The sequence below is a fragment of the Streptomyces sp. JNUCC 64 genome, from assembly GCF_054484115.1.
The window spans coordinates 2,764,192-2,878,236 of the sequence record NZ_CM137015.1 but is presented as its reverse complement, the minus strand read 5'-3'; the positions used below and the strand labels follow the sequence as shown (position 1 = coordinate 2,878,236).

Below are 114,045 nucleotides of genomic sequence, written 5' to 3'. Positions count from 1 at the left end.
CGCTCAGCGCCGCAGGCTGGTGAAGTTTCAGGACGGCGACGGCAACGTGTTCGTCTGGTTCAGCAGCGCCGCGACCGTCCCGGACAAGGGCGACGAGGTCGAGCTGACCGGCACGGTCAAGGAGCACAGCGTCTACGGCGAGACCGCCCAGACCGTACTCACCCGGTGCCGCGTCACCGAACGCGAACCGGTCGCCGCCTAGGAGGGCCCGGCCGGGCGGAGACCACCGCCCGGCCCGCCCCGGGCCGCCGGTCGTGGGGTTGGGCGGCATCGAGCCGCCCAACCCCACGCGCCCACAGCCCGACCGCTCCGCCCCCCGTCGGCGGCTGGCCCATGGCCCCCGAGCGAAAGGGCGTCCCTGCGGGACGGCTCAGCCCGGCCCGGCTCGCAGCCGGCCGGGACGTCCGGGCCGCAGGCGGCCCTCCCGCCCCGCCCGGACGCCGGGCCAACGGACGTGCCCTGCGGGCACGACTGCACTCCGTCGCGCTCCGCGCGACCACGACGGCACCCCGACGACGGGGCGCCGCCCCGACCCCGACCGCACCACCGAGAGCCGAGGACCACCCATGCCCGCGTCCGCCGTCCGTCCGGCCGCTCCGTTCGGAGACCCGTCACCGCAGACCTGTCTTCAAGTCGCGGGAGAAGCGGCCCTCTTCGCCATCATCGCCGCCGACGACGCCATGGCCGCCGTCTGCCGTAGCCGCTCCGGCAGCACCGCGCACCTGGAGGCCGCGATGCACGAGGCCCACCGGGAAGCCACCGAGGCCGCCCGGCACGCCGACCGCGCCGAGCAGTACGCCGACGACCCCGAGATGCCCGCCAGCGCGCTCGCCTACTGCGCCCGCAAAGCCGTCGACCACGCCGTGCGCGCCCAGGCCGCCGCCGGAGCCGAGACCACCGCCGCCGACCTGCGCACCGAGCTGGACCGAGTGCTCACCCCCGCGGAACAGGCCGAACGCGAGAGCGCCCGCCGCAAGGCAGAAGCCGAGCACGAGGCCGAGCAGCGGGCCGCCACGGGCATGGACCACGACAACCGGCAGCGTGCCGCTTCCAACCGGTACCTCGCCGAACGGCATGTCGCCGCACTCGGCTGGACCACCGGCCACCTGCGGGTCATGGAGGCCGCCGCGACCGGCCGCCTCTACTGGCGCGACCGCCGAGCCCGGCTCGCCCCTCAGCACGGCCAGTGGAGCGGCGGGCGCCGGATCAGCCAGGAACGCACCCGGGCCCTGTACGCCGCCCGCTTCCTGGTCACCACCGCCCGCACCGTCGACGGCGCCCGCGTGCTCGCCCCCAGCCCCATGGGCCGGGTAGCCCTCGAACTGGCCCGGCTTCACCAAGCCGCACTCCACGACACCGACCAGGCCGCCTACGACGCTCGCTTCGCCCGGGTCCGCCGCCGCCACAAGCGCCGCGACGACCAGAAGGCCGCCGCCCGCAGGTTGCCCGAACTCGACCCCAGCGCCCGCAGGTCATACCGGCACCCGGTCACTCTCGCCGAGCAGCAGGCCCGCGCCGACCGCGAGGCGGCCGACCGGTGGGAGGACGAAGGCGGGTACTGCCCCGCAGTCCAGACTCCCCGGCCGGCGACCACCCCCGCCCCGACCCCACCCGCGCCCCCGGCCGCTCACACCGGTCAGCAGCAGGCCGTCCAACCCGCCCTCTGGTGACCGCCATTCGTTCCGGATTACAGACTTTGTGCCTCCGGCGGGTCCTCTCTCGGAGGGGGTGGGGGCGGGGTGGTTGGGTGGGGGTTGGTGGTGGTTGGGGTGGTGGGGGCGGGGCTCCCTCCTCGGCCGGACACCCGGAGGGCGTACCAGGAACCCGGGTGGGGTGTCCAGGCCGGGCCGCTTCGCGGTCGCTGCGCGAGCCTGGACACCCCACCCGGAACCCTGAAACGGCGGAGCTGTCCGACCGAGGAGGGAGCCCCGCCCGGGGTGCGTTGTGGCCGGGCCCGGCCGGGCGGGTGCGGGTCGACGTGGTCGGGAAATGTGCAGGTCAGGGGGTTGTCTGGCTTGACCCGACCCCTAGAACATGGTTTAATTAAACATGTCGGAGGGGGAGGGCAACGCCCCAGCCGGCCACCGGAAGGCCGACCGGCCCCCGACACCACCTCTCACCAGGAGAACCCACATGAACCAGCGGCCCACCGTCGCCGACCTCGCCCACCCGATCGCCCTCGCGCTCGGCGGGAACTGGCGGCCGACACCGGTGTTCCACGGCGTCCGGGAACTGGACCACGCGGCCGTCCTCACCCACCGCAGCAACCGGCAGCTCCACCTCTCCGAGCGCTTCGACGACCCCGGCCACCTCCACATCCGTGGCCTGTACCCCGCCACCGACTACGAGTTCCGCCGGGGCGAACTCGACAGCGTCCGCGTCGCCACGGCCGAGGCTGCCGAGGCCATCGCCGCCCTGATCTCCGGCGAGTTCATCGACGTGCACCGCGACGTGCACCGGCGCGTGAAGGAGCACAACAGCCAGCAGGCGAGGACGCGGCAGCACGTCGAGGAGCGCGCCCGCGACATCGCCGCCCGGCTTCCCGGGGCCCGTACCCGAATCGACGGGATCAGTGCCTATCTCTGCATCGACCTTGAACCCGGAACGGTCCGCATCGGAATCGAAGGCGATGCCGTGAACATCGTGCTCAACGACGCACCCGAGGTCATCGCCGACGCCGTCGTGTTCGCAGTGAGCCGATTCCTGCCCCATGTCCAGACGCCCGAGGGTGAGCGCGGCCGGATTGCCGACGAATTCCCCTCCTGACCCTTCCTCAATTCGTCCGGCGGCGCACTCCCGGGTGCGCCGCCCGCCCCTCCCGTCGAAAGGCTGCCATGAGTGCCGACCTGTTCGTCATCCGCCCGAAATGGACCGTCCAGGCCCCGCACCTGCGGTGTACCCTGAAAAGGGCCCTTGCCGTCCAGCCCGAACAGGACGTGTGGTCCGGAGCGGAGCACATCAATAACGCCAGGGCGATGGCCTATGGAATGGACCTCCCCGATTCCGGTCCGTGGTACCTCAGTCGCTCCCAGCTCCGCACGCTGAAAATCGCCATCGAATGGCGCAGGGTCAAGCGTGCGGCCAGCCAGCAGAAGACGGCCCCGGACATCCTCGAACGCTGGGCAGAAATTGAGGACGAAGTCATGGCGGCGTACCGGGATTCCTGCCACGCGGAAGGGCTTCATTGGATCTGAGGACTTGCCGAACACCCCAGAACGTGGTTTAATTAAATATGTCGGAAGGGGAGGGCAACGCCCCGAGCCGACACCGGGGCCAGCCGGCCCCGGACGCCCGAACTCTCACCAGGAGGAGCCCGATCATGCCCGGCAAGCCGAAGATGACCGACGAAGAGCGCCGCGCCTACAGTGCCCGGATGCGTGGCGAACTCGAATCCGTGATGGACCGCGCGTACGGTGCGATGGTCACCGACGAAGGATTCTGGGCCGCCGTCCTGCGTACGGCCGCGACCCTGGCCGACCGCAGCCCCGTGAACTCCATCGCCATCGCCGCCCAGTGCCCCCACGCCACCCGCGTACTCAGCTCCGGAGACTGGCGCAAGGCCGGGCGCTTCCCCGCCAAGGGCTCCACCTCCATTCGCATCTGGACCCCTATCCGGCGGCGGGCCGACGACGCCCAGGGGGCCGCCGAGGCCGGGCGCGGAGAAGCCGTCAGCGACACCGCAGCCGAGGGGGAGGGGCGCGCGGTGTCCGGATACAAGGCCGGTCCCGTGTTCGACATCAGTCAGACCGACGGCGACGCCTACGAGCTGCCCGCAACCGCCCCGCTCGCCGCCGAGGCGGTCCGGGACACCCTGCTGGCCCAGTACCGCGACTGGTACCGCGAGGACCCCGAGCAGGCCGGAGGGTTCGACCTCGCCCGCGAGGCCCCCGACGCCGCCGCCCGCATCCTGCTATACGGCCACGCCTGGCGGCGCATCACCGAGGAGGCCGCCCCGCTCCCCGGTCAGCACCTGGCCGAGGTCGCCTCAGCTGCCCATGTCGCCGCCCTGATCCTCGGAATCGCCCCCGGACCGGCCGCCATGCCCCCGCTTGCGGGCATCATCACGCAGGACAGGAAGCCCCCCGTTCACGCGTCCGCCGTCCGGGCCATCGAGGCCGGTCGCGCCATCGCCCAGGCCGTCACCGCCGCCGCCGAGCGTCGCGGCGAACTTGCCGCAGCCGGTTGACCCAAGACCAGGAACATGGTTTAATTAATGGTGTCGGAGGGGGAGGGCAACGCCCCCGACCGACACCCCCCGCCGGGGCCGACCGGCCCCGGCGGGACCTCTCACCAGACAGGACGCGACATGCTCACCACCGACCAGGCCCCCACCGTCCAGGACTTCCCGGCCGCCATGCTCGTGCACGCCGGACCCTGGTTCAGCGGCCACCAGCTCGACGCCCGCCCGGCCATCGTCGTCGGCCCCTACGGCGGAACCCGGTTCGCCGACGAGGCCACCATGGTCGTCGTCTGGTACTTCACCATCGGCGCCCCGACGCCCGGTGACAACCTCCAGGCGATGTTCCCCCACGAGCTGACGCCGCTTGACGACACTCTGACCACGATGGACCAGCGCGCGTTCTGCGACATCGCCGCCAGCCTGCCGCTGGGCCGGTTCGCCTTTGACGACGAAGCAGACGCCCTCATTGCCGCCGTGAACCACGCCGTCCGCGAGCGGACCGAAGCCGCCCCGGCCAGCCGCCGCAGCTGACGAAGGCCCCGCCGGTCCGGGGGAGGGCAACGCCTCCGGACCGGCGGGCCTCCACGCCCGAGCGGACACCCCTTCGGGGCGGCAGCAGCAGGTCCGGTGCGTTCACCGCCGCCGGCCGACTCCGCCTAGCGGCTCCGCCGACCGACGGCGGGCACCGGACCGCGAAGGACGCGCCCCGCGGGGGCGCGGCAGCCCCTGCCGTCGCGCAGGGCGCGACGGCGGCGGACCGCTCGTCCCTCACGGCCCGCCCCTGGTGGTGCTCACCGCTTTCAGCACCCCGTCCGCCCTCCGGGCGGCCACAGACTCTCACCAGAAAAGACCAGCTCAATGACCATCGAGATCACCCACACCCGCCGAGAAGGAACCCTGGTCGACGGCACCAGCCGGGGCGACGGATCGGCCGAGATCCTGAAACTCCGCGAGTACGGCCGCACCCTGCGCCAGCCCTTCCGCTGGAGCCGTACCCTCGGCTGCTGGTACCTCCCGCACAGCCGCGACCACGCCGCCTACACCCCCAACCTCGAACTCCTCGCCCAGCGGCTGCGGGACGCCGGCCTCGACACCACCTTGACCGTCGACAACGCCGACCGCCGCACCTTCGCCGAAGCCGAGCAGGACCGGGAAGAGCGAGCCGCCGACCGCGCCGACCGCTTCGCCGGGTACGCCGACAACGCCGCCCGCAACTCCGAGGCCGCGTGGAAGTCCGCCCACGCGATATCCGAGCGCTTCGAATTCGGTCAGCCCATCCTCGTCGGCCACCACAGCGAGCGCCGCGCCCGCCGCGACCGGGAGCGCATGGACACCTCGATGCGCAAGAGCATCGGCGAAAGCGACCGCGCCCAGCACTGGGCCGACCGCCAGAAGGCCGCCGCCAACTACGAGCAGTTCCGCACCGACCCCGGCCGAACCCTCCGCCGTCTCGACAAGCTGCGGGCCGACCTGCGCGCCGTCGAGAAGTGGCAGCGCGGCGAGTCCGCCAAGGGCTACTCCCGCAACCCCGACGACCCGGAGCTGACCATCCTGCACGAGGAGTACACCGAGGAGATCGCGCACTGGGAGCAGGTCATCAAGGACGCCGAGGCCAAGGGCTTCAAGGTGTGGACGCGCGCCGACTTCCAGCGCGGTGACTTCGCGCTCTACCGAGGCACCTGGTACGAGGTCCTGCGCGTCAACCCCAAGAGCGTCACCATCCGGCACATCTTCAACGGCGTCGGCAAGTCGATCGTCCGAGCCGACGACGACCGATATCACGGCTGGACCTCCACCGCCCCCTACGACGACGTGTCCGGTCGCAGGAGCGCCGACGAGATGCAGCCCGCCGCGCCGGCCCAGGCCGCGTAAGACCGCCGTTCCCGCCCCGGCGGCCGAGCGCCCCGGGGCGGGCCCCTCTCCCACCAGACAAGGGCACGACCATGACCACCCAGCTTCTCGAACGACCCGTCGTCCGTACCGCCCCCGACGCCGCGACCGACGACCACCACCTCGCCGCCCTCAAGACCGCCATGCCCTACCGCATCGGCACCCCCGACATAGCGTCCCGCTACCCCGTGATCATCGGGCAGGACCTGGTGATCGGCCGCGCCCACCGGTGGCACCGGGACTGGTGGGTCGAGACCAGCGCGGGGGAGAGCAACATCGGCCGCCCCGAGGACGGCGTCCCCGGCGTGGAGAAGGCCGCAGCCCACCTCGCCCAGGAGTACGCCGCCGGACTGATCACCGCCGTCCCCCTGGAGCAGATCCGCGCCGAAGAACCCCGGCCGCTGACGGGCCCCGTGCCGTTGCTTCACCTGCGGATGCCCGTCAACGACCGCAACGTCAAGAGCGCTCTCACCGCGTTCGCCGGACTCACGAACCTCCGGTGGCGGGCCGTCCTCACCGGATTCCCCGGCAGTGACAACCACTGGACCTTGCTCTGCGAACTGTGCGAGTGGACCGGCCCGAAGTTCTGGTCGCACCTGCGTGGGAGGAACGGTGCCCTTCCGAGCCTCCACCGCCACGAGGGCGGCTGCGTCGGCCCGGACCGCGTCCGCGAACTGATCCCCGCCTATCAGCAGTAGATCCGACCACCGGGGGGCGGCAGCCCGCCGCCCCCCCCCCGGCACCACCGAGACGGACACCACCGTGCAGATCCGCTACAGCCCCGAGAGCATCGTCATCGCCGACACCCCAGCCACCATCCTGGAGTGGGCCGCCTGCCACATCGAAAACGTCGGCATCCACCGGGGCCCGCGTCTGTTCGCCGGCCCCGGCCGCACCGCCCTCCTGCCGTGCTGGCCGCGCGGCGCCCTCGAAGTAGCAGCCGGCCACGCACGCGGAGCCGCCGGCCGCACCTACGACTGGCCCCGCATCAACCACGCCCGCGACGAGGCGTACCGCATCCTCGCCGAGACCCTCACCGGTCACCCTGCGGACACCGCCGACCCGGCCGCCGCGAAGGACTTCCACCGTGCCGCCATCGACCGGTGGAGCGCCGAGCCGGGCTGCACCGCCGCCGAAGCCGCCCGCGCCTTCCGCGCTGCCGCCGCCCGCGCCGAACTCGCCCTCTTCTGACCGGGCCTCCCCAACCAGACCTCCCGAAGGCCAGCACGATGGACCAGACCACCAACCCCCGCAGCACCACCCGGGCACCCAGCCGCCGGGGAGCCGCCACCCCGAGCCGGGACGGCGTCCACCGGATCGGCGTGCCGCTCCAGCCCCGGCTCAGCGCAACCGAGCTGATCCGCGTACTCCTCGCGGCCCCCGCGGAGACCGACCTGCGCACCCTCGATGCCGTCCAGGTCCGCGCGATCATCGCTGACCAGCTCACGCAGCACGGCTATGCGGTGCTCGACCGCTCCCCGTACGACCCCGACCACGACCGCGACCAGGACGCCCGCCGCGCGATCCGCCTCGCCTACGGCCCGCGCTTCCAGGATTCCCCGTCAGAACAGGCCGTGCTCGCCGACCCGCTGCGCGAAGTGCTCGCCCCCAGGGGCCGGCCGTGACCACCGCCGCCACCGGGACGGCCGGTGCCCGGGCCCGGCAGACCCACTACTGGCGGGTGCGCAACGGGCGGACCCCCGAGCCCCCCGAGAACGCCCCGCGGACGTGGCACATCCGGCACGGCCACCCCGGCGGCGCGTACAGCGACCTCGGCCACGAACTCGACCCTCCCGCACACCACGCCCCCACCCTGCTCACCCGCAGCCAGCGAACCGGCCGCCGGGAAACGGAGGAGTTCCGGGGCGGCTGCCTGGCCTGCGACTGGGAAGGCCCCGTCCACCGTGGCGACGGGTACGGCGACGGAGACAACGAGGCCGTGGAGGACGCCCACGACCACGCCTTCCCCGGCTGGCGCGAGCTGCCGCCGCTCACCACCGTCGAGGACCGGTGGGCACTCCCGCGCGACAGGGGGCGGTGGGCACGGCTGGCCTCCCGCTACCCGACGGGGTGGCTGGACCAGGGCGCCCCGCTGGTGGCGTGGCGCCGGCACCGCCGCGAGGCCCACGCACCCCCGCACTCCGGGCGCCCCCGCTACGAACTCAGAGTCCCCCGACCCCGGGCCAGACCGCGTCCGCGCACCGTCGATCAGAAGCCCCTGTTCTGATGACCGCCACACCCCGGGCCAGAGCCCCGCCGCCCCGAACCAAAGATGGTTCAATTAATCCGCCGACGGCGGAGCGGGCAACCTTCGCCCCGGCGGGTGCCGAACCGGCACCCGCACCACCAGAACGACAAAGGACGGCCAGCGCGAGTTTGGCAACGTGGCGCTGGCCGTCCGGCGTTCTCTCACCAGAAAGAACATCACCATGATATGCGACCGGCACGCCGACTGCCCTTGGCCCGGCGATACCGTGCAGCTCAAGCGGGGTAACAGCATCTGCGCCGACGACACCGCAAGGTTCGTCATCGTGGAGGACTTCCCCCGCACCGGCCGGCACATCGTGCTCAACCTCCCTCCGGGGCACCCCGCCCACGAGGACTGGGCTGCCGCGGTTCCCCTGGCGGAGATAGCCACCCTCACCCGGATCGAACCCACCGGCAGCCGCACCTGGACGCCCGTCCCCGACCCGGACGAGCTCCAGTGACACCGGCGAACAGCCACGACCCCGAACAGGAGGCGACCGTGTCCAGCGAGACCGGCCGCAAGCTCTACTCACGCGCGGGCCTGCGCAAGGCCCACGGCCTCAGCGAATCCACCCTCCAGAACCTCTGGACCGACCGCGAGAACAACGGACACCCTCCCGCGGAGATCATCGACGGCGTCATGCACTGGGACGGCGAGGTCTGGGCAACGTGGCACTACGAGATCCAGCGCGCCCGTGCCGCCGCGACCACCACGAACGCCCCGAAGCTCGACGGTGACCCGGAAGAGATGGTGGGCCCGGCCGAAGCGGCGAAGATCTGCGGGTTCGCCGACTCGGCCACCGTCTCCCACTACGTCAAGAACCCGCCCGAGGGATGGCCGGCCCCGGATGGCTGGGACGAGCTGCCGACCCGCCGACGCCCGAAGTGGAAGCGCTGGCGGCTGTGGCAGTACCTTGCCGACCGCAAGGGCCGCGGTCACGCCGGTGGACGCCCCGCCGGCCCCCGCTCCCGGGTCGCCTACCCCTACCAGGGGGACGAACGGCTCACCCTTGCCCGGCAGGCCATCGCCGCCAACCCCAAGGCCACGAACGCCGAGCTGATCCCCCAGCTCTTGGAGCTGACGGAGAGGCCCTACTCCCGGCCGACCTGGAACAACATCCTCAAGTCCGCCCGCGAGCACCCCGAGGAGGAGTGAACTTGCCCGACCCGCGCTGTCCGCGCTGCTGCGGTCCGCTCGGCGACCGGCCCGCCCGCTCCCGGCTGACCACCGCCCGGGACGTTCGGATCTGCACCACGTGCGGCACCGACGAAGCCGTACGCCAAGCCCAACGTCAAGCGCCCGTACCGCCCGGCGAGTGGCCGCTGACCTAGGTCAGCCGGCCCCGAGCCACCCGGAGGCACCGGAAGGTCCCCCGCTCCACTTCTCGGAGCGGGGGACCTTCCCGTATCCCCGGGTGCTAGCAGACCCGCCAGCCGGTACGGGATGCCCGGACCCGCCGCGATCCTCGGCGGCCCGCGCGAGCCGACACCCCCCGACGGCTCAGGGTCCCCGAGACCGCCAGCGCCGTTCATCCAGAGCCACCCCCCGAGCCCGGACGTGCGAGTTCCGTCCACCCGCAGAACTTCCACAGCGTTCCTCGCGCCCACCACCTCACCGAGCACGAAGCCGGAGCGCAAGGACCCGCTCCCGAGGTAACAGTCCAACAGCACACCCGGCTCGACCGAGCCCGATCCACAGCAGCGACCAGGCCCCCGCAGGTACCTGACCTTCCCCAAGCTGATCATGATCTTGAATCTTAAGGACCAAGGTATCGTCGCTCCGCGACGATACAATCAGCCAAGACGACCGGATCTGACCGGAAGAGAGCGGGGGTGAGTGGGCCGATGGCATGGGTGACCATGATCGGCCCCTCGGACGAGCAGATCGAATACCGCCTCACCGGCGGCCACGGCTGCGGGAAGTCGGCCCTGGTCGACGCCGCCCCCCTCATCGCCGCCATCGAGGCCAAGGCCGAAGAAGCCGGGACCACCGCCGCCGCTCTGCTCGGTACCGCCGAGACGAAGAAGGTGTTCTTCCGGGCCCGCACCCAGCTGCGGAACGGCAAGCCCGCGCGACTCACCGGGTTCGACGCCGTCGAAGTCGCCGCCGCGGCCGGCCTCCAGGCCCGCGACCTGTACGGTGCCCAGGCTCTTCCACGCCCGGCCGCCCATGGGCAGGTGGACTACCACCTCGATGCCAACGAACGCCCCCTCGTCTGGATCGGCGGCGGCCTCAACGAGTTCGGTATCACCCCCGGCAGCGTCCTTGACCCCACCCAGTTCCAGGCGGCCCGTCGGCTCATGCACGGTGAGGACCCGAACACCGGCAAGACCCTCGTGGAACCCAAGGTCGCCATTGCCCCGGCCGCGAAGCTGCCCGCCGCCCCGCTGGTCCGCGCCATCCGCCGTACCGCCGCCGAGCGGGGCGTCACCCCCACCAGCCTGCTCGACTCCCAGGCCAAGCGCGACGCCTTCCGCAGGATGGAGAACCAGCTGGCCCGGTTCGGCGAGTCGCACCGCGTCCCCGCGTCCACCCTGCTCAAGCTCGCCGGAGCTGTCGGCGTCGACGCCGCCGCCCTGTACGGCGAAGACACCTTGCAGAAGGCCATGGCCGCCGAAGCGGGCGGTCACCTCGACGCCCGCGCACTCCTGCGTGCGGTCCAGGCCCGCGCCGCCGAGACTGGCCAGAACCCCGCTGACCTGTTCACCACCGCGTCCATGAAGCGCCGGTACACCCAGACCGAGGGTGAAGGCCGACGCCGGCTTCGGGACTTGCCGATGGACGTCCGCGAGGCCGTCGCCATGGCCAAGGCCGCCGGGCTTGCACCCGAAGAGGTGTGGGACGCCGAAGAGATCCGGGCCGCTCTCCTCGAAGGGCGGGTGCAGGTGGGCCGGTTCGGCGCGGACGTCACTCTCGACCTCGCCAAGTCGAAGTCCGCCTTCCTCGCCTACGCGCCCGAGGAGATCGCAGCCCAGGTCGAGGGCATCTACACCGCCGCCGGCCGCGAGTCCATCAACGCCCTTGAACGGTGGACCGCGTACGCCATGCGCGGTCGGCACGGCGACGGCGCCGAAGCCGAAACCGTGCCCACCAGCGGCTTCTCCGGCTGGATGATGGTGCACCGCGCCGCCCGACCCGTGGGCGGCGCCCCGTTCGGCGACCCCCACTTCCACCTGCACTTCACTCTGGCCAACATGGTCAAGAGCACCACGGACGGCCAGTGGTCCACCGTGGCCGGCGGCGGCCGTGACCTGCACCGGCACGCCCGCGCGACCCAAGCCCTCATGAACGCCCGCATCCGCCGGGAGCTGACCGACACCTTCGGTATCGGCTTCCGCCGGGAGGAGCGAACCGGCGCGTGGGAGATCGCGGCGATCCCCGAAGCCACGATCAAGCTGTTCAGCAAGCGCGACAGCCAGGTGCGGGACCTGCTCAGCAAGCTGGGCATCGACTACGACAGCGCCACCACCCGCGAGCGCACCGCCGCCTCCTCCGCGTCCAAGGCCGCGAAGAACGGCGAAGCCGCCGGGGTCGAGGACGACGTCCTGCGTGCCTACTGGCAGGCCGAAGGCCGCGCTGCCGGTGACGACCCCGACGCCATCGCGGCCAGCGCGATCGAGCACGATCGGACGGAGCGGAACCCCGACCTGAACCAGCTGTGCGCCCAAGTTTTCGACCCCAAGAACGGCCTGACCAGCCACTCCAAGGCGTTCACCCACGCCGCCGTCCTGGACGCCCTTCCGTACGGCGTCGCGGACGCCGACGAAGCCGAACAGCTCACCACCGCCGTCCTTCAGCACGCCGGGTACGCGGTCAAGCTGACCCCGAAGGGCGCCCAGCACTTCGCGCACGCCGACCGCTACACCACCGCTGACGTGGTCGCCGCCGAAGCGCTCATCGCCACCGAGGCCGCCAACCGACTCAACGAGCACGCCGCCGTCGTCAGCCACGACACCGTCGCCATGACCCTGTCCGCCGTCGAGGCCCAGCACGGCGGCGACTTCCAGTTCTCTGCCGAACAGCGAGCCGTTCTTGAACGACTGCTGACCGCCGGCCACGGCATCGACGCGGTCGAAGGCGTCGCCGGAGCGGGCAAGACCACGATCATGAACACTGCCCGGCAGGCGTGGGAGGCCAACGGACTCGTCATCGCCGGGGCCAGCACCGCCGCAGTCGCCGCCGCGAACCTCAAGGCCGAAGCGGGCATCACCAGCCGCACCCTCGCCTCCTGGCTCACCGGCATCCGCACCGGCGGCCCCGGCCTCACCGGCGTAGACGTACTGGTCGTCGACGAAGCCGCGATGTGCGATGACCGCGACATCGCCGAACTGCTGGCCCACGCCGCCACGACCGGCACGAAGATCATCGGCGTTGGCGACCCCAAGCAGCTGCACTCGCCGGGCATCGGCGGGTCCTTCGCCGCCATCCACAAGATCGTGGGCGGACTCAGTCTGACGGAGAACTTCCGGCAAAGGGACGCGATCGAGCGCCGGGCGCTGGCACTGTGGCGCGACGACAACCGCACGGAGGCACTGCGCACGTTCGCCGGGACCGGCCGCGTTCACGCCCTCGCCGACAAAGACGAGGCGCTCGCCGCGATGCTCACGGTCTGGGCAGACAAGCGCGCCGCACACACCGACGACCACACCGCCGTGCAGCAGCTGCTCATGCTCGCCGCCACCAACGAGATCGTGGAGGAACTCAACGTCGGGGCCCGGGCCCTGCGGAAAGCCAGCGGCGCCGTCACCGGCCCGGAACACCTCTTCGCTCTGGCCGGCGGCGGCGAACTGGCGCTGTCCGTCGGTGACCAAGTCCTCCTCCGCGCTAACGACTACCGCAGCAGGCGGACCCGGGGCGCGAGCGAAGACGTGCTGAACGGGTTCCGCGGAATCGTGCGCGCGGTGGACGACGACCGCCGGGTGCTGGTCGAGTGGAGGGCGAAGACCGAGGACGGCCACCGCGACGTCGCCGAATGGGTGGACGCCGACTACATCGCCCACGGCGGCCTCAGCCTCGGATACGCCATCACCGGGCACAAGTCGCAGGGCCTCAGCGTTCAGGAAGCCCTGGTCTACGGCCCCGGCGCGCAGGCCAACGCCCTCTACACGATGATGAGCCGCGACAAGAGGGAGACGCACCTCTTCCTGCCGCTGTCCGTCTACGAGACCGACGTCGACCGCGCCCGCGCAGGCGAAGCGCTCACCGACCAGGAACAGCTTGACCGCGCCGTCGCGGGCCTCATCCGCGAGATCGAGACCGGCACCGAGGAACGCATGATCCTCACCGAACTCCCGACGGCCGCCGTCCCCGCCCACGTCCGACACATTGTCCCCAGCCTGCCGACCCCCCGCGCGCCCGGCACCGGCGACACCGCCGCGCCGCACGACAACGAGGAGCCCATGCGGACACCCGAACCCCGTCGCACCACCCGTGCCGCAGACCGAGCCGCGACCCCGCCCGCAGACCCCGAGCCCAGGCAGCCGGCCGCGACCTCTCCCTACGCCCACCTCACCAACAAGGCCCTGCGCGACGCCGCGCGCAAGGCAATCGCAGCCGCACGCGCCATCACGACGGCGGCCGAGAGCGCAGAGTCCGCCGCCGACCGCGCCGAACAGACCGCGACCGCCGGAACGGGCCCCAACGTGCTCATGCTCAGCCACCGGCACCAAGACATCGCCGAACGCGCGGAGGCGGTTCGCGATGTGCGCGCACTGGAAGGGGCCATCTCCGAGCACAACGACCGGCTGCACAGCACCCTGGCCCGCATCAGCAGGGTCGAGGAGCAGTTGGCAGCCACCGGACGGTTCGGACGCCCCGTACTGCGAGGTGACCAGCGGATCGCCGCCGAGGCCGAGCGCGAGGACCTCGGCCGGACGCGCGAGGAAACAGAACAGGAACTGGAGAGTACGAAGGAGCGACTCCGCGAAGTCGCCCGCCGGGCCGGGCCCGCCGGTGAGCACGAAGCCGTGCTCACCGAAGCGGACCTGCCGCAGGACGCGAAGACTGCCCTGCTCCGCCGAGCCCAGGACAAGGACATTCAGGCGGCCGAGGCCCTCCGCACCGAGGCGACGAAGGCCCGCCGCATCGCGCGCAACGCTGACGACCGGGCCGCCGGCCTGCGGGAGGAGCTGACCCGGCGGGCCGATCGCAGCAGGCTGAGTGCCGACACTGCGGAGGAAGCCGTGCCGGTTCCGCAACAGCCCGAAGCCCCGTACAGCCGTCGGACGACGGGCCACCCGCGCAACAGCGTCCCGCCGGACAACGCGCAGGACGCAATGCCCGTGTAGAGCGGGTGGAGGGGGCTCACTCCGACGGAACGAAGACTGCGTTGTCGGGCATCAGATCACGGAAGGTCTCCGGGATGGTGCCCATGAGCCAGAGCCAGGGCGCTACGTGCACAGTGCCTGTCGGGTCGTCCAGAAGCGTGTACCGACGCTCGGTTCTTCCCGCGTAGCCGATCTCAGCCGGAAAGCCCTGCTCATCGGTCCAGGCCAGGTAATGACGTCCAGCGACACGCAGCACGAGGCGGCCGTCAGGGTCTTGGTCCCCGAGCATCGCGTACCCCAGGCACGTCAGCCACCAATCGCACGACCCGCACACCCGGTACGCCGCCATACGGGCGCCGACCCCCCGGATCTGCTGGTTCGTGCCCGTGTCCGGACACAGCTTGCATGTGAAGGCGTGCCGGATCTGCGCGGTGCGGTTCGCCATCTCAGCTCCCGAGCGCGGCTTCCCGTGCGGCACGACTCCAGATGGACTGTTGCCGGGTGGTGAAGCCCATGCGGTTCCAGTGGAAGATGACGTGCCGGGCGAGGATGCCGCGCACCCCGAGGCCGAGTCTCCCGTCGCCGCCGGCCTCTGCCAGGGCCCGCCCTCCGCTCTCCAGTTCCTTGGCCCAGGTCCGTACCGGCGACAGCGGGCCGGAGTCGAGAAGCGGCACGGCATCGGCCAGGAGCAACCGCCGTACGGGTGTCACCATGCCGGTGACCTGTTCGGGGGTGACGTCCTCGGCGAGCGGGCGGCGTTCTTCGACCCGCCCCCAGACGTCGCCCTGCTCGCCGAACTCCAGGCGCGCGGCGCGCATCATCAGCGTCATGAGCAGCAGCGAAGTGGCCTTCGCGTCCATCACCTCTCGTCCTCCGTCGGCCGTGAGCCGCAGGTGGTCGAGGACGCCGACGCTGTCGAAGTGGAACAGCTCGTGCGCGAGCGCCATCCCGTGCGGGCCGCCGAACGCGATGGTCTCCGGCTCGTACGCGGCCGGCCGCCAGCCGCCGACCACTCCCCGGGAGACGGAGCTGTCCAGTGCTCCGGCCAGGTGGCTGATCGCGTCTTCGATCGTCGCTCCGACGGCCGGGCGGTACCGGATTCGCCAGTGGGGGTGCTTCCGTACGAACCACCACGGGCCGACCGGCCCGGTGCGAAGGGCCGGTGAGACGCAGGTACGGAAGACGCGCTCTGCGGCCGGGTAGTCGGTGAAGCGGATGTCTACCTGGTGCCAGCCGGAGGGGCGGGCGTCGAGGGCAGCGCGTCCCGCAGCCCGGTATCGATCGATCGCGTCCGCTAGGTGGGCGGGCACGGTGCCCGCGGACCGGGCGACCTCTTCGATCGGGGCACCACCGAGGACGGCCAGGACGGCGTCCTCGGTCGGGTTCGCGTCGTGCACGGCGGCTTCCCTTCTCATGTCAGCAGGAGACAGGCATCCCACTGCCCCTGGGGACCGGCGTCGGGCCCGGTGCCGGGTTCGGCGTCCCGGAAGGCGAGGGACGCCCCGGCCCTCCCGACCAGGAACCCCGTCTCCGCCGGGGCCGCAGCCGTCAGGAACCGTTCCGAGACGAGGTCGAGCAGGTCGGTGAACCCGAGCGGGTCGTCCGCGTCGGCGGCGACGCGCTGCGCCGTTCGCAGGATGCCGCCGAAGCCGTGGCACAGTCCCCGGTCGGCCACCAGGTCGAGCTGGTGCGGGTCGGCCAGACAGCGCAGCAGCGCCCGTTCGGCCATCCGCTTGCGGTCGCCGTCGTCCAGGACGATGGCGGCGAGCTGTTGCGCGCGGGCCAGGCCGGGTGTGCCGTAACACCAGGAAGGGGTGGCCGGTACCGAGGGTGCGGGTCCGAGGCGGCTGATCCAGCGGGGCCACCGGACGCCGTGGTGGTCGCTCTGCCGGATCTGGTCGAGCCAGCGGCAGATGCGCACGATGGCTGCTTCGTGGCCGTCCACGCCGATTCCGGCGCGCAGGGCCAGGGAGAGCAGGGCGAGGGGCCCGGCGATGCCGTGCGCCATCCCGGCGTTCGCGTGGCCCCCGGGAGTGGCCTTCCCGTCGCTGGCCGGGGCATGCCCGACCCACCAGCCCGGCAGCGTCGGGCCCGGCCGGTCGGCGAACGGCTCGGTCAGGCGCACCAGGTACTCCAGAACGCCCTTCAACTCCGCGCTGTGGGGCTGACGACGCAGCAGCAGGGCGCCGATTCCGGTGAGGCCGCGGAACAGGTCGTACTCGGCGAAGGTCGCGCGGTGCCCGGCGTCGATCCGGGCGTGGGCGGCGGCGAGGCGCTGCCGGACGTGAGCGGCGACGACCCCGTCCAGCGTCCGCAGGGCGCCCGCGTAGCGGTCGGTGCCGTCGGCGGCCAGGTGCAGGACGAAGGCCATGGCGGGGGCACCGAGGTAGAGGCCGGCGTCGTTTCCGTCGATGAGCGGGCCGACTCCGGCGAGGGAGCGGTGCACGCCCTGCCATTCGCCGGTGCCGCGACGGGCCCGCTCGATGTCGAGCAGGGCCGTGCCGAGAAGACCGTGCGCGAGGGACTGCCGGGAGGACGACGGGGCGTCGGTGATCGGTTGGGCGGTCACTGCTCGTCTCCCTCGGTGCGTACTTCCCAGGACAGCGCGGCGGTACGGGCGAGCCGGCGGCAGGTCGCCTCCGACGTGCGGTCGATACCGGCAACACGGTTGTGGTGCATGTGCAGCAGGGACGACAGGACAGTGGCCGGGTCGGCCCCGGTGGACTCGATCGTCCGGCGGTAGAGATCGAGGGCAGCGCGCCGCCGCTCCCACGCCGGGGAGACGGCGGCACCTCCGCCGATGTCGGTCATGGTCGAACGGGCTTCCGTACCCGTCAGCCGAAGGGCGAGGCGCTGGACGTCCCGCGGGACGGGCTCCCCGTAGCCGCGTGGCAGGCGTTGGAGAAGCCACTTGATCCCGGCCTGTCGGGAGCCGAGGAATCCTGTGGCGATGTCCACGAACGACGCTGCGGTGACGGCCTGCCGGAGGTCGCCGGGCATGTCCAGCCCCAGCTGCGCGAGCGCGGCCTGCGAGTCGGCGGCGAAGTACGCTTCGGCGGCCTCCAGGGCGGCGCCGGTTCCGTAGCGGCCGGTCTCCGGGTGGTCTGTGTCCCACTGGACCCGTTGGATCAGCCCTTCGTCCCGCAGGCCGGCGGCCCACTCGGCAACCTGCCGGGCGGCGGTGCCGAACACTCCGGGGCCGGGCAGTCGCAGGCGGAGCCGCAGGTGCGGTTCCGGGTCCGCGTAGCGGACGAACCACCAGTCGGCCGGGGCGACGTCGAGTTCGTCCAGCAGCCGCGGGATGTGTGCGGTGAGCACGTCGGGCATCCGGGCCGTGCTGCCGTACAGCTTCACGTAGGCCCGCTCCGAGGAGCCGGGGAGGCGACCGGCAGCGACGGTGGAACGGCCGGTGGGGGCGGGCAGTGGTTCCTGGTCGGAGGCGAACAGCATGGTCACCTCGTGCGCGCGGCCGATCCACCCCCAGGCGCTCTCGTCCGGAGCGGCCCGGAGTTCGGTCGTCCCGAAGCGGTTCAGGTCGGCGTGCAGGATCTCCTGATGCGCGGGGTCGTCCAGGTCGAGCCGCAGACGCCGGTCGCTCCGCCCGGCGTAGACCGCGCCCGGCACGCCGTACCGGCGCCGCCAGTGGGCGAGGCGTTCCCGCCAGCCGTCACCGTCGCCGAGGTCGCGGGCGCGCAGGTACCAGCGGGCGGGCGAGAGGACCGTGCGGCCGGTGCGGACCTCCGGCAGGAAGGGCAGGCGCCCCGCCAGGCCCCAGGAGAACGGCAGGAGGGCCGCCGTGTGGGACCGGTGCACCTCGGACAGGAAGCGGATCAGGGGATGGGTGCCGCTGCCCAGTTCGACGGCGTTCATCACCGACGGCTCGACAATCCGGCCGGTGGACAGGGCGACCAGGTACAGCCGCCGGGAGTCGGCGAGGACGCCGAGGTCGTCCGGGTGGAGGGTGGCGGCGGGGTTGTGCTCGCCCACGGATATCAGCTCGGAGGCCATGAGCGGCGCCCGGCCGACGTTGGCGACGGACAGTTTCAGCGGCGGGCCGGAGACCTGCCCGCGCACGGCGCCTGCGGTGAGGGTGGGCAGAGCGGCGTGGACGGCGGACACCCGGTCGAAGTCCGCTTCGTCCAGGGTGGTCAGGAAGCGCCCGGTGGTGACGCCAGCCGCGAGGGACAGCCCCTTGACGGCCAGGGTGAAACGGCCGTCGTCCACGGCGCGCGTGGAGGGCGCGAGGAGGTTGAAGTGGAACTCGATGTGCGCCGGAACCTGCGCGGGAGTCCCGGAGGACAGCGCCTCGATGTCCTCTCCCCGCAGGACGATCTCCCGTCGGCCGGTCAGGGCCGCGTCCTGCGCGAGCGCGAGCAGGTACTCGTCACGGGGCGTCATGGGCAGGACGGGCCGCTTCAACACGGTGCCCCGGTAGCCGACCGGGAAGCCGAGGCCGGTGTCCGGGTCGGTGAGTTCCCGGACCGGGACCACCGTGCCCGTGCTGTACCGCTCCAGGAACCGCGCGCGGTAGTCGATCCATGCCGCGGTGCCGTGCGGGTACGGCGTGATGCGGGTGATGGTCTCCAGGGCCCGCTGCGCTTCCTGCGCGACCGGCACGGGCAGGGTGACGTCGCAGTCCGGGCGCAGGTTCAGGGCGAAGCTGCGGTCGGTGGCCCCGCCGAGATCGTTCATGACGGCGGCGGCCTCCGCACGGAGCCGGTGTTGCTCACCGGGTTCGGCCCGGTCGTGGTGGAGCAGGAGTCGCTGCACGCCGCGCAACTTCTCGACGGCCGGCGCTGCCACCGTGGCGGCGAGGGCCGGGCCGTCGAGCTGCGTGACGAGGTGCCCGAGGGCATCGTCACAGGTCATCGGGGCGTGCAGGCCGGTCAGCAGGACGCGGTGGGCGACGAGGGCGCGCACCATGGCCTCGATCCGGTCCGGCGGGGTGTCGGGGTAGTCGGTCCGCAAGGCGGCGACCAGGTCGCCCACGCGTGCGGGGGAGTGGGCCAGGCCGAGTGCGGTTTCTGCGGCACGGGTCCGCCGCAGCGTCGTGGCGGTGGGCCCCTGGGGGCCGGGTTGGTGGGGAACGGCGATCCGGGGCCCCCGTACGGTGCGGGTCGGATCGGCGGTCACCGACAGGTGCCGCAGCACGTCCGGGTCCTGCTCCAGGGCGGTGATGACGTCGTGCAGCCAGGAGGCGTCCGCCCTGGCGAACGTCCGGTGCCGCGCTCCCAGCCTGACGTTCGTACCGGCGCCGAGGCGTACCGGTGCGGGGCCGGCGAAGAGGCCGAAGGGTGTGGCGCGGTACCGCATCCGCAGCAGGTACCGGGTCAGGGAGAGGGCGGCCCGGCGGACGCGGGAAGGGCGCTCCGTGCCGTCGAGCACCTTGCGAACGGTGGCGGCGAGGACGGGCGCCGCGAGTTCGATCGCGCTCGCGCGTGCCTCGTCGTCCCAGACCCTGGAGATCCACTTGCGGCAGTTCTCGGCATCGGCGACCGCGTCGGCGACCGCTGCGGGGCAGGAGGGCAGCCCGGCCGTCGAGGGGAATGCGGAGAGTCTGATCATGCCTGCGTCGACTGCGTGGTACACGGCGGAGCCTCCTTGGTGAGGTGCCCGGGGGCGGCTGGCCGCCGCCCCCGGGACCGGAGCGGCGTACTACTCGCAGGTGCTGTTGGAGCAGGCGGACTCGCAGGTCGAGCCGCAGCCGTCGCCGGTGTCGTTCAGCAGCGCCCCCGGCACGGCCGCGGCCGACACGGTCTCGATACGGAGGTCGAAGTCCGACGCCCCGTCGGCGAAGGCCGTGCCCGCCTTCGGCGTGGTGCTGTTGTTCCTTGCCATCTCGTGCTCCTCAGTCGGTGAGGCGGGTGGATGTGCATGGCTGTGCTGTGGTGCCACCCGGCCGTGACGCGGTCGGCGTCACGGCCAGGAGATCGTGACCCGGCTGTGCGGGCGGTCGATGACGCGCCCTTCGGGAAGCCGGTCGTCAGGCGTTCCGGCCGGATGGACCTCGATGCGGGCCTGATGGCCGCGGTGGTCGCTGTTCCACACCTGGAACTCCTCCGCCAGCCGCTCGGCGGTCTTTCGGCCTGCGGGACCGTGGCCGACGGCCCCCAGCTCCCAGCGGTCGGGGTCGTCGGTGGGGCGAGAGGTCCGGTACGCAAAGCTGCCGCCGTCCACCAGGGTGGGAATGCCCATGGGGGAGATCCCGGCGACGAGCCCGCGCTTGCGGGCGCCCGGCTTCGCGGCCATCAGCGGCAGGTTGTCGAGCGCGGTCGTCAGCCACAGGTCGAGGTGGTCCTTCGACTCCATGCCGCCGACCGTCACCCCGGACCACACCTTGACGGCCGGCTCGTGGAGCGCGGCCCGCAGCGCTGCGACATCGGGCTCCGGGTGGGCGTCGAGCCGCAGGGCGATCTCCTCGCCCTCGATGTCGTGCAGGACGGCCAGGTCCATGCGGTTCTCCCCGGCGCCCCGCATCGGCACGAAGCCGCAGAGCTGGAGGTCGTCGCTGACCAGCCGGTCACCGTCGCGGACGAAGGCGACGGTGCGGGTCATGCCGCGCATCCGCAGCGGGACGACGAGCCGGCCGCCGTCGCGGAGCTGCCCGATCCAGGCCGGCGGGATGTCCGCCGCCTGCACTGTCGCGACGATGCGGTCGTACGGCGCGTGCTGCGGGACGCCATTCTCCGCGTCCGCCGTGACCACGGTGACCGTTCGGTCGTACCCGGTCCGCGTCAGGAAGCGTTCGGCCCGGGCGGTGACATCGGCGTCGATGTCCACCGTGACCACGCGCCCCTGCCTGCCCGTCATCTCCGCCAGGTACGCGGCGTTCGGGCCGCCGGAGCCGATCTCCAGCACCGACATGCCCGGTTCGATACGGGCCTGCTCGATCTGCACCGCCTGGATCTGCGGCGCGGACACGGAGCTGACGTCCACACCGCTGCTGTCGGTCTTGGTGATGGTGGCGGCCTCGGCCCGGTACGTCGTGGCCGCGTCCACCTCCGGGGTGGCCAGGTGCCGGGGGACGGCGCGGAACGCCGCCACGACGCGGGGGTCCTCGGTGACACCCATCTCGATGAGCTGCTGCACCATGGCGTCGCGCATCTGCTGTTCAGTGGTGGCCGGTTGGCCGATATCGGTGGTCATGTCGGGGACGTTATCCACGAGCGGTCTCCTTCTCGGCGCTTTCACGCCGAGCTTGGTCGAGCGGATTTGCGAACCGGCGCAGGCCGTGAGGGCCCGCCAGTCGGAGCGAGGCGACAGCCCGCGCCGGGGTGGTTCACCGCCCGACGATCCGGCCCTTTGCACATCCGGATCGCCAAGCGGTGGTCTAGGCAGCCGGTGCCGGGACCGGAGCGATGCGGTGCGGGGCGATGACCGTCCCGTCGGGCAGCAACTCCCCGGTGTCCTCGAAGAGCACCACCCCGTTGCACAAGAGGCTCCAGCCCTGCCCAGGGCGGTGCACGGCGACGTGTGCGGCATCCCGGTCGGAAGCCTCGGCTGCGGGACACGGCGGGTTGTGCTCGCACATGGTGCTTGTCGTCCTCTCGATGACGGTCTGGGAGGCCGGGCGACATCGGCTGAGAATGCCGATGAGGGGCTATCGGCGCTTGCGTATGAAGGAAGCGATGGCTGTTTCGCTGTAGCCGAAGAAGCGTCCGAAGACCACGTCGTCCTCCCACCACCAGGGGGCGGCGTCGCCCCACTCGACCGTGTGGCAGGTGTCGCGGTACGGCGACCAGCGGACGCGAAGGTTCGGGAACCCGGGCCGGCCTGCGAGGAGGCCACGCGCGGCCATCGCGAGCGTCAGCAGCTCGAAGGACATGTATCCGCCTCGGCGCGGGCCGCCGACCGGCACTGCGATCAGCGGCGCCCGGAAGACGCGGACGGCGACAGCACCGGCCATGACAGAGGGATCAGCCAGCCGGTCACGGAAGTGTTCGAAGTCGTAGGCTTCCTCGGCCGGGCGCAGGGAGACGGTGAGGGCGGGTGCCGTCGTGGCGGTGGTCAGCATTCGACCAGCCCCTTGACGATGCCGACTTCGTCCAGGCGCTCGACCAGTTCGAGGGTGACCTGCCCCAGCCGCCGGAGGAACGCCAGAGCCTGCCAGGAGTCGTCCGGCAGCGTCTCGGAACGCAGCGAGCGCGCCCGTTCGATCAGCCGCGCGATGTCCGGGTACTGATCGGCGCTGTCCCGCAGCCCGCGGTTCACGAGCTGCATCAGGGCCCCGCGAAAGCGCTGCGCGAGTTCGCCGGCCTCGCCATAGTCGGGAACCGTCGCACCCGCTCTGTGGCGGTTGGCCGCTCCGGCTGCGTGGTGGCTCATCTCCTGCCCGCCGCACAGGACAGCGTCCAAGCCGTCGAACACCAGCTCCCAGTCCACCGGCTCCCACTCACGAGCCCTGGCCAGCAGTTCCCTTAAGCGCTCTTGATCCAGCGGCGGCGTCCAAGGAGTCACCGGAACCGTAGGGTCCTTGACCCGGACGGCCATCTCAGTCTCGTCTCGTACGACGAGGTCCGCCGTCATTGATGCCTCACCACCTTGAAGACGGCCCAGGTGGTCAGCCCGTCCTCGCTGACGCCCCAGTCCCATGCCACGGCGCCGACAAGGAACAGACCGCGCCCGGAGACGCCTTCCTCGCTGGCGACGCTGAGGTGTGCGGGTTCCGGGTTGCCGTCCGTGACCTCCACCCGCACTTCCCCGTCCGCGTAGCGAACGTTCAGGCCGACGTCGCCCCAGCCGTGCAGGATGCTGTTGGTGACGAGTTCGGAAACGGCGAGCACGATGTCCTCGGCCGCGGAGTCGTCCACCTTCCACAGGGCCAGGTGAGCCGAGGTGATCCGCCGCATCTGGCCTACGCGGGACTGCTCCGGGGCGATGGCCACGGCGAAGCCGCCGGGGGGCCGGTGCGGCGGCTCCGAGGTGGTCGGCGTGGCGGCGGTTGCAGCAGGGCTCATTGGTGGCCTCCCGTGTATGGGGCGCCGGTGAATGCGCGGCACCTGTCGGCAGGCGAGAAGGGCATCTCCCACGGTTCGGCGCCAGGCAGGGCATTCGGCACTCGTGGTGCCGCGTCTGCCGGTGCAGGCGTTCATGTCGGGTGCTCCCGCTCGTCGAGTAGCTGGCCTAGAAGAGCGAACCGCTTGTGTGCGGCGATCGGCATCGGGTCAAGAGACTGAGGGTGGTCAAGGTGGTCAAAGATCACCTTGGGGAAGCCCGCCGGACTCGATGCGGCGGCTGCTTAGTCAACGACGTCCGGTAGCCCGCGAACAGGAAGGATCGAACTCCCTTGAACCGGAAGACTTTACGCTCCCTTTGCGAAAGGTCTGGGCAGTCCGGTAGCGGTGGTACTACGTTCAGTGCATGGGAGTGAACGCCGTCCTCCGGGAGCGGATGATCGAACTGGGCGTCACCCAGGACGAGTTAGCGGAACGTTGCAACCAGGCGCTGCTGGAGATCACCGGCAGGCTGGGAGACATGTCGGCCCGTACGATCCGAAACCTGCTCAGCGGGGCGACCCAGCGCCCAATCGGACGTACTTGCGTTGCACTTGAGCGTGTGTTCGGCTGTTCAGTGGCCGATCTCGGGTTCAGGGCCCCCAGTTCCATGCAGCACCCTCCGGAGGACCCCGTGCGCCGTCGTGACTTCATGGTTGCCAGCACAGGTGCGGCGGGGGCCGTTGCCGTGCCCGTAGGGAAACAGCGTCGCTCGGTGGGCATGACCGACGTGGCCCGGGCCTCGGCCGGCATGAACAAGCTGGTGGAGGCCGACGACCGCCAGGGCGGAAACCGCTCCCTCGCCACCGCGGCCCTCGCGGGCCGGGCCAAAATCCTGGAACTCCAGCAGCAGAACGCCAGCGAGAGCGTCCGCCGTGCCCTGTACGCGCTCGCCGCCGAGTACACGACCATGGCGGCTTGGGCGTGCATCGACCAGCGGGATTTGGAAGCGGCTCAGACGCTTCTTCACGAGTCCACGACCTACGCGGGCCTCTCTCAGGACCCTGCGACGGGGATGTACGTATGGGTCAACCTCGCGATCCTCGCGTACCAGCGCCAGAACTGGCCCGAGCAGTTGGCAGCCGCCCAGGCCGCCGCCGCTTCGAAGGCGGCCCGCAGAGATCCCTTCTTCACTTCCCTGGGTCGCGCACGCCTCGCTCTCGCACACTCGTCGCTGGGCGATCCGGAGGCTGCGAAGAGGGCCGTCGGCTCTGCGCAGGAGGCGCTTCGGAAGTCGGGCGAGGAGGACCGCCCGCGCTGGACGGCCTTCTACGGCCCGGCGGAACTCAGCCACCTGGCGGCCATCAGCCACAACCGCAACGGCGAGTCCGCCGACGCCGAGGCGATGGCCCACCGCGCCCTCGCCAAGATCCCGGCGGAGTTCCGGCGGAACCGGGCGCTGGCCACCTGCCAGCTCGCGATCGCGCAGCTTCGGCAGGACGAGCCTGAGCAGGCCACGGCGACTGCCGCCACTGTCTTCCGGATCATGGACGGTGCTCCGCTCCCCGGACGCATGCGTACCTTGATCGGGGATTTCCACCGGGACCTGCTGCGGCTGACACCGTTCACGGCGTACGCCCGCGACTGGGCCGACCTGATGCGAGACGAATGGAGCCGAGCGTGACCGGGCTGATCGACCTGCGCCACTACATCCGCGGAAGCCTCCCCGACGGCTTCAAGCAGATGCTGATCGACGTGCACGCGGATGCCTACGCCGATGCCATGGACGACGAGTTCAACCAGAGATTCCCCTGGTTCGTCGACCACTGGTCCGAGATGGAGGGCTTCACCTGCATCGTCGCGTACGACGGAGACGAGCCGACCGGGTTCGCCTATGGCGCCCCGCTTCCGGCCGGCCGCGAGTGGTGGCGGTCGACGGCCTTCGTGCCGAACAACGGCTACACCGTCACCTACGCGGTCTCCGAGGTGATGGTGCGGCCGAGGTGGCGCAAGCAGGGCATCGCGGAGCGACTCCACGAGACGCTGCTGAGCGGTCGCAGCGAGCACCTGTCCGTGCTGCTGGTCGACGTGGCCCACCCGGATGTGCAGGGCTTGTACGAATCGTGGGGCTACCGGAAGACCGGCGAGCAGCGGCCCTTCGCCGACTCCCCGGTCTATGCGGTCATGGTCAGGGAGCTGGCTGTCGAGAAGTGAGCGTCCGGCAGCTTCGTCCGGCCCTCAGCCGGCCCTGAGAGGTGTTCGAGCAGTGCGTTGGATCTGAGCCCGGCCCCCAGAGCCCCCGGTGGGCCGGTCAACGTGGTCAAAGATCGTTTGCAGTCGTGGGAGCACAACATGGGTCGTGAGAGGAATGAGCGACTGGCCGCTCTCCTCCTGGAAGCCGACTGGTCACGGGCGCAGGCGGCTGCCGCGTACAACCGTGTGGCCGTTGAGACGCTGAACGGCCAGGTGCGGGAGAACTCCAAGATCGGCCGTTCCCACGTGAGCATGTGGGTCGCCGGCGTCGAACCCTCGGGGATCGCGCCAGCTATCTTGTGCCAGGCGCTGTCCCGTCGTGTGAAGCGTGAGGTCACACCACGCGAGTTGGGGTGGGCAACTTCCCTCTCGCCGGCGCAGGAGGCGCTGGACTGGAGCGTCGATCCCCTCATCGCGCTGAGTGACCTGGAGAGTGGCGTGGACACGGACAGACGTCGCCTGCTGGCGGACGGGGTGTACTCAGCGGCAGCCCTCGTGCTGCCCGACACGGCATGGTGGGACGCCATGGTGCAGTCGCCGGGCGAGGGGACTCCGGCAGGGGCGAGGGTCGGCCGGGCCGATGTCGAAGCAGTTCGGGACCTGACCCTGGCCTTCTCCCGGATGGACCAGAAGCGTGGCGGGGGGCACGGTCGGCGAGCCGTCGACGCGTACCTGCACCACGAGGCCAGGGGCTTCCTCCGGGGCCGTTACGTCAGCGATGCCGACCGCCGGTCCATGTTCGCCGCCACCGCCGAACTCGCCTACGTTTCCGGCTGGATGGCCTTCGACAGCAGCGAGCACGCTGTCGCGCTCAGCCGATTCAACACTGCGGTCAAACTGGCGGCGAGATCCGGCGACGCCCCGCTCGTCGGGCACGTTCTGCGCGCGGTCGCACACCAGGCGCTCGATCTGGGGTTCCGCCGCGAAGCACTCCAGTGGGCGGAGGCGTCGGTGCGCGGGGACCGGTACACGACCGCCACTCCCCGGGAACGGTCCCTCCTCCAGGTCGTCTACGCGCGCACCCTCGCGGCGAACAGCCGGAAGGCGGACGCGACCCGTGCCCTGCGGTGCGCCGAGGACGACCTGTCGAATGCGAATGAAGGGACGCGGGAACCGGACCGGACCTTCTTCTTCGGAGAGGCGTCCTTGGCGCACGAGACGGCCTGCACCCTACGAGACCTCGGAGACCACCAGGGGGCTGTCAAGCAGTTCCGGCGCTCCGTCCGCACGCGCGGGGCAGCCTTCACGCGCACGCACGCCGTCACCCTCGGGTACATGGGGGCTGCCCAGATCTCCCAGGGCGGTGTGGAAGAGGCGTGCGCGACGTGGACCAGCGCTCTGGAAGCGCTGGAGGACGGGATCTCCTCCGGCCGTGCCCGACAGAGGGTGGTCGACATGCGGACTTTGCTGTCGCCGTACCGCAGGCGCGGCATCCCCGCAGTGGGCGCGCTCGACGCCCGCGCCGCCTCGTACCTTGCCCAGGTAGATTGACCGGAGGAACCGTCAGGATAGAGCCGGAGGGTGGGGCCGTGGCCTTGGAGATCAAGCCGATCGGAGAGGTCGTAGCCGGGCGCACCGAGGTTGCCGACGACTACTGGGGCGGCGTCGAATCGGTGATCCAGCTGGACGAGTCGGAGTTCCCTCTCGACTCCGTCCAGGGCCTGGAGGAGTTCTCCCACCTCGTGGTCGTGTGGCACTTCGACCGGGCGTCCCCCGGCGATGTCGAGTACCACGCCCGCAGCCCCCGGGGGAACGCGCAGTGGCCAGCCACGGGAACCTTCGCCCACCGCAACCACCGCCGCCCCAACCAGCTCGCCCAGAGCTTCCCGAGGCTGATCGGAATCGACGGGCTCACCCTGCGCGTGGCCGATCTGGACGCCGTAGTCGGCACCAAGATCTACGACCTCTCGCCGTACTTCGCGGAGATGGGCCCCCGCGGCCCGGTCCACGAACCCGCCTGGCCCGGCGAAATGCTGGCGGAATACTGGAGGATTCCGCCGGGCTGACCCGACCGGGAGTGGCTGGCGGCCGTGTGCGGGTCATTGGCCGTCGCGGGCATCTGCTCAGGCGGCCTCCTCAGCCCAGGCGGCGAGTTGGAAGCGTGCGGGCCGGTCGTCGTGCCGTCCAAGGCGGCACTCGTCGCCGGCCTTGCCCAGCGCCTTGTTCATCCGGCTGAGGAACCGGTCGTACTGCTCGTGCCAGACGATGGTGGAACCCGCGTCGGTATAGGCGTCGTCCCGGGCGAAGGCCAGGGCGGCGATCTCGTACCCCAGCCCTTCATGCCTCATCCAGCAGGGCGGGATCACGTCCTGCGGCTGCCAGGCGTACGCGTCGTTCAGCCAGCGGCACACCGCGTTCAGCCACGCGGGTAGCGGCTCGATCAGCTCGGCCGAGAGGGCGCCGAGGTCCCACGGCGGGGGGCCGTCGACCACCGACTCCTCTGCGCTTCGCTCCGCGATGTACTCCAGGATCAGCGCGGGCGCTTCGGGGAAGGGCTTGAACTGCGCGAGCGGATTTGTCACGCGGCGGCTCCCCGCGCTGCCCAGGTGGCGGCGTGCTCGGTGGCCTGCTTCTTCTTCGCCGCAGTCCGCCGACGGCGCTCCGCCTCGTTCGCCTCGCGCAGTTGGCGGATATGGGCTTCGATCTCCGGCCAGGACTCCCAGGTCCACATGCCGTCGAGGCGGGTGATTACTGGGGGCAGGTTGTCGGCGAGCACGAGTGCGTGGCCTTCCGGCAGCGACCTGATCTCGTCTCCCCGCAGCACCGGCTCCAGCGCCATGTGGGTCGCGGTCGAGCGGCCCCCGCGGTCGCCACCGCTGGTTGTCTTCGTGGTGCGCTCGCGTTCGACCTGCCCGCACAGGTCGGACAGGTCTTTGAGGAAGCCGGGGTCCTTCGCCCCGCCGAACACGACGACGTTGTTGGTGAACGACGCCAGCTCGTTCGCGGTGTCCTCGCCGAACCGGGCAAGGGCCGATGCCCAGCCCTGGAGGCCGATCATCATGGCGAGTCCGCGGCCACGGCCGTCAGCGAAGCGCTGCCGCAGGGAAGGGATGGGCGCGATGTTCGGTGCTTCGTCCAGCGACCCGAGGAGAGCCGGGTCGAGCCGGCCGGCGGGCGAGGCGAGGGCGTGAGCTTCGGCGATGTCGAGCAGGTCTTCCGTGATCGCGGTGGTCAGCGGGGCAACGCTGTTCACCTCGGAGTCCTTGCCGAGCAGGTAGACGGTGCCGCCCGCGTCGAGGAGTTCGGCGAAGTCCGTGGGTTCCTCGCCGTCGCCCAGCAGGGACTGGAGGACCGACTCGTGCATGAGGGGTTCGAGGGCCGCGTCCAGGGTCGAGGCGGTGTTGCCGACGGTCCGACTGTCGCCGGTGGTGGCCGTTCGGAGCATGTCCGCCCAGCCGGGCCCGGCGCCGGGGTGGGCGTTGAGGATGCCGACCGGCGCGGGATCGGTCAGCTTGCGCGCCCACTTCAACACCCACTCCAGGCTCGCCCCGTCGAGGGCGGCGGCGTGGAAGTAGGCCGCGAGCACCTTGGCTGCCTGGCCCTTGTAGAAGGAGGCGCCTTCGCTCGACTGCGAGGCGGACCCGGGGGTGCGCGAGCCGGCGACGAACGCCTTGGCCCGCATCATCGCGGTCTCCGTCTCGGCGGCGCCCGTGATCGGCGTCCACCGGAACCTCGGCAGGGAGGGAGCGATGTCCTGCGGGTCGAACGCGAAGACCGGACGGCCGCCGGTGCGCCGGGCGTCGAGGGTCAGTTCGACCAGGTCCGGCTTCGTGGAGGTGGCGAGGACCGGTCCGGGCCACCGGCGGATGGTCGGGGCGAAGAAGCGCAGGGTCTTGCCCGAGCCCATCGGGCCGATGACCCGGCACGCCTTGTCAGCGCGGGACCAGAGGTCCACGCCCTTCGGGCGCTGAGAGGTCCCCAGCGAATAGCCGAAGTCGTGAGGGGAGAGGGGGTGTTGCATGACGTGCTCCTGGACGGGAGAAAGGGGGTGGTTAGCGTGCGGCGGATCGCTTCTTCACCAGGTCCACCGCCGTGTGGGGCGGGTGGTTGCTGCCGCTGGTGAGGGAGGGCCGGATCTCCGTGGCCTTGAGGACGGCGGCGGCCGACAAGTGCCGCTTGAGCACGGCCTTGCTCGCGAACCCGGCGTTGCGGGCCGCCCGCTTCATCAGCAGCCAGACGGTGGCCATCGCCACCGCGCACACGGCTGCGACGGCGTACAGGGCCACGGAGATCCCGTTGGGCAGGAATTCCACTACGCGGCCCTCTGTCCGACCCGGGCCGCGAGGTAGCGCATGCGCCGGCCGCAGAGCTTGGGGATCGCCGCACCGGGCCCGGCGGAACGGGGCGGCGACTGGTGGAACGCGCCGTGGAGGTCCTCGGCCGCGCGCCAGAGGTGGGCGACGGCGGTACGGACGCGGCCCCCGGCGGCGGAGTAGTCGCCGTGGTCGAGGCTGATGGCCAGCTCGTTCGTGCGCCGGGCGAGGTCGAGGGCGGCGGCGTGCAGCCGGTCGATTTCCCCGCGCTCCGTGTGCTGGCCGGCCGGAAGGTCGGTGCCGGTGGTGGTCATGGAGTGCGTCCGTTCCGGATCTGCCTGGACGGGGCCGACGGCGAAGAGATGACGGGAGCCGTTCACGCGGCGTCCGGGTAGCTGGTGGAGACATCGGTCATCGACCCGGACGAGAAGCACAGGTGCTGCTCGGCAACCACCAGCAGATGCTGTACGGCGGGGTAGATCACCTCTCCGACCACCCACAGCGCGATTCCCCGACGCAGCCGCACGATGTGGTCCGCCGTCCACGCAGGCAGCCCCAGTCTGGCCACGGCGGCTTCCGCTTCGGCCTTCTTCATTGAGTAGATGACGACAGTGTCGGCCATTTTCAGCGCCGCTTGCGTCTCTGGGGAGTCGTCGATGTCAGACAGGTGGTGGACGATGAAGATGCACGACAATCCGAGGCCGCGCGCGAATTTCAGGAACTTTTCGAGCAGCGCGGCCAGCTGGGGGGTGCCGAGAATGTGCCAGGCTTCTTCGGCGATGAGGATGCGCTTGCGCTGGCTGTAGCGTCGGCAGCTCGTCGCCGGGTTCGGCCCTACCTCCCAGGCGCCGGACTCCGAGTCGACCACCACTCGCTCGTGCTGGCTCGGTTCCGTCCCGCACTCGCACAGCGGTCGCAGCCAGACCTCTTCGAGGAAGACGCTGATCACGGCGACGAGGATGGTCATGGCGACGCCGCCGGACGGAACCTTGGTGAGGTCGAAGACGACCATGTCGGTGTCGAGGCCCACGCCGAGGCTGGTCGGCCCGTCGAGCATGCCGACCAGGTCGCCCGTCGAGTCCTGCTCGCTGCCGCACAGCCGGTCGAGAACGTAACTTGCTTCGAGCCCGTCGGCTAGGAGTTCGTCCCGCGTCCGTTGCTTCGCGGCGGCGTCGGACTCCTCGGGGGCCCGGAGCGCGGCGGCGACGTCCGCCAGCACGGGCGTCTGGCCGAGGGTGTCCGCCCGCTGATGGGCCCGGCGGATCGCGATTCTCAGGGCGGAGCCGGCGAACTCGTCCAGGGTCTTGCCCAGGCCGAGTTCAACGATCGTCCTGACCAGCTCGGTCTGCCGCTTGCCTGAAATGGCGGGGTCCATGGGATTGATGCAGGAGGCTCCGGACCCGCCGCCCGGGGCGAACTTCACCGGCGCCTTGCCGGTGAGGGAACGTCCGAGGGCCGCCCATTCGCCCTCCTCTCGCTCTTTCTGTTCTTTCGTATCCAGGACCACGACTTTCCTGCCGAGGCGGATTTGCCGAGCGGCGTAGGTCTTGGTGAGGGAACTCTTTCCACGGCCCGTGTCCCCCATCACGATCATATTTCCGCCGGGCAGGCCGTCGCCGAATGCGCTGAAAGGGCAGTAGATGAAAGCCTTTCCGGAATACAGTTCGCGGCCGATGATTGCTCCCGCGCTGCCGAGCGTCGGCGGCGCCACCGGCAGGTACAGAGCCTGGCTGGTGGTCGTCTCCGTGTGGAGCGGGCGCCGCACGGTCTGGTGCATGGGGGACAGCGGAGCGAGGTTCAGCAGGTCAGTCACTTGATGCCTCCGGCGAGGGGAAGGGTGTTCGCGAAGGCCCTGGCGTGTTCGAGGTCGAGCCACTCGATCCGCAGGTTCGCGTTGCGGGCGCGGCTCCCGGTCGTTCGCTTGGTGCGTTCCAGCTCTTCGGGGCTGCGGGCGGAGACGGTGATGTAGCCGACGACCGCGGAGCCGGCCGCGCCGGAGGCTGCCAGGGCCATGCCGCGTGAACCGGTGGCGCTCGCGGCGATCTGGTCGCGGGGGTCGATGTTCTTGCCGCGCTGGTGGTTGCGGTGCATCTCCGCCTGGTTGTTCGTGTCCTCTGCGAGCATCCGTTCCACGGCCTTGTCGTTGGGCTCCAGCTGTTGCGTGATGGAGAAGGTGCGGATGACGTCGGGCATCCCGATCAGCAGGGGCGACAGGAAGCCGGGGCCGACCGGCGTGGTGGGCCAGCTGGCGACGTACGCCGTGGCGTGGTACCAGCTGTCGGTGCTTCCTGCGGCGCGGGTGGCCACGTGCGTGCCCTGGCGGACATCGACGTTCCGGGGGAAGGCGTGGGCCCGGGGGAGGTCGGTGTCCCAGATGGGATGGTCAGGGTCGTACGAGTTGCGGATGAGGGCCGTCATCGTGCGCTCGTCCAGTGGGGCGAGTACCGAGAGGTCGGCGTCCTCGCAACGGGACCACAGCTCGTCCAGGTAGACGGCCACCGCCGCGGCGATCCCGTCGTCTCCCGTCCCCCGGGCGGAGCCCTCGGCGGCCAGGTCCCGGGTGAACTGCGCGTGGATGGTGACGTAGTACCGGTGTTCCTCCGCCGAGGTCGACACCGCGTTGGCCAGCTCGTCGTAGGAGTCCTTGAGCCACTGCGGGGCGTTGGCCGTCGCCGCGGACTGGTCGCGCTGCGACACGAACCGCTGGTGCGCGTACGGGTCGCTTTTCATCTGCCGGGCCAGAACCTGAATTCGCTTCACCGGGTGGTCTTCGGTGTTGCCGAAGGCGTCGAGGAGTTCACCCCAGCGCTCCAGGGCGACGATCTGTTCGCTGATGTCCTTGCCGCCCAGGCCGGGGGAGGTGACCTCCAATGCGGCGGTCACACAGCCGGCCTCCGGCTGGAGGATGACGACGGCCTGCTGCCCGCGGACCGTGGTCGGCACCCAGGTCATGCCCGCGATGCCCTCGGGCTCGGTCAGCGCGGCGTCCGGCGGCGTGCCGTCGCGGCGTACACCTGCCTCGACGGCGGGCGACACCCAGACACCGCCGGTACGGCGGAGGGCCTTGCGGTGGTAGCGGTTGATCCGCCACCAGCGGTAGAGGGAGCGTCGCTGCGACGTGCCCTTCGGCCGGTACGGGGCGTACACGACCACCAGGGCGATCAGGATCGGCACCACGAGGCCCGTCGCGGCGAGGGCTGTCGCGCCGTTGAAGGCGAAGCCGAACAGCAGTCCGATCACGGCGCCGCTGCCGAGGACGACCTGTTCGCCGAGGTCGCGGCGGCCGACCAACCCCGTGGGGCGGTGCTTTCCGAACTGATACGTACGAGTTGACATGGCTTACTGATCCTTGCTGGGGTCCTGCCGACCGGGTGCCTGTCCGCCGGTCGGCCGCGAAGGCGGCGTGGGCGAGACGGAGGGCCCGGGACTCGGGGTGGTCCGTGGTGCGGGGGAAGGTGAGGAGGGCGCCGCTGAGGGGTGGGACGTCGGGGCCGGCGGCGGAGCCTGTGGTGCGACCGGCCGTGCGGCGGGCTGAGCATGCGGAGGTCCGGCGAACTCGTCCCAGTTCAGCGCCATCCGGGCCCGCGGTGCCGAAGGCCGGGCAGAGGCCGAGCCGACGACAGGACCCGAACTCGTGCCCTGCGGGCGGGCGGTCGCCGGTGCGTTGGACGCGGTGCTGCCGCCAGACGGGGCCGGGGCTGGTCCGACGACCGGGCTGGAAGAGGTGCCACCCTGCGGGCGGGCGGTGGCCGGAGCGCCGGACGCTGCGTGGCCGCTGGCCGCGGACCAGTCCGGGGTCGAGCCGACGACCGGACCGGACGCCCTGCCCGCCGGAGCACCCGGTGCTCCGATGGGACCGCTGTCCTCGGGCTGACCCTGGACCTGGTCGGAGCCGAGACCGCCATTGGCGGCTTCCGCACCCTGAGCGCCGGGGGACCCCGCTGCCTTGTTCTTCGCCACGTCGACCCCGGCCTTCGCCACGGCTGCCCCGACGGCGAGGGGGCCAGCGGCAGCGGCGGTTCCGCCGCCCATCTTGGCCCCGGCCGCTTTGGCCCCGGCCGTCTTGGCACCAGCGGACTTCCCGCCGCCGCCCACGAGGGCATCCTGCACACGGGAGTTGATCGCGCGGTTCGCGTGCTGCGCGGGGCCGTCGATCGCGGCGGCCGGGCCGGAGGACAGGGCGGCCTTCCGGTCGTGCTGGAGCTGGGCCATCTGGTCACCGAACGCCGGCACCCACTTGTAGAGGGTCGCCGATGCGAAGACCGCCAGCAGGAGGATCAGCGCGCCAATCAGGGTCTTGGAGACCGCATCGGACATGCTGCCCGTGGTGTCGCTGAGGACGGCGCCGCCCAGGCCGAGCAGCGCGAAGAGGATCGGCTTGCTGAGGCCGATGGCGAGGATGCCGCCGATCCACTTCTTGCTCTTGCCCCAGAGATCACGGTCGACCAGACCGGCGTTCACTACGGGGCCGAGCGCGACGGCCACGTAGATCGCGGCACCGCGGATCAGCAGCTCGATCCACATCAGGAGCGCGCCGGCCAGCATGATCAGGTTGACGACCAGCAGCTGCCCCACGCCCTCCGTGGGGTTCGCCGCCATCACCTTGAGGATGTTCTCCAAGAAGGGCTTGAAGTTCTCCGTCGCGTAGGGCTCGAAGACGGCCGTGACCTCGTCGATGGCCTTGAGCAGGAGCGCGATGGCCCCCGGCGTCATCGCGTTGACCACGAACTGGAGGAGGAGGAAGCCGATCGCCTCGCCCACGGCGGTGGTGATGCCGACCCCGCGGACAGCCCGCTTGGCCACGGCGATCAGCCACAGCGCCACGGTGAGCAGGCTGGAGACCGCGAAGATGATCGCGTACTGCCGCAGGAAGCCCGGGGAGGTGAGGTCGATCTGCGTCGTGGCCTGCATCAGCTCCAGCATCTTGCGGAGGAACCACATGTTGGCCTCCACCAGCTTCTGGAGCAGGAAGCCCAACGGGTCTCTCACGAAGTCGATGGCGGCCTTCGCCTCGCACACCATCGGGATGTAGCAGAAGGGGTTCGCCACCGCGGCCGGGACGAAGAGGAACCCGACGACGATGTTGACCACGGCGACGGTCCGAAGCCGGTGTCGCCAGCTACTCGGAGTACCCCGTTCGACCCGCAGCAGCCCCGGGGCATCGTCACGCAGTCGCAGGCGCATTACCGACACCTCCGACCTTGGAGAAGCTGTCGGCCGAGTCCGCCTGCTGCATCGCGGGCGGCGCCGGAACGAGCGGCGCGGACGGGGTGACAGCGGTCGTCTTCCACGTGCCGTCGGCCCAGACGAGGTCCACGGTCATCCGCAGGAAGGCGACCTGCGGGCGGCGGGTCTCCTCCGCCCCAGCGACTCCGCCGGCCGACGCGGTCCACAGCTCGATGCTCGCGGCCTGACGGGAGTGGGCGATGACACGGGTTGCCAGAGCGGCAGTCCGGGTGATCAGCTCGCTGCCGTCCGCGGACTTGCCGTCCGTGCCGACCCCTCGGTTCTCCGAGACCAGGCGGGCCGTCGCGTCGGAGTCCGACGTGACCGACTTGAGCACGCTCGGTGCTGCGGTGGCCGCCAGCATCCGGTGCCGCCACCCGCTGTCGGTGAAGAACCGCGTGTCGCCGTAGAGCATGACCGCGCTGACCGCAGCGGCCCGGGCCCCCCGCTCGCTCCGTTCGTAGGGTGCGGGAAAGCCGTCCGGCCCGGTCGCACCGGTCACAACCGGATCGTCCGCAGCGGTTGGCACGTAGCTGGAGAAGTCGTCGGCGACGTTGGATGTCTGCCGTGCGTCGATCGGCGCGACCAACCCGGCGGTGCTCGAACTGTTCTTGAGCTTCCAGTCGTTGGCCTCCCACACCAGCGTGACTGTCACCGACCGGTACCCCGCCGCCGGGGTCGAGTGCCCGGCCGAGCTGCCGCGGACTGTGGTCGTCCACAGCCTGACCATGGCCTCCTGGTCGTCGTAGCCCAGGACGCGGGCGGAGAGGACCCCGGTGCGAGCGATGGCCTGATCGGCGGAGACCGTCGAAGCGTCGCCCCGCAGGGAGGCGGCAGCCTCGGCGGCGGCCAGGTCGGCCTTCTTACCGGTCGAGTCGATGGAACCCCGGGCGGCCATAGCTGCCACGGCGCGGTGCCGGTGCTCGCTGTTCGTGAGGAAAGGGGCGCTGCCGCTGACCACGGTGAAGTTGGCTGCCGCCGCCTTCGCGCCGTTCTGCGTTCGCGGGTAGCCCACGGGGACACCGTCGACCTTCCGGGCCCGTTCCACGTTCGTCTGCGGGGCCGCGTGTGCGGGCGAGGACACCGAGGGGGCGGGCGTCGGCGGGGAGCCGGTGGCGAAGCTGACCACCACACCGGCAACGGTCACGACCGCGACCCCGCCGGCGGCTATGCCCGTGAGCCTGGCGGTCGACCGGGGAGGCCCCGACGCCTGCGAAGAATCGTTTCTCCTGCGAAATCGAGAGGTCACGGGTCACACACCCATGCCGTAGGTGATGCCGAAGATCGTGCCGAAGGAGGCGACCAGGAAGACGACGGTCAGGCCGCCGACCATCAGCCCCTTGCCGTGCGAACTCTCCATCGTGGAGTGGCCCTCGCCGAACCAGCCCTTCGACTTGCCGACACCGGCGAGGAAGGCGCCGGCCCCGACAACGAGGACGATGGCGGCGATGACGCCCAGGATCGTCTTCGCCGTCCCGCCGAGCTTCCCGAAGGGGCCCCAGTCCGGCTTGACCCCGGAGACGACGTCGGCACCGGCGGCGAGGGTGGTGTGCAGGGAGGGGTCGGCGGCAGTGGCCAGGAAGTTGTGCATGGTGAAGCCCCTTGGTGTGTTTGGTATGTAGTGAGTTTTTTGTGGTGATTAGCCGACGCGTCGGATGGCGATGATCTGCGGCGTCCAGATGCTCAGCGGCTGGATGCGGACCTGGACGCCCGTGCGCGGGGCGTCGATCACCTCGTTGTTGCCGATGTACATGCCGACGTGTTCGGGACCGGACGGCCCGGGGCGGGTGAACAGCAGGTCACCGGGGGCCAGCTGGGAGACGCCCGCGATGGCCTTTCCGGTCTTGACCTGGTCGTAGGTCACCCGCGGGATGTTCACGCCCGCCGCGGCCCAGGCCATCTTGGTGAGCGACGAGCAGTCACAACCGCTCGCGCCGGTGTACGGAGACTTGCAGGTTCCGCCCCACTGGTACCAAGTCCCCAGCGCGGTCCGTGCGGCCGAGACCGCGCGGGCGGCTCCCTCGCCGGCCGGGAGGTTCGGCTGGACGGCATCCGCCCATTTGGCCGCCAGGTCGCGGATGATCCGTACGTAGTCGCGGGTTTCCTTGTACGGAGGGATACCGCCGTACTTGAGCACGGCCCCGCCGCCCGCGTTGTAGGCCGCGAGCATCAGATCCGTGGAGTCCCCCGGTACGTCCTTGACCTGCTTGGCAACGGTGCAGTCGTACTTGGCCTGCGCCGCGACGGCGTCAGCCGGGTTGCGGGCGTCCTTGACGCCGTCCCCGTCGCCGTCCACACCGTGCTCCTTCCAGGTGCCAGGCATGAACTGCGCGATCCCGACGGCGCCGGCCGGAGACACGGCGTCGCGGTCGAACTTCGACTCCTGGTAGAGCTGTGCCGCCAAGAGGGAAGCCGTCACCTGCGGGCACAGCCCCGCGTGCTTGTTGACGAGTTCGCGGACCCAGCCGGGAACGGGTGCGTCCGCCGAGATCCCGCCTCCGGGGCCGGCTTCCTCGCTGGAGCCGCCTCCCGCACCGCCGAAGGTCGTCAGCAGGGCGACGCCCGTGACGAGCATGGCTCCGGCGAGGCCCAGCCCGAGCTTGGTGCCCTTGTTCATCGCGGCACCGTCATGCCCAGGGCATGGCGGTGACCCGCCAGCCCAGGGGGGTGTGCTCAAGCCGCAGGGCGAGCTGCTCGCTGCTCCGACGCGCGGACCCGGAGGCCGGGGTCGTGGTGAGGGTGTAGCCGACCCGGACCAGGGCGACCGCCGGGGTCGGCGACGGGGCCCCGTCGGGGACCACCGCGGAAGTGATCTCGATCGACTGCCGGGCCTTCGTTGTGCGGAGGGCGGTCCACGCCGCGTCTTGGCCGGGACGTTTCTGGCTGAGGACTGAGACCAGGTCGCCGGATGCGAACCGAGATGCGCGGACTCCGGCATCGGTGAACGAACTGTCCTTGCCGTCGCCGGCGTCGTGCTCGGCGTAGGCCGTGGTGAACGCCCGCGCGATCCGCTCGACGTCTGGCGGCAGGGCGATGTCCGGCGCTGCCGCCGGGTCTTCCGTGGTGCGGGTCGTGGTCGGTGCCGTGCTGCCCACCGAGACGACGTGCGGCTTCGCTGCCGAAGGGCCGGGAGCGTCCGGCGAGCTGGAGCAGCCGATCGAGAGCGCGGACAGCGTGCCGACGACGCCCATGGCTGCGGATATGCGTATGAAACGGCTGGATCGAGGCATGCGGAATCCACAATCTCGGTGCAAAGGGGATTTCGAGAGATCGGGTGTTGCGGCCCCGGGGAGGGGCCGCAACACCCCTTCGCAGAGGAGGGGGTGCCTCTGCGGGCTTGATCGGCTATTCGCCGTGTAATTCGCGGACTGGGGGGCGGCTGTGCGCCGTGTTATCCGCTAGGTGTTCACGGGATTCGTCGGCAGACCTTCATGCAGGTCGGACGCCGTTCCGGTTCCCGTCGGCCCGTGACATAGTTCAAGGGGGCGGTGCGTGAAAGGTCGTATCTCATATCAAGGCCATCAGCCCCTCTCGGGAAAGGGGAGCCCGGAAATGGGCTCCAGCAGGCCGAAGCCGCCATGGGCGTCGGCCGTGCCTGAATCCTCACAGAGGTCGGCGGACAAATCTAATCAGCAAAAAGCCGGAACCTAATTCCAGGAATTAGGTTCCGGCTTCACGGTTGAGGGGGCGTTTCAACCGGCCTGGCGCAGGTGCTCGATCGCCACCCCGAGCCACGGGGCGGCGGTCCCGGCGATCAGCAGCGGAGCGCACACGCTGTACGAGAGCACGAGTTCCCCTGGCCCGGTTGTGAGACCGGCGAGGAGGCAGTGGTCGAAGGGCATCCAAGTCGGAGAGCCGGTCGGCCTGAGCCGTACTCCGGTGGAGGTGAGGACGAGACGGGCCGGGGTGTGGTCACGCCACTGCGGCTCGGCGGCAGCCTCGGCCTCCCGCCGTCGCCGGGCTTCGTGCGGGTTGGGCACCCACTGCCGGCCGAAGGACGGGTGGTCCTCGAAGTACCCGGTCGACCTCAGCTGCACGACGTCAGTCCCGTAGAAGCGCGCGGCCGAGCACCACACGTCCGCAAGGGCGGTCTCGCCCTCGGCCAAGGGCACGTCCGTCGCCTGGATCGGCTCCAGCCGGCCGCCGTTCTGGAGGTGAACCGCGAGCGCCGACGCCGCGTGCACTCCTTCGGCGCGGGCGGTCTGCTCCGCGTGGTTCTGCTGCCGTCGCCACATGGTCTTTCCTTCCTGGTCGACGGGGCCGGTGGCGGTCGCTGTGGTGGGGACCGCAGCGACCGCGCGGCACTCATGGGATGAGATCACCAAAGGGCGGTGGAGGTGCGGGCGGGGGGCGCCGACCGCTCTTCCACCTCGTCCTTCAAGCGGGACAGGAGGATGCCCAAGCGGTCGTTGCTGATCGGCTGCCGTGCGCGGACGGCCTCCTTGATCGCGTCGCGGCTGATCCGTCCGCTCTCCTGGTAGGCGGCCCGCGCGACCGGCAACAGGTCCTCAAGCCAGTCGTCGTCGGCTTCCCGGTCCTGCGGAGGCTCGACGTCGTCCGGGACGGACGGTTCGCAGCCGTCCGAGTGGTCGCGTACCGGCTCCGGAACCAGCTCCTCAGCCGCCGCCGGGGGCGGTGTCGGCACCTCCCCGTCCGGGCCGCCGACCGGCATCCCGTCCGCCAGGGCCCGGCTCTCGTTCCCTCGGTCCGCGACCCCGGACGGGCGCGAACCCGGCCCGTCCGGAGCGTGCTCGCCGACGTTGCCCCTCCCGTGCTTGCGCAGGTCAACGACAGTGGGGACCACGTCGCCCGGCGCGGACGGCGCGGACGGCGCGGCCGTCGCTTCGGCCGCCGGCTCGGACCCGGCCGGGTGGACCTCTGCGTTCTCCGTACTGCCCGCAGGCGGTCGGACGGCTTCGCGGACCGGTCCGGGACCGTCGTCGGCGCGGTCCGGGACGGACAGTTCGGCGGCCCGCGCCATCAGGATGTACAGGTGGACGGAGCCCGCCAGCGCCAGCGGGGCCAGCATCGACAGGACCGCGACGACGCTGTCCGTGAGGTGCAGCGCGGACTGCGCGGACTGCGGACTGCGGTTCAGCGTGATGGCGTGCAGGGCGTTCGCGCCCAGGCTCGCCGCGGTGGCCGCGAGGAAGAGGAACCAGGTGTACAGGCGGGACAAGAACGGCCTGTTGCGGAGAAGGACGATCGCCCGCACCCCGTACGCAATGAACCCGTCGATGAACAGCGGGAACAAGTAGGACAGGCTCTCCCGTGCGTGCATCGCCACCGCGATCTGCCGCAGCGCGTCGTACGAGAAGGCGAAGCCGGCCGCGCCGAGCAGGACGATCGCCGTCCGGTCCCAGGCCGTCATTCTGTGCAGGGGGACCGCGGACCGAGTGCTGTTGGTCACCGGGGCTATGTGCGTGTGGGACATCAGTGGTCGTCCCCCTCGCGCGGGTTGATGAACGGCCAGACGGGGGTCTGGGAGAGCAGCAGCCCGAACTGTTCGAGGGACGTCACCTCGTGCACGTGCTGGCTGGGGCAGCTCATGCACGACACCCTCAGCGCGATGGACTCAGTGCCGCCCTGGTCGGAGTAGTACAGCTCCAGGTGCTGGCCGCCGACGGTGTCGAGCGAGGCGAACGCCTGGAGGTGCTCCTCGAAGGACAGGAGACCCAGGGTCTCCCACTCCAGGGTGGCCGCCTCAGCGCCGAGGAGGCGGTGGGCGTACAGGGCCGCAGCCTTGACGGACCGGGGGCCCCAGGTGTGGAAGGCGTCCTCCCGAGCGGCGGTCCGCCGCTTCTCGGCGGCCGTGAGCTGTTCAGCCGCAGAGACCATGATCGGATGGGGCATCGGAGGGCCTTCCATGAAGTTGCTGGTGGAGATCGTGTTGCTGTCGCCGTGGCCGTTGGCGAGACGGAGCAGGACGTCCGCGTGGCACGGCAGGTCGAGGGGGCAGGTGCACATGAGATCGAGGCCGCGGAGTTCGCGGGCGAACCCGTCGGCGTAGAAGCGGCCGACCGGGCCCCGGAGCGTGGCGGCGAACAGGTCCACCGCTTCCTTCGGGCCCATTGGCGTCCCCGCCGGTGAAGGGCGGCGGTCCCCGGCCGTGAACGGGTTCGCGTACAGGCTGAGGGGCCCCACGTACGCACAGGCTGTGGACAGGACTGCGGCGTCCGGCGCGGTCCCGCGCAGGCGAACGGGCATCAGGCCGCCCTCCCGCCACGCCGGCGGTCCGCGCCGATCATCGGAACGAGGCTGGTCACCATCTCGGCCAGTCGGCTCGCCACCCGGGCCCCGACGAAGTCGCTCAGGTCCGGCCCGTGCTCGTCCCGGGCGGGAAGGTTGGACGTGATGACCGTCGGGAGGCACTGGTTGTACCGGTAGTTGATGAGCCTGTACGTCACCTCCTCGGTCCACTCCGACGTCTTCGCCGTGCCGAGGTCGTCCAGCAGCAGGTACTGCACCTCGCTCAGCCGCCGCAGCTCACGCTCGGCGGCGCCCATGACCTGCGAGGGCCGCAGCCGGCCGTACATGTCCGCCGAGTTCACGGTGATCACCTCGAACCGGTCGGGGCCGCCGGCCGCGACCCTCCGCAGTGCGCCGTACGCCTCGTGGGTCTTCCCCGTCCCGGTCTGGCCGGTCAGGAGCAGGGCACCGGCTGCGGCGTTGTCGGCCAGGGCTCGATCTGCCCAGGCCACGACTTCCGGGAGGGTGGCTTCCGCGTCGCGGTACCGGGGCGGCGTTGCGGCGCTCCAGCGGCTCAGCGCGTAGTCGGCGCGGGCCCGGAGGTGCCACTGCTGGTCGCCGGGGTTGGTGTCCGACGGGTCGTCGGTGACGTCTTCCGGCACGACCGGTAGTCCTCTCGCTGCGAGTATCCGTTCCATGGCCCGCAGGGATGCGGCGCTGCCCGCGCGCTGGGGGTGGGCCATGATCAGAATCCGTTCTGGTAGGCGCTGGGCTGTGCCGTGTTCTGGTACGGAACCCAGGTCCCGGGCTGTCGCCGCAGCGGCACGACGTTGGTCTGAGCCGCCGGTTCCGGGGCCTGGTCCGGCAGGTCCGCCCAGATGCGGAGCAGGTAGCGGGCGGACAGAGGCGGACGGTCGGCGTTCCAGCGCCGGGCGACCATCTCGACCAGCCGGGCGTGCCCCCACCGGGCCGAGAGCGCTGTTACCCGATGCCATTCCGCGTCGGTCAGCCGCCAGCCGACGACCATCCCGGCCGCCGTCATCGCGGCCACCAGCTCCCGGGCGCCCTCCGGGACCTCGACGGAATTCTGACCGGCTGGAACTTCACGGAGGTTTGAGTCAGGAAAGCTAGCTTGCTTTTTGGTGGTGGTAGTACTCCCGTAGGGAGTACTACCACCACGCACACGCGAGGAAGTAACTTCCGTTTCTCCGTGAAGAGGCTTCCACTTTGAGGGAGTCGCTGCCGATTCCCTGGAAGATCCTTCCTGGAAGACCTTTCCGGCTTCGGGCGCAACAGGGGTGGAAGTGGGAAACTCCTTCTCGGTAGTTCCGGCGGCGTCTGCTGCCTGGCTGACGAGGAGGATCGAGTAACTGCTGGGATTGGAGGCTCCGCCTCCACGTTCACGGCTGATTTCCCCGAGCGATTCCAGGTCTCCGAGGCACGTCGTGATCGAGCGGACCGTGAGGCCGGTCAGATCCGATATCTCCTCCAGGGGCAGGGTCGCCCGGCCCTGGTCGTCGGCCTCCCGTGCCAGAGCGAGCAGAACGAGCCGTGAACCCCGGCACGCCTTGGATTCCGACCAGACCAGGGCCGTCGCTATTTCGCTCATGCGCCGGCCCCGCCGAGTATCGCTATGCGCCGCGCCGGTGCGAGGCCGAACGACTGGTCGTCCTCCGGGACGTACCCCGTCTGGGTCGGCTCCGGGGTCAGGTAAAGCTCCCCGGTCGGAAGATAGAAGTCGTGAGGGAGCCGCCAGTCTGCGACATCGCCGAAGGCTCGGCGGACCAGCCGCGCCGCGCCTGCTTCCAATTCGCGGTCGAGGAACGTGCGATGGAAATCCGAACCGAACAGGTAAGTGGTGCCACGCCGGGCCGGGAAGATCCGGACAAGAATCGTGGAGGGTGAGATATTTTCGATCGCTTCCCCGAGGGAATTGCGTGCCGAGGCTTTGGGGTCGTTCTGAGGCATGAGGAGGCTCCAAAGGCGCAAGGGATTCCTTGCGAGAAGAATCATTTACTTGCGGCCATCAGGCAGCGTCAGCGCTCTGAACCGGCTGCGCGGCCATTTCCGTTCGGCATCTCTGCCGGTGGAGCCGAGCGAGCTTCAGCAGGTACTCGCGCGTTATCCCGAGCCCCCTCGCCACGGCGTTTGCGTCCATGGTGGAGTCTGCCGCGAACCGGGCGATTGCCTCCGCCCGCTCAGCCCTGCTCAACGCTGCGGTAGAGCCCCGCAGGGTCCGCCCCACGGCACCACTGTCCTTGCGCTCCCGCCAGCTGGCGCGTAGGGCGGAGCGCTCAGAAGCGATCAGGCCCCCGCGAATTCCGAATTCCTCGTCGCCCCGCAAGGACTCCACAAGGCACCGGGCCGCTGTCGTCAGCGGACAAGCCGCGCACATATTCAGTGGCCTGACCAGGGAAAGGCCCAGTCGTTCCACCGTGTCCATGGGCTCATCGTGTGGATCGTCGCCGCAAGGAAAGAACAGGTCGGTATCCCGCCCGGAGCAACGAGCGTCCTCGGCCCAGTGCTTACCCTGGGCCTTGTCGGACTCTTCAAGAAGGGGGCTCCAATCGCCCCGCAAAGCCGCCTCGGAGAGGTCGGATATAGTGGTTCTCATTACGCCTCATGGTGCTAGCGGCGCACGGAGCCTTATGCGGTCCGGCGCGAGAAAGGGAATCGGAAGCTGTTGCAACTGCCGATGAATTGGGAGGCGTGAATTACGCGGCTTCGCTGTCGACCGAGCCTTCGGTAACAGGCTTCGCGAAGTTGTAGACGCGAGAATCGCCGGGGACCGAGAACTCGACGTCGAGGATCTTCCCCAGCGTCTCCCACGTCCCGTGGTCCCAGTCCGGCGAGGCATCGAGTTGCGCGCTCACCCAGGCGTCAATGGCGGCGTCGAGGTCGTCGTCAGCCACGACCGCACTCACGCTTCCAGCCCGCGCAGCGTGGCCGTCCGCAGATCGAACGTGTGCCCCGTGGCGGCCCACTTCGCGTGGGGGAATGAGCGGATGATCCACCGTGCGAGCGTCAGCGCCCGGGCGCGGGGAACGCGGAGAGTTCGGCCCCTCTCGTCCACGGCTGTCAGCCGCAGGTGGGGCCACAGGGTCCGGGGGCCCTGGAGGCGGACATGGATGGCAACAGCGCCGGGCAGCAGGGCGGCCAGCTGGGTGGCCAACCGTTCGGCCGGCCCCGGAGCTATGTCCTGCTCCGGGTTGCGCTCCGTAGCGGGGGGCATGCGACACTCCTCTATGCGGTACGCCACTCCGTTGATGCCGTGCTAGGAGCACGGAGTGGCTGTGCGTGACCACGCGCCCTGGCGAAAGGGAGCAGGTCACGGGCTGTCAGGCGTCCGGGAGCTGCGAACTCTCGGACGCCGATGGCGTTTTGAGGGGAGGAGGCGTACGCCAGCGGCGCGCGGTTCCTCCCCTCCATCTCGCCGGACCCGGGCGGGGTGGGCAAGATGGACGAAAGGAGGGGGTGCGAATCCCCTCTTTTTTCGCTAAACTGAAGCTATCGCAGTTCGGGAAGAAAGTCAACGCGCCGAAGTTTCTTCGGTTCAGACAAAAATGAGGTCGCATGCCAGCCCGCCGCTTCGATCGACACCGGGTGCGCTCGGTGCGTCGAGCTGCCGAGATCTCGCAGTCCGACGTGGCCGAACGTGTCGGTGTCGCGGATTCGACGGTGGCGGGATGGGAGCTGGGCAGTTCGGTTCCGGATCAGGAGAGGTTGCCGGCCCTTGCCCAGGCGCTCGGGGAACAGCTCGATGAGCTCTTCCCTCGGAGCGGTCCACCGGATCTCACGGACCTGCGGTGCGACGCCGGTATCTACCGCAGAGACACGGCGAAGATCATCAGCATGAAGAGCGACGGCCCGGTGGCCGGGGCCGAGGGCGGTGTCCGGCACCTCAAGGATCGCTACCTTCCGCCGCTGGCGGACGCCTACGGCGTGACCGTCGAGGTGTTGCTGCGGGCCCAGGAGCGTTCGTTTGCGAAGCAGTCGGGCGGCGAAGAGGTCAGCCAAGAGGCCGGAGCCGAGGAGCCGCCTTGCACGCTGGCCGACAAGATCACGCTGATGCTGGAGCGTTCGTACCCGACAGGGAGCGCACCGGGGGACACCGAGATCGCGGCGGCGGTGAACACACACGCCGGGGCGGAGGTCACCTCGCCCACCGAGATCGAGTCTCTCCGGACCGGGCGGAGCGAAGAAGCGACGCCGGTGGTCCTTGAGGGGCTGGCCCAGTTCTTCGGCGTCACGCGCATGTACTTCGAGCCGGACGAGGCCGTTGCCCGCCAGGTCTACGAAGGACTCCGGCTGATGGGGGCCGCCAAGCAGGGGAAGGTGGGCCGGGTCCGGGCCCGCGGAATCACCACCGAGGGCCTGTCGGCCGGAGTCCTGTCGATCCTCAACGATCTCGCCGCCGAGCTGGAGAAGGCCGACCCGGACACCAAGTAGTGCCTGTCCCCGGCCCTGCCAGGGTTGGGAACAGGCACTACCGCTGTGCTGCTGTCCTACTCGGCTGCGTCGAGCTGGTAGCGCCGACCGGCGGCGAACACGGCCCTGATGTTGCCCAGAGCGGCGATGTCGGCGAGCGGATCGCCGTCGACCAGCAGGAGGTCCGCACGGAACCCGGGGGCGATGCGCCCGGTCGCCGAGCCCAAGCCGAGGGCTGCTGCTGCCTCGCTCGTCGCCATGTCGATGATCGAGCTGTTCGCCAGGCCCAGGTGGGAGTAGAACCCGAGGGCCGGCACCAGGCCATCGAACCCCGCGCGCTGCACCCCGGCGTCGGTCCCCGCGACCAGGCGCACCCCGGCGTCCGCCATCTGCCGTACGAGGGCGAACATCGCGGCGGCGCGCTCCTCACCGAAGACCCTGGGGAGCATCCGCCAGTGGGGACTGACCGCAGGGCAGACCACAATCCGCCGGTCGATGATCTCCTTGAGCACGTCCTGCCGAAGGTCGAGACCGCTGTCCGTCATCCAGGTGCAGTGCTCGATCGTGTCCACGCCGGCCTCGACGGCAGCAGCGATGCCGTCGGTTCCGTGGGCGTGGGCGGCCACCGGCACACCGGCCTTGTGCGCTTCGTCCACCAGGGCGGCGAGTTCCTCCGCCGTGAACTGGCTCTCGTGGCTCGCGGGCCCGCCCTTCGTCAGCCCGCCGCCGGTGACCATGGCTTTGACGACCCCGGCGCCGGCCGCGACGTTGCGGCGAACCAGTTCGCGCACCTGGTCCTCCCCGGACACCTCGCCGCCGAGGAAGTGGCAGTGCCCGCCCGGCGTGGTCAGCGGGGTGCCCGCCGACACGATCCGCGGACCCGGGGTGCCGCCCTCGCCGATGGCGGCAGCCAGTCGCAGCGCGAGGCCGTGCCGGTCGCCGAGGTCGCGGGCGGTGGTGACGCCGCTGCGTAGGAGCTGCTCGGCGCGACGGCGCATGTCCTCGAAGAGGGTCTCGTCCGTCGAACCCTCAAGAGCCGGCACCGGGTCCGGGCTGCCGTCGAAGACCAGGTGCACATGGGAGTCGATCAGCCCCGGCAGGAGCGTGCCGTCGAAGTCGAAGCGGGGGACACCGGTGGCAGCCTGCTGCTCGATCTCAGCCCGCGGGCCAACCGCGGTGATCGAGTCGCCCTCGATCAGCACCGCGCCGTTCTCAAGGTACTGCCCCGAACCGACCAGTACCCGCGCGCTGGTAACCAGCATCTTGCCTCCATGATCTTTGTGGGTCATGCCGCATCCCGCAGCGCGTCGGACACCGCGATCAGCTGTCGCACATCCGACTGCCGGTCGCTGCCCAGGGCCATTGCCAGGGGAACAGCCGGACGCGGTGCCGGTACACCCTCCCCGACCCGGGCGGCGGCACGGTGCAGCCGCGCCGCCAGGTCCCTGGCGTCGACGTCGAGGAGCCCCCCGTCGTCCCCCTCATCGAGCAGGTGAGGGCTGATGTCCACGAGGCCGTCTCGGCACTCCACGATGCGGCGGTGATATCGGCGGTGGACCCCGCGGGCCCGCCACCGGTCCAGCGCCGCAGGCGACGCCGGCCGGAGTACGTTCTCGGGGTACGCCTCGGTCAGCAGTTCCCACAGCGGGGCGAGCCGCCGGTGATCACGACGATGCCGGAGCCAGAGCCGCAGCGAGGAGATCCGGGCTCTTGCTCCCGGATACGTGATCCCCGCCGCGAACAGCAGGATCGAGACCACCAGGAGGACGGCCACGGGCGCCATCACGGCAGTGGGAACGTCGACTCCGGCCGAGCGGAACGCGACGAAGACGGCGCGAACCGCGCAGGCCACCGCCATCGCGCCGAGGCCCGCCGCTGCCATCCACAGGCCGGTGGAGTGCGGGCGCTGGGACATCCGGGCATAGCGGCGCGTCCACCGGGCCGCCATCGCCAGGGCGTACATCAGGTACAGGCCGGCACCGGCGTAGAAGAGGGCGACCTGCGGAATCGTCATGTCCGCCGTGCTGAACGAGCCGACGAGGGCGTCAGGGGGTCCCCCCAGAGCTGCCATCGTGATCGTGACGATGACGACCGCAGCGACGACGGCTTCCTTCCGGGCCCGGCTGCGGCCCGCCTCACGGTCGGTGGCGGAGTAGAGGTAGAAGCACATCAGGAAGTAGACGGACAGGACCAGCAGCACGTTCTGGATGAGCTTCGCCGCCCCGTGCCCGGCGACCATGTCGATGCCGGAACTTCCGCCGGGCATGGTCACCGGGTACGACAGCGCCGAGCAGGCCAGGCACAGCGTCACCGAACGCAGCGGTGCATCGTGAGGCGAGCGCTTGAGCTGGTAGATCTTCCAGACGAGAGCGGCCAGCAGCACCAGGAGCAACAGTTCCACTACATCCACCCCCGTCGGTCACCGAGCGCCGCTTCCACGCGGCGAACTTCGGGGTCGTCCGACAGCGGTGTGGTGCCGTCCAGCACCGACGACCACTCCAGGATGATCGTGGCGACCAGTTCGACGGCGCACTCCTCGCCGTCGTCGTACGAGCACCGGCGCGCGACACGCTTGATCGTCTCGGCCGTGAACACCGGCAGCAGGCTGGCCCAACCCTCAACGAAGACGGCAGCCTCGTCCGTTGCTTCGTCGGTGGGCTTGCCGGGGGCTCCGGCGGCAGCCCTCGCTGCGGCTTCCTCGTGCTCCGCGACGAGGATGTGGCCGATCTCGTGGAGCCGGATGTGGTCCTGATGCAGGCGCGTCGTCTCTGCCTGATAGAGGATCACGTCGTAGTTCTCGTACTCGACCCACATCCCCGACGGGCCCGGCTTCGGCAGCGCGGCCTCCCGCAGGTACAGGGGCCGTCCCCGTCGGCGGCTGAGCGCCTCGCAGAGCTTGTCCACATCGAGCGGAGGCGTGATCCCGAGGTCTTGGAGTTCACGTCGGATCAGCCGATGCAGATCCCGTTCCACCGTCCGTCTTGCCGCCGGCCGCCAGCGGCCTAGCAACCTGCCGCGGCCCGCTCTGCCCTTCGCGGGCGCCTTACTGAGGTCCGCCGCTCCCAGGCGACCCTTCCCTGACCACATGTGAGTTGCAACCTTCCGACACGCGAGTGATGGCTCCCCCGAGCCGGGCGACCCCGCGAAGACGCTGCTCATCCCCGCGCGGTCGTCGGCGGCACTGCCGCCCACCCGTTACGTCCCCTGGACCTCCGGCCGGGCGCAGAGCCCGACCCTCCAGAGCGCATCGCCGCAGGTGGCGAGGCTCGATGGAACTGCTGGGGAACTGCCAGCGACATTACGTGACGGCTTTGCCAAGTCATGACCAAGTTGCGGACGAAGAGGCATGATCAACTTGAAGAGCCCATAGAATTCCCTGATGTGTCAAAACGCATCAAATCGCCCACGATCGATTTGATCAAGGCTCTGAGCTGTGGCTTCGGTGGCGGGTGTTGGTGCGCCGACGTACGTGATCATGGGGTCATCTTGTTACCGATCCGTAACTCTTGAGGTGAGGGTTGCCTTATCTGCGACTCTGGATCGTAGATCCCCAGGTCAACAGGGGTGTGGCCATGCTCACTTCCGGATGAGTCGGGCAAGGCTCGCTATACGCTCAAGTCATGTTGAATGCGATATCCGGCCAATCTGACGGTTACGTCGAGTTCTGGTCCGAGTACCACCTGTGCACCCTGACCACGCTTCGCCCGGACGGCCGACCCCACGTCGTCCCCGTCGGCGTGACCCTCGACGCAGCCGCCGGAGTAGCCCGGGTCATCACCCGCAGGTCCAGCAGGAAGGTGGCGAACATCCTCGCGGCCGACGAGCCGGCCCGGGTCGCGGTGTGCCAGGTCGACGGCGGCCGGTGGGCCACCCTCGAAGGCGTGGCGGAGGTCTGCACGGACGCCTCGGCTGTCGAGGACGCCGTCACGCGCTACGGGCAACGGTACGGCCGAACGCCGGCCCCCGACCCGGAGCGGGTAGTCATCCGGATCTCGATCGAGCGGGCGATGGGCCACACGGCACCGGCCGCACCGCGGCCTGCCGCCGCTTGAGCCGCCGAGCCCACAGCTCGAAGCCCGGATCGGTCCGGTTCGCCGGAGGCCGGACGGAGCGTCCGAGAGCTGCGGCAGCATCCGTCGTGGTTCAAACGATCCGGGGGTGAGCGGTGGTGACGACCCCCGGGGGTCGTCACCACCGCTCACCCCCGGAGCCCCGTTCGCTCAGAACCGGGGGCTGCTACTTCCACACAGGGATGAGCCTCTTGGGGTTCGGCGTCTTGTTCCCCTTTTGTCCAGGCAGGACCTGGACGGCGGCGAAGATCTCGAACAACACCTGGCGCTTCTGGGAAAGGTCATACTCGCCCGCGAGCCACTTCTTGGCCACGTCATTAGGCGCCTCATTCTGCGTCGCTGCTGCCAATTCGAACTTGGCTCGCTCGCTGCGCAACTTCTTGACTTGCCTCTCCAGGGGTGGCGCCAACCGGTAAAACATTGCGTCGGGGACTTCGTCGGCCTCCCACTTTTTCTCCAATCTGGCGAGCTTGTCCGCCTTCTGTTGGAGTTTCTCCTCGTCAGGCCACGCAACCTTGACCGCAATGAAAGTGGCCTGGGCTTTCTTCAGCTTCGCCAGCACCAGGCGCTGGAGCTGCTGGTCGACCATGGGCCCGGAGACCGAGTTGCGCGAGCACGTCGAGCAGGTGTAGACGTACGGGCTTCGCTTGCTCTTGGTCTTCGTCCCGCCCATGGGCTCGTTGCAGACGCGCGTTGTGACCGCCCCGTCCTTCTCCTCCTCGATGCGGTACTGGCAGCGGAGGAGTGTCGAGCCCAGGTACTTGACGGTTTTCGGGATTCCAGTGATCCGCGGTGTTCCAGAGCCACGGGCAACATAGGTGCTCCCCGCCCCGAAGGTGGCGCACACCGCGCGCCACTTTTCCGGTGTCGTCACGGTTTCCCAGATGCCCACGATCGGCTCGTTGTCGTCATCCAGGACGAGTTCGCCGCGGTTTGCGCGATATCCGCACACGCGAGGAGCGGTCATCATCTGAGTGAGTGTCTGCGCAACGAGATCATTTCCGCGAGTTCCCGTCAATCCTCGCCGTTTCGATTCGTCGCAGAGGGTCTGTACCGCTTTCCCCTTGATGCGCTCGTCAATGGCCCATGCCAGAAAGTCTGACTCGGCCCGCAGAAGCGTCGTTCGGTCTTCGTTCCAGCCGAACGGCCTCGGGCCGCTGTGGGGCAGCCCGTCGAGTATTCGGTCCTGGTGCCAGTCACGGATTCGGCGTTTCTTCTTCATGGCTTCGGCCTTGTTGACCACTGCCATGATGCCGGTCTTGATGATCTCGCTTTCCTCGGTGAGATCCATCGGCCCGGACGGGGTGTAGAAGCGCCGGCTCGGGTCGAGTGTGATCGCCTCCACGAAGTCTTCCCAGTCCCGGTCCGTGCGCTGCACGCGGTCTTGGTCGACGCAGATGATCCCGTGGACCGGGTAGCCCTCCGGCGTGTGCCCCCTGCGAAGGTCCCGCAGCATCGCCTGGAAGTCAGGACGGACCACGTCGCGCTTCGAGGCCGACAGGTCGTTGTCGGTGTACCGGTGAACGATCACGGCCCCGTGGCGGGCGGCGTTCCTGTCGTTGCGACGGTGCTGGTTGGCCACGCCTTTACCAGCCGACCACGCGGACGTGGCGGCCTTCTTCTTGTTGTGCTTGCGCCAGTCGTCCGAGATCCGGGAGTACGCGATCAAGAAGGGCGTGTCGGGGTGCAGCCGGGCGAGTTCCTCCGGCGGAGCGAGCCCGGCGGGCCTGCCGCGCAGTTCGAGGTCGTTCGGCCCTTCGTCCTCGGCGGCGGAGGGGGCGGCGGCCCGCTGGTTACTTGCTGTATACAACTTCTTACTCCTGGTCCGGCGGTCCTGGGCCGGAGGCTGTGGATCGTGCAACGATGCGGGTATGAACCGACTGGCTAACGAGCAGTCGCCCTACCTACTCCAGCACGCCTCCAACCCAGTGGATTGGTGGCCATGGGGAGAGGAGGCGATGGAAGAAGCTAAGCGACGGGACGTGCCCATCCTCTTGAGTGTGGGCTATGCGTCCTGTCACTTATGCTTCTACTAATTTACTGGTGCCACGTGATGGCCCACGAGTCGTTCGAGGACCCCGTCATCGCTGAGGTCCTGAACCGGTCCTTCGTCAGTGTCAAGGTGGACCGCGAGGAGCGGCCCGACGTGGACGCCGTGTACATGGAGGCCGTCCAGGCGGCGACCGGGCAGGGCGGCTGGCCCATGACCGTGTTCCTGACGCCCGACGCCGAGCCGTTCTACTTCGGTACGTACTTCCCGCCGGAGCCCCGGCACGGGAGCCCTTCGTTCCGGGAGGTGCTGGACGGGGTCGAGCGGGCGTGGCGGGGGCGTCGGGACGAGGTCGCCGAGGTCGCCGCGCGGATCGCCCGGGACCTGGGGGAGCGGCACCTCGGGCACGGGTCCGGGGCCGCGCCGGGCGAGGCGGAGCTGTCGGGGGCGCTGCTCGGGCTCACCCGGGAGTACGACGCGCGGTACGGCGGGTTCGGCGGGGCGCCCAAGTTCCCGCCGTCGATGGTGGTCGAGTTCCTGCTGCGCCACCACGCCCGCACCGGCTCGGAGGGCGCCCTCCAGATGGCCGCCGACACCTGTGAGCGGATGGCCCGGGGCGGGATCTACGACCAGTTGGGCGGGGGGTTCGCCCGTTACTCGGTCGACCGCGAGTGGATCGTGCCCCATTTTGAGAAGATGCTTTACGATAACGCCCTTTTGTGTCGGGTGTATGCCCATCTGTGGCGGGCCACCGGGTCGGAGCTGGCGCGCCGGGTGGCCCTGGAGACCGCCGACTTCATGGTCCGCGAACTCCGTACGGAACAGGGCGCGTTCGCTTCCGCGCTGGACGCCGACAGCGTCGGGGCGGACGGGGTGTCCCGGGAGGGCGCCTACTACGTGTGGACCCGTGACGAGCTGCGCGGGGTGCTGGGGGAGCGGGACGCCGAACTCGCCGCCGAGTACTTCGGGGTGACCGAGGAGGGCACCTTCCCGGAGGGCGGCGAGGGCGTCTCGGTGCTGCGACTGCCGCTGAGCGACGGGGTGTTCGACGCCGAGCGGGTGGCCTCGGTGCGCGCCCGGCTGCTCGCGGCGCGCGCCGAGCGGTCCGCGCCGGGCCGGGACGACAAGGTGGTGGCCGCCTGGAACGGGCTCGCCGTCGCCGCGCTGGCCGAGACCGGCGCCTACTTCGACCGTCCCGACCTGGTGGAGGCCGCGGTGGGCGCGGCGGACCTGCTGGTGCGGGTCCACCTCGACGACGCGGCCCGGCTCGCCCGCACCTCGCGGGACGGCCGGGCCGGGGCCAACGCCGGGGTGCTGGAGGACTACGCGGACGTGGCCGAGGGGTTCCTCGCGCTGGCGTCGGTGACCGGTGAGGGCGTGTGGCTGGACTTCGCCGGTTTCCTGCTGGACCACGTGCTGGCCCGGTTCACCGGTGAGGACGGTGCCCTGTTCGACACCGCCTCCGACGCGGAGCGGCTGATCCGCCGTCCCCAGGACCCCACCGACAACGCCGCGCCCTCCGGGTGGACGGCCGCCGCCGGGGCGCTGCTGTCGTACGCCGCGCAGACCGGTTCCGCGCCGCACCGGACGGCCGCCGAACGGGCCCTCGGCGTGGTCACCGCGCTGGGTCCGCGGGTGCCCCGGTTCGCGGGCTGGGGGCTGGCGGTGGCCGAGGCCGCGCTGGACGGTCCGCGCGAGGTGGCCGTGGTGGGTCCCGAAGACGACCCGGCGCGACGGGAGTTCCACCGGGCGGCGCTGCTCGGCACGGCGCCCGGGGCGGTCGTCGCGGTCGGGGAGCCCTCGCCCGGCGAACCGTCGACGGGTTGGCGGAACAAGGGTGTTGACGAGGGCGGGCCGGAACTTCCGTTGCTCGCCGGGCGTTCCCTGGTGGACGGGCGGACCACGGCCTACGTCTGCCGGAACTTCACCTGTGACGCGCCCACCACGGATCTGGAGCGTCTCCGGGCGGCCGTGGGGGTCAGGTCCGGGTTCGGTGGCGCCGATATCAAGTCAACTTGAGGGGTCAACCGCAAGCCGTGTCAACACCCGTACGGGTTATATGGATTGCGCTTTCCCCCGTTCTGTGACCCGGAATGCCCCCCTCCATGCCCGAAAGATCGTCATACAGAGCCGCCCGATGCGAAACAGGCCATTTATCGGGTGAGCGCCCCAACTTCATATAACCCTCCTAGTCTCTCCACATCGGTGGGGGGTACGGCACGGTGCCGTGCGCCGATGGGGTCCAGGGGGGATCTGCTTGCTCACGTCTGTCTTGCTCACCGCCGTGTCGCTGGCGCTGTTCTGGATGGCGGCGTTCACGCTCTGGTGGCAGATGCACGCCTGGCGCACTCCGGAGGTCCTCGCCTCCACCAGCTTCGGCAGCCCCGAGGGCGGTGGCGCCCTGTCCTTCTCGCTGCTGCTGCCCGCCCGCCACGAGCAGGCCGTCCTCGACCACACCATCCAGCGGCTGCTGGAGTCCGGGCACACCGACTTCGAGATCATCGTCATCGTCGGCCACGACGACCCGGAGACCGCCGAGGTCGCCCGGCGCGCCGAGGCCCGTGACCCCCGGGTGCGGGTGATCGTCGACACCCACGAGGCGAAGAACAAGCCCAAGGCCCTCAACACCGCGCTCCCGCACTGCCGGGGCGACGTCGTCGGGGTCTTCGACGCCGAGGACCAGGTCCACCCCGATCTGCTCACCCACGTCGACCACGCCTTCCGCTCCACCGGCGCGGACGTCGTCCAGGGCGGCGTCCAGCTCATCAACTTCCACTCCAGCTGGTACAGCCTGCGCAACTGCCTGGAGTACTTCTTCTGGTTCCGCTCCCGGCTCCATCTGCACGCCCAGAAGGGGTTCATCCCGCTCGGCGGCAACACCGTCTTCGTCCGCACCGACGTGCTGCGCGAGGCCGACGGCTGGGACCCGCAGTGCCTGGCCGAGGACTGCGACCTCGGGGTGCGGCTCTCCAGCGTCGGCAAGAAGGTCGTCGTCGCCTACGACTCGGACATGGTCACCCGGGAGGAGACCCCCGGCAGCCTGATGTCCCTGATGAAGCAGCGCACCCGCTGGAACCAGGGATTCCTCCAGGTCTACCGGAAGAAGGACTGGAAGCGGCTGCCCACCGCCGGACAGCGGCTGCTCGCCCGCTACACCCTGATGACCCCGTTCCTCCAGGCGTTCACCGGGGTGATCATCCCGCTCAACGCGGCCGTCGCGGTCTTCCTCGACGTGCCCGTGCAGATCGCCTTCGTCTCCTTCCTGCCCGCCGTCGCCGCCCTCGTCACCTTCGTGTTCGAGGTCGTCGGACTGCACGACTTCGGCAAGCAGTACGGACTGCGGGTCCGGTTCGCGCACTACGTCAAGCTCGTCCTGGGCGGGCCCTTCTACCAGGTGCTGCTGGCGGGGGCCGCAGTCCGCGCCGTCTGGCGCGAGCAGCGCGGCCGCCACGACTGGGAGCTGACCAGTCACACCGGCGCCCACCTCGCCACCGCACCGGCCGCCGCCCGGTCCGTCGACTCCCGAGAGGACGCCCCCGCGTGACCTCCACCCTCCCCGCGGTGGACACTCCCCCCGTCCCCGCGCGGCGCCCCCGCGCGCCCCGGCGCCCCGTGCTGACGCACCGGCCCGTCGTCCGCTTCCGCAGGTCCTCCACCGACCTCGCGGTCTGTATGACGGTGCTCGCCGCGATCGTCCTCGTCCAGGGCTGGAACATCGGGGCCTACCCCACGTTCAGCGACGACGAGGGCACCTACCTCGCGCAGGCGTGGGCGATCCAGCAGGGCGACGGACTCGCCCATTACACCTACTGGTACGACCACCCGCCCGTCGGCTGGCTCCAGCTCGCCGCGCTGACCTGGCTGCCCGCGCTGTTCGTGCCCGAGGCCATGACCGTGGGCACCATGCGGCTCGCGATGCTGATGATCGTCGCCGCCAGCGCCGTCCTCGTCTACGTGCTGGCCCGCAGGCTCTGGCTGCCGCGCTGGTCCGCCGGGCTCGCCATGGCGCTGTTCGGGCTCTCCCCGCTGGCCGTCAACCTCCAGCGGCAGATATTCCTCGACAACATCGCCGTCTTCTGGATGCTCCTCGCGTTCTGCCTCGCGGCCTCGCCCCACCGGCACCTGTGGCACCACTTCGCCGCCGGGATCGCCGCCGCGATCGGCGTCCTCAGCAAGGAGACGATGCTGCTGGTGCTGCCCGCGCTGCTGTTCACCATGTGGCGCTTCAGCCATCGCGACACCCGCAAGTTCGCCTTCACCGGCGCCATCACCTCCTGCGCCCTGATCGGCTTCTCCTATCCGCTGTTCGCGCTGCTCAAGGGCGAACTCCTGCCCGGCGAGGACCACGTCTCGCTCTGGGACGGCGCCAAGTACCAGATGAGCCGCCCCGGTTCGGGCTTCATCCTCGACACCTCCTCGGCGGCCCACCAGGTCCTCCAGGACTGGCTCTACTACGACGCGGTCCTCCCGCTCGGCGGCCTCGCCGCCGCCCTCGCCGTCCCGCTCGCCTACCGCTGGTCGGTCACCGCCCGCGCGCTCACCGGGCCCGCCGTCACCGTGCTGATCCTCGCCCTCGTCGCGATGCGCCCCGACGGCTATCTGCCCGCCATGTACGTGGTGCAGGCCCTGCCGTTCCTGGCGCTCGTCCTCGCCGGGGTCACCGCCAGCGCCGTGCACGCCCTGCTCCGCCGCTGGCGCCGCCCCGGCGAGAAGCCGCTGCTGCGCGGGGCCCGGGTGGGACTGGTCGCCGTCCTCGCCCTCGCCGCCACCGCCTATCTGGTGCCCCGCTGGTACGACGGCAACCGGGTCGCCCTCACCGCCGACGAGTCCGCCCCCTACCGGGCCGCCGCCGCCTGGATGGCCCGCGAGGTCCCCGACCCCGGCCGCACCCGCGTCCTCACCGACGACGCCCTCTGGCTCGACCTGGTGCACGCCGGGTACCGGCCCGGCGACGGCGCCATCTGGTTCTACAAGGCCGACCTCGACCCGGCCGTCACCAAGACCCTGCCCCGTGGCTGGCGCGACCTCGACTACGTCGTCTCCTCCCGCACCGTCCGCCGCGACGCCTCCGACCTGCCCACCGTGCAGGCCGCGCTCGAACACTCCCGGCCCGTCGTCACCTTCGGCGAGGGCGCGGCCCGGGTGGAGATCCGGAAGATCACGGGAGGCGAGGGATGAGCGGGGGCGGCGCGTCCGGCGACCGGTCGGCTCCGGTGCGGTCCTCCGGTGACCGGACGGTTCCGGTGCGGTCCACCGGTGACCGGGTGGCTGCCGGTGACCGGACGGTCCTCGGTGACCGGACGGCCTCCGACGGCAGCGCTGTCTCCCACGGCCGGACGGTTTCCGGTGACCGGACGGCATCTGACGGCCGTACGGCGTCCGATCCGCCGGGCGGCCCCGGACCGGGCGGCCGTCGTGCTCCGGAGCCGCCCGCAGGACCCGGCGACCGGCCGCCCGGTTCGGGGCCGTCGGGACGGACCCCGGTCGACCGGACGGCCACCGGCGCGCCGCCCGGGAACTCCGGAGCCGGGTCCGGCTCCGGCGGGCATCCCGGACCCGGCCGCGGCGAGGTCGTCAGCGGGTCCGGACCCGGCGAGGTCGTCGGAGGTCCCGGACCCGGCGAGGGCCCGGGACCCGGCACCGGAACGGCCCCCGGACCCCGCCCGGCACCCGAGGACGACCCCGGACCCGAGCCCGGGGCCGTCACCCTCGTCGTTCCCACCTTCAACGAGTCCGCCAACGTCCGCGAACTCCTGCGCCGGATCGCCGACTCCGTCTCCCCGGTGCTGCCCTGCGAGGTCGTCTTCGTGGACGACTCCACCGACGACACCCCCGAGGTGATCGGCAAGGCCGCCCCCGACTGCCCGTTCCCCGTCGTCGTCCTGCACCGCGACGAACCCACCGGCGGCCTCGGGGGCGCCGTCGTCGAGGGCATCCGCGCCGCCACCTCGCCCTGGGTCGTCGTCCTGGACGGCGACCTCCAGCATCCGCCGCACCTCGTCCCCGAACTGGTCGCCGCCGGGGAACGCACCGGCGCGCCGCTCGTCGTCGCCAGCCGCTACGCCCCGGGCGGCAGCCGGGCCGGACTCGCCGGGGGCCGCCGGGTCGCCGTCTCGCGGGCCGCCACCTGGCTCACCAAGGCCCTGTTCCCCCGCACCCTGAGCGGCGTCAGCGACCCGATGAGCGGTTTCTTCGCCGTCCGCCGCTCCGCCGTCCCCACCGAGGTCCTCAAACCCCTCGGCTACAAGATCCTGCTGGAACTCGCCGTCCGGGCCCGCCCCCGCGCCGTCACCGAGGTGCCCTTCGCCTTCCAGGAGCGGTACGCGGGCGAGTCCAAGTCCACCGCCCGCGAAGGGCTGCGCTTCCTGCGCCACCTGCTCGGGCTGCGCACCGCCGCCCCGCTCGCCCGCATGATCGCCTTCGGGCTCATCGGGCTCACCGGCTTCCTGCCGAACCTCGCCGCCCTGCACGCGCTGACCTCCGCCGGGATGCACTACCTGACCGCCGAGATCGTCGCCAACCAGGCCGGGGTGGCCTGGAACTTCCTCCTCATCGAACTGCTGCTCTTCCGCGACCGCAGACGCCACCGCCACTGGGCCGACCGCACGGTCCGCTTCGCGCTCCTCGCCAACGCCGACCTCGTGCTGCGCATCCCGCTCATCGCGCTCTTCGTCCGCCAGTGGGACATGGCGGTGGTGCCCGCCACCGCGCTGGCCCTCGTCACCACCTTCGTCCTCCGGTTCGCCGGGACGGAGGCCCTGGTGTACCTGCCCCGCAGACGCCGTACCCGCCGCGACGACGGCGCCGGTACGGACGACGGCCCCGTCCCGGTCACCGGCCCCGCACCGGCCACCGGCGGCGCATCCGCGCGGGGGACCGGTCCGGCCGCTCCCGGGGCCGTGAGCCACCCCGACGGCCCGGCGCCCGCGCAGGGCACGAGTCGCACAGGTTAGGAGTACCCGCATGTCGCTCTTCCCGGCGCGGACACGTTCCGCCGTACGCGCCCGTACCGTCCCGCGACGGAGAACCGCCCTCCTCGGCGTCGTCGCGATGGTCGCCGGACTGCTGCTCGCCACCCCACAGACCGCGTCCGCCGCCAACCTCCTCACCAACCCCGGCTTCGAGACCCCCGGACCCAGCGGCTCCGCCATGCCGCACTGCTGGGCCAGGGCGGGCTGGGGCGACAACGACTTCACCTACGAGACGGTCGCCGACGCCCACAGCGGCACCACGGCGATGAAGGTCGGCCTCAGCCGCCGGGTCAGCGGCGACCGCAAGGCCATGCTCACCGAGAACCCGACCTGCGCCCCGGTCGTGCAGCCGGGCACCCAGTACGACCTGAGCCTCTGGTACAAGTCGACCACTCCGGACACCGCCGTCACCCTCTTCCGCCGGGACACCACCGGCGGCTGGCAGTACTGGACGGACCTGCGCACCCTGCCCGTCGCCACCGGGTACGAGCGGGTGGAGGTCCGCACCCCGCCGATCCCGCCCGGCACCGACCAGATCACCTGGGGCGTGTCCGTCTACGGCGTCGGCTCCGTCACCACCGACGACTACGCGATGACGCAGGTCGCCGTCGACCCGCCCGACCCGCTGTGCACCGGCACCGCCACCGAGTGCAAGGACGGCCGCTGGGACGTCCTGCCCACCCAGAACCCGGTGCGTTCCGCGCACGCCGTCGTCCTCAACAACGGCAAGGTGCTGCTGATCGCGGGCTCCGGCAACAGCGAGGAGGCGTTCGCCGCCGGGACGTTCACCTCCGCCATCTACGATCCGGCCGACGGCTCGTACCGGATCATCCCCACCCCCAAGGACATGTTCTGCGCGGGCCACGTCCAGTTGCGGGACGGGAAGATCCTGGTGATGGGCGGGAACATGTCGTACCCCGCCGCGAACGGCTCCCACGGCTACAAGGGGTACCGCGACTCGTACCTCTTCGACCCCGCGACCGAGACGTACACCAAGACCAACGACATGAACGACGGCCACTGGTACCCGTCGGCCACCGTCATGGGCAACGGTGACGTGCTCTCCTTCGGCGGGCTGCGCGAGGACTCCACCGGCTCGGTCACCGCCGACCGCTGGTCCGCCGCCCAGAACCGCTGGCTGCCCACCCACCAGGTCAGCCAGACCTGGTCCTACTGGGGCCTGTACCCGTCGATGATCCTGATGCAGGACGGCCGCCTCTTCTACTCCGGCAGCCACGTCTTCGGCAACGGCACCCCCGGCACCGGCGCCTCCATCTACGACTACGACGCCAACACCATCACCGACGTCCCCGGACTCCAGCGCAAGGACGAGCGCGACCAGTCCGCGAGCGTGCTGCTGCCGCCCGCGCAGGACCAGAAGGTCCTCACCATCGGCGGCGGCAACATCGAGACCAACCCGGACGCCAACCGCCTCACCGACATCATCGACCTCAAGGACCCCAACCCCCGGTACACCGCCGGACCGCCGCTGCCGCAGGGCACCGTCGACCGGGGCGGCGGCCAGGTCCCGCAGACCGGCGCCGAGGGCAAGATGTACGTGTCCGCGGTCCTGCTGCCCGACGGCAAGGTCCTGGAGAGCGGCGGCTCCCTGCACAACCGGGCCGACCCGGTGTTCTCCGCCTCCCTCTTCGACCCGGTCACCCGCACCTTCGACAAGGTCGCCACCGACCCCGAGGCCCGCGGCTACCACTCCTCGTCGTTCCTGCTCCCGGACGGCCGGGTGATGTCCACCGGTGACAACCCGGGCAGCAACACCTGGAACCACAACGTGTCCGTCTACACCCCGCCCTATCTGATGAAGGGCCCGCGCCCGGCGATCACCTCGCTGGCCAGCGACGAGTGGACGTACGGCTCCACCCAGCGGATCACCGTGGACCGTCCGATCGTCAAGGCGCAGCTCATCCGCCCCTCGGCGGTCACCCACTCCTCGGACCCCAACCAGCGGTTCGTGGATCTGCCGCTGACCGTCAATGGGAACACCATCGACCTCAACGTCACCAGCAACCCCAACATCGCCCCGCCCGGCTGGTACATGCTCTTCGCGAGCGACGCCAACGGGGTGCCGTCCGTCGCCAAATGGGTCCGGCTCGACGGCCCCGCCGCGCTGAGCCCGACGGCCACCGCCGGTCAGGACGGCGGCCACGGCGGTCACCACGGCGGTCACGGGCTCGCCACCGGCACCGAGGAGGCCAAGGGCACGAACGCCAAGGGCACGGACGCCGGGGCCACGGAGAGCACGAAGGGAACCAAGGGAACCAAGGGCGGCAAGGGCGGCAAGGGAACCAAGGGCTCCGGGGCCGACGCCGACCGGGCGCCCGCCCCGCACGTCCACGACTTCGCGGGCGATCTGGACGCCAAGCCCAGGAAGCCGTTGAAGAAGCGGGAGTCCCAGAAGGTCAGCCCGACGGTCTCCGGCTGCGACCGCCACTACGGCTCCGCCGGGGTGTGCGTGCCGACCGACTACCCGCCGGAGGTCAAGCCCACCGCCGCCGCGCGCTGCGCCTGGCTCGACCGGCACGACTACGGGCGGCTGAAGGTCAACGGCGAGGCCGATCCGCAACGGCTCGACCGGAACCGGGACGGGATCGCCTGCGGCAAGGGCGATCTGCGCAAGGCGGGGCGCCGCTGAGCCGGTCCCTCCGGCTTCCCGGCCGACGGGAAGGGCCCGGTGCCGCACCTTCGGGTGCGGCACCGGGCCCCTTCCGCACGGGCGTCCGGACCGGGTCCGGGCGGCCTCAGACCAGCAGGTCCTTGTAGGCGATGTTGGCCTCGTACGTGGCGGCGGGCTTGGAGCCGAAGCCGAAACAGAGCCGGGGCCGGTAGCCGCCCGTCCCGTTCGGGACCAGCATGATCGCCATGCCCTCCGGCTCGCGCATGGTGAGGCTCTTGAGCGCGCGGGTGAGCTTGCGCTCCCAGGCCCCGGTGTTGAGGTTCACCTTGGTGATGTGCGTGGTGCCCGCGTCGGTGGTGTCCGTCGGGCCGCCCGCCGTGTACTTCCCGCCCTCGTACAGGTACATGTACGACCCGTAGAAGGCGAAGCCCTGCGAGTCGTAGGCGGGCTGGGGCTTGGGCAGCGCCGCCACGTGGTGCAGCGGGACGCCGAGCGGCGCGGCCACGGCGTCGTCCAGGTCCCACACCGCGCACTGGGTCGCCCCGTTGCGGCCGAAACGGACCAGCACGCGGCGGTGGTGGATGTCCACGAAGGGCCGGGGGTTGGTGACCGTGGCCCCGGCCCCCGGCAGCAACGCCGGGTTCGGGGTGCGGTCCTTGAAGTTCATGTCCGCCTTGTCCGTCGCGCTGGTCCAGTGGAAGCTGCGCGGCGGCTGGCCGTCGGGTGCGCCGAGGTACTTGATCCGGCACAGCTTGGTGCCGAACCCGACGTTGTCACTGTCGGGAACCGAGTCGTACTCCACCCAGATGTACGGTGCCGTTCCGACCCCGGTGGGCTCCACACCGATCTGCGCGCCGTGTCCGAAGCCGCGCAGGTACATACGACCGAGCTTGGTGGAGCCGTCCCCGCTGAGTTTGGTGATCGCGAGGTCGCCCGCCGCCTTCCGCTGAGGGTGCGTCACACCGTCACCGGAGTTGTACATGACCTGGATGACGTACCAGTGATCGTTGAGGTGGTCGTACCCGGCGCTCTGCATGATGGTGTTGCACCACGCCTGCTTGTGCATGAACAGCGCGTCAGACGGGTCGTCGAGGTCGAACGACTGGGACACCGGCAGCGACGAGGCGCCCGTGGGGGCGGCGCCCGGCGCTGCCGCCGCGCTGGTGGCCATCGCCGTTCCCCCGAGCGTCAGCCCGGCGGCGAGACCGCCACCGAGCTTGAAGACACCGCGACGGCTGACCTGGTCAAACCTGTTCTCGTTCAATCCCGCGTCCCTCCCTGAGTGAATAATTCACATCCACGTTACAAGTGGAATCCATCCTGCGACCGGGCGGGATGACGCCAGAATCCCTGGTCACAGCCCCTTGCGGAGGGAGGCTGTCCGGTGCCCGGGCCCGGGAACGCCACGCACCGGCTTCCGGGGCGTACCCCGACGGCGGCTCAGGACACCGCCGGTCCGAACTCCGCCACGGCCTCGGCCACCATCCGCTCCAACTGGTCCTGGTGGGCGCCCCGCCAGTACACCCCGTCGCAGTCCACGCAGCGGGCGAACACCTCGTAGGTGCGCCGGGTGCCCTCCTCGATCCGGTCGGCCACCTCGTCCCCGGTGGCCGCCGTCAGCGTCCCGTTGCAGGCGGTGCAGCGGGTCCAGGGCCGCAGCCCGGGCGCGAACCTGCCGAGCACGTCGCGGAGTTGCTCGTCCGGACGGTCGCTGTACACGTACCCGCCCGCCCACAGCTCCCGGCGGCGCAGCAGCCCCCGGTCCCGGCTGAGCAGCACCCGCCGTTCCCCGGCGGACCGGGCCGCCAGCGCGGGGTCCCCGATGTCCACCGCCTCGTACGCGGTGTCGATCCCGAGGACCCGCATCCGCCGCGCCAGGGTGCCCAGGTGGACGTCGAGCAGGAACCGCAGCGGCGCCCCCGGCACCCGCTGCGGCCGGACGACCGCCCGGACCCGCACCCGGTCCCCGTCCCGGGGCACGTACCCGCCGGGCACCGGCTCGCCGTCGACGTCCAGCGAGCCGACCTCGGTCAGCGGGACGCCCAGCGACTCGACGACGTGGCCGAGGCTGGACGTCCCGTCGGTCCGCAGCTCCGTCGGTCCCTTCCGCCGTTTGTGCGGGACGAAGAGTCCCAGGCCGGGATCGACTTCGACGGTGATGGTGGTGATGGTCGCGTCCTCGTTCACCCGGCCAGGATGTCACCCGGGAGCGGGGCGGTGGCGGCGGTCACGGCCGGGCGCCGGACCGCCGGGCCGGACCGCCGGACACCTCCCGGACCAGCACCAGCAGGCTCAGCGCGAACATCGTGACCCCCAGCGGTACGTGCACCGACGGCACGTACGCCACGCCCACCGCCACCTGCGCCGAGGCGAGCGCCACGAACCCGGCGGCGTACCGCACGGGCCGGACCGGGCCCCCGCCCGGCCGCCACGCCAGCACCGCCGCGAGCAGGTACGCCATCGCCGCCGCGTACATCACGCGCGCGCCGACGTCGTGCGCCGCGTGACCGTGGGACGAGAACAGCAACGCCCCGGCGGTGACCGTCTGGAACAGCAGCGCGACCGTCTGCGCGACGAGCGCGCCCCTCAGGAACGCCCGGCCCCGGCGTCCTCCCGTCGTCCCCAGCGTGGTGGTCATGGCACGCCCTCTCTTCCCGCCTCGCGGCGCCGCGTCGGTAAGGTCTCGAACACTCCGACGGAACGGGACCCCGAAGTGTCAGGCGGGCAGGGGAACGGACGACGGAGGAACGGGGGACGGGGGACGGGGGACGGGGGAACGGGGACATGGTGAGCGGGGAGACGGCCCCGGGCACGGACCGGGACGCGGGCCGGGACTTGGACCAGGACATGGATCGGGACATGGATCGGGACCTGGATCGGGACCTGGATCGGGACCTGGATCGGGACCTGGACATGGATCGGGACGAGGGCCTGAACGCGGGTCCGGACACTGACCGGGGCGCGGGTCCGGGAACAGACCGGGGCGCGGGTCCGCGAACGGACCGGGACATGGGTGGAGACCCGGACGCTGACCGGTACGGGGACCGGGACGAGGTCATCGGCGAGCGGCGTCATCTGACCAACCTGTCCTACCGGCTGCTCGGTTCGCTGACCGAGGCCGAGGACGCCGTCCAGGAGACCTACGCTCGCTGGTACGCGATGCCGAGCGCCCGCCGGGACGCCGTCCGGTCGCCCGGCGCCTGGCTGACGACGGTGGCCGGACGGGTGTGTCTGGACCTGCTCGGCTCGGCACGGGTCCGCCGCGAGCGGTACGTCGGCTCGTGGATCCCCGAGCCGCTGCCCGACCGCGTGGAGCGGACCGGCGGGGTCGGTGGGGCGGTCGGCGGGCCCCGTCCGGCCGGTCGGGCTGGTCCCGCCAGCCCCGTGGGTCCCTTCAGCCCCCTCGCCTCCGCCGACCCCGCCGACCGGGTCGTCCTGGACGAGTCGGTGCACATGGCCTTCCTCGTCGTCCTGGAGACGATGACCCCGGCCGAGCGGGTGGCGTTCGTGCTGCACGACGTCTTCCGGTACCCGTTCGCCGAGATCGCGGCGGTCCTCGACCGGACGCCCGCCGCCTGCCGCCAACTCGCCTCCTCGGCCCGCCGCCGGGTGCGCGCCGCACGGGTCCCGACGGGCGCGGCGGCGGGGGAGGCCGGGGTGGTGCGGCGCTTCAAGGAGGCGTGGGAGGCCAAGGACGTCGCCGCCCTCGTCGCCCTCCTCGACCCCGACGTCACGATGACCGCCGACGGCGGCGGACTGGCCGGCGCGGCGCTCCGCCCGGTGACGGGCGGCGAGCGGGTCGCCGGGTACCTGGTCCACTTCGCGGACCGGGCACCCGGGTTGACGCTCCTGGAACGGACGGTCAACGGCCGGCCCGGCCTGGTGGCCCGGCTCGGGGACGCCGTCGTGACCGTGGCGGCGTTCGGGGTCGCCGACGGACGGATCGCCCGGGTCTGGGCGGTCCGCAACCCGGAGAAGCTACGCCCGTGGAACGCCCCGGGCTGACCCGTCCGCCGGACCGGGGCGCGCCGGTCCTACGGGTTCGGCTCGCCGTCCGGCCCGGGAACGTCCGCCACGAAGTGGTCGGACTCGCCCGCCTTGACGCCGAGGAGGAAGGCCCGGAGCTTGGCGGGGGTGGTGGTGACCACCATGGCCGGTAGGTCGCTTTCGCGGACGAGGATGTGGCCGTCCCGAGTGGCTATCTCAATGCACTGCGTTTCGCCGTTCGAATAGGACGACTTCTGCCACTGCGTGGTGTCGGACATGGGGCTCACAGCTCCCGGATGGCTTTGTGGATGAAATCCCGCGACTTGGTCGGGTCGAGCGTGATCTTCGATGCCGATTCCGCGAGCCCTCGGCACTGGGAAAGCTGCACTTCGGAATGGAGGAAGTCGACGTTGTACGCGTTGTCGATCTGAACGGTGTCGAGCTGGGGGATCGGCCCGTGGGCGTACAGCATGGACTGGGTGTAGCAGTGGAAGGTCTCGATGTCGAAGGGGATCACCCGCAGAACTGACCGACACCGCGCGGCTGCTGGTGTCCGAGGTGGTGACCAACGTGTTCCAGCACACCCGGGCGCCGCTGCTCACCGTGGACGCGACGCTGGGCGCGGACTCCGTCACCGTCCGGGTGACCGACCGCGAACCGGGCGCCCGTCCGCTCGGGAAGCCCCCGCTCCCGCAGCAGGCGGACGAACACGGACGGGGGCTGGTGCTGGTGGACACCCTGGCCGACCGCTGGGGCGTCTCGGTGCGCGGCGGGCTGTCTCCGCTGGACAAGTCGGTGTGGTTCGCGCTGGACGGGAGGGGCGCGCGGGGAACGGGATGAGCCCCCGGCCTCCCTCCCGGCCCCCGCTTCTCTCCGGCCCCCGCTTCTCTCAGGGCCAAGCCCAAGCCCAGGCCCAAGCCCAGGCCCAAGCCCAGGTCCAGGCCCGGGCCACTGGTCAGCCGGACGTCCGCCGGACGTGGTGGGCCCGGACGGCGAGTACGGCGAGTACGGCCAGGACCGCCGTCGTCCCGCCGAGGGCCGTCACCGCCGACGGCGAGGAACGGTCCACGACCCAGCCGCCCGCCAGCGCGCCCAGAGCGATCGTGGCCTGGAACGACGAGGTGAACAGCACCGAGGACGCCTCGGTCGCGCCGGGGGCCGCGCGGGCGAACCAGGTCTGCGAGCAGACGGGCACCGCCCCGTACCCGACGCCCCACACCACCAGCAGCGCCACCGCCACCACGGCCGAACCGCCGAACGCGGCGAGGCCCAGGGTGGCGCCCGCGATCAGCGCGGCGGCCGTGGCGAACGCGGCCCGGGGCGCGCGACCCACCGTCGAACCGGCGAGGAACGTGCCCGCGATCCCGGCGGCCCCGTACACCAGCAGACACACCGTCACCGCTCCGGGGCCGAGGCCCGGCACCCGCTCCAGGAAGGGGGTGACGTAGGTGTAGGCGCCGAAGTGCGCGAGGACCACCAGGAACGTCACGACCAGCGCGTGCCGCACGCCGGTGCGGCGCAGCAGCCCGCCGAGGGCGGACAGGCCGGTCGTCCGCGCGGCGGGCAGCGGCGGCACGACCGCGAGGACCAGGGCGAAGACCCCGAGCGTCAGGAACGCCATCGCCCAGAACGCGGCGCGCCAGCCCGCGAGGTCCCCGAGGAGGGTGCCGAGCGGCACGCCCAGCACCGAGCCGAGCGGGACGGCGGAGAAGACGACGGAGGTGGCCCGGCCGACGGACCGCGCGGGCACCAGCCGGGCGGCGAGCCCCGCGCCGACCGACCAGAAGCCGCCGATGCTGACGCCGACCAGCACCCGGGAGACTAGGACCAGCCAGTAGCCGGGCGCCAGCGCGGCGAGCACGTTCGCGAGCGCCAGCAGCAGGACGAACCCGGCCAGCGCGGGACGGCGGTCGGCCCGTCCTAGGGCGGCCGTGACGAGCGGCGCGGAGACGGCGGCGAGCACCCCGGGCAGGGCCATCATCAGTCCGGCGGTCCCCTCCGAGACGCCGAAGTCGGCCCCGACGGCGGTGAGCAGCCCGATCGGCAGGATCTCGGTGGTGACGATGACGAAGATCCCGAGCGCCACGGCGACCACCGCCAGCCAGGACAGCAACGGCGACCGGGCGGCCGGTGCCCCGGGCGGAACCGGAACCCGGGGCGGTGCGGGGGCCGCGGGGGCGGGACGGGCGGGGGTGACTGCGGACATGGGGTTCCGTCCTGCCGGGCGTCGGGGGTTCGCGGAAGTCGCGGTACGCCCGTCAGTCCACCAGCGGGGGAGCCCGGGGTCCGGCGGTTTCCCGACGTCGACGTCCCGATGCCGACCGGGGGGCCGCCCTTTCCCGGTGGGGACCGGAACCTAGACCCGTTCCAGCGGACGGTACGGAAGGGACGGGGTCTCGATCCGGACGGAGTCACCGGGACGGACGACCCCTCCGCTGCGGACCACGGCCATCACACCGGACTTGAAGGTGAACTCGCCGGACGCGGCGTCGATGGCGAAGACTTCGCTGAGCAGCCCCCGGCGGAAGTCGTTGATCTTCGCGCACGGATTGCGCAGTCCCGTCACTTCGAGCACCGCCCCCTCTCCGAGGTGGAGCAGCGCCCCGGTGGGCAGTCCCAACAGGTCCACCCCGCGCGTGGTGACGTTCTCGCCGAGCTGGCCCGCGCCGACCTGGAACCCCTTGAGGGCGAGTTCGGCGAAGAGTTCCTCGTGCATCAGGTGCACCTGGCGCAGATTGGGCAGGTCCGGCTTGTAGGTCATGCGGAACTGGTGGCGGATCGTCCTCCCCGCGTGCGCGTCCCCCTCCACGCCCAGCCCCGCGAGCAGCGTGATGGACTCGCGGTTGGTCTTGCTGAACGTGTACGCCTCGTCCCGGCTCACAGCAACGACCTGACCACCCGTCACGTTTTCCCCCTGCCGTCGTCCTGCGGTAGGCCGATCCTATGAGGGGGCAGGGGAGAGCGCTGCCCTCACAAGACGGATGTCGACGGCTTCGGAGGGCGCCGTGGCGGGCGGTCGTCGGCGCCCTCCGGAACGGGCCACGCCCTCAGAGCCGTTCCGGTCCCCGTTCGAACGTGCCGAGCGCCCGTTCCAGGAGGTCGCCGATGTCGTCGCGGTAGTCGTGCTCCGCCCAGTAGCGAGTGGTCTCGTACAGGGCCGCGATGACGCCCGTCGCGTAGGCGCGGACCTCCAGGTCGGCGGGGTCGCGGCCGGTGCGCTCGGCGATGACGCGGCAGACCATGGCCCCCGTCACCGACATGCTCTCCAGGGCGCGGGTGCGCACCGCCGGGACCTCCGCCATGAGCCGCATCCGCAGCCTGGTCTCCTCGGGCTCGTCCCGCAGGGACAGCCGTACGGCCCGTCCCAGGATCCGGCGGAGGGAATCGAGGAGGGGTTCCCCGGCGGGCCGGGCACGCAGTTCCTCCTCCAGGACGGAGTCGTACTCGTCGGTGAGGACGATGTCCTCCTTGGTGGGGAAGTACCGGAACACCGTGCTCGGCGAGACCTCCGCCGCCCGCGCGATCCGCTCGACGGTCGTCGCCTCGTAGCCCTGTTCCGCGATCAGCCGGTAGGTGGCCTTCCGGATCGCCACCCGGGTCTTCAGCTTCTTCCGCTCCCGCAGCCCGAGCCGTGCCGGGTCCACGGATGACGCGGACGGCGCGGGCGACGGGGACGGCTTCGGTGAAGCCGGGGTCGGGCCCGGGGCCGAGGGCGAAGGGGACGGCGGCGGCGCGGTGGCGGACATGCCCTCATTGTCGGCCATCGGGGACGGGAGAAGGGGAGCGTCCGTCCCCTGGGTCCCCGTCCCCCGGGCCCGTCGTAGCCCTTGGGCCCGCAGCCTCCGGACCTGTGGCCCTTGGGCCCGTTGCCTCCCGGCCCGTCGCCCCCGGGCCGCTGGCCCCCAGCTCCGCCGCCCCCAGGCCCCCGTCCCCGTCACCCTCCCGCCCCGTCACCCTCTCGCCGCCGTTCGGGCAGCCACACCGCGGCCGCCGCCGCGGTGAGCAGCGCCGCGATCCCGCACACCACCAGGACCAGCCGCATCCCGTCCAGGTACGCGCTGTCCGCCGCCCGCGCCAGGGCCGGGACGGCGAACCGTTCGGCCAGCAGATGGGCGGCGATCACCGACTCCCGCGCGGTGTCCTCGGCGCCGGGCGGCAGGCCCCCGGTCGCGGCGCCGTCGAGCCGCTCCCCGTACGTGCCGGACAGCAGCGAGCCGAGCAGGGCGATCCCGAGCGCGCCGCCCACCTGGCGCACGGTCATCAGCAGCCCGGAACCGGTGCCCGCGCGGTCCGGCGGCAGCGCGGCGAGCGCCGCCTCCATCGCGGTGACGACGGCGAACCCGAAGCCCAGTCCGGCGATGCCCAGCCAGAGCGCCACGAACCCGTAGCCGGTGCCCGTGCCGGTGCGCGTGCCGAGGAACGCGGCGAACGCCAGCACCACCAGGCCCCCGCCGACCACGGTCCGCGCCCCGAGCCGCACGGCGAGCGGCCGGGCCAGCCGCGCGGCGACGAGCAGCCCGCCCATCAGCGGCAGCGTCCGCACCCCGGCGCCCAGGGCGTCGGCGCCCCGGACGGTCTGGAGGTACGGGGGGAGGACGAACATCAGCCCGGCGAGGACGAACATCACCAGGGTCGCGGCGAGCGTGTTGAGCAGGAACGGGCGCCCGCTCAGCAGCTCCAGCCCGAGCGTGGGGCGCGCCACGCGCCGTTCGCGCGCCACCAGCGCCCCGGCCAGCGCCACCGCGCCCACCACGGGCGCCACCGTGAGCGGGTCGCCCCAGCCCCGGTGCGGGGCCTCGATGACCGCGTAGACCAGGGTGCCGAGCGCGGTGACCGCCAGCGTGGTGGACAGCGGGTCCAGCCGGGGGGCCGCCGGATCGCGGCTCTCCGGCAGCAGCAGGACGCAGGCCGCGATGCCGACCGCCGCCATCGGGACGTTCACCAGGAAGACCGAGCCCCACCAGAAGTGGTCGAGGAGCCAGCCGCCGACGACCGGGCCGAGCGGCAGTCCCAGCGCCGAGGCCGAGGTGACGGCGGCGACGGCCCGGCCGCGTTCCTCCGGGGCGAAGAGCGCGGGCACCACGGACAGCGCGAGCGGGGTGACCAGGGCCCCGCCGACGCCCATCGCCGCCCGGGCGGCGATCACGGAACCGACGTCGTCGGCGAGGGCCCCGGCGACCGAGCCGAGCAGGAAGATCACCAGCCCGGCGACGAGCGCCCGCCGCCGTCCGTGGCGGTCGCCGATCAGCCCGGCGGGCAGCATCAGCGCCGCGAACACCACGACGTAGGCGTCCGCCATCCACTGCTGCTCGCCGGTCGAGGCGCCGAGCTCTCCGGCCATGGTGGGCAGGGCCACGTTCAGGATCGTCAGATCGAAGCCGAGCGCCAGGAAGCTGGCGACCAGCGCGCCGAGGGCCCACCAGCGACGGGGGTGCGGGCGCACATCGGACGCCCGAGTGACAGTAACCATGAAATGAGAGTAGCTGTCACTTGGGAGTTGGTGTCAATATGTGGAGGGTGGGAGGAGGTCGGGGGCGGGGGAACGCGGAAGCGGCCGTGGCGTGGATGCCACGGCCGCTCTCACGGACGTCGTTCGGTGCCCGCCTCTGGACGGCGGTCCGGGCGGCGGGGCTCACCCGTGCTGGTACGCCACCAGGGAGATCCCCACGTAGTGGACGACGAACGCGGCCAGGGTCAGGGAGTGGAACACCTCGTGGAAGCCGAACCAGCGCGGCGAGGGGTTGGGGCGCTTGATGCCGTAGATGACGCCGCCCGCGCTGTAGAGGAGGCCGCCCGTGATCACCAGGATCAGCACCGCGATCCCGCCGGTGCGCAGGAAGTCGGGGAGGAAGAAGACCGCCGCCCAGCCCATCGCGATGTAGCAGGGCGTGTACAGCCAGCGCGGCGCGCCCACCCAGAACACCCGGAAGACGATCCCCGCCGCGGCGGCCGCCCATACGCTCCACAGCAGCCAGCGGCCCGTGGCGTCCGGCAGGAGCAGCAGGGTCAGGGGGGTGTAGGTGCCCGCGATGATCAGGAAGATGTTGGCGTGGTCGAGACGGCGGAGTATCCCGCTCGCGCGCGGCCCCCAGTTCCCCCGGTGGTAGAGGGCGCTCACCCCGAACAGCAGACAGGCCGTGAGGACGTAGATCCCGCAGGCCACCCGGCCCCGGGTGGAGTCCGCGAGGGCGGTGAGGAAGAGCCCGGAGACCAGGACCGCCGGGAACATCCCCGCGTGCAGCCAGCCCCGCAGCTTCGGCTTCTGCTCCTCGGGGGCGCTCCGCTCCGGGAGCGCGGGGTCGGTGTCCGGCTTCGACGCGTCCGCGGGGCCCGTCTGGTGGGGGGCCGACCTCGTCGGGTCCGTCCGGCGGGAGACCGACGGGGCCGGACCCGTGTCGTCCGGCTCCGGGGCGCGGTCGTGCTTCGGACCTGGGGAATCCGGGAACGCGGGCGCAGACGCAGTCATGTCCGGCATCGTACCTACGCTTCCGTAGGCTCATCATCTCCCCCTGTCCGTCCTTCCCTTGCGGTTCCGGTGCCGCTCGGGGCCCATAAGGGGGGTGGTCACCGGGATGCGCCGGGGCGCGCGCCGGGGTGCGCGGAGGGGCCGGCGGCGCTCGCGACGAGGGCTCCCGCGCCGGGGGCTCCCGCGCCGGAGCGCATCGTGGCGAGGCTCACGCCGCTCACCTGTGAAGTCCTCTGGACATCTGTGCGCCCGAGGTCGATGATCAAACGAGTGCGGTCGGCACCGGATGAGCGCCGAGGCGGGGTCCCTCCCCCTGTCGAGAAGCATCCGGGTCGCAGCCCCCAAGGGGCGAAAACCTCAGAACCCTCATTTAGGAGCAATCGTGGCGCGCGATATCGCGGCTCCCGGCACCCCCGGCACGACCGGCGACACCCTCACCCTCACCCCGCCCACCACCCACCAGGGGCTCGTCGCCTGGGTGAACGAGATCGCCGGGCTGACCCAGCCGGACCGGATCGTCTGGTGCGACGGCTCGGAGTCCGAGTACGAGCGCCTGTGCGAGGAGCTCGTCGCGAAGGGCACCTTCCGCAAACTGGACGAGGCCAAGCGCCCCAACTCCTACTACGCCGCCTCCGACCCCACGGACGTCGCCCGTGTCGAGGACCGCACCTTCATCTGTTCCGAGAAGGAGGCGGACGCGGGCCCGACCAACCACTGGAAGGCCCCCGCCGAGATGCGCGAGGTGTTCCGGGGGGCGGGCGGCGAGGGCGGGATCTTCCGCGGCTCGATGCGCGGCCGGACGATGTACGTCGTCCCGTTCTGCATGGGCCCGCTCGGCTCCCCGCTCTCCGCGATCGGCGTCGAGATCACCGACTCCGCGTACGTCGCCGTCGCGATGCGCACCATGACCCGGATGGGGCGGCCCGTCCTGGACGAGCTGGGCGAGGACGGCTTCTTCGTCAAGGCCGTGCACACCCTGGGCGCCCCGCTCGCCGAGGGCCAGGCGGACGTCCCCTGGCCGTGCAACTCCACCAAGTACATCTCCCACTTCCCCGAGAGCCGCGAGATCTGGTCGTACGGCTCCGGCTACGGCGGCAACGCCCTGCTCGGCAAGAAGTGCTACGCCCTGCGCATCGCCTCGGTCATGGCCCGCGACGAGGGCTGGCTCGCCGAGCACATGCTGATCCTCAAGCTGACCCCGCCGAGCGGCGAGGCGAAGTACGTGGCCGCCGCGTTCCCGTCGGCGTGCGGCAAGACGAACCTCGCGATGCTGGAGCCCACCATCAAGGGCTGGACCGTCGAGACCATCGGCGACGACATCGCCTGGATGCGGTTCGGCGAGGACGGCCGGCTGTACGCGATCAACCCGGAGGCCGGTTTCTTCGGCGTGGCCCCCGGCACAGGCGAGCACACCAACGCCAACGCGATGAAGACCCTGTGGGGCAACTCCGTCTTCACCAACGTCGCGCTCACCGACGACGGCGACATCTGGTGGGAGGGGATGACCGAGGAGACCCCGGCGCACCTCACCGACTGGAAGGGCAACGACTGGACCCCGGAGTCCGGCGTCCCGGCCGCGCACCCCAACGCCCGGTTCACCGTCCCCGCCGCCCAGTGCCCGACCATCGCGCCCGAGTGGGAGGACCCGAAGGGCGTGCCGGTCTCCGCCATCCTCTTCGGCGGCCGCCGGGCCAGCGCGGTGCCGCTGGTGACCGAGTCCTTCGACTGGAACCACGGGGTGTTCCTCGGCGCCAACGTGGCCTCCGAGAAGACCGCCGCCGCCGAGGGCAAGGTGGGCGAGCTGCGCCGCGACCCGTTCGCGATGCTGCCGTTCTGCGGCTACAACATGGGCGACTACATGGCCCACTGGGTGGACGTCGCCAAGGACAAGGACCCGGCGAAGCTGCCCCGGATCTACTACGTCAACTGGTTCCGCAAGGACGACGCGGGCCGGTTCGTCTGGCCGGGCTTCGGCGAGAACAGCCGGGTGCTGAAGTGGATCGTCGAGCGCCTCGACGGGGCCGCCGAGGGCGTCGAGACCCCGATCGGCGTGCTGCCCGCCAAGGGCGCCCTGGACACCGACGGCCTGGACCTCTCCGACGCCGACCTGGACTTCCTGCTCACGGTCGACAAGGAGGTGTGGCGCGAGGAGGCCGCCCTGGTCCCCGAGCACCTCAACACCTTCGGCGACCACACGCCCAAGGAGCTGTGGGACGAGTACCGCTCCCTGGTGCGCCGCCTCGGCTGAGCCGAGCCAGCCCGTGGTCCGGCCCCGGTCCTTCCCCGACCGGCGGCCCGGACCCACCGCGCCCGGCCCCGGGCGCGTCCGCCCGCCAACGGGCGGAGGCACCCGGCCCGGTCCGCGCGGACACGGTGAGCCCCCGGAGGAAACAACGGTCCTCCGGGGGCTCACCCCTGTCCGGAGTCGGTGCCGTCCCCTGTCCCGAGCCGCGCCGAGGCCGTGCTGAGCCGCCCACGCCGTCCGGTGGTCGAGAGGTCTCGGGGCCGGGTCGCCGCTTTCAGTTGTAATAATCTCCGTCGTACACTTAGGGCATGAAGTCCACCCGCGCCGGAAGCACCGAGAACATCTCCGTGTCCATGCCAGTCGAGTTGGTCAGCGAACTCCGTTCCCGAACGGGTCGTCGCGGGCTGTCCGGTTATGTCACCGAGGCGGTCAGACATCAGTTGGCCATGGACGGACTCGCTGAGATCGTCGCGTCCCACGAAGAGGAACATGGCGCGCTCACGGAGCAGGAGATCGAAGCCGCCCGTCGCGAACTCTTCGGAGACGAGGAAGTCCGGGACGTCGAACGGGGCGCTGCGTGAAAGGGCAGTCGGCCCGCTCGCTGGTGCTCGACTCCGAGGCGCTCTCCCTGCTCCTGCGTGACGATCGTGGGATGGCGGCTCGTATCGAGGCGTCCCGTCAGGCCGGGGTCCCCGTTCTGGTGTCCGCGCTGACCATCGTGGAAGCCGTGCAGGGGAGAACGGATCTGGCCCGCTTGAAATGGGTGCTCTCCCGGCTGCGGGTGGAACCGGTCAGCCAGGAGGACTCCCTGACCGCGGTGACACTCCTCCGGGACGCGGGGGGACTGCACGGGCACAAGTACGCCATCGACGCCCTCGTCGCCGCGCTCGCGCTCCGTGCCCCGGCCCCCGCGATCGTTCTGACCTCTGACCGTGACGACTGGGCGAAGCTTTGCGGGAGCCGCGTGATCATCAGGGGGGTGTGAACACCGTCGACCGCCAGATTCTGTGAGCGCGTGTCCTGGCCTCGGCGGATCATCACCCCGGGTGCCGGGTGCCGGGTGCCGGGTGCCGGGTGCCGGGTGCCGGACGGCCGGTGGGGTACCCGCCGACCGTCCGGTCAGCGGGTCGCGGCCAGTTTGCGGCGGCGTTCGACCCGGCGGACGTGGTGCGCCCCGGGGTCACCGGCGCGGTCCGCCGACGGGGCGGCCGGGTGCGCGGGGGCGTCCGGGTCCATCAGGGCCGCGTGCGCGTCCATCCGCTCGGCGGCCAGGATCGCGACCGTGGTGTCCGCGCGGGACGCGGCGACCACGAGCGCGCGGCCCGCGAGGGTGTGGGCGCGGCGGTGCAGCCCGGTGGAGCGGGCCCGGCCCGGCGCGGGCACGGCCGCCGCGGCGGGGGCGATCCGGACCGGGGCCGCGCCGTCGCGGAGCCGGGTGATCTGCCCGGCGAGGCGCTCGGCGGCACGGTCCAGCGCGGGTGCCGGGGTGACGCCCCGCAGCTCGTCCGTGACGGCGAGCAGCGCGGAGAGGTGTCCGGCGAGCTGGACGTCCAGCTCCTCCTCGCGGGAGCGGTGCGGATAGTCACCCGTGTCGGCCACCGTGTGGACCGACTTGTTGCGGATCGGTTCGTACATGGGACGGGCCTCCTGTGCTGTGACGAACCCATCCTAGCTTGGAATCAGTCTAAAACTAAGCGGAGTCGCGTAATAGCTTCGAACGCGCGGTCGGCGTGCGCCTTCGCGAGGAGGCGCACGCCGGGGCACGAGCCCCCCGGGCTCAGTCGGCGGTGCCCGGCTTCACCCCCCAGATGTACAGCGCGTCGTCGATGTCCAGCAGCTCCCACAGCTGGGCCGCGTCCCCCAGCCGCAGGTTCACGCAGCCCGCCGACCCGCCCCCGTCGAACAGGTCGTCCGGCCGCCCGTGCAGCGCCTGGCCCCCGTCGAAGAACTGCGCGTACGGCATCGGGGTGTCGTAGAGGGTGGAGACGTGGTCCTTGCTGCGCCAGTAGATGAGGTGCCAGCCGGTCCGGGTCTCCTCGCCGTCGCGTCCGGTGCGCACCGGCACCGGGTCGAAGACCACCTCGTCGCCGCGCTGCACCCACAGCAGTTGCCGGTCCAGGTCCACGCAGGTCAGCAGGTACGAGCGGTAGGGGCACTTCCCGTCCGCGTTGGGGTTGTCGCGGGCCCGTACGGCGGTCATCACCCGATAGGTGACCAGGTTGGCGTACCCGTCGGCGGGACTGATCGCCTCCGACTCCTGGAACGCGCGGATCGCCGCGCAGTCCTCCGGCGACTGCGTGCCGTCCACCGGCCGCCCCAGGTACTCCTCCATCTCCCGCTGGTAGGGCCCGGTGTCGGCCAGGCACTCGTCCCCCTCCTCCTCCCCGGTGGTGCCGGTGCGGGTGCCGTCACCGGCGCGGGTGTTCCGAGCCGGCTCCCGTACGGATTCACGAGGGCGTTCCCGGACGGATTCCCGGGCGGGTTCCTGAGCCGGCTCCCGTACGGATTCCCGGGCGGGTTCCCCGGAACGGGCCGGGGGGCGGTCGTCCGGGGCGGCGTGCGCGGGGGGCGCGCCTGGTGCCAGGGTCGCGCCCAGCGCCAGCAGCCAGATCCCCGCGAGCACCCGTCCGCCCGTCCGGGCCGGTCGGCGCGGCGTGCGCCGTCGGCGCGGTCGGTCGCCGGTCGCGGTCGGTGCGGGGACCGCGGGGGGGCCGGAGGCCGGGGGCCCGGAGGCGGTCGGCGGCGGGAGAGGGGGAACGCGCCGGAGCCGTCCGGCCTCCCAGGGCCGCCCGTGGCCCGCCGCTCCGGCCGGTCCGTGCTGTGGGCGCCGTCCGTGCCGTCCGCGCTCCGGGGGTATGCCGCCGTCGGCAGTGGTCATGGAGTACCTCCGTCCGGTGGGGGTTCCCCCACAGCTACCAGCCGCCCCCGCCGACCGCCCGGGGATTGGGCCGAAACGGTGACCGCCCTCCGACGGCCGGGCCGGGAGGAAGGACGGGGGAAAAGGCCCGGGGCCGGGGACCGCGGTGGCGGTCCCCGGCCCCGGCCGGTTCAGCGGAGGTGGGGTGTCACTTGTTGCCCTTGCCGGGCTCCTCGCGCTTGTTGGCGACGTTGACCGTCACGGTCTCACCGGCGTTCTCCTCGGTGATCTCGATCGGGCCCCGGACCGGGTTGTCCGGGAGGACGTAGCCCTCGGGCACGGCGGTCTCCCGCACGTAGTACGTCCCGAGCGGCAGCTCGTCGAAGACGCACAGTCCGGCGCTGTCGGTGGAGCAGCCAGTGCCCTCGCGGGTGTCCGCGGGGGTCGGACCGGACGCCTGGGTCTGCAGACCCGGGACGCCGTTGGACTCGCTCCACAGCTCGAACACGGCCCCGGCGAGCGGGCGGCCGTGCTTCGCGTCGGTCTTGACGACCTTGATGACGCTCTCCTCGGCCGGGGTCGCCGTGTTCTCGGCGTCGACGCTCACGCCCTGCTGGGCGTTCTCCTCGGTGAGGACCAGCGGACCGAACACCGGGTTGGCCGGAAGCTCGTATCCGTCGGGCGCCTGGGTCTCGCGCCAGTAGTAGCTGCCCGGCTCGACCGTGCGGCTGCACTGGCCGTCGGCGCCGGTGGTGCAGGTGCCGCCGAGCTGGGTGTCGGGGTCGGCTCCGGTGGTCTGGAGGCCGGGGATCCCGTTGGTCTCCTCCCAGAGCTGGAAGACGGCTCCGGCCAGGTTGGCGCCGGTGGCCGCGTCCTGCTTGACGACCGTGACCTGACCGGTGACCGGCTCCGTCTCGGCGTTCTCGGCGTCGACGCTGACGCCCTGCTGGGCGTTCTCCTCGGTCAGCTGGAGCGGACCGAAGACCGGGTTGGCCGGGAGTTCGTAGCCAGCCGGGGCCTGGGTCTCGCGCCAGTAGTACGTACCGGTCTCGACCGTGCGGCTGCACTCGCCGTCGGCCCCGGTCGTGCAGGAGGCGCCGACCTGGGTGTCGGGGTCGCCGCCGGTGGTCTGGAGACCGGGAACGCCGTTGGTCTCCTCCCACAGCTCGAACACGGCTCCGGCGAGGTTGGCGCCGGTCTCCGCGTCCTTCTTCACCACGGTGACCTCACCGGTGACGGGTGCCGTCTCGGTGTTGTCGGCGTCGACGCTGACGCCCTGCTCCGCGTTCTCCTCGGTGAGGACGAGCGGTCCGAAGACCGGGTCGGCCGGTAGGTCGTAACCCGCCGGGGCCGCCGTCTCGCGCCAGTAGTAGGTGCCCGGCTCGACCGTGCGGCTGCACTCGCCGTTCGCACCGGTGGTGCAGGAGGCGCCGAGCTGGGTGTCGGGGTCGCCGCCGGTGGTCTGGAGACCGGGAACGCCGTTGGTCTCCTCCCACAGCTCGAACACCGCCCCGGCCAGGGTGGCGTCCGTCTGCGCGTCCCGCTTGACGACCGTGACCTCACCGGTGACCGGTGCCGTCTCGGTGTTGTTGGCGGTGACCGTCACGCCCTGGCCCGCGTTCTGCGCGGTGAGGACGAGCGGACCGAACACCGGGTTGGCCGGGAGGTCGTAACCCGCCGGTGCCTGGGTCTCGCGCCAGTAGTACGTACCGGTCTCGACCGTGCGGCTGCACTGGCCGTCGGCGCCGGTGGTGCAGGAGGCGCCGAGCTGGGTGTCGGGGTCGGCTCCGGTGGTCTGGAGGCCGGGGATCCCGTTGGTCTCCTCCCACAGCTGGAAGACGGCTCCGGCCAGGTTGGCGCCGGTGGCCGCGTCCTTCTTCACGACCGTGACCTCACCGGTGACCGGTGCCGTCTCGGTGTTGTTCGCGGTCACGGTGACGCCCTGCGCCGCGTTCTCCTCGGTCAGGTGGAGCGGACCGAAGACCGGGTTGGCCGGGAGGTCGTAGCCGGGCGGGGCCTGGGTCTCGCGCCAGTAGTAGGTGCCGGTCTCCTCGACCCGGACGCACCGGCCGTTGGCCGGGGTGACGCAGGTGGCGCCGATCTGGGTGTCGGGCACCCCGCCGGTGGTCTGCAGACCGGCCTGGCCGTTGGTCTCCTCCCACAGCTCGAACACGGCTCCGGCGAGCGGGTCCCCGGTGGTCGCGTCCTGCTTGACGACGCTGACCTCACCGGTGACGGCTGCCGTCTCGGTGTTCTCGGCGGTGACGCTGACGCCCTGCTCCGCGTTCTCCTCGGTGAGGGTCAGCGGACCGAAGACCGGGTTCGCCGGGAGGTCGTAGCCCGCCGGTGCCTGGGTCTCGCGCCAGTAGTAGGTGCCCGGTTCGACCGTGCGGCTGCACTGGCCGTTGGCCGGGGTGGTGCAGGTGCCGCCGAGCTGGGTGTCGGGGGTGGCACCGGTGGTCTGGAGACCGGGAACGCCGTTGGTCTCCTCCCACAGCTGGAAGACGGCTCCGGCGAGGTTGGCGCCGGTCTCCGCGTCCTGCTTGACGACCGTGACCTGGCCGGTGACCGGCTCGGTCTCGCTGTTGTCCGCGGTGACGCTGACGCCCTGCTCCGCGTTCTCCTCGGTCAGGCTCAGCGGACCGAACACCGGGTTGGACGGCAACTCGTACCCGGGCGGGGCCTGGGTCTCGTACCAGTAGTAGGTGCCCGGCTCGACCGTGCGGCTGCACTCGCCGTCGGCACCGGTGGTGCAGGAGGCGCCGACCTGGGTGTCGGGCAGTCCGCCGGTGGTCTGCAGACCGGGCGCGCCGTTGGTCTCCTGCCAGAGCTGGAAGACGGCTCCGGCGAGCGGGTCCCCGCTGACCGCGTCCTGCTTGACGACGGTGACGTCACCGGTGACCGGCTCGGTCTCGCTGTTGTCGGCGGTGACGCTGACGCCCGTTCCGGCGTTGGCCGCCGTCAGGACGAGCGGTCCGAAGACCGGGTCGGCCGGGAGGTCGTACCCGGGCGGGGCAGCCGTCTCGCGCCAGTAGTAGGTGCCCAGCTCCACGGTCCGGGAGCACTGGCCGTTGGCCGGGGTGGTGCAGTTGCCGCCGATCTGGGTGTCGGGGGTGGCTCCGGTGGTCTGGAGGCCGGGGATCCCGTTGCTCTCCTCCCACAGCTGGAACACCGCGCCCGCCAGCGGCGCCTGGGTGCCCGCGTCCTGCTTGAGGACGGTGACCGCGCCGGTGATCGGAGCCGTCGGGTTGTTGTTCGCGGTGACGGTCACCCCGGTGGGGGCGTTCTCGTCGGTGAGGACGAGCGGTCCGAAGACCGGGTTGGCCGGGAGGTCGTACCCGGGCGGGGCAGCCGTCTCGCGCCAGTAGTAGGTGCCGGTCTCGACCGTGCGGCTGCACTCGCCGTTCGCCCCGGTGGTGCAGGAGGCGCCGACCTGGGTGTCGGGGTCGCCGCCGGTGGTCTGGAGACCCGGCACGCCGTTGGTCTCCTGCCACAGCTGGAACTCGGCGCCCGCCAGCGGGGCCTGGGTCTCGGCGTCCTGCTTGACGACCGTGACCTCACCGGTGACGGGAGCCGTCTCGGTGTTGTCGGCGGTGACGGTCACCCCGGTCGGGGCGTTCTGCTCGGTGAGGACCAGCGGACCGAAGACCGGGTTGGCCGGAAGGTCGTACCCGGGCGGGGCAGCCGTCTCGCGCCAGTAGTAGGTGCCGGTCTCGACCGTGCGGCTGCACTGGCCGTTCGCCCCGGTCGTGCAGCTGCCGCCGATCTGGGTGTCCGGGTCGGCTCCGGTGGTCTGGAGACCGGGAACGCCGTTGGTCTCCTCCCACAGCTGGAACTGCGCGCCCGCCAGCGGGGCCTGGGTGACCGAGTCCCGCTTGAGGACGGTGACCGCGCCGGTGACCGGGGTGCGCTCGTCCAGGGCGGTGATCGTCACGCCGTCCGGGAGGTCGGCGGAGGTCAGCGTCAGCGGTCCGAAGACCGGGTCGGCCGGGAGGTCGTAGCCCGGCGGAGCCTGTACCTCCCGCCAGTAGTACGTGCCGAGGTCGACCGTGCGGTTGCACTCGCCGTTCGCGTCGGTCACGCAGGTCGTGCCGACCTGGTCGTCGGGGTCGGCCCCGGTGGTCTGGAGGCCGGCCTGGCCGTTGGTCTCCTGCCAGAGTTCGAACTCGGCCCCCGCCAGCGGGGCCTGGGTGTCGGCGTCCCGCTTGACGACCTGCACCGGGCCCTGGGTGGGCGCGACGGAGCAGTCGGGGAGGTTGGTCGCGTTGAACGGGTAGGCGTGGAACTCCTGCCCGCCGCCACCGGTCGCCGTGCTGGTGTGGGTGATGGAGCCGGTGCTGAAGAAACGGCCGTTCGTCCCCGGCAGGGTGACCGTGGTCTCCGACGCCTGGTTGCCGATGAGGACGCTGCCCTGGAACTGACCGGTACCGGCCAGGTTCACCGTGGTGGCGTCCGGGAAGTTCCACAGCAGCCGTGGCCGCAGCTGGTTCAGCGGGTCGTCCTCGGTGAGGCTGCCGCTGTAGGTGCTGAGGGTGCGGTTCGCGCCGAGGATGTTGACCAGCACGGTCGCGTTCGCGGGGATGTTCTGGAAGACCAGGCCCTGCTGTCCGCCGCTGCCCGTCGTCAGGTTGAAGTCGACGTTGAAGACCTGCAGCGCGGAGGTGTTGTCACCGGTGAAGACCGTCTGGCCGCCCTGGTTCTCGGCGGTGCCGGTCGCGGGCCGGGTGCCCTGCGCGTCGCGCGCGTAACACTGGCTCGCGGTGGTCAGCTCGTCGCGCAGCCCCGCGTAGGGGGCGGCGGCGTTCGGGTCCTGGACGACCGTGCCGGTGATGGTGCCGGTGGCGGTGCCCGCGTGGCGGACCACTCCGCCGTCGGCGAGGAGGGACTCCCCGGTCGCCACGGAGACGTCGCCGCCCGTGGTGAGGAAGTCGGCGCCGTCGGGCGGCGGGACCCGGGAGCCCACGCCGACGATGCCGATGTTGTAGATCGAGCTGAAGCCCGTGGCCTTGTCCTGGGAGAAGTCCCCGAGGACGACGACCCGGCCCTCGGCCTCGGCGGCGCGCTCACGGACGCGGAAGTCGCCGCCCGCGAAGATGTTGATGCCGTTGTCGCGGCCCTGGATGGGACCGTTGCTGATCGGCGGGTAGGGGTCGGGGCAGTCGCCGGGTACACAGGGGCCGAGGCCCCCGGGCAGCGGCGCCGCCACGGCCGGGGCGGCGCCCGTGCCGAAGGCGATCAGCGGGGCGGACGCGGCGGCCAGCGCGTAGGCGGTGGCCAGGGTCCAGGCGCGTCTGCGGCGCCCGGACCGTGCGGTGCCGGGGCGCGGCCGTTCGGCGGCGCGCCCCGGTGACCGGGGAAGGAGTGGTCTCATGCCGCCGTTGTCGCACGCGCGCGTGGGGGCCTGAGCACGGCGACACTCCGACCGGTCCGATTGCCGTACGGGGAATCACCCGGTCGCGGTCCTGGTGGCGGAACGGCTCGGAACGGCGCCGGTCAGTGCTGGGAGTAGCCGTCCAGGAAGGTGCCGATCCGGGTCACGGCCTCGGTCAGCTGGGCGACCGTGGGCAGGGTGACCACCCGGAAGTGATCGGGTTCGGGCCAGTTGAAGCCGGTGCCCTGCACCACCATGATCTTCTCGGCGCGGAGCAGGTCCAGCACCATCCGCCGGTCGTCCTTGATCTTGTAGACCTGGGGGTCCAGCCGGGGGAACAGGTACAGGGCGCCCTTGGGCTTCACGCAGGTCACCCCGGGGATCCGGGTGAGCAGTTCGTAGGCGGTGTCCCGCTGCTCCTTGAGCCGTCCGCCGGGCAGCACCAGGTCGTCGATGGTCTGACGGCCGCTGAGCGCGGCGGCCACCCCGTGCTGACCGGGCATGTTGGCGCACAGCCGCATGTTGGCGAGGATCGTCAGCCCCTCGATGTACGAGTCGGCGTGGGCGCGGGGCCCGGAGAGCGCCATCCAGCCGACCCGGTACCCGGCGACCCGGTACGCCTTGGACATCCCGTTGAAGGTGAGCGTCAGCAGGTCGGGGGCGATGGCGGCGGTCGGGGTGTGGGTGGCGCCGTCGTAGAGGATCTTGTCGTAGATCTCGTCCGAGCAGACCAGCAGGTTGTGGCGGCGGGCGAGGTCGGTGAGCTGGCGCAGCACCTCGTCGTCGTAGACCGCGCCGGTCGGGTTGTTCGGGTTGATGATCACGATCGCCTTGGTGCGGTCGCTGACCTTGCGTTCGATGTCGGCGAGGTCCGGCATCCAGTCGGACTGCTCGTCGCAGCGGTAGTGCACGGCGGTGCCGCCCGACAGGGACACGGCGGCCGTCCACAGCGGGTAGTCCGGGGCGGGGACGAGGACCTCGTCACCGTCGTCGAGGAGGGCCTGCATCGCCATCACGATCAGCTCGGACACCCCGTTGCCGACGAAGACGTGCTCCACGTCGGTCTCGATGCCGAGGGTCTGGTTGTGCATGACGACCGCGCGCCGCGCGGCGAGGAGGCCCTTGGCGTCCCCGTAGCCGTGGGCGTCGCCCAGGTTGCGGAGGATGTCCTCCAGGATCTCCGGCGGGCAGTCGAAGCCGAAGGCCGCCGGGTTGCCGGTGTTCAGCTTGAGGATGCGGTGGCCCGCCGCCTCCAGCCGCATGGCCTCTTCGAGAACCGGTCCCCGGATCTCGTAACAGACGTTGGCCAGCTTGGTCGACTGAATCACCTGCATGCGGGTCACCCTACGGCGCCGACGGGGCGGGCGGGGTTGTGTTTTACGGCACGTGGGGGAGGTGGGCGGGGTTCCGGGTGGGGTCCCGGTGGGGTTTCCGGTGGCGTTCCGGGCGGGGACGGGCAGGGACGGGCGGGCCTGGGACCCCTTGAATCGTTCGTTTGTTCGATAAGTGTTCTAGGGTGGACCGCATGGACCGGTTGCCGCCCCTGCAGGGCTCCCTCTTCGACGACCCGGCCGCCGCCGGGGCGGCGGGGCCGTGCGTCGGCCCGCCGGACGGGCTGCGGCGGGTGGTCCTCGGCGCGGGGGCCTGGGTGGACGTCCTCCCGGGCTGGCTGCGCGGCGCCGACGCCCTGTTCGAACGGCTGGCGCGGGAGGTGCCCTGGCGCGCCGAACGGCGCGAGATGTACGAGCGGACGGTGGACGTGCCCCGGCTGCTCTGCCACTACGGGGCGGGCCGTCCGCTGCCGCACCCCGCGCTGGAGACCGCCCGGGACGCGCTCACCGCCCACTACCTGCCCGAACTCGGCGAACCCTTCGCCACCGCCGGGCTCTGCTACTACCGGGACGGGCGGGACAGCGTCGCCTGGCACGGGGACCGCTCCGGGCGCGGCGCCCGGGAGGACACCATGGTCGCCATCGTCTCCGTCGGCGCCCCCCGCGACCTGCTGCTGCGGCCCCGGGGCGGCGGCCCCGTCGCCGCCCGGTACGCCCTCGGCCACGGGGACCTGATCGTCATGGGCGGTTCCTGCCAGCGGACCTGGGAGCACGCCGTCCCCAAGACCGCGCGGGGCGCCGGGCCCCGGATCAGCGTCCAGTTCCGGACGCGGGGGGTGCGCTGACGGGACGCCGCGGGGCGGTCGGGGGCGGTCGGGGACGCTCGGGGGTGGCCCGGACGGGACGTCGGCCGGTGGTGGATCAGCCGACGGTGGAGGTGTCGCCGCCGAGGATCGAGGCGTGCTCCAGTACGTCCTCCATCGGGTCGTCGATCTGACCGATGGAGATCACGGTGATCCGGTGCCCGTTGTGCGAGTCGGTGTGGGTCTCGTCGGCCGCCGCCGAGCCGGAGGGGATCCCCGTCGCCAGGGCGGTGGCGCCCAGCAGGGTCAGCGTCAGCCTGGTCCTGGTCCGGTTCCGGGGGCGGGCCGGGGTCCCGCCCGGAGCCCCGTGCTCTCCGTGACCGGTTCCGGGCCCGTCGCCGTGGTGCTCGCTCATGCGCTGTTCGCCTGCCTTCGTCGTGTCGTCGTGTCGTCGTGCCGTCGTGCCGTCGTGCCGTCGTGTCCGTGTCCGCCGGAGCACCGCGTCGTGCCGTGCCGTGCCGTCGGTGCCGTGCCCCGGTCCATCCGGCGTATCCGTCCGGCGGGATCAGGGGTCACGCGGGGGCGGGGCGGGCGAGGGATATGCCCGGATGATCAACCCCTGTGGGGGACGTCTCGCACAGGTGGTCAGGGGCGCCCGGAGGGCGGTGGAAGCCCCTGGCGCACGCCGTGCCAGACTCCCGTCATGGCTTCCCCCGGATACGCGATCCGCCCCGCGCGCAAGGCGGTTGGCCCGCTCGTGACCGTCCTCGCGACCGTTCTCGCCCTGTCCTCCTGCACGGCCGGGAGCGGGTCGCAGAACCCGCCCGCGACCGGGGGCGCGGGCGCCGCGACCCTGGCCCCCGACGACCGCCCGCGCGCGCCCCGGCTCACGGGCGAGGCGGTGACGGGGGGCCGGATCGACCTCGGTGGCCCCGACTACCGGGGCAAGGTCGTCGTCCTCAATGTGTGGGCCTCCTGGTGCGCGCCGTGCCGCGCCGAGGCCCCGGACCTCGCCGAGGTCGCGAAGGACACCCGCGCCGAGGGCGTGGCGTTCGTCGGCCTCAACACCCGCGACCACGGCAAGGGGCCCGCGCGGCGGTTCGAGGAGGACTTCGAGGTCGGCTACCCGAGCCTCCACGACCCCATCGGCAAGCTCCTGCTCAGCTTCCCCAAGGGGTATCTGCACCCCCAGGGCATCCCCTCGACCCTCGTCCTCGACCGGAAGGGACGGATCGCCGCCAGCAGGATCGGCGAGGTCGACGAACGGTATCTGCGGCGGATGATCGCCCCGGTCCTCGCGGAGGGCTGAGCCCGCGCGTACCGCCCGCGGGTTCCGTCGCTTCGCCGGTCCGTTGGCACCGCCGGTCCGTTGGTACCGGCGGTCCGTTGGTACCGGCGGTCCGTTGGTACCGGCGGCCCGTTCGTTCCGGCTGGGCATGGGCTCCGGGTGGGTACGGGCTCCGGGTGGGACCGGCTGGTCAGACCGGTCCCACCCGTGCCCGGGTGGGTGGTCGGCCCTCCCGGAGGTGAGGTCAGTCCTCCCGGAGACCGAGCACGTACGTCGCGGTGAGCCGCACGGCGCGGTCCCCGTCCCGGGCCAGCTCCGCGAGGGCGCGGGTGGCCGCCGGACCGGGGACGTCCGCGAGGGCCTCGGCCAGCCGACGGCGCGCGGACGGCTCCCCGGCCGGGGAACCGAGCCGCCCGACGAGTTCCGTGACGATCCGGTCGGCCAGTCCGGGGGCACCGGCCAGCGCGCCCAGCGCCTCGGCGGCCTCCACGTCCTGGCCCTCCCCGGCCACCATGTCGACCAGCGTCGGCACCGCCTCGGCCACCCCCCGCGCCCCGAGGGCCAGTGCCGCGTGCCGCCGGACGGTCCCGTCGGAGTGGCCGAGCGCCTCGCGGAGCACGGCGGTCGCCGTCTCGTCCGGCAGCTCGGCGATGGTCCGCACGGCGCGCTCGCGCACCCCGGCCGAGGGGGAGTCGAGGCCCTTCGCCAGGGGGGCCAGCGCCGCCCGGCCGGAGCGGGCCAGCGTCCAGCGCAGGGCCCCGGCCACATGCGGGTCCGACTCCTCCAGCACCGACTGGACCAGTGTTCCCACCGGCACCGGCTCCGCCCCGGCGGCTGCCAGGGCGGCGCTCTGACGTCTGCCCGCGCTGGCCGAGCCCAGTACCTGGAGCAGTTCCACGACGCCGAGGACGTCCGTCCAGTCGCCGGGCTCCGCCGCGCCGATCCGCTGGAGCCGGGCGAGCAGCTCGGTCTCGTCCGCGATGCGCTCCCGGGTGCGGCGGACGAGGTCCTCGATCAGCTTCGAGGGCGCGAAGCCGGGGTCGTCGAGCGCCCGTCCCACGTCCCCCAGCGACAGCCCCAGCGACCGCAGGCTCTCGATGTGGAAGACCCGTTCGATGTCCGCGTCGGAGTACTCCCGGTAGCCGCCGCCGGTGCGCTCGGCGGGCCGCACCAGTCCCAGCGACTCGTAGTGCCGGAGCATCCGGGCGCTCACCCCGGACCGTCGCGCCACCTCGCCGATCAGCACGAGCCGCTCACCCCGCCGGGCCGGAGCCGCCGAGCGCCACGACGCGCTTGGCCTCCTCCAGCGCGAACGCGAACCCGGCGTCCGGGTCGCGCGCCAGCCGCTCCGTGGCGAGCGCGTGCGCGCGGGCCTCCGGGTCCGGGGCCGTCGCCGCCGCGTCCAGCGCGGGACCGGCCGCCGGGCCGAGGGCGATCAGCGCCCGGCTGAGACTGAGCCGGGTCTCCAGCCCGCCCCGCCCCAGCTGGCCGGTGAGCACGGCGGCCAGTCCGGGGCCCTGCCCGTCGGGCACCAGCGCCACCGCCGCCCGCCAGGCGGCGCGCGCCACCTCGTCGTCCGGGTCGGTGAGATGCGCCCGGGTGATCGCGGGCCAGGCCGTCCGGTCCCCGATCTTGGACAGGGTGTGCAGCGCCTGGCTCCGGGCCTGGGGCGTTTCCGAACGCAGCTCCCGGACCAGTCCCGGGACGGTGAGCGCCGCCGGGTGGCGGGTGAGCGCCCAGGTCAGCATCTCGCGGACCTCGAACTCGGGCTCCACCGCGCACCGCTCGACGAGCGGGCCGACGTACCGGGGACCGGGGACGGTGCCGACCGCGAGCGCCGCCCGCAGCCGTACCGACGCCCGGCCGTCCGCCAGCGCGCGCAGCGCCCGCGCCGTGTTCGTGTTCGTGTCCGGGGTGGCGGCCGGGTCCGGGGCCGCGGTTCCGCCCGGGGCGGTGCTCGTCCCGAGGCCCGTGCTCGCGCTCATGTCCGCGGCCCTGCCGTTCTCGTACCCGTCCGTGGCCGTGGCCGTGGCCGTCTCCGGGGACGGGGGTCGTTCCGTCGTGACCATGGGATCACCTCCAGACCCAGTGAAAACCTTGTCACCGTGTCAAGGTCAAGCGCTCTCCACGGGCGGACCGGGCCCGATCGGGTGTACTCCAGCCGGTGCCGACACGGCCACCCCGTGCGCATATGCCGGGATACCGGCGAATCGGATGTTACGGATGTCTGGCAATCGCACCGCACACAGGAGGTACGCAATGCGCGCAGGTCTACTCCGCTTCACCGTCGTGGCGGGTGCCGCCGCGGCCCTGACCCTCGGCGGAGCCGCGACGGCCGGTGCCGGTGGTGTCGGCAGCTCGGGCATCGGCAACTCCGGTGTCGGCAGCGCGGGCATCGAGAACGCCGGGATCGGTGACTCGGGCATCGGCAACTCCGGCATCGGGAACTCGGGGATCGCCAACTGGGGCGTGGGCACCGCGGGGATCGCCAACTGGGGGATCGGCAACGCGGGCATCGAGAACTACGGGGTGGGCAGCGCCGGGATCGCCAACTGGGGCGTCGGGGACGCCGGGATCGCCAACGGCGGCGTCGGCAACGCGGGCGCCGGGAACACCGGTCTGGGCAGCGCGGGCATCGGGAACACGGGCATCGGCACCGCCGGGATCGGCAACTGACGGACCCTTTCGCGCCGCCCCGCGCACAGCGGGCGACGAGGACCGTTTACCGACGGACGGGCCGGAGGACCGGGGAGGTCCTCCGGCCCGTCGGCGTCCCGGGTCCGGTGGCCGCGGGCCCGCTTCCGGCCGTTCCGCGTCCAGGGCCGTCCCGCCCGTCTGATGATCGCTATAGCGTCGCTCCCGCATCGTTCCAGCTCGACGAGATGGGGAGTGCACATGAGGATCCGAGGGATCACGAGCGCCGCCGCACTGGCGGGGGCCGTCATGATCGCCACGACGCTGGCCACCGCCCCGGCCGCGAACGCGGACGCGTCAGCCGTCATCGGCCCGTTCAGGCTCCACAACGGCTACAGCGGACTGTGCGCGGGGGTGGGCAGCCAGACCGGCAACGGAGCCCCCGTGATCCAGTGGAACTGCAACAACGCCGCCGACGAGCTGTGGTACTTCCACGAGACCCTGGACAACAACGGCAACCGGGCCTACTACCTGAAGAACGACCACTCGCAGAAGTGCATGGGCGTGGGGTCCAGTCTCGCCAACGGGGCCGCGGCCATCCAGTACACCTGTAACGGCGCCACCGACGAGAAGTGGTGGCTGGACAGCGCGGACCGGCTCCGCAACGTCTACTCCGGCAAGTGCATCGGCGTGGGGTCGAGCACCGCGCCCGGAGCCGGAGTGATCCAGTGGACCTGCAACAACTCCAGCGATCAGAAGTGGACGTAGCCCGCGACCCGGCACGGTGCCGTCCGGGCGGGGACGTCTCCCGCCCGGACGGGCCCGGCGGGCGCGCGGCGCCGTCCGTCTACCCCGCCGCCGGTTCCTCCCGGAACAGCGGCTTGCCCCGGTGCAGCCGGGACCGGACGCGGTCGTAGGAGGGGCGGCGCAGCTTCGGCGGTCTGCCCTCCGCTGCCCGGCGGCGCCAGCCGTCGTACACCTGCGGCACCAGGATTCCGCGTGCCGCCCGCAACTGCGCCCGCGTCGGGTAGTAGGAGTCGATCTCGGCCTCCACCTCCCCGGCGCGGTAGTCGGCGCTCTTGTCGCTCAGCACCAGCGCCCGCGCGTGCACGGCGCCACCGACCTCGAAGACGTGGTCGTTGTAGACGGAGTGGACGATGCCGTGGGCCCGCAGGTCCCCGGTGACGTGGACGGAACCCCAGGACACCAGGTTCCGCACCACCAGGTCGCCGAGCACGACCAGCATCCCCGTACCGGAGATCCAGTCGTCGAGGAAGCCGTGCACCACCAGGTCGCCGTCCACGACCAGCGGGACGTCCAGATCGGTGTCCTCCGGCAGGACCAGATCGCCCTCGTGGCGGTACCAGCCGTAGTCCCGGGTGAGGTACCCGGCGATCTGTCCGCCGGTCCGCCGGGCGACGGCCGGGGCGTCGGACAGCGGATCGAACCGGGCCCGCCAGGTGGACAGGGTCAGCACGGGACCTCCTCCGTTCCGGTCCGGTGCTCCCGGACCTCCAGGGTCAGCCGGGCCTCCTCGGCCCAGTACGGGTCGGGACCGTCCGCCACCGCCCGGAGCGCGCCCTCGCACAACCCGGGGTTGCTCAGCAGGTTGTACAGCCGGATGCCCGCACGGGCCCAGCGGACCTGGACCGCGGGCGGCAGGGCGGGGTTGGCCGCCAGGCCCTCGACGTGGTCGGTGCGCTCGCCCCGGTCCACCTCCGCGGCGCAGTCGGCGAGCACCCCGGGCGGTACGTGACGGTTGGCGACCGCGCCCCGCAGCCAGTAGACGGGGCTGTGGACCATCGCGGTCAGCACCTCCTCCACCCGTGCCGTGCCCAGGGCGCGGTCGATCGCGGTGTGGCTGGCGCGCTCCTCCTCGCTGTCGAGCAGGCCCGCGCAGTGGTCGAGCGCGAAGCGGGCCATCAGCTCCGGCGGCCAGTTGGGCCCGCTGACGGCGTTGCCCTGATGGAAGCCGGACGGCCCGCGCTCGTACAGACGGCGCAGCGTCCCGGGCGGGGTCGCCGGGTGGTCCAGCAGGGCGAACACCAGCGGGCGCCTGCCGAGGCCGAACCCGCCGGTGTCGGGGTCGTCGGGGTGCCACCTCGCCAGCAGACCGTCCGCCAGCCGGACCAGCGCCTCGGGCGGGGCACTGGTGTTGTGGACGAGGGCCTCCCGCACCTCCGGGTCCTCGTCGTCCGCCAGCGCGGTCAGCGACAGCACCGGGGTGAACCGGTTGGCCGCCGCGCGCCGCCGGACCCCGGGGTGCCGGTCGGCGGCGAACACCGAGAGGGCGAGCGGGTCCCGGTTGCGGCACTCCTCGGCCGCCAGCGCGCGCACCCCCGGGTCCAGGTCGCGGGCGAGGGCGGCCACCAGGGGCGCGATCACCTCCGGACCGGCCCGCCGCACCGCGTTCCGCCGCACCACGGGGTCCTCGTCGTCGAACTCGGCGCCGCCCCCGTGCCCGAGGGCGGCCACCACCCGTCTGACCCTCGGGTCCTCGTCGGCCGCCAGCGACCGCAGCACCGCCGGGTCCGCGTCCGTCCTGCGGGCCACGGTCAGCCGGACGTCCCCCGCCGCGTCGCCCGCCAGCCGCGTCACGAGGCCGTCGGGCAGCTCCTCGCGGCCCGCCAGGGCGCGGCGGACCGCCGTCGCGCCGTCCCCGGCCAGCTCCTCCAGCGCCCCGCGCGGGGTGTCCCGGTGCACCGCCGCCACCCGGCGCACCGAGGCGTCGGGGTGCGTCGCGTACCCGGCCAGCCGGGCGGCGGAGGCGGCGGGCTGGGCCGCCAGCGCGCGCGTCACCCCCCACCACGCCTCCCCCCGGTCCGCCGCCCACCCGGCCAACTCCTCGGCCAGATCCGGCGGCAGAGCGATCCGGGAGGCGACGATCCTGGCGATCCGGGCATCCGGCTCCGCCAGCTCCCGCAACCGCTCCGGCGGCGTCCCGGGCCGCCACGCCTCGGCGACCCGTTCCCCCACGTCGTCGACCGCGACCGCCCGTTCCCCGACGCCGTCGACCACAGCCGTCCGCTCTCCGCCGCCACCGACCCCGACCGTCCGGTGCCCGCTGCCGTCGACCGTCATGCCCGCCCCTTCCGATCCGGCCGCCCCGGTCGCCCGGACGCCCCCTGCGGCCCGGCCGCCTCCACGGCCACCGTGCCACGATCGTGACACGCCCCACTGACAGCGGCCCCGAGCCCGTGACGGCCCCTCACGCCCGACGGACTGTCCCCGCCGGGCCGGGAGGGCTCCGGGTCACGGGACGGTCAGCGGGCGCCGTCCGGGCGCGGGCTCGGCGGAGGCTGTGCCACCGCGGTCTCGTGGACCAGCCCGTCCCGTCCGACCGGATGTCCGACCCCTCGCCACGCGGCGCGTCGGGCACCGCGTCGTCGACGTCGCCCCGCCCCTCCTACGTGATCGCCACTGCCCTGTCCCATGGCCCCTGGTCGAACGGCGGTGCGGACGGGGTGACTCGCTCCCCGCCGCTCCCCGACCGCCGGACGACTCCCCGCCACGGACGGCTCCCGTCGTCGGCCGTCCTTCGGCCGCCTCCGCTCGCCGAGGGTGGTCGAGGCCGGAGCGGCGGCCGGGAATTCGGTGTTCACGGGCCGCTCGTCGACCGTAGGCTCGGGCGATCCGAGGAGAGGAGGCGGAGGAGATGAAGCTCGCCGAGGCGTTGGCGGAGCGCGCGGAGGCGTCGCGTCGCGTGGAACAACTGCGGGCGCGCGTCGTGAGCAGTGCGCGGTATCAGGAGGGGGAGGCCCCGGCCGAGGACGCGGCGCGGCTGCTGACCGAGGCCGATGAAGTGCTGGACGCCCTGGAGACGTTGATCCGGCGGATCAACCGGACCAACGCCACGGTGCGGTTGGGGCCGGACGGCACGCTCACCGACGCCCTCGCGCGCCGGGACGTCCTGCGGCTGCGCCACTCCGTGGTCACCGCGGCGGCGGACGCGGCGGCGGGCAAGGGCGAGCGGGGGTACGGCCGACAGCTCCGCTCCGAGCTGAGGATGCTGTCCGCGCTTCCCGTGGCGGAACTCCGGGGCCGGGCGGACGACCTCGCCCGGGAGATCCGCGAGGTCGACGTACGGATCCAGCGCGCGAACTGGGAAGCGGACCTGATGGACTGAGGCTCCCACGGGCCTGGACGGGACGACGTGGAGCGGGTAGCGGCTTCGGAGGCGTGCACACCCCGAGGGCTGGCGGTCTTCCAGCCCACTCCTGGCGCGTGAGGGGCGACGCGGGGGTTCGATTCCCCGGAGAACAGCGCAGCCCAGCACCGTGTACAGGTGAAGGTGCACATCGCACGGCACATCACCATGTGCAGATCCGATGCCGTGAGGGCGGGTTCGGGGCTCTCCACGTCATGGCACCACAAGGACGGTCTTCGGCGCGGCCGGGTCCGGTCCGGCCGGAGACGGCCCGGGTGGGCGGGGGTCCGGACCACCGGGCCGATGCCTGACCGTCGGCCCGCGCGTCGCCCGGGTCCCGTGCGGACGTAGTGCCGCCGGACGCCCAGGTCACGGGCTCAGTGCCCGTTGCCCGTTCCGTCCGGCGGCCCGCCGGAGCCGCTTTTGCCCAGTCCCGCCTCGCGGGCGCGGACGATGGCCTCCGCCCGGGTGGCCGTGTGGAGCTTGGCGAGGATGTTGGAGACGTGGTTGCGGACCGTCTTGGGGCTGAGGGCGAGCCGTCGGGAGACGGCGGGGTTGTCCAGTCCCCGGGCGACCAGGTCCAGCACCTCCCGCTCCCGGCCGGTCAGTTCGGGCAGCGGCACGGGCGCCGCGCCGGGGGAGTGCGCTCCGGTGAGGTACGCCATCGCCCGGGAGGCCACGGCGGGACCGAGGATGACCTCGCCGCCCGCCACGGCCCGGACCGCCCGTTCGATCTGCTCGGGCCCCGCCCCCTTCAGCAGATAGCCCCGGGCGCCCGCCCGCATCGCCGCGAACACCGAGTCGTCGTCGTCCAGCATGGTCAGCACGAGGACGGCGGTCTCCGGCCGGACCCGCAGGATCGCCCGGATCGCGTCGACGCCCGACGGGGTGCCCTCGCCCAGGTGGAGGTCGACCACGGCGAGATCGGGACCGCGCGCCGTCACCTCCGCCACGGCCGTGTCCGCCGACTCCGCCTCCGCGACCACCGTCACGCCCGGCAGCGTGCCGAGGAGGACGGACAGTCCCATCCGGAACACCGGGTGGTCGTCGACGACCACCACCCGCGTCGCCGCCCCCGTCGTGTCAGCCTCCTCCGCCGTTCCCGTCGTCATCGGGTGGCCGCCTCCCGTCCGACGGGGACGCGCAGGACGAGCCTGGTGCCCCGGCCGGACGGGCCGGGACGCCACTCCACGGTGCCGCCCGCCTCCTCGGCGCGCTCCCGCATCGACTGGGTGCCGACCCCGGGGCGGCCGTCGGGCGGCATGCCGAGGCCGTCGTCCTCGATCACCACGGTGAGGACGTCGTCACCGTGGAGTTCCGCCACACAGGTGCGGGCCCCCGAGTGCCGGGCCACGTTGCGGATCGCCTCCGCCACGATCGCGTACACCGTTCCGGCGGTCCGGACGGGCACCGTCGCCGTGCTCCGGTCGCGCACGCTGACCGTCAGCCCGTCGGCCTCGTAGCGCATCACCAGTTCCCGGAGCGCCCCGACGAGCCCCAGTTCGGCGAGGACGGGCGGCACCAGTCCGCGCGCCAGGACCCGGACGTCCTCGACGCACAGGTCCAGTTCGTGGTGGAGCCGGGTCAGCAGCGGACGGTCCGGGTCCCCCTCCGCGCGGCGCGCGGCGACGGCGGCCAGCCCCAGCCCGATGCCCGCGAGCGCGGGGCCGAGACGGTCGTGCAGTTCACGGCGGAGGGCGCGCCGCTCGTCGTCGCGGGCGACGGCCAGCCTGCCCCGGGACTCCCGCAGTTCCCGGGTGACCTCCGCGAGCCGGACGGCGCTCGCGACCACCGGCGCCACCTCGCCCAGCGCGGTGCGGGACCTCCGGTCGAGGCGTTCGCCGGGGCGGGACGCCACCACCAGGGTGCCCACGGCCCGCCGTCCGGCGACCAGGGGGAGCCGGACCGGTTCGGTGCCGGGGCCGGGGGCCGTCGTCCCGGCGCGCGCCAGCGGCTCCCCGTCCGCGTCCAGCATCCGCACCGAACTGAGGCGGAAGGAGGCAGCCACGCTCTCCGCCATCCCGGTCAGGACCTCCTCCGGGGTGGCCGCGCTGCTCAGATGGCCCTGCACCCTGCTGAGCGCCGGGCCCGCCCCCTCGCCGTGGACCAGCCGGTCCACCCGCCGCTGGAGCCAGCCGCGCAACGGCTGGAAGCAGGCCGCGACGGCCGCCGTCGCCAGCACCCCGGTCAGCACGTCGTCGCCGCCCGGCAGCGCGAGTCCGAGCAGCGCGACGGTCCCGAAGTGGGTGGCCACGAGCATCCCCGTCAGCAGCGCCCCGACCAGGGTCCGGCGGACCGTCAGCCCGATGTCCCACAGCTGTTGTCCCAGCACCACGACCATGACGGCCGCCGGGAAGAACGCCTGCGACGCCAGATGGGTGAGCGGGATGAGGACCTCCGTCACCCAGCCGCTCTCCTGCCGGACGACGGTGAGCGGCACGAACGTCGACGCGACCAGCGCACAGCCGACGGCCAGCCAGCCCAGTCCCCGCGCGGACGGGTCCCGCAGCCGCCGGTACCCGGCGTGGGCCGCCGCGACCAGGCCCAGCACGGCGACCGCGCCCAGGACCCAGCGCTGGAGGAGTTCGCAGAGGCGCGGCCAGTCCTCGTGGCGGATCGCGAACGGCGCGATCGGCTCGCCGTCCGGCCAGGGCCACGGGGTGGTCAGCCGCAGTGTCAGCGCCACCACGATCGTGGCGGTCCCCGCCGCCACCGCCGCCTTGGCGGGACGTCCCAACGGCCGTGCGGACAGCAGGTACGGCACGATCAGGACGAGGGCGAAGGTGCCCGGGATCCACGCGGTGCCGTGGAGGACGGCCCAGGGCGGCGGGGAGTCCGGGTCGCCGAGGAGCGGGACGAGCCGGGCCGTCAGCGCCGCGACGCCGCCGCCGACGGCGTGCAGGGCGACCAGCCAGGCCACCGGATGGTTCCCGCGCCGCAGGACCACCGCCGCGGTCAGCCCGTAGACCAGGGCGTCCATGACGTCGGCGACGGTGTACCACTCGTCGTGGTGGTGCGGGATCTCCGTCGACGCCATCAGGGCCAGTGTCGTCAGCGCCGGGCCCCACGACAGCGCCAGCACGGTCGCGGCGGTGCCCCGGCTGCCCGTACCGCGTCCCGCGCCGTGCCCCGTACGGCTCCCCGTACCGCGTCCCGGGCTCCGTCCCGCGCCGTGCCCCGGGCCGGGTTCCCCGTCGCGCCCGCCGTCGCCGGTGCCGGACTCCGCGTTGCCTTCCGCGCCGGGCTCGCCGTCGCCTTCCGGGCCGGACTCCGCGTTGCCTTCCGTGCCGGGCTCGCCGTCGCCCTCCGCGCCGTCGCCGGTGCCGCTTCCCGGGCCGTTCCCGGCGCCGCCCTCCGTACCGTTCCCCGTCGCCCGCCGAACGGCCGCCCCGCGTCCCCTCATCCCTCCAGCCTCCCAGGGCCGACCCGTTCCTGGCCAAGGGTTGCCCCGGTGATTCCGGGCGGGTCCCGGCTCAGCGGGGCGCGGTGAGGCGTTCCCCGTCGGGGGAGACGTACGCTCCGTGGCCCCGGCCGCTTCCACGTAACGGGTCCCTACCCGGCCGGAACCCTGTCCGTGAGGTCGTAACCGCCCTTGACGACCTTGGCGTCGGCGGCCGGGGCCATGCATCTGCTCAGCGGCGGCTCGCCCTTCCCGGTGCCTCCGGAGAGCCCGATGCGGCTGGGACCGTCCCCCTTGCCTTCTCCCACGTAGAAGCTGACCCCCATGCGGACGCGCCGCTTCAGGTAGTCGTCCCAGGCGTCGACGTTCCCCCCGGTGCGCACGAGGCGTCCGGTCACGGTGGCGGTGGGGCCGCCGGTGGTCAGGCAGTCGACCTTGAAGTCGCCCCAGTTGACCTTCTCGGGTTCGCTCCCGGCGGCCGGCATCCGGTGGTAGACGCGGAAGGTGCCCCAGGCCTTGTCGGGCCGGGCCCAGCCCACGCCCTTGAAGGTGGCGTGCGCGTCGACGGTGACCCGGATGTCGTGACCGGCGTCGGGATAGTCCATGCGGCCCCAGCCCTTGAGGCTGGAGGCGAGGGCGCCGGACGGGGCGGCGGAGACCCGCGCGGTCCCGCCGGGACCCGACGCGGGTGCCTCCGACGCGGAGGCGACCCCCGCGGTGGTCGCCATCACGGCGGTCGCCGCGAGGAACGCGACGGTGCGGTCGGACAGCGTGAACCTGGGCATGGTGGAACTCCGTTCGGGGTGGTGGGGCCGAAGCGCCGGAGCGGGATGACCTCCGCTCCGCCACCACCGATCCTGCTCAACACCCGCTCCGCGCACGTCGGTCACCGGTCGTGACCCCTTCCGCCGCGCGGCTGAGCCCGCCGGCGGAGCGGTCCTTCTCACGACGTACGTGACGAGGACGACCGCGACGCCGGACCGCGACGCCGGACCGCGGCGGCCCGCGTCGGACCGCGCTGGACCGCACCGGGTCGGAGGCCGTCCGCCCGGCTCCCGTCCGGGAGACCACCCCGCCCCGCGCTGAGCCGTGCCGCCCCGCGCCGAGCGCGCGGACGAGATGCCGACGCGGCGCCGACAAGGCGGTGACGCGATGAGGCGGTGGCGCTGTGATGACGGGACCCGTCGGGCAGGGCTCAGACGGGCGCCGGGGTGTAGATCACCACGGTCTGTTCGCACGCGTTGTCCGCGAACAGCTTCAACGTCTCCAACTCGTCCTTGTCGACGCTCAGCGACCAGCGGTGCTTGGTGGAGACCCACTCGCCGATGTAGCGGCAGTAGTCGTCGCCCGCCAGCGGGAGCCAGTCGGCCACGTCCTGGTCCGCCTTCTCGCGGACCGCGCGGGTCGTCGCCACCGTCAGGGTCGCCGGGGCGCCCTGGTCGTTGGCGTACGCCTCGCGGCGGGCCGCCGTCCACGCGGAGGCGCCCGAACCCCACGCCTCCGCCAGCGGTACCACGTGGTCGACGGTCAGCGCCCCCGTCCCGTTCACCGTCTGGCCGTCGTAGTACGAGGTCCACCGGCCGCCGGTGAGCGCGCACCCCGGCCCCACTTCGGGGGCCTCCACGGCCTCCGCGATCAGCACCTCCCGGCGGGTGTCGCAGCCGTCCCCGGCGTCCGTGCCCGCGTTCCAGTGCGCGAACGACTCCTCGGTGTGGCCGGTGCGGTCCTCGTCGGCGGTGGCCAGCGTGGACAGCGCGTCCTCCAACTGGAGCACGGTCGCCGCGTGCGCGGGCGGCGCCGGGAGCGCCACCACCGACAGCAGGACGGGGGCGAGCGCCAGGGCCAGGGAACGGGGGAGGGGGGTGCGGGTGGCGCGGGCGGTGCGGCGCGAACGCCGCGCGTGGGCGCGGGGGGTGTGCGTCGTCATGCTCCCTGGGTAGCGCGCGCCGGGCGCGTCACGGGTCAGGGCCACGTCCAGTCCACCCGGATGAGTGCGACGACGATCAGCCGTACGCCTACTGCTTGGGCGTGAGTGCCCTAGAAGTCTGTAAACCGTACCGAGCCATCAGCCTGTGACGCAGTGGCAGAAGATGTCCGCCGAGCCCCCGCGCTACGCCGGTCTGCCTTTCGCTTGGCACACCCGAACCGCCATCGAAAAGCAGTCAACGATCACCAGGCAAGATGTGCATGAGCAAAGAGTTAGTCCTTAGTGACATGTTCACTGCAATTCATGGATCTTGATCGAAGTGCCTGTTAGCTTCGATCCCGTCCTGCAGTCCTTCACGAGGGGGAACTCCCAATGCGCGTAAAGTCGTTAGTTACTGCTGCCCTGCTGGGTACGAGTGCGCTTGCCATCGCTGTGCCTGCCTCTGCCGCTGAAATTTTCGCGGAACTGGACGGGGCTGGCTCGGCCAGGACCTGGTACAGCCGCAGCGAGGTGGAGGTGTGCGACGGCTCGGCGGACAACCATTCTGTGGCGGTTGAGTACTACCGTGCCGCCAGCTCCGGCACCCTGCGTACCATCTGGGTCAAAACGGGTGTGCATACGTGCAGCGGCAGTGGCGGCGGTAGCACGATCCAGAAGATACGGATCCGTGAGCAGATGATTGCTGGCGAAGACCGCTACGGTTCGTGGCACTACTGATCCTCAACGACAAGTGGTCGCCGCCGAAGTCCCCTTCGGCGGCGACCACTGTAGCCGTCCTTGAAAAGGAACCACATGGCGCCCCCTTCCGTCCCCAACGAGCAATCGGCCTTGTCTGCCACAGGCCTCCGCTACGAGGTGCCTGGTCGCACGCTTCTAGACGGCGTCACCCTCAGTGTGGCCTCCGGGCGGTCCGTCGCCGTGACAGGGCCGTCCGGCAGTGGGAAGTCCACGTTGCTGATGTGTCTGCTTGGTCTGACGCGGCCCAAGAGCGGCCGTATCGTCATCGCGGGCCAGGACATCACTCGCTTACGGGCGGGGCGGGTGGCCAAGCATCGACGCGACACCATCGGCATGGTCTTCCAGTTCGCCGAGTTGCTTCCTGAGCTGACGCCGGTGGAGAACGTCGCGTTGGCCGCGCTCTTGGCGGGCAGAAAGCGGGCGGACGCGTTCGACCGGGCTGAGGAATTGCTGGAAGAACTCGGTGTGCCGACGCACGGCGCGGCAACCGCGGACTTGTCCGGTGGCGAGCGGCAGCGCGCGGCCGTCGCGCGCGCCCTGATCAACCGCCCTGCCTTGCTACTGGCTGACGAGCCGACCGGCGCGCTTGACGCTGACAACCGCGACAGTGTCGGCGCGCTGCTGTTCTCCCTGCCGAAGCGGTGGAACTGCGGTCTGCTCGTGGTGACACACGACCAGACCGTCGCGGATCGCGCCGACGAGCACCTGGAATTGCGACAGGGCAAGCTGCTGTCTCTGGGAGCGGGGGCGGCCGTATGAGCAGGCGGAAAGCTACACCGTTGGGCTTGACCGCAGCGCTGCTGCGTATCGGCCGCAGTGCTGCCAATGGCGCGGAGAGCGGACGGCTGCGACTGGTCGCCCTGTGCGTGGCCACGTTCGCGCTGTCCCTCTCCTTCGCTGCCTTCGTCGTGGTTGCCGCCACCTATGACGGCAGGACGAGCGCGCATGCCGCGCGTAGTCCGCACGTCCTTCCCGATAAGCGGAAGGACGAGGCGATCGCCCGCTGGCTGGAGACCTTCGACACCATCGGCGGCAAGCAGTACACGGTCGTCTACATCCAGCCGTTGACGAGGGACGCCGCACCACCGCCTGGTCTGAGTCGATGGCCTGCGCCAGGGCACTCGGCGGTGTCCATCGGTGCCGAGTTCGAAGGCAAGGATGAAGGAATCCTCACCCGCTTCGGCACGGTCGACAACCGCATCCATCCTGAAGGGCTGGCCAGCACCGCCGAACCTCTGGTCTACGCGCGTCCTGCCAAGCCTCTGACCGAGGGCTCCTATGTCTCCGGCTGGGGGGATCCGACCGGTCCCGTCTTTGGTGAACCCCTCAACACCCAACCGGCGAGGGGCTTCCACATCCTCATCACCGTGACCTGGCTCGCCCCCGCCGTCGCGCTGACGGCCATCGCCGCACGCACCGGCTCCGCGACCCGCGACCGGCGTCGTGCCGTACTCCACGCCATGGGGACAGGGCAGCGACATCGGCTGTTGATCGACGTGGGCGAGGCCGGTCCGCCCGCACTCGTGGGAGGGGCGCTCGCCACCCTCGTCATCTGGCTTTACCAGGGGAACAGTTGGTCGCTGCCCAAAGTCGACTACGTGATGACGGCCGAATACCTGGAGCCGTACCTCGGGCCGCTCTTCGGAGCTGTCGGATTTGCCATGTTGTGCGTCGTAGCCGCCGCTGTCTTCCTCCAGCCGAGAGCGGCTGGTCCGGGCGGTACGCGACCCCGCCGACGGCAAGGGCGTGCGCTGCTGCGCAGCGCCACGTGGTTGTGCCCGCTGGCCATCGCGTTCGCGTTCTTCGGCCCCACCCTCATGGGTGCGCGGGATAACGAACTCCTGTTCCTGTTGCCGTACACCATCGGTGCCATGACTGCCCTGGTTCTGCTGCCCGCCGCTCTGGCGACGCTCACCAGTCGCTTCGGTCAGGCGCTGGCTTGGTGGGGGCGGCACTCCGGTCAGCCCGCCCCGTTGCTCGCGGGCCGCTGGATCTCGGCCAGTCCCGGAGGTGTGGCCCGGGTCGTCGCCAGTGTGGTCCTGCTCATGGGCATTTCGGCTCAGTTGTACACCTGGAACAACCGGCTTGTGGAATCCGACCGGTCGGCGCAGCGGACGCAGCAGGTACTCGCGTCCTCCGTCGTACGGCTCCAAGGAGTCGACCGCAACTCAGTCGAGCGATTGGGCTCATTCGTTGAGGCCCTTCCAAGGGGCGTGGCCGTCTTGGGTGTGTACCGCGGTGGCGACGTTCCAGGCCAGCCGGGTGGTTCCCGGATCGTGGGAAGTCCCGGTGATCTGAGGCAGGCTGGGTTCCCCGCTCCGAAGGGTTCCGCTGGGGCCCGGACCGACGTGGAGGGTGCGACGTCGGAACGAGGGCGGACCCTCTTTCGCGACCTCGACATGGCGGGAGACGGATCCTTTGTCGTGCGCGCCGGAACGCTCGACACCGTCGAGAATCTGACCTCGCTGGAGGTGGTCGCTCCAGAAGGGGAACGTCTGAGTGAAGCCAGGGTGAAGCAGCTCGCGAACGAGGAGTTGCTGCCTGGGTGGACTGCATCGCTTCCCGGTACGGAGTGGACCGCGTCCCTCACCACCTATCAAGCGCGCGCCTGGTGGCTGCCCCTCTTCGCCTTGGGAACGATCGCCGTCCTCGCCTTCGCGACCTGCTTGGCGAATATGGGGGAATTCCTCCGCTTCGCCCGTTCGCTGGCTCCTATTGCTGTGATTACCGGATCTCGTAGGCCGTTCATATGGACGACGCTCCTGGTGTTCTCCGGAGCGTTCGGCATCGCCTTGGTGCTCGGAGCGGCCGTAGCGGTGCTTCTCACCGTCCCGATGCTCGGAGCCCCGATCCACGCCAACGGTCTCCCCGCCACCCTCGTGGTGAGCAGTGTCGCGATCGTCGGAGTCATCGCCACAGTGATGACTGGATGGGCCGTCCGGGTTGCTCTGCGTGAGGCAGGGTGCTGGCGCCCTACCGCTGAGTGACGGAGCATCACGAGCTGCCAGATGTCGTGCGCTGACCTGAGGTCCGGACCTCTCCAAGCAGAGAGGTCCGGACCTCAGGCAGTGCGCTTGGCGGTGTGTGGTGGCGTTGTCTCCGCGCCGTCCTCCGCCTTGCCCCGGTCCGGCGAACCCCCCTTCCCGGCAAGATGGTTCACCGCGCACCGCGCCCGGGAACGTCCGCCGTCCGGAGGGAACCCGGCGCCCCTCAAACCCCTCTTCCCCTCGGCCGTTCCGGACTGTCCGGCGCGCTGCGGGGCGAGTTGGTCGCGACCCCGGGTCGGACTTCGACGCACGGGGTTCCGCGACCGTCCCCAGAGTGAGGGTCCACGTATGCGAAGCGTTCCGGGGTCCCCCCGAGGGCGGCGTTCCGCCCCGCCGGAAACCAGACCCGACCGACCCGGTTCCGACCGGTCCGCTCCCCGCCGGACGGCGGCCCACCGCCTCCGCTCCGGAGCCCGCCTGGCGGCGTTCTCCCTGGCCGGGGCCCTGCTGGCCACCGGCGCGCTGGTGCCCGTCGGCGCCGCGCCCGCCGTCGCCGCCCCCGCGCCCACGGGGCCGCCCGTCAACGAGACGGTGGTGATCCAGAGCGTCGGCAGCAGCACCCAGAAGGACCAGCCCTACGGAACGGACTCCGGCACGGGCGGCGGCGGTTACCAGATATCCGGGACCGAGCTGCTGTTCCGCGCCGTGCCCCCCAAGGGGGACGAGGCCCATCAGCACTGGTACCTCCAGCCTTCCACCGGGGGTGCCTACAAGGTCAAGAGCCGCACCAAGAACGACCGTTGCATGGGCCGGGACTCCAACGCCGAGGGTGCCGCCCGGCTGGCCTTCCGGGACTGCGCGGGGTCCGGGACGGACTGGGTCTTCCAGCGGGTGAAGGGCGACCGGTACAAGATCCACCCGGTCGGGTACCAGGAGTCCCTCCAAGTACCGCTCGCGGTCGACCGCGACAACCGGGAGAACGGCGGCGACGTCACCTTCGCCGCCGACCAGACCGACCTGGTGGACGCGCAGACCTGGTACGTCACCCGGGTGGCTCCCACGCACCGGGAGATGCCCGCCGATCCCACCTTCGACCAGCGCACCTTCCTCACCACGCACAACTCCTACTACAACCAGGACGACGCCAGCGGCGCGGCTCCCGGGCCCGCCCATCCGGACCCCATCCGGACCCAACTGGCCAATGGCGTCCGCGCGCTGATGCTCGACGCGCATTCCTACAACGGCCGGGTCCGGATGTGCCACAAGACGTGCCTGCCGACCAGCCAGCCGATGTCCGACGTGCTCACGGACATCGCCCGCTTCCTCAACGCGAACCCGAGCGAGGTCCTGACGGTCTTCGTCGAGGACTACGCGACCTACAACGAGATGTACGACGAGGTGGCCGACGACCTCAGGGCCGGTGGACAGCTCGACGGTCTGCTCTTCAACCCGGCGGACACGGCCCCCGTCGACGTCCCCTCGGCCACCCCCTGGAACGTCGCGGGCAACGGCTGGCCCCGGGTCTCCGAGATGGTCCGGCAGAACAAGCGGCTGCTGATCATCTCCGACCGCGACGACAAGACCAAGCTGGGCATCGGATGGGGCAAGGACTGGACGGTGGAGAATTACTGGTCCATGGGGAGCTTCTGGTCCGTGAGCAGCCCCCCGGACCAGACCTGCCGGACCCGTTGGGACCAGATCCCGCTCTCCAAGGAGGAGCCCAAGTTCCGCAGGCTGTTCGTCATGAACCACTTCCGGGACGTGCCGGCCCACGCGGCCGCGGAGGTCGACCATCCGCTGATCCTCGAACGCGCCCAGCGGTACTGCTCGACGGCGGCCCGCAGGAAGCCCAACTTCGTCGCCGTGGACAAGTACCACGTCGGGGACCCGATGAGGTCCGTCAACGCGCTCAACACCTACACCTACAGCGATGACACCCCCGGCCAGGGCGGCACCCCCGACGAACTCGGCGAGAACTGGTCGGTGCCGAAGCTGACCGTCATGCCGCTCGGGGACTCGATCACCCAGGGCGCGGGCAGCTCCACCCGGTCCAGCTACCGCGCCGCGCTCTGGCCGCTGCTCCACTCCCGCACCCAGGCACTGGACTTCGTCGGCTCCCAGCAGCACGGACAGCTGACCGACCTCGATCACGAGGGCCACTCCGGCTGGCTGATCGAGGGGCTCTCCGCCAACATCGACACCTGGATGGCCGCCGCCAAGCCCAATGTCGTCCTGCTCCACATCGGGACCAACGACATGGACCGCGACCACCAGGTGGCGACCGCGCCCGAGCGGCTCGCCGCGCTGATCGACCAGATGACCGCAGCCTCCCCGAACACCACGATCGTGGTGGCGACCCTGGTCCCGTCCAACTCCCAGGCGGTCCAGTCGAGGATCGACGCCTACAACGCCCGGATCCCGGGCATCGTCAGCGCCCGTCAGGCGAAGGGCCACAAGGTCGCGTACGTCGACATGGCGTCCGCCCTCACCACCGCCGACCTCAAGGACCGGCTGCACCCCAACGACGGCGGCTACGTGAAGATGGCCCGGGTGTTCGCCGACGGCGTCGCCCAGGTCGCCCGCCGGGGCTGGGTCAGCGAGCAGGTGGACGTCCGCCCCGCGCCCGCCCGCGCGGGACTGGGCGACTATCAGGTGGACCTCAACGCCGACGGACGCGCCGACTACCTGGTCGTCCACGACAACGGCGCGGTGAACGCCTGGCTGAACAAGGGCGGCAACGGACGAGGCGGCTGGACCTCCGCCGGTCAGATCGCGTCCGGCGTGGGCGCCCCCGGCGGCCAGGTCCGGTTCGCCGACCTCAACGGCGACCGTTACGCGGACTACCTGGTGGTGGACGCGGCCGGTGCGGTCCGGGTCTGGCTGAACCAGGGCGGCACCGGTGTCGCGGGCTGGACCGCGTCCGGTCAGGTGGCGTCCGGTGTGGGCGCCCCCGGGAGCCAGATCCGGTTCGCGGACGTCAACGCCGACCGTTACGCCGATTACCTGGTGGTGGACGCGGCCGGTGCGGTCCGGGTCTGGCTGAACCAGGGCGGCACGGGGCTCGCGGGCTGGACCGCCGCCGGGCAGATCGCCTCCGGCGTCGGAGTGCCGGGCGACCAGATCCGCCTCGCCGACATGAACGCCGACGGATACGCCGACTACCTCGCCGTGGACGCGGCGGGCGCGGTGCGGGCGTGGCTGAACAAGGGCGGCACCGGCACCGCCGGATGGACCGCCACGGGCCAGATCGCCTCCGGCGCGGGCGCCCCCGGCAACCAGGTGCGGTTCGCGGACGTCAACGCCGACCGGCGCGCCGACTACCTGGTGGTCGACGCGGGCGGCGGAGTCCGGGCCTGGCTGAACGAGGGCGGCGACGGAACGGGCGTCGGCGGAGGCGCCTGGACCGCCGCCGGGAACTTCGCCCTGAGCGTCGGCGCGCCCGGCAACCAGGTGCGGTTCGCGGACCTCGACGCCGACCGCCGGGACGACTACGTCACGGTCGCGGCGGACGGCTCGGTGCGGGCCTGGCTGAACAAGGGCGGCACCGGCAACGGCGGCTGGACGTCCACCGGGCAGCTCTCGCCCGGCGTGGGCGTCCCCGGCGACCAGGTGCGCCTCGCGGACATCGACGCGGACGGCCGCGCGGACTACCTCACGGTGGCCGCCGACGGTTCGGTCCGCGCCTGGTCGAACAACAACGTCACGGCCACCGGCGGTGGTTGGACGGCCCTCGGCCAGATCGCGTCGGGCACCGGCACCCCCGGTGACCAGGTGCGTTTCGCGGACGTCAACGCCGATGGCCGGGCGGACTACCTGGCGGTCGCGGCCGACGGTTCGGTCCGCGCGTGGCTGAACAACGGCGGTGACGGCAACGGCGGCTGGAGCGCGAGCGTGCGCCTGGCCACCGGTACCGGTGCCTCCGGCGACCAGGTGCGTTTCGCGGACGTCAACGCGGACGGCCGGGCGGACTACCTGGCGGTCGCGGCCGACGGTTCGGTCCGCGCCTGGCTCAACAAGGACGGCAACGGCGGCTGGACCTCGCTCGGCGTCTACGCCCCCGCCGTGGGGACGCCCGGCGCCCAGGTCCAATTCGCCGAGGCCAACGGCGACGGCCGCGCCGACTACCTGGCGGTGGCCGCCGACGGCTCGGTGGGAGCCTGGCTCAACAACGGCTCCGCCATCACCGGCGGTTGGTCCGGCCTCGGCCTGATCGCCACCGGCACCGGAGCCCCGGGGAGCCAGGTCCGCATCTGACCTGGTCCGCGTCCGACCTGGTCCGCGTCCGACCCGGTCCGGGTCCGACCCCGGCCCCGGTTCACCGGAGAAACGGTGGCCCCGGTCCGTCCCGCTCGGGACGTACCGGGGCCACCCGCCGTCACGGCCACCCGCCGTCACGGCCACCCGCTGTCACGGCGTCACGTCACGTCACGTCACGGACGCGCGGCGACCGCCTCGACCTCGAACAGCACCTCGGGCGCCGCCAGACTCGCGACCCCCAGCAGGGTCTGCGCGGGCGGACGGCCGCCCCAGTTCTCCCGGACCGCCCCCGTGATCGCCCCCAGCTTCCCGAAGTCGTGGTCCACCACGTACGTTCGCAGCTGGACGACGTCACCCAGGACCAGCCCGTGGGCGGCGAGGGCCGTCCCCAGGTTGTGGAACGTCCGCTTCACCTGCTCCGCGAAGTCCGCCGAGACGACCGCGCCGTCCGGGTCCGAACCGTACTGACCCGAGACGAACACCAGCTCCGTGCCCGCCGGGACGGCGACGGTGTGGCTGTAGCCGAACGGGACCGGGTCGTGCAGGCCGTCCGGGTTGACGATGGCGTGTGCCATGGGTTTCACCTCGTGTGCGCTGGTGGATCTCGACCCCCGAAGCCTCGCAACCCATACCTGACACCCTCTGTCGTGTATCTCGTAGGGTTCTCGGATGCGCGCCGATCGTCTGGTCTCGTTGGTGTTGCTGCTGCGGCGGCACGGTCGGCTGTCGGCGACGGCCCTCGCCCGGGAACTGGAGGTCTCCACCCGCACGGTCCTCCGCGACGTCGAGGCGCTGTCCGCCGCCGGGGTGCCCGTCTACGCGGAACGCGGCCGCAACGGCGGCTTCGCGCTGCTGCCCGGCTTCCGGACCGAGCTGACCGGGCTCAACCACGACGAGGCCCTCGCCCTGCTGATCGCCGGATCGCGGCGCGGCGCCCAGGTGTTCGGCCTCGGCCCGGCGCTCGCCTCGGCCATGCGCAAGGTCGTCGACGCGCTCCCCGAGAGCTACCGCGTCACGGCGGCGGGCGCCGCCGAACGGCTGCTGGTCGATCCGGACACCGACGCCCTCACCCGTCGACTGGACACCGAGGAACTCCCCGACGAGGTCGTCACCGAGGTCCGCCGCGCGGTCCTCGCCGGGCACCGGCTCCGCATCCACTACGCCGCCGTGGACCGGGCCCCCGAGTGGCGCACGGTGGACCCCGTCGGCCTGGTCACCGTCCGCGGCCAGGGCTACCTCCTCGCCTCCCGCTCCGGCGAGGACCGCACCTACCGGCTCTCCCGGGTCCTCGCCGCCGAGGAACTCCCCGAACCCGCGCACCGCGCCGAGCGCGTGGACCTCGACCGGGCCTGGCGGGAGCGCGGACGGCGGTTCCGCGCGAGCGGCGACCAGGTCACCGTCCTGGCGCGGATCGACCCGGCGCACCGGGAGGAACTCGTCGGCACCGCGCTCGCCGTCCTCGCGGAGGCCCCCGACGGGGACGGCCGCCTCCGGCTGGAGGTGACCCTTCAGGACGCGCGCCACGCGGAGTGGGCGCTGTGGCGGCTCGGCACGGGCGCGGAGGTCCTGGCGCCGCCGTGGCTGCGCGCCCGTCTGCGCGACCGCGCCGCCGAGATCGTCGCCCGGTACGGGGTCCCGGCACCCTGACCCCGCAGGGTCACCGTTCCCGTCGCCGTCCGGGACCGGGACCGGGAAGACGGTGTGGTTCGAGTCGGCGTCGTCCGGAGCCGGGCCCCGGGGGTGGGGGAGGGCCCGGCACCGGGGTGGAAGCAGGGGTCAGTCCCAGACCACGGACCAGACGACGGTGCCGTCCGGGACCTTCGGGACGTGGGAGTAGGAGTCCGCGAGGCCGAGGAACACGTCCGCCTCGAAGCCGTCCACCCACTGGACGCAGACCTCCTCCTCGGCGTACGTGCAGACGGCTATGCCCTCCGCCGCCAGGGACTCGTTCCCGGACTCCACCGTCTCGGGGTGGAGCTGGACGCGGACCCAGACGACGTCCTCGCGCTGGTCGATCTCCCGCAGCCGGGCGGCGAGTTCGGCGATCGGCGGACGGCCGTAGCCCCACTGGTTGGGTCCGATGCACTCCTCGTCGGTGTTGCCGTCGAAGAACTCGTCCAGGGTGAGGAGCGGCATCGGGCCGGTCCCGCCCGTACGTCTCATGACTTCGCTCGCGGTGATCATGGGACGGGATCGTCGCACGCGCGGAGCCCTCTTGGGGAGGGGTCGATGGTCACTAGCTGACGACGTCCGGGCGGTACGCGGGCCCCCGGACCGTCCGGCCCGCGATGACGTCGGTGCGTTCGCCGTGGCGGACCACGAACTTCCCGTCGATGAGGACGTGCGGGATGCCCTTGGGGTACGCGCGCGGGTTGGCGTAGGTGGAGCCCGCCGCGACGGTGTCCGGGTCGAAGAGGACGAGGTCGGCGCGGTAGCCCTCGCGGACCACGCCCCGGTCGGCGAGGCGGAGCCGGGCGGCGGGCCGGGAGGTGAGGTGGGCGACGCACTCCTCCAGGGAGAGCACGCCCAGCTCGCGGACGTAGGTGCCGAGGTACTCGGGGAAGGTCCCGTAGGCGCGGGGGTGCGGCTTGGCGCCCTGGAGGATGCCGTCCGAGCCGCCGGTGTGGACCCGGTGGCGCATGATGGCGCGGACGTTCTCCTCGTGGCCGACGTGCTGGAGGATCGTCGGGCCGAGGCGGTCGTCCAGCAGCAGCCGCCGGGCGGTCTCCCAGGGGGTGCGGCCGGTGGCCTTCGCGGTCTGGAGGACCGTCCGGCCGACGTGGTGGGTGTGGACGGGGTCGGTGACGCCGGAGATCTCGATGGTCTCCCACTCGACGGGGACGCCGTGGCAGCCGTCGGAGCCGATCTCCTCCAGGTGGTGGCGGACGCGCTCGGCGGTCGCGTCGTCGCGCAGCCGGGCCAGGGTCGCCTCCGGGCCGCCCTCGCTGGCCCAACTGGGCAGCACGGCGGCGAGGGTGGTGGAGCCGGGGGTGTACGGATAGGTGTCGAGGGAGATGTCGGCGCCCTCGTCCAGCGCCTTGTCGAGGAGGGCGAGGAGCTCGCCCGCGCGGCCCTTGTTGACGCCGAAGTTCATGGTGGCGTGGGCCAGGTGCAGCGGGCAGCCGGCCTCCCGGGTGAGGGCCACCATCTCCTCGTACGCCGCCAGCGCGCCCGCGCCGTAACTGCGGTGGTGGGGGCAGTAGTAGCCGCCGTGCTCGGCCACCACCCGGCACAGTTCGGTGAGTTCGGCGTCCTTCGCGTACATCCCGGGGGTGTAGGTGAGCCCGGAGGACATGCCGACGGCGCCCTCCCGCATGGCGCGGGCGGTCTCCCGGCGCATCAGGTCCAGTTCGGCGGGGGTGGGGGCGCGGTCCTCCCAGCCCACGGCGAGCATCCGCAGGGTCCCCTGGGGCAGCAGGTAGGCGGCGTTGACGGCGATGCCCCGGGCGCCGTCCGGGCCGGTGTGGGCGCGGTCGAGGCGGTCGAGGTACTCCCCGACCGAACGCCAGTCGAAGTCGACGTCCGAGCCGTCGCCGTTCCAGCCCGCGATGGCCTGCCGGATCTCGCCCAGGGTCGTGTCGTTGACGGGGGCGTAGGAGAGCCCGTCCTGGCCGATGACCTCCAGGGTGACGCCCTGGGCCGCCTTCGCGGTGTGGGCGGGGTCCCGGAGCAGCGCCAGGTCGGTGTGGGCGTGCATGTCGATGAAGCCGGGGGCGAGGGTCAGCCCGTAGGCGTCCAGGATCCGGCCCTGTGTGGCGGGCGGCGGGCCGTCGCGGTGGATCTCCGCGATCCGGCCCCCGACCACGCTCAGATGGGCCCGGTAGGCGGGGGCGCCGGTTCCGTCGACCACGCGGGCGTTCTTGATCACCAGGTCCATGCGGTTCCTTCCGGGGTGCTCCCGCCGCCGCCCGGGGCGGGGTCGGGGATGCTGTCAGAAGTAGGTGCGGATGAAGTCGGTGACCGTGCCGTCGGCCTCGACCACGGGGATCAGCTGCCACTTGTCGAAGGCGGTGCACGGGTGGGAGAGGGCGAGGGAGATCCAGTCGCCCACCTCCAGATCGGCGTCCGCCGTGGTGGTGAGCCAGCCGTGCTGGTCGGAGAGCCCGGTGAGGGTCACCCCGGTGGCGGGCCGCTCGACGCCGTCGCGGTGGACGGTCCGGGTGGCGGGGAGGTCCAGGTCGTAGGCGGCGTCCCGCTTGCCCGCGTTGACGAACGCCTGGCCGGGGGAGGGCCGGGAGACCACCTGCGTCCAGAGCCGGAACGCGGGGTGCAGGGCGCCCTCCTCGGGCACCCGGTTGAACGGGGTGACGTGCTCGTAGTGGCCCTCGTCGTGGGAGACGTACGCCCCGGAGCGCAGCAGCCTCAGCGCGGGCGCGGACAGCTCGGGGAGTTCCGCGAAGACGTCCGCGACCGCGTCGAACCAGGCGCTGCCGCCCGCGCTGACGACGATCTCCGGGAGCCCGGCGAAACGGCCCTCGGCGTCGAAGGCGACGGCGAGCGCGGTGAGGCGGCGCAGCCAGGCCCGCACCCGCTCCGGGTCGGCGTCCGGCACCTCGCCCTCGTAGCCCGCGACGCCCACCAGGCGCAGGGTGGAGGTGGCGGCGACGGCGTCCGCCAGCGCGGCGCACTCGGCCTCGGTGCGGGCGCCGGTCCGCGCGCCCTCGCCCGCCCCCAGCTCCACGACGACGTCCAGCGGGCGCAGGGCACCGGCCAGGGCCCGGTCCATCAGCTCGACGCCCCGGAGGGAGTCCACGTAACAGAGGAACCGGAAGTCGGGGTCGGCGGCCAGTTCGCGGGCCACCCAGCGCAGCGCGGCCGGGTCCACCAGCTCGTTGGCGAGGAAGATCCGCCGCACCCCGAAGGCGCGGGCCACCCGGACCTGGTGGGGGACGGCGAGGGTGACGCCCCAGGCGCCGCGCTCGGTCTGGCGGGCGAAGAGCTGGGGCGACATGGAGGTCTTGCCGTGCGGGGCGAAGGCGAGGCCGTGGCGCTCGGTGTAGGTCTCCATCAGCGCGAGGTTGTGCTCCAGGCGCTCGGCGGAGAGCGCCAGCACCGGGGTGGTGAACCCGCCGGTGAACAGGGAGCGGCGCTGGGCGGCCAGCTCCCCGACGGTGAGGCCCTCGGCGTCCGGGGGAAGACCCTTGAAGCGGTGGTCCACGCGCTCGTCCGCGAGGGCGGCGAGGGCCGCCGCGGCGGTGGCGGCGCGCGGCGGGGTGGTCGTGGTCTGCGCGTCGTCGTCGACGGCGGCCATGGGGGCCTCCCGGGGTCGGGGCGAGGGCGGTCGTTCTGGTACTTCCCGCAGGGGCGGGATGGTGCGCTTCCCGTATGCATGTTGCGACATTTGCAACGCTCATTGCGTATGGCGCACGTAGCTGTCTAACATCCCAGCGAACGCCGGGTCAACGGAGCCCGCCGGCCGATCCCCCGCACCCCGACCGGTCTCCGGTCGGCCGACACGAGCCGACGGACCACCAGTGAGGAGCCCCACCGCCGTGACCGCACCCGGAGTCGCCACTCCCGCCGCCACCGCCGACCCGGGGGCCGCCCTGCCCCCGGCGCCCTCGGCGCCCTCGGACGGCGAGCCGCGCGGCACCCAGGCCCCGCACGGCGGCACCCCGGAACCCACGCCCGCGCCCGGCGCCCCGGAGCACGTCGCCCCGGAGCCCGCCGCCGGGCCCGCCGCGCCGGTCGCCGCCCACGGCCCCGCACCGGACGCCTCCCACGGGGACGCTGTCCACGGCCCCGCGCCGGACTCCGACGGCCCCGTGCCGCCCGCCGCCCACGAACCCGTGCCGGACGCCGTCCACGGCCCCGTGCCGGACTCCGGCGGCCCGGTGCCCGACGCGGTCACCCTCGGGGAGTCGATGGTCACCTTCCTCCCCTCCGAACCCGGCCCCCTGGAGGACGTGCCCGCCTTCGCCCGGGGCATCGGCGGCGCCGAGTCCAACGTGGCCTGCTCCCTCGCCCACGCCGGACACCGCGTCCGCTGGATCAGCCGGGTCGGCGAGGACGGCTTCGGCACCCACCTCGTCCGCACCATCGGCGCCCACGGCGTCGACACCAGCGGCGTCCGCCGCGACGAGCACCGCCCCACCGGCATCTACTTCCGCACCGCCGGCGAACGCGCCGTCCGCAAGGGCGAGCGGCCCGGCGCGGACGGCGCCCCGCTCGCCGAGGTCGTCTACTACCGCGCGGGCTCCGCCGCCTCCGCGATGTCCCCCGCCACCATGGACGTCCCCGCCCTGCTCGCCGGACGCGTCCTGCACCTCTCCGGGATCACCGCCGCGCTCTCCGGGGACTGCCTCGCCCTGCTGGAGGAGCTGACCGCCCCCCGCGACCGGCGCCCCCTGCTCTCCTTCGACGTCAACTACCGCGTCAACCTGTGGCGCGACCACGAGCGCGCCGGACGCGTCCTGAAGTCCCTGGCCCGCGCCTGCGACCTGGTCTTCGTCGGCGCCGACGAGGCCGCCGTCGCCTGGGGCGTCACCGGCGGCCCCGAGGCCATCCGCGCCGCCCTGCCCGAACCGGCCCTGGTCGTCGTCAAGCAGGGCGCCCACGGCGCCACCGCGCTCGGCGCCGACGGCACCCGGACCTTCGTCCCCGCGCTCGCGGTCGACGTGGTGGCGCCGGTCGGCGCCGGGGACGCCTTCGCCGCCGGGTTCCTCTCCGCCACCCTGCGCGGACTCCCCGTCCGCGACCGGCTGCGGCACGGCCATCTGATGGCCGCCGCCGCGCTCACCGTCCCCGGCGACCTCGCCGTCCCCCCGGCCCGCGAACGCGCCGACCACCTGGCCGCACTCGACGACGCCGCGTGGGGGAGACTGCGACTCGGCCCCGGCTGGACCGACGCCGAGGCCGAGGAGGAGGTACCCACCAGATGAGCCAGACCGTCGACCGCGCGCTGTCCATCCTGCCGCTGCTCGCCGAAGGCCCCGCCGACCTCGGGAAGGTCGCCGACCGGCTCGGCGTCCACAAGTCCACCGCCCTGCGGCTGCTGCGCACCCTGCACGAGCACGGGCTGGTCTACCGCCAGTCCGACCAGCGCTACCGGCTCGGCGCCCGGCTCTTCGCCCTCGCCCAGGAGGCCGTGGAGAACCTCGACGTCCGCGAGATCGCCCACCCCCACCTCGTCGCCCTCAACGAGAAGATCGGTCACACCGTCCACCTCGCCGTGTACGAGGAGAACGAGGTCCTCTACATCGACAAGGTCGAGAGCCGCTACCCGGTGCGGATGTACTCGCGGATCGGCAAGCCCGTCGCGATCACCGTCGCCGCCGTCGCCAAGCTGCTCCTGGCCGACCTGCCGGAGGCCGAGCGGCGCGCCATCGCCGAGAAGCTCGACTACCCGATGTACACCGCCCGTTCGACGCCGAGCGCCGCCGCCTTCCTCAAGGAGCTGGCCACCGTCCGCGAACAGGGCTGGGCCACCGACCTCGGCGGCCACGAGGAGTCCATCAACTGCGTCGGCGCGCCCATCCGGGGCGCCGACGGGCGGGTCGTCGCCGCGATGTCGGTGTCCGCGCCGAACGTCGTCGTCACCGCCGAGGAACTCCTCACCCTGGTGCCCCTGATCCGGCGCACCGCCGACGCCGTCAGCCGCGAGTACTCCGGCAACCCCCATCCGTCCGGCCCGGGCACCCCCGGCGCCGTCCCCCCGGGCCCCGCCTCCGGCGGCCCCGGACCGTCATCCCGTACCACCCCGAGCGAGGAACGCCCATGACCCAGACGCCCCAGTCCGAGAAGACCGCCCTCACCCCGAGCACGCACACCGCTCCGCCCGCGAAGTTCTCGCACGGCGTCCGCAAGGGCAACATCCTCCAGGTCGCCGGTCAGGTCGGCTTCCTGCCCGCCGTCGAGGGCCAGCCCCCGACGGTGGTCGGCCCCGGCCTGAAGGAGCAGACCCTCCAGACCTTCGCCAACGTCAAGGCGATCCTGGAGGAGGGCGGCGCCGGCTGGGACGACGTGATGATGATCCGCGTCTACCTCACCGACGTCGACCACTTCGCCGAGATGAACGCCATCTACAACGCGTACTTCGAGGAGCAGGGCCTCACCGCCCCGCCCGCCGCCCGCACCAC

At 71.9% G+C, this 114,045-nt stretch carries 101 protein-coding genes and 3 pseudogenes (2 of these 104 cut by a window edge); 43 read left to right on the top strand and 61 right to left on the bottom strand.

Annotated features, from left to right (window positions below):
- From ACVWNX_RS11565 to mobF, 14 genes are all read left to right on the top strand, one after another.
- On the top strand, window positions 1-202 hold the 3' end of the coding sequence (locus tag ACVWNX_RS11565) for a single stranded DNA-binding domain-containing protein (protein ID WP_454413823.1). 1,016 nt of this gene lie to the left of the window's left edge; the window shows 202 of its 1,218 coding nt (coding positions 1,017-1,218); its start codon lies off the left edge, out of view; the stop codon is at window positions 200-202.
- Window positions 203-566: 364 nt separating this feature from the next.
- Window positions 567-1,670: a hypothetical protein gene (locus ACVWNX_RS11560; RefSeq protein ID WP_454413822.1), complete on the top strand. Its 1,104-nt coding sequence runs from the start codon at window positions 567-569 to the stop codon at window positions 1,668-1,670.
- Between the two features lie 463 nt (window positions 1,671-2,133).
- Complete coding sequence (locus tag ACVWNX_RS11555; protein WP_454413821.1) at window positions 2,134-2,766, top strand: hypothetical protein; 633 nt, start codon at window positions 2,134-2,136, stop codon at window positions 2,764-2,766.
- 68 nt (window positions 2,767-2,834) lie between these two features.
- Window positions 2,835-3,194, top strand: a complete 360-nt coding sequence (locus tag ACVWNX_RS11550; protein WP_454413820.1) for a hypothetical protein — start codon at window positions 2,835-2,837, stop codon at window positions 3,192-3,194.
- Window positions 3,195-3,319: 125 nt separating this feature from the next.
- Window positions 3,320-4,186, top strand: coding sequence for a hypothetical protein (locus tag ACVWNX_RS11545; protein ID WP_454413819.1), 867 nt, complete (start codon window positions 3,320-3,322; stop codon window positions 4,184-4,186).
- 120 nt (window positions 4,187-4,306) lie between these two features.
- Window positions 4,307-4,711, top strand: coding sequence for a DUF6409 family protein (locus ACVWNX_RS11540; RefSeq protein ID WP_454413818.1), 405 nt, complete (start codon window positions 4,307-4,309; stop codon window positions 4,709-4,711).
- A gap of 327 nt (window positions 4,712-5,038) precedes the next feature.
- A complete protein-coding gene (locus tag ACVWNX_RS11535; RefSeq protein ID WP_454413817.1) occupies window positions 5,039-6,052 on the top strand; it encodes a DUF3560 domain-containing protein in 1,014 nt (337 codons plus the stop codon).
- Window positions 6,053-6,123: 71 nt separating this feature from the next.
- A complete protein-coding gene (locus ACVWNX_RS11530; protein ID WP_454413816.1) occupies window positions 6,124-6,768 on the top strand; it encodes a hypothetical protein in 645 nt (214 codons plus the stop codon).
- 64 nt (window positions 6,769-6,832) lie between these two features.
- A complete protein-coding gene (locus tag ACVWNX_RS11525) occupies window positions 6,833-7,261 on the top strand; it encodes a DUF6197 family protein (protein ID WP_454413815.1) in 429 nt (142 codons plus the stop codon).
- A gap of 38 nt (window positions 7,262-7,299) precedes the next feature.
- A complete protein-coding gene (locus ACVWNX_RS11520; RefSeq protein WP_454413814.1) occupies window positions 7,300-7,695 on the top strand; it encodes a DUF6181 family protein in 396 nt (131 codons plus the stop codon).
- A complete protein-coding gene (locus tag ACVWNX_RS11515; protein ID WP_454413813.1) occupies window positions 7,692-8,297 on the top strand; it encodes a DUF6349 family protein in 606 nt (201 codons plus the stop codon). The genes ACVWNX_RS11520 and ACVWNX_RS11515 overlap by 4 nt, the downstream gene beginning before the upstream one ends.
- A gap of 202 nt (window positions 8,298-8,499) precedes the next feature.
- Entirely contained in the window at window positions 8,500-8,778 is a 279-nt protein-coding gene (locus ACVWNX_RS11510) for a DUF6211 family protein (RefSeq protein WP_454413812.1), read from the top strand.
- 38 nt (window positions 8,779-8,816) lie between these two features.
- A complete protein-coding gene (locus ACVWNX_RS11505; protein ID WP_454413811.1) occupies window positions 8,817-9,473 on the top strand; it encodes a hypothetical protein in 657 nt (218 codons plus the stop codon).
- A 689-nt stretch (window positions 9,474-10,162) separates the two neighbouring features.
- Window positions 10,163-14,605 (top strand): MobF family relaxase, encoded by a 4,443-nt coding sequence (gene mobF / locus ACVWNX_RS11500; RefSeq protein ID WP_454413810.1) that lies wholly within the window; start codon window positions 10,163-10,165, stop codon window positions 14,603-14,605.
- Window positions 14,606-14,621: 16 nt separating this feature from the next.
- Here the strand turns inward: mobF and ACVWNX_RS11495 are convergent, their stop codons facing one another.
- The 10 genes from ACVWNX_RS11495 to ACVWNX_RS11450 all read right to left on the bottom strand — a co-directional run bounded on the left by ACVWNX_RS11495 (window position 14,622) and on the right by ACVWNX_RS11450 (window position 23,541).
- Window positions 14,622-15,029, bottom strand: coding sequence for a hypothetical protein (locus ACVWNX_RS11495; protein WP_454413809.1), 408 nt, complete (start codon window positions 15,027-15,029; stop codon window positions 14,622-14,624).
- 1 nt (window position 15,030) lies between these two features.
- Window positions 15,031-15,999 carry a thiopeptide-type bacteriocin biosynthesis protein gene (locus ACVWNX_RS11490; protein ID WP_454413808.1) on the bottom strand — a complete coding sequence of 323 codons (969 nt, stop codon included), beginning with the start codon at window positions 15,997-15,999 and terminating at the stop codon, window positions 15,031-15,033.
- A complete protein-coding gene (locus ACVWNX_RS11485; RefSeq protein WP_454413807.1) occupies window positions 15,996-17,153 on the bottom strand; it encodes a lanthionine synthetase C family protein in 1,158 nt (385 codons plus the stop codon). Before ACVWNX_RS11485 ends, ACVWNX_RS11490 begins: the two co-directional genes overlap by 4 nt.
- Window positions 17,150-20,173, bottom strand: coding sequence for a lantibiotic dehydratase (locus ACVWNX_RS11480; RefSeq protein WP_454413806.1), 3,024 nt, complete (start codon window positions 20,171-20,173; stop codon window positions 17,150-17,152). The genes ACVWNX_RS11485 and ACVWNX_RS11480 overlap by 4 nt, the downstream gene beginning before the upstream one ends.
- Window positions 20,174-20,239: 66 nt before the next feature.
- Window positions 20,240-20,422, bottom strand: coding sequence for an FxLD family lanthipeptide (locus ACVWNX_RS11475; protein ID WP_454413805.1), 183 nt, complete (start codon window positions 20,420-20,422; stop codon window positions 20,240-20,242).
- Between the two features lie 78 nt (window positions 20,423-20,500).
- On the bottom strand, window positions 20,501-21,730 hold the full coding sequence (gene fxlM / locus ACVWNX_RS11470) for a methyltransferase, FxLD system (protein WP_454413804.1): 1,230 nt from the start codon (window positions 21,728-21,730) through the stop codon (window positions 20,501-20,503).
- Window positions 21,731-21,914: 184 nt separating this feature from the next.
- A complete protein-coding gene (locus tag ACVWNX_RS11465) occupies window positions 21,915-22,115 on the bottom strand; it encodes a DUF5999 family protein (protein WP_454413803.1) in 201 nt (66 codons plus the stop codon).
- Between the two features lie 69 nt (window positions 22,116-22,184).
- A complete protein-coding gene (locus ACVWNX_RS11460; RefSeq protein ID WP_454413802.1) occupies window positions 22,185-22,598 on the bottom strand; it encodes a DUF6302 family protein in 414 nt (137 codons plus the stop codon).
- A complete protein-coding gene (locus tag ACVWNX_RS11455; protein WP_454413801.1) occupies window positions 22,592-23,110 on the bottom strand; it encodes a DUF6415 family natural product biosynthesis protein in 519 nt (172 codons plus the stop codon). Before ACVWNX_RS11455 ends, ACVWNX_RS11460 begins: the two co-directional genes overlap by 7 nt.
- Complete coding sequence (locus ACVWNX_RS11450) at window positions 23,107-23,541, bottom strand: ATP-binding protein (protein ID WP_454413800.1); 435 nt, start codon at window positions 23,539-23,541, stop codon at window positions 23,107-23,109. Before ACVWNX_RS11450 ends, ACVWNX_RS11455 begins: the two co-directional genes overlap by 4 nt.
- Before the next feature lie 403 nt (window positions 23,542-23,944).
- Here ACVWNX_RS11450 and ACVWNX_RS11445 point away from each other — a divergent pair, with 403 nt between their 5' ends.
- From ACVWNX_RS11445 to ACVWNX_RS11430, 4 genes are all read left to right on the top strand, one after another.
- A complete protein-coding gene (locus ACVWNX_RS11445) occupies window positions 23,945-25,201 on the top strand; it encodes an XRE family transcriptional regulator (RefSeq protein WP_454413799.1) in 1,257 nt (418 codons plus the stop codon).
- Window positions 25,198-25,731 carry a GNAT family N-acetyltransferase gene (locus tag ACVWNX_RS11440; RefSeq protein WP_454413798.1) on the top strand — a complete coding sequence of 178 codons (534 nt, stop codon included), beginning with the start codon at window positions 25,198-25,200 and terminating at the stop codon, window positions 25,729-25,731. Before ACVWNX_RS11445 ends, ACVWNX_RS11440 begins: the two co-directional genes overlap by 4 nt.
- 138 nt (window positions 25,732-25,869) lie before the next feature.
- Complete coding sequence (locus tag ACVWNX_RS11435; RefSeq protein ID WP_454413797.1) at window positions 25,870-27,261, top strand: Tat pathway signal protein; 1,392 nt, start codon at window positions 25,870-25,872, stop codon at window positions 27,259-27,261.
- 38 nt (window positions 27,262-27,299) lie between these two features.
- Window positions 27,300-27,776 (top strand): TrmO family methyltransferase domain-containing protein, encoded by a 477-nt coding sequence (locus ACVWNX_RS11430; RefSeq protein WP_454413796.1) that lies wholly within the window; start codon window positions 27,300-27,302, stop codon window positions 27,774-27,776.
- Window positions 27,777-27,833: 57 nt separating this feature from the next.
- On the opposite strand, the gene ACVWNX_RS11425 is transcribed toward ACVWNX_RS11430, so the two are convergent.
- The 20 genes from ACVWNX_RS11425 to ACVWNX_RS11330 form a co-directional block, all read right to left on the bottom strand.
- Window positions 27,834-28,292 carry a hypothetical protein gene (locus ACVWNX_RS11425; protein ID WP_454413795.1) on the bottom strand — a complete coding sequence of 153 codons (459 nt, stop codon included), beginning with the start codon at window positions 28,290-28,292 and terminating at the stop codon, window positions 27,834-27,836.
- Window positions 28,289-29,731 (bottom strand): type IV secretory system conjugative DNA transfer family protein, encoded by a 1,443-nt coding sequence (locus tag ACVWNX_RS11420; RefSeq protein WP_454413794.1) that lies wholly within the window; start codon window positions 29,729-29,731, stop codon window positions 28,289-28,291. The genes ACVWNX_RS11425 and ACVWNX_RS11420 overlap by 4 nt, the downstream gene beginning before the upstream one ends.
- 31 nt (window positions 29,732-29,762) lie before the next feature.
- Window positions 29,763-30,023: a hypothetical protein gene (locus ACVWNX_RS11415; RefSeq protein WP_454413793.1), complete on the bottom strand. Its 261-nt coding sequence runs from the start codon at window positions 30,021-30,023 to the stop codon at window positions 29,763-29,765.
- Window positions 30,023-30,403 carry a DUF6238 family protein gene (locus ACVWNX_RS11410; protein WP_454413792.1) on the bottom strand — a complete coding sequence of 127 codons (381 nt, stop codon included), beginning with the start codon at window positions 30,401-30,403 and terminating at the stop codon, window positions 30,023-30,025. Before ACVWNX_RS11410 ends, ACVWNX_RS11415 begins: the two co-directional genes overlap by 1 nt.
- The gene (locus ACVWNX_RS11405) at window positions 30,400-31,836 is read right to left on the bottom strand and encodes an ATP/GTP-binding protein (protein ID WP_454413791.1); all 1,437 of its coding nucleotides are present in this window, start codon (window positions 31,834-31,836) and stop codon (window positions 30,400-30,402) included. Before ACVWNX_RS11405 ends, ACVWNX_RS11410 begins: the two co-directional genes overlap by 4 nt.
- Window positions 31,833-33,359 carry an SCO6880 family protein gene (locus ACVWNX_RS11400; RefSeq protein ID WP_454413790.1) on the bottom strand — a complete coding sequence of 509 codons (1,527 nt, stop codon included), beginning with the start codon at window positions 33,357-33,359 and terminating at the stop codon, window positions 31,833-31,835. Before ACVWNX_RS11400 ends, ACVWNX_RS11405 begins: the two co-directional genes overlap by 4 nt.
- 3 nt (window positions 33,360-33,362) lie before the next feature.
- Window positions 33,363-35,207, bottom strand: coding sequence for a hypothetical protein (locus ACVWNX_RS11395; protein ID WP_454413789.1), 1,845 nt, complete (start codon window positions 35,205-35,207; stop codon window positions 33,363-33,365).
- Window positions 35,188-36,381 carry a hypothetical protein gene (locus tag ACVWNX_RS11390; protein WP_454413788.1) on the bottom strand — a complete coding sequence of 398 codons (1,194 nt, stop codon included), beginning with the start codon at window positions 36,379-36,381 and terminating at the stop codon, window positions 35,188-35,190. Before ACVWNX_RS11390 ends, ACVWNX_RS11395 begins: the two co-directional genes overlap by 20 nt.
- 120 nt (window positions 36,382-36,501) lie before the next feature.
- A complete protein-coding gene (locus ACVWNX_RS11385; RefSeq protein WP_344477133.1) occupies window positions 36,502-36,840 on the bottom strand; it encodes a hypothetical protein in 339 nt (112 codons plus the stop codon).
- Between the two features lie 48 nt (window positions 36,841-36,888).
- Window positions 36,889-37,866, bottom strand: coding sequence for a bifunctional lytic transglycosylase/C40 family peptidase (locus tag ACVWNX_RS11380; RefSeq protein ID WP_389770442.1), 978 nt, complete (start codon window positions 37,864-37,866; stop codon window positions 36,889-36,891).
- Window positions 37,867-37,876: 10 nt separating this feature from the next.
- Window positions 37,877-38,479, bottom strand: coding sequence for a hypothetical protein (locus ACVWNX_RS11375; protein ID WP_454413787.1), 603 nt, complete (start codon window positions 38,477-38,479; stop codon window positions 37,877-37,879).
- Between the two features lie 462 nt (window positions 38,480-38,941).
- Window positions 38,942-39,571, bottom strand: a complete 630-nt coding sequence (locus ACVWNX_RS11370) for a hypothetical protein (protein ID WP_454413786.1) — start codon at window positions 39,569-39,571, stop codon at window positions 38,942-38,944.
- Window positions 39,568-40,659 carry a DUF2637 domain-containing protein gene (locus ACVWNX_RS11365; protein WP_454413785.1) on the bottom strand — a complete coding sequence of 364 codons (1,092 nt, stop codon included), beginning with the start codon at window positions 40,657-40,659 and terminating at the stop codon, window positions 39,568-39,570. The genes ACVWNX_RS11370 and ACVWNX_RS11365 overlap by 4 nt, the downstream gene beginning before the upstream one ends.
- Before the next feature lie 23 nt (window positions 40,660-40,682).
- Window positions 40,683-41,456: a DUF6195 family protein gene (locus ACVWNX_RS11360; RefSeq protein WP_454413784.1), complete on the bottom strand. Its 774-nt coding sequence runs from the start codon at window positions 41,454-41,456 to the stop codon at window positions 40,683-40,685.
- Window positions 41,456-42,181, bottom strand: a complete 726-nt coding sequence (locus ACVWNX_RS11355) for an ATP-binding protein (RefSeq protein WP_454413783.1) — start codon at window positions 42,179-42,181, stop codon at window positions 41,456-41,458. Before ACVWNX_RS11355 ends, ACVWNX_RS11360 begins: the two co-directional genes overlap by 1 nt.
- Before the next feature lie 2 nt (window positions 42,182-42,183).
- Complete coding sequence (locus tag ACVWNX_RS11350; RefSeq protein WP_454413782.1) at window positions 42,184-42,489, bottom strand: hypothetical protein; 306 nt, start codon at window positions 42,487-42,489, stop codon at window positions 42,184-42,186.
- Window positions 42,490-43,043: 554 nt separating this feature from the next.
- Window positions 43,044-43,406, bottom strand: coding sequence for a hypothetical protein (locus ACVWNX_RS11345; protein WP_454413781.1), 363 nt, complete (start codon window positions 43,404-43,406; stop codon window positions 43,044-43,046).
- A 58-nt stretch (window positions 43,407-43,464) separates the two neighbouring features.
- Window positions 43,465-44,052, bottom strand: a complete 588-nt coding sequence (locus ACVWNX_RS11340) for a WhiB family transcriptional regulator (RefSeq protein WP_454413780.1) — start codon at window positions 44,050-44,052, stop codon at window positions 43,465-43,467.
- A gap of 100 nt (window positions 44,053-44,152) precedes the next feature.
- A complete protein-coding gene (locus ACVWNX_RS11335; RefSeq protein WP_454413779.1) occupies window positions 44,153-44,350 on the bottom strand; it encodes a hypothetical protein in 198 nt (65 codons plus the stop codon).
- An 8-nt stretch (window positions 44,351-44,358) separates the two neighbouring features.
- Window positions 44,359-44,670, bottom strand: coding sequence for a transcriptional regulator (locus tag ACVWNX_RS11330; RefSeq protein WP_454413778.1), 312 nt, complete (start codon window positions 44,668-44,670; stop codon window positions 44,359-44,361).
- A gap of 341 nt (window positions 44,671-45,011) precedes the next feature.
- On the opposite strand from ACVWNX_RS11330, the gene ACVWNX_RS11325 reads away from it, so the two are divergent.
- Window positions 45,012-45,887, top strand: a complete 876-nt coding sequence (locus ACVWNX_RS11325; protein WP_454413777.1) for a helix-turn-helix transcriptional regulator — start codon at window positions 45,012-45,014, stop codon at window positions 45,885-45,887.
- A 56-nt stretch (window positions 45,888-45,943) separates the two neighbouring features.
- Here the strand turns inward: ACVWNX_RS11325 and ACVWNX_RS11320 are convergent, their stop codons facing one another.
- The 3 genes from ACVWNX_RS11320 to ACVWNX_RS11310 are packed head-to-tail and all read right to left on the bottom strand — an operon-like array spanning window position 45,944 to window position 48,770.
- Window positions 45,944-47,128, bottom strand: a complete 1,185-nt coding sequence (locus ACVWNX_RS11320; protein WP_454414720.1) for an amidohydrolase family protein — start codon at window positions 47,126-47,128, stop codon at window positions 45,944-45,946.
- Window positions 47,129-47,151: 23 nt separating this feature from the next.
- Window positions 47,152-48,267, bottom strand: coding sequence for an MAB_1171c family putative transporter (locus ACVWNX_RS11315; protein ID WP_454413776.1), 1,116 nt, complete (start codon window positions 48,265-48,267; stop codon window positions 47,152-47,154).
- The gene (locus ACVWNX_RS11310) at window positions 48,267-48,770 is read right to left on the bottom strand and encodes a hypothetical protein (RefSeq protein ID WP_454413775.1); all 504 of its coding nucleotides are present in this window, start codon (window positions 48,768-48,770) and stop codon (window positions 48,267-48,269) included. Before ACVWNX_RS11310 ends, ACVWNX_RS11315 begins: the two co-directional genes overlap by 1 nt.
- A gap of 716 nt (window positions 48,771-49,486) precedes the next feature.
- On the opposite strand from ACVWNX_RS11310, the gene ACVWNX_RS11305 reads away from it, so the two are divergent.
- The gene (locus ACVWNX_RS11305) at window positions 49,487-49,918 is read left to right on the top strand and encodes a pyridoxamine 5'-phosphate oxidase family protein (protein ID WP_454413774.1); all 432 of its coding nucleotides are present in this window, start codon (window positions 49,487-49,489) and stop codon (window positions 49,916-49,918) included.
- Between the two features lie 184 nt (window positions 49,919-50,102).
- On the opposite strand, the gene ACVWNX_RS11300 is transcribed toward ACVWNX_RS11305, so the two are convergent.
- Window positions 50,103-51,746, bottom strand: coding sequence for a recombinase family protein (locus tag ACVWNX_RS11300; protein WP_454413773.1), 1,644 nt, complete (start codon window positions 51,744-51,746; stop codon window positions 50,103-50,105).
- Window positions 51,747-51,807: 61 nt separating this feature from the next.
- On the opposite strand from ACVWNX_RS11300, the pseudogene ACVWNX_RS11295 reads away from it, so the two are divergent.
- The 5 genes and pseudogenes from ACVWNX_RS11295 (at window position 51,808) to ACVWNX_RS11275 (ending at window position 61,547) form a co-directional block, all read left to right on the top strand.
- Window positions 51,808-53,945: pseudogene (locus ACVWNX_RS11295) on the top strand (thioredoxin domain-containing protein).
- 238 nt (window positions 53,946-54,183) lie between these two features.
- On the top strand, window positions 54,184-55,470 hold the full coding sequence (locus ACVWNX_RS11290) for a glycosyltransferase (RefSeq protein WP_454413772.1): 1,287 nt from the start codon (window positions 54,184-54,186) through the stop codon (window positions 55,468-55,470).
- A complete protein-coding gene (locus tag ACVWNX_RS11285; protein WP_454413771.1) occupies window positions 55,467-57,104 on the top strand; it encodes an ArnT family glycosyltransferase in 1,638 nt (545 codons plus the stop codon). Before ACVWNX_RS11290 ends, ACVWNX_RS11285 begins: the two co-directional genes overlap by 4 nt.
- A gap of 509 nt (window positions 57,105-57,613) precedes the next feature.
- A pseudogene (locus tag ACVWNX_RS11280) lies at window positions 57,614-58,717 on the top strand (glycosyltransferase); the annotation flags it as partial.
- Window positions 58,718-58,976: 259 nt separating this feature from the next.
- Window positions 58,977-61,547 (top strand): galactose oxidase-like domain-containing protein, encoded by a 2,571-nt coding sequence (locus tag ACVWNX_RS11275; protein WP_454414719.1) that lies wholly within the window; start codon window positions 58,977-58,979, stop codon window positions 61,545-61,547.
- 106 nt (window positions 61,548-61,653) lie between these two features.
- On the opposite strand, the gene ACVWNX_RS11270 is transcribed toward ACVWNX_RS11275, so the two are convergent.
- The 3 genes from ACVWNX_RS11270 to ACVWNX_RS11260 form a co-directional block, all read right to left on the bottom strand.
- Window positions 61,654-62,793, bottom strand: a complete 1,140-nt coding sequence (locus ACVWNX_RS11270) for a hypothetical protein (protein ID WP_454413770.1) — start codon at window positions 62,791-62,793, stop codon at window positions 61,654-61,656.
- 176 nt (window positions 62,794-62,969) lie between these two features.
- Window positions 62,970-63,716, bottom strand: a complete 747-nt coding sequence (locus tag ACVWNX_RS11265; RefSeq protein ID WP_454413769.1) for a Mut7-C RNAse domain-containing protein — start codon at window positions 63,714-63,716, stop codon at window positions 62,970-62,972.
- Window positions 63,717-63,756: 40 nt separating this feature from the next.
- Window positions 63,757-64,167 (bottom strand): hypothetical protein, encoded by a 411-nt coding sequence (locus ACVWNX_RS11260; protein ID WP_454413768.1) that lies wholly within the window; start codon window positions 64,165-64,167, stop codon window positions 63,757-63,759.
- Window positions 64,168-64,538: 371 nt separating this feature from the next.
- On the opposite strand from ACVWNX_RS11260, the gene sigJ reads away from it, so the two are divergent.
- Window positions 64,539-65,534: an RNA polymerase sigma factor SigJ gene (gene sigJ / locus ACVWNX_RS11255; RefSeq protein ID WP_454413767.1), complete on the top strand. Its 996-nt coding sequence runs from the start codon at window positions 64,539-64,541 to the stop codon at window positions 65,532-65,534.
- Between the two features lie 29 nt (window positions 65,535-65,563).
- Here the strand turns inward: sigJ and ACVWNX_RS11250 are convergent, their stop codons facing one another.
- Window positions 65,564-65,794, bottom strand: a complete 231-nt coding sequence (locus ACVWNX_RS11250) for a DUF397 domain-containing protein (RefSeq protein WP_454413766.1) — start codon at window positions 65,792-65,794, stop codon at window positions 65,564-65,566.
- 5 nt (window positions 65,795-65,799) lie between these two features.
- Window positions 65,800-66,033 carry a hypothetical protein gene (locus tag ACVWNX_RS11245; RefSeq protein ID WP_454415054.1) on the bottom strand — a complete coding sequence of 78 codons (234 nt, stop codon included), beginning with the start codon at window positions 66,031-66,033 and terminating at the stop codon, window positions 65,800-65,802.
- Between the two features lie 8 nt (window positions 66,034-66,041).
- Here ACVWNX_RS11245 and ACVWNX_RS11240 point away from each other — a divergent pair, with 8 nt between their 5' ends.
- On the top strand, window positions 66,042-66,356 hold the full coding sequence (locus tag ACVWNX_RS11240; RefSeq protein ID WP_454414718.1) for an ATP-binding protein: 315 nt from the start codon (window positions 66,042-66,044) through the stop codon (window positions 66,354-66,356).
- Window positions 66,357-66,471: 115 nt separating this feature from the next.
- Here the strand turns inward: ACVWNX_RS11240 and ACVWNX_RS11235 are convergent, their stop codons facing one another.
- The 5 genes from ACVWNX_RS11235 to trhA all read right to left on the bottom strand — a co-directional run bounded on the left by ACVWNX_RS11235 (window position 66,472) and on the right by trhA (window position 71,769).
- Window positions 66,472-67,722 carry an MFS transporter gene (locus tag ACVWNX_RS11235; protein ID WP_454413765.1) on the bottom strand — a complete coding sequence of 417 codons (1,251 nt, stop codon included), beginning with the start codon at window positions 67,720-67,722 and terminating at the stop codon, window positions 66,472-66,474.
- A 150-nt stretch (window positions 67,723-67,872) separates the two neighbouring features.
- Window positions 67,873-68,421, bottom strand: coding sequence for an MOSC domain-containing protein (locus ACVWNX_RS11230; protein ID WP_454413764.1), 549 nt, complete (start codon window positions 68,419-68,421; stop codon window positions 67,873-67,875).
- A 142-nt stretch (window positions 68,422-68,563) separates the two neighbouring features.
- Window positions 68,564-69,160, bottom strand: coding sequence for a TetR/AcrR family transcriptional regulator (locus ACVWNX_RS11225; RefSeq protein ID WP_454413763.1), 597 nt, complete (start codon window positions 69,158-69,160; stop codon window positions 68,564-68,566).
- Window positions 69,161-69,450: 290 nt separating this feature from the next.
- Window positions 69,451-70,986 (bottom strand): MFS transporter, encoded by a 1,536-nt coding sequence (locus ACVWNX_RS11220; protein WP_454413762.1) that lies wholly within the window; start codon window positions 70,984-70,986, stop codon window positions 69,451-69,453.
- Window positions 70,987-71,148: 162 nt separating this feature from the next.
- Window positions 71,149-71,769, bottom strand: a complete 621-nt coding sequence (gene trhA / locus ACVWNX_RS11215; RefSeq protein ID WP_454414717.1) for a PAQR family membrane homeostasis protein TrhA — start codon at window positions 71,767-71,769, stop codon at window positions 71,149-71,151.
- Between the two features lie 595 nt (window positions 71,770-72,364).
- On the opposite strand from trhA, the gene ACVWNX_RS11210 reads away from it, so the two are divergent.
- From ACVWNX_RS11210 to ACVWNX_RS11200, 3 genes are all read left to right on the top strand, one after another.
- A complete protein-coding gene (locus tag ACVWNX_RS11210) occupies window positions 72,365-74,230 on the top strand; it encodes a phosphoenolpyruvate carboxykinase (GTP) (protein WP_454413761.1) in 1,866 nt (621 codons plus the stop codon).
- 305 nt (window positions 74,231-74,535) lie between these two features.
- Window positions 74,536-74,808, top strand: coding sequence for a hypothetical protein (locus ACVWNX_RS11205; protein WP_454413760.1), 273 nt, complete (start codon window positions 74,536-74,538; stop codon window positions 74,806-74,808).
- Window positions 74,805-75,212 (top strand): PIN domain-containing protein, encoded by a 408-nt coding sequence (locus ACVWNX_RS11200; protein WP_454413759.1) that lies wholly within the window; start codon window positions 74,805-74,807, stop codon window positions 75,210-75,212. The genes ACVWNX_RS11205 and ACVWNX_RS11200 overlap by 4 nt, the downstream gene beginning before the upstream one ends.
- A 134-nt stretch (window positions 75,213-75,346) precedes the next feature.
- Here the strand turns inward: ACVWNX_RS11200 and ACVWNX_RS11195 are convergent, their stop codons facing one another.
- From ACVWNX_RS11195 to ACVWNX_RS11180, 4 genes and pseudogenes are all read right to left on the bottom strand, one after another.
- Complete coding sequence (locus ACVWNX_RS11195; protein ID WP_454413758.1) at window positions 75,347-75,862, bottom strand: SCO4983 family protein; 516 nt, start codon at window positions 75,860-75,862, stop codon at window positions 75,347-75,349.
- Window positions 75,863-76,004: 142 nt separating this feature from the next.
- A pseudogene (locus tag ACVWNX_RS11190) lies at window positions 76,005-76,592 on the bottom strand (L,D-transpeptidase family protein); the annotation flags it as partial.
- 700 nt (window positions 76,593-77,292) lie between these two features.
- Window positions 77,293-82,455, bottom strand: coding sequence for a SpaA isopeptide-forming pilin-related protein (locus tag ACVWNX_RS11185; RefSeq protein ID WP_454413757.1), 5,163 nt, complete (start codon window positions 82,453-82,455; stop codon window positions 77,293-77,295).
- Window positions 82,456-82,577: 122 nt separating this feature from the next.
- Window positions 82,578-83,789 carry a pyridoxal phosphate-dependent aminotransferase gene (locus ACVWNX_RS11180; RefSeq protein ID WP_454413756.1) on the bottom strand — a complete coding sequence of 404 codons (1,212 nt, stop codon included), beginning with the start codon at window positions 83,787-83,789 and terminating at the stop codon, window positions 82,578-82,580.
- A gap of 191 nt (window positions 83,790-83,980) precedes the next feature.
- Between ACVWNX_RS11180 and ACVWNX_RS11175 the strand changes: the two genes are divergently transcribed.
- On the top strand, window positions 83,981-84,631 hold the full coding sequence (locus ACVWNX_RS11175; RefSeq protein ID WP_454413755.1) for an alpha-ketoglutarate-dependent dioxygenase AlkB: 651 nt from the start codon (window positions 83,981-83,983) through the stop codon (window positions 84,629-84,631).
- A 76-nt stretch (window positions 84,632-84,707) separates the two neighbouring features.
- On the opposite strand, the gene ACVWNX_RS11170 is transcribed toward ACVWNX_RS11175, so the two are convergent.
- A complete protein-coding gene (locus ACVWNX_RS11170; protein ID WP_454413754.1) occupies window positions 84,708-85,004 on the bottom strand; it encodes a hypothetical protein in 297 nt (98 codons plus the stop codon).
- Between the two features lie 288 nt (window positions 85,005-85,292).
- Between ACVWNX_RS11170 and ACVWNX_RS11165 the strand changes: the two genes are divergently transcribed.
- The gene (locus ACVWNX_RS11165; protein ID WP_454413753.1) at window positions 85,293-85,898 is read left to right on the top strand and encodes a TlpA family protein disulfide reductase; all 606 of its coding nucleotides are present in this window, start codon (window positions 85,293-85,295) and stop codon (window positions 85,896-85,898) included.
- A gap of 223 nt (window positions 85,899-86,121) precedes the next feature.
- Here ACVWNX_RS11165 and ACVWNX_RS11160 read toward each other — a convergent pair whose 3' ends face one another.
- On the bottom strand, window positions 86,122-87,123 hold the full coding sequence (locus tag ACVWNX_RS11160; protein WP_454413752.1) for a HEAT repeat domain-containing protein: 1,002 nt from the start codon (window positions 87,121-87,123) through the stop codon (window positions 86,122-86,124).
- 7 nt (window positions 87,124-87,130) lie between these two features.
- Window positions 87,131-87,946 (bottom strand): HEAT repeat domain-containing protein, encoded by an 816-nt coding sequence (locus tag ACVWNX_RS11155; protein ID WP_454413751.1) that lies wholly within the window; start codon window positions 87,944-87,946, stop codon window positions 87,131-87,133.
- A 190-nt stretch (window positions 87,947-88,136) separates the two neighbouring features.
- Between ACVWNX_RS11155 and ACVWNX_RS11150 the strand changes: the two genes are divergently transcribed.
- Window positions 88,137-88,553 carry a hypothetical protein gene (locus ACVWNX_RS11150; RefSeq protein WP_454413750.1) on the top strand — a complete coding sequence of 139 codons (417 nt, stop codon included), beginning with the start codon at window positions 88,137-88,139 and terminating at the stop codon, window positions 88,551-88,553.
- Window positions 88,554-88,772: 219 nt separating this feature from the next.
- On the top strand, window positions 88,773-89,279 hold the full coding sequence (locus ACVWNX_RS11145) for an RICIN domain-containing protein (RefSeq protein ID WP_454413749.1): 507 nt from the start codon (window positions 88,773-88,775) through the stop codon (window positions 89,277-89,279).
- 79 nt (window positions 89,280-89,358) lie between these two features.
- On the opposite strand, the gene ACVWNX_RS11140 is transcribed toward ACVWNX_RS11145, so the two are convergent.
- Together ACVWNX_RS11140 and ACVWNX_RS11135 are read right to left on the bottom strand one after the other, a co-directional pair.
- A complete protein-coding gene (locus ACVWNX_RS11140; protein ID WP_454413748.1) occupies window positions 89,359-89,988 on the bottom strand; it encodes a hypothetical protein in 630 nt (209 codons plus the stop codon).
- A complete protein-coding gene (locus ACVWNX_RS11135; RefSeq protein ID WP_454413747.1) occupies window positions 89,982-91,592 on the bottom strand; it encodes a hypothetical protein in 1,611 nt (536 codons plus the stop codon). Before ACVWNX_RS11135 ends, ACVWNX_RS11140 begins: the two co-directional genes overlap by 7 nt.
- Before the next feature lie 574 nt (window positions 91,593-92,166).
- Here ACVWNX_RS11135 and ACVWNX_RS11130 point away from each other — a divergent pair.
- Entirely contained in the window at window positions 92,167-92,637 is a 471-nt protein-coding gene (locus ACVWNX_RS11130; protein ID WP_454413746.1) for a DIP1984 family protein, read from the top strand.
- 398 nt (window positions 92,638-93,035) lie between these two features.
- Here ACVWNX_RS11130 and ACVWNX_RS11125 read toward each other — a convergent pair whose 3' ends face one another.
- The 4 genes from ACVWNX_RS11125 to ACVWNX_RS11110 form a co-directional block, all read right to left on the bottom strand.
- Window positions 93,036-93,770, bottom strand: coding sequence for a response regulator (locus tag ACVWNX_RS11125; RefSeq protein WP_454413745.1), 735 nt, complete (start codon window positions 93,768-93,770; stop codon window positions 93,036-93,038).
- Entirely contained in the window at window positions 93,767-96,061 is a 2,295-nt protein-coding gene (locus ACVWNX_RS11120; RefSeq protein WP_454413744.1) for a sensor histidine kinase, read from the bottom strand. Before ACVWNX_RS11120 ends, ACVWNX_RS11125 begins: the two co-directional genes overlap by 4 nt.
- A 149-nt stretch (window positions 96,062-96,210) precedes the next feature.
- Window positions 96,211-96,843: a hypothetical protein gene (locus ACVWNX_RS11115; RefSeq protein WP_454413743.1), complete on the bottom strand. Its 633-nt coding sequence runs from the start codon at window positions 96,841-96,843 to the stop codon at window positions 96,211-96,213.
- A gap of 410 nt (window positions 96,844-97,253) precedes the next feature.
- Window positions 97,254-97,985 carry an HNH endonuclease gene (locus ACVWNX_RS11110; RefSeq protein WP_454413742.1) on the bottom strand — a complete coding sequence of 244 codons (732 nt, stop codon included), beginning with the start codon at window positions 97,983-97,985 and terminating at the stop codon, window positions 97,254-97,256.
- 372 nt (window positions 97,986-98,357) lie between these two features.
- Here ACVWNX_RS11110 and ACVWNX_RS11105 point away from each other — a divergent pair, with 372 nt between their 5' ends.
- The 4 genes from ACVWNX_RS11105 to ACVWNX_RS11090 all read left to right on the top strand — a co-directional run bounded on the left by ACVWNX_RS11105 (window position 98,358) and on the right by ACVWNX_RS11090 (window position 105,964).
- Window positions 98,358-98,702, top strand: coding sequence for a hypothetical protein (locus tag ACVWNX_RS11105; RefSeq protein WP_454413741.1), 345 nt, complete (start codon window positions 98,358-98,360; stop codon window positions 98,700-98,702).
- A gap of 75 nt (window positions 98,703-98,777) precedes the next feature.
- Entirely contained in the window at window positions 98,778-99,482 is a 705-nt protein-coding gene (locus ACVWNX_RS11100) for an ABC transporter ATP-binding protein (RefSeq protein ID WP_454413740.1), read from the top strand.
- Between the two features lie 26 nt (window positions 99,483-99,508).
- On the top strand, window positions 99,509-101,710 hold the full coding sequence (locus ACVWNX_RS11095; RefSeq protein ID WP_454413739.1) for a hypothetical protein: 2,202 nt from the start codon (window positions 99,509-99,511) through the stop codon (window positions 101,708-101,710).
- 348 nt (window positions 101,711-102,058) lie between these two features.
- On the top strand, window positions 102,059-105,964 hold the full coding sequence (locus ACVWNX_RS11090; protein WP_454413738.1) for an FG-GAP-like repeat-containing protein: 3,906 nt from the start codon (window positions 102,059-102,061) through the stop codon (window positions 105,962-105,964).
- 176 nt (window positions 105,965-106,140) lie between these two features.
- Here the strand turns inward: ACVWNX_RS11090 and ACVWNX_RS11085 are convergent, their stop codons facing one another.
- Window positions 106,141-106,542: a RidA family protein gene (locus ACVWNX_RS11085; protein WP_454413737.1), complete on the bottom strand. Its 402-nt coding sequence runs from the start codon at window positions 106,540-106,542 to the stop codon at window positions 106,141-106,143.
- A gap of 94 nt (window positions 106,543-106,636) precedes the next feature.
- Here ACVWNX_RS11085 and ACVWNX_RS11080 point away from each other — a divergent pair, with 94 nt between their 5' ends.
- Window positions 106,637-107,614: a helix-turn-helix transcriptional regulator gene (locus ACVWNX_RS11080; RefSeq protein WP_454413736.1), complete on the top strand. Its 978-nt coding sequence runs from the start codon at window positions 106,637-106,639 to the stop codon at window positions 107,612-107,614.
- A 129-nt stretch (window positions 107,615-107,743) separates the two neighbouring features.
- On the opposite strand, the gene ACVWNX_RS11075 is transcribed toward ACVWNX_RS11080, so the two are convergent.
- Genes ACVWNX_RS11075 through ACVWNX_RS11065 form a run of 3 tightly spaced genes read right to left on the bottom strand, consistent with a single transcriptional unit; the run spans window position 107,744 to window position 111,218 of the window.
- Window positions 107,744-108,151: a hypothetical protein gene (locus tag ACVWNX_RS11075; protein WP_454413735.1), complete on the bottom strand. Its 408-nt coding sequence runs from the start codon at window positions 108,149-108,151 to the stop codon at window positions 107,744-107,746.
- A 52-nt stretch (window positions 108,152-108,203) separates the two neighbouring features.
- Window positions 108,204-109,844 (bottom strand): N-acyl-D-amino-acid deacylase family protein, encoded by a 1,641-nt coding sequence (locus ACVWNX_RS11070; RefSeq protein WP_454413734.1) that lies wholly within the window; start codon window positions 109,842-109,844, stop codon window positions 108,204-108,206.
- Window positions 109,845-109,898: 54 nt separating this feature from the next.
- Window positions 109,899-111,218 carry an amino acid deaminase gene (locus tag ACVWNX_RS11065; protein ID WP_454413733.1) on the bottom strand — a complete coding sequence of 440 codons (1,320 nt, stop codon included), beginning with the start codon at window positions 111,216-111,218 and terminating at the stop codon, window positions 109,899-109,901.
- Window positions 111,219-111,831: 613 nt separating this feature from the next.
- Between ACVWNX_RS11065 and ACVWNX_RS11060 the strand changes: the two genes are divergently transcribed.
- The 3 genes in view from ACVWNX_RS11060 to ACVWNX_RS11050 are tightly spaced (each overlapping or abutting the next) and all read left to right on the top strand, a layout consistent with a single transcriptional unit that may run on beyond the window.
- Window positions 111,832-112,848: a sugar kinase gene (locus ACVWNX_RS11060; protein ID WP_454414716.1), complete on the top strand. Its 1,017-nt coding sequence runs from the start codon at window positions 111,832-111,834 to the stop codon at window positions 112,846-112,848.
- Window positions 112,845-113,687 (top strand): IclR family transcriptional regulator, encoded by an 843-nt coding sequence (locus tag ACVWNX_RS11055; protein WP_454413732.1) that lies wholly within the window; start codon window positions 112,845-112,847, stop codon window positions 113,685-113,687. The genes ACVWNX_RS11060 and ACVWNX_RS11055 overlap by 4 nt, the downstream gene beginning before the upstream one ends.
- Window positions 113,684-114,045 carry the 5' portion of a RidA family protein gene (locus ACVWNX_RS11050; protein ID WP_454413731.1) on the top strand. It continues 64 nt past the right edge of the window, so 362 of the gene's 426 nt are visible here — the first part of the coding sequence; the start codon lies at window positions 113,684-113,686; its stop codon lies beyond the right edge, outside the window. The genes ACVWNX_RS11055 and ACVWNX_RS11050 overlap by 4 nt, the downstream gene beginning before the upstream one ends.

Coding starts and splice junctions, on each gene's coding strand:
- ACVWNX_RS11560 (WP_454413822.1), top strand. CDS start 567: ATGCCCGCGTCCGCCGTCCGTCCGGCCGCTCCGTTCGGAGACCCGTCA.
- ACVWNX_RS11555 (WP_454413821.1), top strand. CDS start 2,134: ATGAACCAGCGGCCCACCGTCGCCGACCTCGCCCACCCGATCGCCCTC.
- ACVWNX_RS11550 (WP_454413820.1), top strand. CDS start 2,835: ATGAGTGCCGACCTGTTCGTCATCCGCCCGAAATGGACCGTCCAGGCC.
- ACVWNX_RS11545 (WP_454413819.1), top strand. CDS start 3,320: ATGCCCGGCAAGCCGAAGATGACCGACGAAGAGCGCCGCGCCTACAGT.
- ACVWNX_RS11540 (WP_454413818.1), top strand. CDS start 4,307: ATGCTCACCACCGACCAGGCCCCCACCGTCCAGGACTTCCCGGCCGCC.
- ACVWNX_RS11535 (WP_454413817.1), top strand. CDS start 5,039: ATGACCATCGAGATCACCCACACCCGCCGAGAAGGAACCCTGGTCGAC.
- ACVWNX_RS11530 (WP_454413816.1), top strand. CDS start 6,124: ATGACCACCCAGCTTCTCGAACGACCCGTCGTCCGTACCGCCCCCGAC.
- ACVWNX_RS11520 (WP_454413814.1), top strand. CDS start 7,300: ATGGACCAGACCACCAACCCCCGCAGCACCACCCGGGCACCCAGCCGC.
- ACVWNX_RS11510 (WP_454413812.1), top strand. CDS start 8,500: ATGATATGCGACCGGCACGCCGACTGCCCTTGGCCCGGCGATACCGTG.
- mobF (WP_454413810.1), top strand. CDS start 10,163: ATGGCATGGGTGACCATGATCGGCCCCTCGGACGAGCAGATCGAATAC.
- ACVWNX_RS11495 (WP_454413809.1), bottom strand. CDS start 15,029: ATGGCGAACCGCACCGCGCAGATCCGGCACGCCTTCACATGCAAGCTG.
- ACVWNX_RS11490 (WP_454413808.1), bottom strand. CDS start 15,999: ATGAGAAGGGAAGCCGCCGTGCACGACGCGAACCCGACCGAGGACGCC.
- ACVWNX_RS11475 (WP_454413805.1), bottom strand. CDS start 20,422: ATGGCAAGGAACAACAGCACCACGCCGAAGGCGGGCACGGCCTTCGCC.
- fxlM (WP_454413804.1), bottom strand. CDS start 21,730: ATGACCACCGATATCGGCCAACCGGCCACCACTGAACAGCAGATGCGC.
- ACVWNX_RS11465 (WP_454413803.1), bottom strand. CDS start 22,115: ATGTGCGAGCACAACCCGCCGTGTCCCGCAGCCGAGGCTTCCGACCGG.
- ACVWNX_RS11460 (WP_454413802.1), bottom strand. CDS start 22,598: ATGCTGACCACCGCCACGACGGCACCCGCCCTCACCGTCTCCCTGCGC.
- ACVWNX_RS11455 (WP_454413801.1), bottom strand. CDS start 23,110: ATGACGGCGGACCTCGTCGTACGAGACGAGACTGAGATGGCCGTCCGG.
- ACVWNX_RS11450 (WP_454413800.1), bottom strand. CDS start 23,541: ATGAGCCCTGCTGCAACCGCCGCCACGCCGACCACCTCGGAGCCGCCG.
- ACVWNX_RS11445 (WP_454413799.1), top strand. CDS start 23,945: ATGGGAGTGAACGCCGTCCTCCGGGAGCGGATGATCGAACTGGGCGTC.
- ACVWNX_RS11435 (WP_454413797.1), top strand. CDS start 25,870: ATGGGTCGTGAGAGGAATGAGCGACTGGCCGCTCTCCTCCTGGAAGCC.
- ACVWNX_RS11420 (WP_454413794.1), bottom strand. CDS start 29,731: ATGCAACACCCCCTCTCCCCTCACGACTTCGGCTATTCGCTGGGGACC.
- ACVWNX_RS11400 (WP_454413790.1), bottom strand. CDS start 33,359: ATGTCAACTCGTACGTATCAGTTCGGAAAGCACCGCCCCACGGGGTTG.
- ACVWNX_RS11395 (WP_454413789.1), bottom strand. CDS start 35,207: ATGCGCCTGCGACTGCGTGACGATGCCCCGGGGCTGCTGCGGGTCGAA.
- ACVWNX_RS11385 (WP_344477133.1), bottom strand. CDS start 36,840: ATGCACAACTTCCTGGCCACTGCCGCCGACCCCTCCCTGCACACCACC.
- ACVWNX_RS11380 (WP_389770442.1), bottom strand. CDS start 37,866: ATGAACAAGGGCACCAAGCTCGGGCTGGGCCTCGCCGGAGCCATGCTC.
- ACVWNX_RS11375 (WP_454413787.1), bottom strand. CDS start 38,479: ATGCCTCGATCCAGCCGTTTCATACGCATATCCGCAGCCATGGGCGTC.
- ACVWNX_RS11360 (WP_454413784.1), bottom strand. CDS start 41,456: ATGCCCGTTCGCCTGCGCGGGACCGCGCCGGACGCCGCAGTCCTGTCC.
- ACVWNX_RS11355 (WP_454413783.1), bottom strand. CDS start 42,181: ATGGCCCACCCCCAGCGCGCGGGCAGCGCCGCATCCCTGCGGGCCATG.
- ACVWNX_RS11345 (WP_454413781.1), bottom strand. CDS start 43,406: ATGCCTCAGAACGACCCCAAAGCCTCGGCACGCAATTCCCTCGGGGAA.
- ACVWNX_RS11340 (WP_454413780.1), bottom strand. CDS start 44,052: ATGAGAACCACTATATCCGACCTCTCCGAGGCGGCTTTGCGGGGCGAT.
- ACVWNX_RS11330 (WP_454413778.1), bottom strand. CDS start 44,670: ATGCCCCCCGCTACGGAGCGCAACCCGGAGCAGGACATAGCTCCGGGG.
- ACVWNX_RS11325 (WP_454413777.1), top strand. CDS start 45,012: ATGCCAGCCCGCCGCTTCGATCGACACCGGGTGCGCTCGGTGCGTCGA.
- ACVWNX_RS11320 (WP_454414720.1), bottom strand. CDS start 47,128: ATGCTGGTTACCAGCGCGCGGGTACTGGTCGGTTCGGGGCAGTACCTT.
- ACVWNX_RS11305 (WP_454413774.1), top strand. CDS start 49,487: ATGTTGAATGCGATATCCGGCCAATCTGACGGTTACGTCGAGTTCTGG.
- ACVWNX_RS11275 (WP_454414719.1), top strand. CDS start 58,977: ATGGTCGCCGGACTGCTGCTCGCCACCCCACAGACCGCGTCCGCCGCC.
- ACVWNX_RS11260 (WP_454413768.1), bottom strand. CDS start 64,167: ATGACCACCACGCTGGGGACGACGGGAGGACGCCGGGGCCGGGCGTTC.
- sigJ (WP_454413767.1), top strand. CDS start 64,539: ATGGGTGGAGACCCGGACGCTGACCGGTACGGGGACCGGGACGAGGTC.
- ACVWNX_RS11250 (WP_454413766.1), bottom strand. CDS start 65,794: ATGTCCGACACCACGCAGTGGCAGAAGTCGTCCTATTCGAACGGCGAA.
- ACVWNX_RS11235 (WP_454413765.1), bottom strand. CDS start 67,722: ATGTCCGCAGTCACCCCCGCCCGTCCCGCCCCCGCGGCCCCCGCACCG.
- ACVWNX_RS11220 (WP_454413762.1), bottom strand. CDS start 70,986: ATGGTTACTGTCACTCGGGCGTCCGATGTGCGCCCGCACCCCCGTCGC.
- ACVWNX_RS11205 (WP_454413760.1), top strand. CDS start 74,536: ATGAAGTCCACCCGCGCCGGAAGCACCGAGAACATCTCCGTGTCCATG.
- ACVWNX_RS11195 (WP_454413758.1), bottom strand. CDS start 75,862: ATGTACGAACCGATCCGCAACAAGTCGGTCCACACGGTGGCCGACACG.
- ACVWNX_RS11185 (WP_454413757.1), bottom strand. CDS start 82,455: ATGAGACCACTCCTTCCCCGGTCACCGGGGCGCGCCGCCGAACGGCCG.
- ACVWNX_RS11180 (WP_454413756.1), bottom strand. CDS start 83,789: ATGCAGGTGATTCAGTCGACCAAGCTGGCCAACGTCTGTTACGAGATC.
- ACVWNX_RS11175 (WP_454413755.1), top strand. CDS start 83,981: ATGGACCGGTTGCCGCCCCTGCAGGGCTCCCTCTTCGACGACCCGGCC.
- ACVWNX_RS11170 (WP_454413754.1), bottom strand. CDS start 85,004: ATGAGCGAGCACCACGGCGACGGGCCCGGAACCGGTCACGGAGAGCAC.
- ACVWNX_RS11165 (WP_454413753.1), top strand. CDS start 85,293: ATGGCTTCCCCCGGATACGCGATCCGCCCCGCGCGCAAGGCGGTTGGC.
- ACVWNX_RS11155 (WP_454413751.1), bottom strand. CDS start 87,946: ATGGTCACGACGGAACGACCCCCGTCCCCGGAGACGGCCACGGCCACG.
- ACVWNX_RS11150 (WP_454413750.1), top strand. CDS start 88,137: ATGCGCGCAGGTCTACTCCGCTTCACCGTCGTGGCGGGTGCCGCCGCG.
- ACVWNX_RS11145 (WP_454413749.1), top strand. CDS start 88,773: ATGAGGATCCGAGGGATCACGAGCGCCGCCGCACTGGCGGGGGCCGTC.
- ACVWNX_RS11135 (WP_454413747.1), bottom strand. CDS start 91,592: ATGACGGTCGACGGCAGCGGGCACCGGACGGTCGGGGTCGGTGGCGGC.
- ACVWNX_RS11130 (WP_454413746.1), top strand. CDS start 92,167: ATGAAGCTCGCCGAGGCGTTGGCGGAGCGCGCGGAGGCGTCGCGTCGC.
- ACVWNX_RS11125 (WP_454413745.1), bottom strand. CDS start 93,770: ATGACGACGGGAACGGCGGAGGAGGCTGACACGACGGGGGCGGCGACG.
- ACVWNX_RS11120 (WP_454413744.1), bottom strand. CDS start 96,061: ATGAGGGGACGCGGGGCGGCCGTTCGGCGGGCGACGGGGAACGGTACG.
- ACVWNX_RS11115 (WP_454413743.1), bottom strand. CDS start 96,843: ATGCCCAGGTTCACGCTGTCCGACCGCACCGTCGCGTTCCTCGCGGCG.
- ACVWNX_RS11110 (WP_454413742.1), bottom strand. CDS start 97,985: ATGACGACGCACACCCCCCGCGCCCACGCGCGGCGTTCGCGCCGCACC.
- ACVWNX_RS11105 (WP_454413741.1), top strand. CDS start 98,358: ATGCGCGTAAAGTCGTTAGTTACTGCTGCCCTGCTGGGTACGAGTGCG.
- ACVWNX_RS11100 (WP_454413740.1), top strand. CDS start 98,778: ATGGCGCCCCCTTCCGTCCCCAACGAGCAATCGGCCTTGTCTGCCACA.
- ACVWNX_RS11090 (WP_454413738.1), top strand. CDS start 102,059: ATGCGAAGCGTTCCGGGGTCCCCCCGAGGGCGGCGTTCCGCCCCGCCG.
- ACVWNX_RS11085 (WP_454413737.1), bottom strand. CDS start 106,542: ATGGCACACGCCATCGTCAACCCGGACGGCCTGCACGACCCGGTCCCG.
- ACVWNX_RS11080 (WP_454413736.1), top strand. CDS start 106,637: ATGCGCGCCGATCGTCTGGTCTCGTTGGTGTTGCTGCTGCGGCGGCAC.
- ACVWNX_RS11075 (WP_454413735.1), bottom strand. CDS start 108,151: ATGATCACCGCGAGCGAAGTCATGAGACGTACGGGCGGGACCGGCCCG.
- ACVWNX_RS11070 (WP_454413734.1), bottom strand. CDS start 109,844: ATGGACCTGGTGATCAAGAACGCCCGCGTGGTCGACGGAACCGGCGCC.
- ACVWNX_RS11065 (WP_454413733.1), bottom strand. CDS start 111,218: ATGGCCGCCGTCGACGACGACGCGCAGACCACGACCACCCCGCCGCGC.
- ACVWNX_RS11060 (WP_454414716.1), top strand. CDS start 111,832: ATGGTCACCTTCCTCCCCTCCGAACCCGGCCCCCTGGAGGACGTGCCC.
- ACVWNX_RS11055 (WP_454413732.1), top strand. CDS start 112,845: ATGAGCCAGACCGTCGACCGCGCGCTGTCCATCCTGCCGCTGCTCGCC.